Origin of the sequence: Aeromonas sp. QDB18 (genome assembly GCF_027705325.1) — a bacterium.
Taxonomy (GTDB): domain Bacteria; phylum Pseudomonadota; class Gammaproteobacteria; order Enterobacterales; family Aeromonadaceae; genus Aeromonas; species Aeromonas caviae.
The window spans coordinates 1-85,334 of sequence record NZ_JAPDBQ010000003.1 but is presented as its reverse complement, the minus strand read 5'-3'; the positions used below and the strand labels follow the sequence as shown (position 1 = coordinate 85,334).

Here is an 85,334-nt window from a genome sequence, read left to right as displayed (position 1 = left end):
GATGGCCACTGCGGACAGTACTTCAGCGTCCTGAACAATGACTCCGAGTACGGATTATCGTTGCTGACCCGAGGCCGTCCCCGCGAGGGCGTGACACCCAGGTCATGCATCTTGGTCAGCAGCGTGACTGACTTCATTGGCGCGCCGTTGTCCGAGTGCAAGACCAGCGGCTGCTTCCAGCACTGCTCGCGGATGATGCTCCGTTGCAGCAACGCCGCCGCCCGTTCACCGCACTCTTGCTCATGCACTTCCCAGCCCACCCCTTTGCGGCTGTAGATGTCCTCTATCAGATAGAGGTAGTAATACTGGCCGCGCACGAGTGACGGCAAGTAGGTGATATCCCAGGACCACACTTGATTGGGCCCAGTCGCGGTATGGCTGGTTGGTACCGGCACATGACGCGGTGGCTGGCTCCGGCCACGCCTGTGCTGCTGGTCAGCCGCCCGCAAGATGCGATAGAAGCTCGACTCACTGGCCAAGTAGCGCCCCTGGTCGGCCAGCCGTGGCACAATTTGACTCGGCGGCAACGAGGCGAACTCCTGGCTATTGCAGACGTCCAGCACGGCCTGCCGCTCCTCTGGGCTCAATGCATGAGCAGGTATGGAACGAACCGCATCCGGTCGCCTATCGGCACTCAGCTCAGGCCCGGCCAACCAGCGCTGGAGCGTGCGCAGACTCAGCCCCAACACCTCGGCCGCAGGATGCTTGCGGGCGCCAGCTTCAAGCGCTTCGCGCCACCATGCAACGTATTGCTGCCGCTCTGGCAACGAGGTCAGTTGTCCTCGTCGACGTTGCTCCAGTAGGCATCGAGCTTTTTTTGCAATATCAGCAGAGCTGCCGCCTCGGCCAGGGCCTTGTCTTTGCGCCGCAGCTCTTGCTCCAGTTGCCGGATACGCTTCTTGTCCGCTTTGGCCTGTGCCTTCTCCGCCTGTTGTAAGGTACGAGCGGATTGCTGGCCCAGAATACAGGCTTGGCGCCATTGCTGGACTTGCTCGGGATAGAGACCCTTACGGCGGCAGTACTCACTGAGTTCAATCTCGGAAAGCGCAGCGGTTTCCAGCACGACGGCGAACTTGGCCTCGGCGGGCCATTCATCGGTCAGTTTGTTGTCCCCGGGCACAGGAGACCCTCCGTCTTTGGCGTGTTTGCGCCAATTATACAGAGTGACCTCGCTGATGTTTTCCTGCCGAGCCAACTCGGCCACCGACATATTGATGGGCGGCAGCAGCTTCTTGAGCAAAGCAGCCTTGCGCTCACTTGAATAACGAGCCATTCGACACTCTTTATCCGCCCCCGGTCTTCACATTTAGATTATTCAGATTAGGCGACAACTATTCTGACACCGGGGGGCCGTCCCCGCGAGGGCGTGACACCCAGGTCATGCATCTTGGTCAGCAGCGTGACTGACTTCATTGGCGCGCCGTTGTCCGAGTGCAAGACCAGCGGCTGCTTCCAGCACTGCTCGCGGATGATGCTCCGTTGCAGCAACGCCGCCGCCCGTTCACCGCACTCTTGCTCATGCACTTCCCAGCCCACCCCTTTGCGGCTGTAGATGTCCTCTATCAGATAGAGGTAGTAATACTGGCCGCGCACGAGTGACGGCAAGTAGGTGATATCCCAGGACCACACTTGATTGGGCCCAGTCGCGGTATGGCTGGTTGGTACCGGCACATGACGCGGTGGCTGGCTCCGGCCACGCCTGTGCTGCTGGTCAGCCGCCCGCAAGATGCGATAGAAGCTCGACTCACTGGCCAAGTAGCGCCCCTGGTCGGCCAGCCGTGGCACAATTTGACTCGGCGGCAACGAGGCGAACTCCTGGCTATTGCAGACGTCCAGCACGGCCTGCCGCTCCTCTGGGCTCAATGCATGAGCAGGTATGGAACGAACCGCATCCGGTCGCCTATCGGCACTCAGCTCAGGCCCGGCCAACCAGCGCTGGAGCGTGCGCAGACTCAGCCCCAACACCTCGGCCGCAGGATGCTTGCGGGCGCCAGCTTCAAGCGCTTCGCGCCACCATGCAACGTATTGCTGCCGCTCTGGCAACGAGGTCAGTTGTCCTCGTCGACGTTGCTCCAGTAGGCATCGAGCTTTTTTTGCAATATCAGCAGAGCTGCCGCCTCGGCCAGGGCCTTGTCTTTGCGCCGCAGCTCTTGCTCCAGTTGCCGGATACGCTTCTTGTCCGCTTTGGCCTGTGCCTTCTCCGCCTGTTGTAAGGTACGAGCGGATTGCTGGCCCAGAATACAGGCTTGGCGCCATTGCTGGACTTGCTCGGGATAGAGACCCTTACGGCGGCAGTACTCACTGAGTTCAATCTCGGAAAGCGCAGCGGTTTCCAGCACGACGGCGAACTTGGCCTCGGCGGGCCATTCATCGGTCAGTTTGTTGTCCCCGGGCACAGGAGACCCTCCGTCTTTGGCGTGTTTGCGCCAATTATACAGAGTGACCTCGCTGATGTTTTCCTGCCGAGCCAACTCGGCCACCGACATATTGATGGGCGGCAGCAGCTTCTTGAGCAAAGCAGCCTTGCGCTCACTTGAATAACGAGCCATTCGACACTCTTTATCCGCCCCCGGTCTTCACATTTAGATTATTCAGATTAGGCGACAACTATTCTGACACCGGGGGGATGTCCGCCTTTCTCGGGGTTCGCTTCTTGGCCAGCGAATACACTACCGGCAAGACCCACAAGGGGCGGATCGATTCCCTCGGGATCGATGAGAATGGCTGCCCGGTGATCATCGAGTACAAACGTTACAGTAACGAAAATGTCATCAATCAGGGCCTTTTCTATCTGGATTGGTTGCTCGACCATCAGGCCGAGTACCGCTGGCTGGTGATGGAGATGCTGGGGAAAGAGGTGGCCGATAGCATCGAGTGGTCCGGCACCCGCCTGCTCTGCATAGCCGGTGACTTCACCCGCTATGACCTGCACGCCGTACAGCAGATCAACCGCAATGTCGAGCTGATCCGCTACAAGTTTTTTGGCGATGATCTGCTGATGCTGGAGTTGGTCAATGCGGTGACCAGCCAGATCAATAAACCCTCCACTCCGACTGAGCTTGGCTTGCCGCCATCGATACCTGTGAGTGAACCAGTCCAAGCCTCCAATGGCCATGTCCGTACCAATGCTGAACGTCTGGCAGCTGCCAGTCCTTCGCTGCGTACCCTTTATGAGTCAATGTGCGATTTTATTGAGGGGCTGGGTGATGAGGTGCAACGCAAGGAGCTCAAGGGAAAGTGCGAACAAGTATCCCACGAACAAAAAATGAAAATTTTAGTCATTTAATATCAATGGGTTACCATTAAATGCTCTCGTGCCATATGACTTATTCGCACCTTCCTTAACTGAATTTCTCTCATCGGGTCTGGTTCTCCACAAGATTGCAGAAACAGGCTGGTTCATCTCTCCTCATCACCCGACCACCGTGGCTAAGTTGGATTTCTCTCATCGTTCCTGGATCCCCATATATCGGTAGTAGGCATTGCAGGCTCCTTCGGAGCTGACCATGCAGCTGCCCATGGGCTGGGTCGGGGTGCAGCCCCGGCCAAAGACGTTGCACTGGTTCGGTTTGGCCAGGCCGCGCAGGATATCGGCGCACTGGCACGCCTTGTGGTCATCGATGGGAGTCTGATTGAGTTGAAAGTGACGCTCCGCATCGCGCCTGGCAAAGGCATCGCGCAGGCGCAGGGCCGAGGCGTTGATGTCCCCCAGACCTCGCCAGCGAAAGTGCTCGCGGGTCTCGAAAAAGCGCTCGACCAGCCGCTGGGCGGCTTTATTGCCGCTGGCGGTGACGGCGCGGCTGTACTGCACTTCCAGCGCGTAGCGACCCTCAACCTTCCCCCTGGCGCACCATCATCAAGAGCGCCTCCATCACATCCACCGGCTCGAAGCCGCTCACCACCACGGGTACCTGATAGCGATCGACGATGGGCAGGTAGATATCGGCACCTGTGATGACGCTGACGTGGGAGGGGCCGATAAAGGCGTTCACCTTGGCCACCTCGTCGGCCATCACCGCATGAATGGCGGAGGGCACCAGCACATGGTTGATATGAAACAGCAGGTTATCGATCCCTTGATCTTCAGCGGCAGCTAAAAGCGCGGCAGTCATTGGGGTAGAGGTTTCGAAGCCGATGGCGAAGAAGACCACGGTTTTTTCCGGGTTCTCTTTGGCGATGCGCAGGGCATCGAGGGGGTCATAGACCGGGCGGATATCGCTCCCCTTGGCGCGCTGCTGGGCCAACGTGCCTATGGAGCCCGGCACCCGGATCATGTCCCCCAGGGTGACCAGAATGACGCTCGGTTGACTCGCCAGCTCGATGGCCTGATCGATGCGCTCTTTGGGCATGATGCAGACCGGGCAGCCGGGGCCATGGACAAACTCGATGCTGGCCGGCAGCAGTTGGTGCAGGCCGTATTTCATGATGGTGTGGGTATGGCCACCGCACACCTCCATCACCCGCAGCGGCTCGGGCAGATCTTTGGCGAGCTCATTAATTTGGGCGGCGAGGGCGCGGATCACCCGGGGCTGACGAAAGCCCTGAAAGAGATCATTCAAGGTCAGCATGGCAAGATATCCTGTTTGGGCATCAGGGCCACCATCTGGCGGAAGCTCTCGAGGCTGGCCTGCGCCTCCGCTTCGTCAATCTTGCTCATCACAAAGCCGATATGGAGCAGCACATAGTCGCCCACCTGGAGGGGCTCCTCGAGCAGCATGCAGCTGACGCGCCGCTGCACCCCCAGGGTATCGACGGTGATGCAGTTATCTTCGGGGTGCAGCTGCACCACCTGAGAGGGGATGGATAGACACATGGATTTCAGGACTCCGACAAGGTGGCACAACCGGCTGTGGCAGGCTGGTACGTGGCAATATGGTGGATGGCAAACCAGAGCTGACCGGCGGCGATGCCACCGTCATTGAGCGGCAGGGTTTCGCTGGTCAATACCTGCTGGCCTGCGGCTTCGAGAGCGGGCACCAGCTGATCCATCAGCACCCGGTTTTGAAAGACGCCGCCCCCGAGCGCTACCGGATAGCCGGGGAAGCGCTCGGCCAGGGCGATGACCAGATTGCTGATGGCGCGGATAAAACCGGCGGCCAGGCTGGCGGTGGCGGTGCCTTTGCGCCGCTCGCTGACAAGGGTATGGATGAGCTCGGCCCACTCAATCTGCAGTGGCCCTTCCGCTGATTGGCTGAGATCAAAGGCGAGGGGGAAGTGCTGTTCATCGGGGGCCAGCTGCAAGGCGGCGGCCTCCAGCAGGAGTCCCGCTTCGCCCTCGTAATCGGGGGTGTCGATCACCCCCAAGAGCGCCGCCACCGCATCGAACAGCCGACCGATGGAGCTGGTGTAGGGGGCGTTGCGGCCAAGGCGCCAGAGCTGGTGCAGATTGTTGATCTGCCCAGCGGGCAGTTGCTTGATCGCCGGAATATCGAGGGCGCTGATCTGCTCAGGAGTGTGCGATTCGAACAGCAGCCCCAGCAACTGGCGCACCGGCTCGCGAATGGCCGCCTCGCCGCCGACAAGCTTGAAGGGGGCAAGGTGGGCAACCCGCTCAAATCCCTGAACGTCTGCAATCAGCAGCTCGCCGCCCCAGAGGGTGCCGTCATCGCCAAGGCCGGTGCCATCGAAGGCAACACCCAGCACCGGGCCCGTGATGTTGTGCTCGGCCATCACCCCCAGCAGGTGGGCGTGATGGTGCTGCACCTCGAGATGGGTTGCATTGTGATCGCGGCAATAGCCCTTGGCCCACTGGTGGCTGAGGTAGCCGGGGTGTCGATCCGAGACCAGCAGTTCTGGCTTGAGATCGTAAAGTTCGCGAAAGGTTGCCAGGGTCTGCTCGAAGTGCTCCTGCATCGGCAGGCTGTGCAGATCGTCGATATAGGGGCTGTAGATGCGCTGGCGGCCGAAGGCGAGCGCCAGCTGGTTCTTCTGCTGCGCCCCGACTGCCAAGAGCGGCGCCTTGACCGCCTCTTGCAGGCTGGGAGTGCAGGGGGCATAGCCTCGGGCGAGGCGCAACGTCTGGCGTCGCCCGCCCGCCCACTGCACCAGACTGTCGTCGCACGGGTGCAGGATGGGGCGGTTGTGATCCAGGATGCCGTCAATCTCGCCCCCGAGTTCCCTGACCACCGCCTCGCACTCGATAAGGATGGGGCTGCCGCGACCATTGGCGCTGGTGGCCACCAGCGGGATGGCGCAGGCGTCCAGCAGCAGCTGATGGAGCGGGGTATAGGGGAGCATGACCCCAAGGTAGGGGATGCCGGGGGCGATCCCCTCGGCCAGCGGCGCCGTTGTCAGTTGGGATTCTGACGGCCGATCATCGCTTTTTCGCTTGCGCAGCAAGGTGATGGGTCTGGCCTGAGAGGCGAGCAGCTGCCACTCGTCTTCGCAGCCGGTGACATGGAGCTTGGCCTTGGCAAGGAAGCCCATCATCACCGCCAGCGGCTTGCGCGCGCGCCGCTTGAGCATTCGCAATCTGGCAACACTCTGTTCATTGCGGGCATCGCATATCAGGTGATAACCCCCCATGCCCTTGACCGCAATAAGCTTGCCCGCTTGCAGGGCGCGGGCAGCTGTGTGCAGCGCATCCTCGCGCTCGGCCAGGGCATCGCCGTGGCCGCTGCGCCAGGTCAGATGCGGCCCGCACTCGGGGCAGCTCACCGGCTGGGCGTGGTAGCGTCTGTCCAGCGGATTTTCATAGGCTGCCGCGCAGCGCGGGCACATGGCAAAGCCGGCCATGGCGGTGTGGGGTCTGTCGTAGGGGAGGCGGCGGATAATGGTGTAGCGCGGGCCGCAGTGGGTGCAGTTGGTAAAGGGGTAGTGGTGGTGGCGATCCGCGGGGTTGGCCACGTCCCGGGCGCACGCCTCACACATTCCCTGATCCGGCGAGATGGCGACTGTGGCGGCGCTCTGCTGCTGGCTGGCTTTAATTCGAAACTGGCCATGAAATTGGCCATCGAAGTCGGGATCCTGATCTCGGGGCAGTTCCCGCTCGCTGAAATGATCGATACGGCTCAAGGGCGGCGCCAGTTCCCGCAGTTCTCGGGCAAAGCTGGCGAGCTGCTCAGGCGATCCTTCGGCGCCGATGGTGACGCCATTGGCATCGTTCAATACATAACCGGCAAGGCTGTGGCGCAGCGCCAGCCCATAGACGAAGGGGCGAAAACCGACCCCCTGCACGATACCGTCTATATGAAATTCCCGGCGCAGTCGAAGGCGTGTCGACGTGGTCATGGCGCCATCCAAAGAGGGGCCAGCGCCCCTCCCTGATAACCGGGGGGCAGGGAACCCTCCCTCATGACAGGGAGGCTGGGGAGGGCCGACAGGGGCGGCCATCCGGCGATCATCCTGGGGGATGTCATGCGATATCGAACTCCCATCTGCTGGCCTGCCGCCACGGCATGGGCCATCGGGTGCAACGAACGGGGGGCAACGGGCTGCGTCGCGATAGAAGGGGCGTAGCCTTGGCAGGAAGAGGAGGCCCTCGCCCTGTCACGGGGGCCAAGTTTACCGGGGCACTTGTCCCCAATACTTTGATCTCGCCCCTGTTTGAGTGCCAGATGCGGCGCTGCTTTGCGATCCTGTGAGCCTGCTCCGCCAGCGATCGGCGTGTGAGGGCAGGCGGCGCCACGCCCCCGGGGCGCTGAGCCGGCTCCTGAAGGGGGCAAATCGAGGATGGCGGGGCCAACACGCAGGTTTTATTGTTTGGTTTTATTTAACGATTATGGTCAATCGAGTAGAAAAATTGAACACATTGGAGGCTGTTTTACCCCTTGCGGGGGCTGGCGGGGGTCTGCCGGCCCTGAAAAACGGGGCCAGCCCGGTTTCCCGGTGCGTCTCGGCGGCGAGGCGCCTGCGGACGGGATCTGCCATTGGCGGCCCTGGGCTGGTATAGTCCTGCGCCAACAAAAGAGGTTGGAGAGACGGCTTGCCGATGTCCCTGGGGCGGCGCCTCTCTTCGCGGCATCAAAGGATATCCCCATGAAATTCAGTCCCCTGCTCGATGAGATGATGAAGGCGCTGCAGGTCTTGCCGGGCGTGGGCCCGAAATCGGCCCAGCGCATGGCGTTCACCCTGCTGGAGCGCGAGCGCAGCGGCGGTCTGCGTCTGGCCTCCCTGCTCAACCGGGCGCTCACCGAAATCGGTCATTGCAGCCACTGCCGCACCTTTACCGAGAACGATCGCTGCGAGATCTGCGCCAATCCCAAGCGCGAGGAGAACGGCTTGCTCTGCGTGGTGGAGAGCCCGGCGGACGTGGCCGCCATCGAGCAGACCGGCCAGTTCTCCGGCCGTTACTTCGTGCTGATGGGCCACCTGTCGCCCCTTGACGGTATCGGCCCTGAGGAGCTGGGGCTCGATATCCTGGAGCGCCGCCTGCAAGAGGAGCAGATCAAGGAGCTGATCCTCGCCACCAACCCCACCATCGAGGGGGATGCCACCGCCTGGTACATCGCCGACATGGCACGCACCGCCGGGGTGGAGGTGAGCCGCATCGCCCACGGCGTGCCGGTGGGCGGGGAGCTGGAGCTGGTGGATGGCACCACGCTCTCCCACTCCCTGATGGGGCGCCAGCGTCTGAGCTAAAGAGGCCACGAACCCCACCCCGGCCCTCCTCTTGGCAGGGGAGGGAGCAATGAACCCCACCCCAACCCTCCCCTTGGCAAGGGTGAAAGCAACGACCCCCACCGCACTCTTCCCCTTGGGAGGGGAGAGCAAGGCTGGCCCCGCTATTGGCTCCACGCTCGATCCCAATCTGACCCTCCTCGCCAGACAGGGGATGGCAGTGCACCTCCCCCTTGTGAAGGGGGAGGCCGGGAGGGGGTTGCCTGTGTGGGCCAAGCGAGGGGCCGGTGTGCAAATTTGCTCTCAAGTTTGCACGCAAGCCCCTTGATATTTGAAAGGCCAACCCCATCTAGCTTGGGAATCTGTTCAACCCGACGTTTTGAGGACTGGTCGATGACCCAAAGTGTTCACGCCGAAACCCACGGCTTTCAGACTGAAGTCAAACAACTGCTGAGCCTGATGGCTCACAGCCTCTACTCCAACAAAGAAGTATTCCTGCGCGAGCTGATTTCCAACGCCTCCGATGCGGCGGACAAGCTGCGCTTCAAGGCGCTTTCCGATGCCTCTTTGTTCGAAAACGACGGCCAGTTGCGCGTGCGCCTGGTGGTGGACAAAGAGAACAAGACCCTGACCATTTCGGACAACGGCATCGGCATGACCCGTGACCAGGTGATCGAGCACCTGGGCACCATAGCGAAATCCGGCACCGCCGAGTTCTTCAAGCACCTCTCCGGTGACCAGGGCAAGGATTCCCAGCTGATCGGCCAGTTCGGGGTGGGCTTCTACTCCGCCTTCATCGTGGCCGACAAGGTGACCGTGATCTCCCGCGCCGCCGGCACTGAGCCGAGCCAGGGCGTGCAGTGGGAATCCGAGGGGGAAGGCTCCTTCACCGTGGCTGACGTGACCAAAGCCGGTCGCGGCACCGACGTCATCCTGCACCTGCGCAGCGATGAAGAGGAGTTCCTGGACGACTGGCGCCTGCGCTCCGTGGTCAGCAAATATTCCGACCACATCAGCGTGCCGGTAGAGATGTTCAAGGAGGGCACTCCGGATCGGGAAGAAGACGGTGAAACCATCGTCGGTACCCCGGGGGAGTGGGAGCAGGTCAACCGCGCCACTGCGCTCTGGACCCGCAACCCGAAGGACATCAAGGACGAGGAGTATCAGGAGTTCTACAAGCACGTCGCCCACGACTTCGAAGATCCGCTGCTGTGGGGTCACAACCGGGTGGAAGGGGCGCAGGAGTACACCAGCCTGCTCTACATCCCGGCTCGCGCGCCGTTCGATCTCTACAACCGCGAACAGAAGCACGGTCTGAAGCTCTACGTGCAGCGCGTCTTCATCATGGACGACGCCGAGCAGTTCATGCCGACCTACCTGCGCTTCGTGAAAGGGGTGCTGGACTCCAACGATCTGCCGCTCAACGTCAGCCGTGAAATCCTGCAGGACAACAAGGTGACCGCCTCCCTGCGCAAGGCCTGCTCCAAGCGCGTGCTCACCATGCTCAACAAGCTGGCGAAAGAGGATGGCGAGAAGTACGCCAAGTTCTGGAGCGAGTTCGGCAATGTGCTCAAAGAGGGCCCGGCCGAGGATTACGCCAACCGGGAAGAGATCGCGAAGCTCTTGCGCTTTGCCAGCACCGCCGGCGAGGGCGAAGCCCAGACCGTCTCTCTCGAGGATTACGTTGGCCGCATGAAGGAAGGTCAGCAGAAGATTTACTACATCACCGCCGACTCTTATGCCGCTGCCAAGAACAGCCCGCACCTCGAGATCTTCCGCAAGAAGGGCGTCGAAGTGCTGCTGATGTGGGAGCGGGTGGACGAGTGGCTGATGAGCCACCTGACCGAGTTCGACGGCAAGCAGCTGGTCTCCGTCACCCGTGGCGAACTGGATCTCGGGGATCTGGAAGACGACGCCTCCAAGCAGGCGCAGGAAGAGGCCGAAAAAGCCAACGCCGGTCTGGTTGAGCGGGTCAAGAAGAGCCTCGGTGAAGCGGTGAAAGAGGTGCGCGTCACCCACCGTCTGACCGACTCGCCGTCCTGCATCGTCACCGACGCCCACGGCATGAGCACCCAGATGATCAAGCTGATGCGCGCCGCCGGTCAGCCGGTGCCGGAGCAGAAGTACATCCTGGAGCTCAACCCCGACCATGCCCTGGTGAAGAAGCTCGGCACCATCGAGGATGAGAGCCTGTTTGGCGAGTGGGTCTCCCTCCTGCACGAGCAGGCCCAGCTGGCGGAGCAGGGCGGCCTCAATGATCCGGCGAGCTTCGTCTCCCGTATCAATCGTCTGCTACTCCAGGCGTGATGTGATTGTGATTGGCCCACTGCATGACAGTGGGCTTTTTTTTTGGCCGTTCCCCTCTGGTGCGCTGCTGCATTTTCAATCATTTTTCGTGGTCGTCGTCTGCGTCTTTGGTCGCAGAGACTTGGCGGGAGTGTGGTGATAATCTGGCCACTCACACGGGGCGAGCTTGTTAATACGGGCGAAAACGTGTAGTTTTTTGCCTTCTCAAGAATTGAATAACCAATCAACTAGGAGCGTGTATGCGCATTGTTCTGTTGGGAGCTCCGGGCGCCGGCAAGGGTACCCAGGCTCAGTTCATCATGGAAAAACACGGTATTCCGCAGATCTCCACCGGCGACATGCTGCGTGCGGCGATCAAGGCGGGTACCGAGCTGGGCCTCAAGGCCAAAGCCGTGATGGACGCAGGTCAGCTCGTCTCCGACGACATCATCATCGGCCTGGTCAAAGAACGCATCGCGCAACCGGATTGCGCCAACGGCTTCCTGCTGGACGGCTTCCCCCGCACCATTCCCCAGGCGCAAGCCATGAAGGATGCCGGTGTGACCGTGGACTTCGTGCTGGAGTTCGACGTGCCGGACGAAGAGATCGTCAAGCGCATGAGCGGCCGCCGCGTGCACTCCGGCTCCGGCCGTACCTACCACGTGGTGTTCAACCCGCCGAAAGTGGAAGGCAAGGATGACGTGACCGGCGAGGATCTGGTGATCCGTGCCGACGACGAAGAGACCACAGTGCGCAAGCGTCTGGATGTCTACCATCAGCAGACCGCGCCGCTCATCGGTTTCTACGGCAAAGAAGCGGAAGCGGGTAACACCCGTTACGTCAAGATCGACGGCACCCAGCCGGTGGATCTGGTCAGCCAGCAACTGGCCGCCATTCTCGGTTAAGCCATTCAGGGCCGGCAGGACGCAGCCGTTCGCCGGCTGGCTACGAGAGTGAGAAAAGGGTCCATACCGGGCCCTTTCTTGCATTCCATTCCCACGACACAGAACGACAGGATGCTAACGTGACCACGAAAACCGGGATCTTGCTGGTCAATCTGGGTACCCCGGCCGCGCCGACCACGGCGGCGGTCAAGGCGTTTCTCAGCCAGTTTCTGCACGATCAGCGGGTCGTCGACCTGCCGCGCTACCTCTGGTGCCCCCTGCTTCATTTCATCATCCTGCCGACCCGCTCCCCCAAGGTGGCCAAGCTCTATCAGCAGGTGTGGACCGAGCAGGGCTCCCCCCTGATGGTCATCAGCCAGCAGCAGCGCGCGGCCCTGGAGCACGAGCTCAAGCGGGAAGGGGTCGAGGTGCCGGTGGCGCTCGCCATGACCTATGGCGCCCCGTCGCTGGCCGATGGCTGGCAGGCCCTCAAGGCCCAGGGGGTCAACCGGGTGATCCTGCTGCCGCTCTATCCCCAGTATTCGGTCAGCACCACCGCCTCGGTGTTCGACGCCTGGGCCAGGGCGATGAAAACCGAGCGCAATCTGCCGGTGGTGCGGCTCATCCGCGATTACCATGCCCACCCGGAGTACATCCAGGCGCTGGCCATGAGCGTGCGTCGCCACTGGGAGCAGCACGGCCAGGGGGAGCATCTGCTGATGTCCTTCCACGGCATTCCCGAGCGCTACGAGCGGGAAGGGGATCCCTATGGTCATCAGTGCAGGCGCACCGCCGCCCTGCTGGCGGAGGCGCTGGGGCTGGCCCCGGAGCAGTGGACCGCGAGCTTCCAGTCCCGCTTTGGCAAGGAGGAGTGGCTCAAGCCCTACACGGACCTGACCGTGGGCGAATTGCCCTCTCGCGGCGTCAAGCGGCTGGATGTCATCTGCCCGGCCTTTTCGGCGGATTGCCTCGAGACCCTGGAGGAGATCCAGGTGCAGAACCGGGAGATCTTCATGGCCGCCGGTGGCGAGCAGTTTGAATACATCCCGGCCCTCAACAGCGATCAGGCCCATATCCGCATGATGGTTTCCCTCATCTGTCGCGAGCTGGCATGATGGCCGTTCTCATCCGGTGCCCGACGTGGCGGACGTTCGGATTCAACGATAAAGGAGTGTCCTGATGATGCATATCACGCTGATTTACGCCGGCCTGCTCGGGCTCTTGTTCCTGCTGCTCTCCTTCTGGGTGGTCAAGCGCCGCGCCCAGTTCAGGGTGATGATAGGGGAGGGGGAAGCCCCCGAGATGCTGGCCGCGATCCGCGCCCACGGCAACTTTGCCGAGTACGTGCCCCTCACCCTGCTGCTGATGGCACTGTGCGAACTGGCGGGGGTCGGGGCGCTCTGGCTGCACCTGGGCGGTGTGCTGCTGCTGGTGGGGCGCATCCTGCATGCCATCGGCATCCAGATCCCCAGGGCTCCCAACATGCCGCGCCTCTTCGGCACCCTCTTCTTCTGGCTGTCGCTGGGAATTTTCTCGGTGCTGGCCCTGGTGCAGGGGCTCTCGGCAAGCTGAATGTCATCCCGCAACACCACCCCGCCACGGGGTGGTTTTTTGTGGTAGCCAAGTCAAACGTTTTCCTCGCAAACCCTTGTCTATACTGACCTCAAAATTCAATCGTGCGACTTTTCGGCGTGGTGGATTGTGTTAAAATCCCGCCCCTCTTTTCCCCAGAGCACAGAAGATTGCCATGAAATTTCCCGGTCAGCGCAAGTCCAAACACTACTTCCCGGTCGACAGACGTGATCCCCTGATCCCGCAGAATTCCCAGCTCACCGAACTGGGCAAGGCCTATGTAGTGGGCATCGATCAGACTCTGGTGGATATCGAAGCCCATGTGGACGAAGACTTCCTGAACCGGTACGGCCTGAGCAAGGGCCACTCCATGCTCATCTCCGACGAGGTGGCGGAGCTGGTCTACGACGAGCTCAAGGCCAACAACATGGTGGTGAGCGAATTTGCCGGCGGCACCATCGGCAACACCATGCACAACTATTCCGTGCTGGCGGACTCCCACTCCATCCTGCTTGGCGTCATGAGCCAGGACATCCGCATCGGCAGCTATGCCTACCGCTATCTGTGCAACACCTCCTCCCGGGTCAACCTCGACTACCTGCAGCCGGTGGACGGCCCGGTCGGGCGCTGCTTCACCTTCATCACCGAAGGGGGAGAGCGCAGCTTTGGCATCAACGCCGGCAAGATGGATCACCTGGATGTGGACCACATCCCCGAGACCATCATCAAGGAGGCCTCGGCCCTGGTGATCACCGCCTACCTGGTGCGCGGCGCCGACGGCACCCCCATGAAGGAGGCCGCCATGGCCGCGGTGCGCTATGCCCGTGAGGCCGGGGTGCCCGTGGTGCTGACCCTGGGCACCCGCTTCGTCATCGACGAGAATCCCCAGTGGTGGCGCGATTTCATCAGCGAGAACGTGACCGTGCTCGCCATGAACGAGGACGAGGCGGAGGCCCTGACCGGGATAAAGGATCCCCTCGGCGCGGCCGACAAGGCGCTGGACTGGGCGGACATGGTGCTCTGCACCGCCGGCCCCATCGGCCTCTACATGGCGAGCTACACCGACGAGGACTACAAGCGCGAGACCACCCACACCCTGCTGCCCGGCGTCATCCCCGAATTCAACATGTACGAGTTCAGCCGCCCCATGGCCCGGGACAAGTGCCGCAAGCCTGCGCGTATCTACTCCCACATCTCCCCCTACATGGGCGGGCCGGAGAAGATCAAGAACACCAACGGGGCAGGGGACGGGGCGCTGTCCGCCGTGCTGCACGACATGGTGGCGAACGCCTACCACCGCATGAACGTGCCGAACTCCGCCAAGCATCTCTCGGAATTCCTGACCTACTCCTCTCTGGCCCAGGTGTGCAAGTACGCCAACCGGGTGAGCTACGAGGTGCTGGCCCAGAGCAGCCCGCGCCTCTCCCGCGGGTTGCCGGAGAAGGAAGACAGCCTGGAAGAGGTGTACTGGGAGCGGTGATACCTCTTCCTGTCGACCACGAGAAAGGGTGCCACTGGGCACCCTTTCTTGTTTTTGGGGCTGGATCATGTTTTGGCATCGCTTTTGCTGACATCGTGGACAGCCCGCGTCGCGGCGGCATACCTTGTGTTAACGACATGTAGCGGATGCGGGGCGAGGGTATGTTGAGACAATGGAGTATCGGGCGGCGCCTGTCGCTGGTGACCCTGATGGTGCTGGCGTTGCTGGGACTGCTGCTGTTCTTCTCCCTGCAGGTCTATCACCAGGGGTTGATGGGGGAGAAGAGCCGCCAGACCCGGGCCCAGGTCGAGACCGCCTACAGCCTGGTGGCGGGACTGGAGGCCAGAGTGCGCAAGGGGGAGCTGGACGAGGCGAGCGCCAAGGCCGAGGCGCTGGCGCTGCTCAGGGGGCTGCGCTATGGCGAGGAGGACTACTTCTGGATCAACGACAGCCACCCCACCATGGTGATGCACCCCATGAAGCCCGAGCTGGACGGCAAGGATCTCTCCGGGGTGGAGGACAAGCAGGGGCTCAGGCTGTTCGTCGCCTTCGCCGATCTGGCGAGGGCGCAGGGGGCGGGGGAGGTCGCCTACTACTGGCCCAAGCCCGGGGTGGACGAGCCGGTGCGCAAGATCTCCTACATCAAGCGCTTCGCCCCCTGGGACTGGATCATCGGCACCGGCGTCTATGTGGACGACGTCGAGGCCCAGTACCGGGAGGTGCTGCACACCCTGCTGGGGATCGGGCTGGTGCTGGCCCTCCTGCTGTTTGCCGTGGTCGGCCTCATTGTGCGCAGCATCGTCGTGCCCCTCTCCCGCTCGGTCTCGGCCCTTGGCAACATCGCCAGGGGGGAGGGGGATCTGCGGGTACGTCTGCCGGAGTCGGGGCGTGACGAGCTGAGCCAGCTCAGCATCAACTTCAACCTCTTCGCCAGCCAGATGGCGCAGCTGGTGGCCCGCAGCCAGCAGATAGCGGATCAGAACCGGGTGCATGCCCACCAGCTGGCCGAGGTGGTGGAGCGTACCGGCGCCATCGTCACCGGCCAGGAGCAGGATACCCTGCGGGTGGCCAGCGCCATGGAGCAGATGACGGTGAGCAGCCGCGAAGTGGGCCAGCACGCGGCCCAGGCCGCCGACGCGGCGGACTCGGCCCTCAATCTGGCCCAGCATGGCCGCGAGGTGGTGGTCCAGACCCGGGAGTCCATCAGCCAGTTGGCGGACGAGATGGTGGAGACGGTGCAGGCGGTGAGCCGCCTCGAGCAGGAGACTCAGCAGATTGGCTCCGTGCTCGACGTCATTCGCGGGGTGGCGGAGCAGACCAACCTACTGGCCCTCAACGCCGCCATTGAAGCGGCACGGGCCGGGGAGCAGGGGCGCGGCTTTGCGGTGGTCGCCGACGAGGTGCGTACCCTGGCGACCCGCACCCACAGCTCCACCGACGAGATCCGGCAGATGATCCAGCGGCTGCAGGAGGGGGCCGGCAAGGTGGTCAGCGGCATCAGCCAGTTGCAGCAGCTCTCCCGCGCGACGGCGGACAGGGCCGGCGATGCGGATGTCGCCATCAATGCCATCGATGGATCCGTCCACACCATTACTGCCATGAATGGGCAGATTGCCACGGCGGCGGCGGAGCAGAGCCGGGCGGCGGAGGAGATCAACCAGCGGCTGGTGGCCATCACCCAGCTGGCGGCGGATGCCCTGGCCCAGAACCGGCTGACCGAGCAGGCATCCGGGCAACTGGCGCTGGCCTGCGACGAGCTGGGGGCCCTGGTGGCGAAATATCGCATCTGACGGCCTTTCTCCCCGCTTTTTCGGGATAAGGCTTGAGTCTGGGGGGCTTTTGGGACACCATCTGCCCCATTCTCGGCCAGCCCTGGCCGACAGCCTGCCATTGCTTTGCAAGAGAGAGACCCCATGAGCAAACTAACTGACAATCTTGACGCCAATTTCCAGCTGTTCATCGAAGAAGTCCGCGAGTCGGGTCAGGTGTGGGGTCTGCGCTACGGTGAAGACTGGGTGGTGTGCCGCTCCGCCGAGTTCGAAGATGCGGACGTGATGCCGCTCTGGTCCGCCGAAGGGGATGCCCGCCTGCACTGCGTGGACGAGTGGGCGGATTACGAGCCGGAAGTGATCGAGCTCGAAGAGTTCCTGGACATCTGGATCAACGATCTGGACGAGGACGACGTGTTGGTCGGCCCGAACTGGAACGCCGATCTGGAAGGTCAGGAGCTCGAGCCCATCGAGCTGGCCAAGGCGCTGGTGGAACTGGACGCCTGAGTCTGCCGTCCTGCCGGATTGTGATGAACCGGCCCCCTTCGGGGGGCCGGTTTTTTTATGGCCGCCATGGGCCATGAAAAGGCGATTTGCCTTTGCACCCGTCCCGGGGATGGGTCATCATCAACCCTTTGCCGATCGGGAGGTGCCATGTTTGTCTTTGACGTGACCACGAAGGCGGGGGCGCAGGGGAGGATCCAGGTGCAGGCGCTGGACTGGAGCCAGAGCGGCCCGGTGAGCTTTCAGTGTGACAGCGACGAGCTGGCCCTGGTGCTGCTGAGCGGGTGCCGCTGCGATGCCGTGGGGTACTTCAATCTGCTGGGGGGCTGCAAGCCGCTCTACGTGGAGCAGTGGCTCACCTATTTGCAGGAGCGTGGCCAGCTGGAGAAGGTCACGGCCCGCCATGAGAGCCCGTCCCAACCCGATTACCTGACCCGGGCCGGGCTGGCGGACGACGAGCTCAATGCCCTGCTCGGCCAGATCTACAAGGTGGCCGGGTTCAACCGCCTGCAGATCAACCGCTACCTCAAGCATCGCCACAACCCGACCATGCTGGCGACCCGTTACGATCAGAAGGAGCTGGAGCGCTATCGCCAGCTCAACGACATCATTCTGACCCTGTTGAAGCTGAAACCGTCTCCGTGAAGATCCCCATCTGACCGATCTCCGGTCCCAGCTCCTGGGGCCGGGCGATGAGGTAGCCCTGCAAGCCGTCCACATACATGCTCTGCAGCATCTGCTTCTGGCCTATCTGTTCCACCCCTTCCGCGATCACCAGGCAGCCCATGCGATGGGAGACGTCGACGATCATCCGCACGAACTGCTGATTGGTCAGATCCTGCTCCAGCTCGGTGATGAGTCCGGGGTCCAGCTTGATGTAGTCGGGTTTGAGCTCGCGAAACAGGCTGAAGGAGCCGATCCCCTTGCCGAAGTTGCAGATGGCCGAGCGGCTGCCGTGGCGCCTGAGCAGCTCGAACAGCCGCCTGGACCCGGTCAGGTTGCGCTCCAGGTGCTCCTCGTCGAGCTCGAACACCAGGTTGGCCCCGATGTCGGGGTCTTTTTGCAACTGGTGATCCAGCCAGATGAGAAAGGCGCTGTTTTGCAGCAGGGAGCCCGGCAGGTTGAGACCCCATCGGCTGTTGTGGCCTCCGAAGGCGCGGTATTGGCGGATGACGTGGCGGATCACCATCTGGGTCAGGCGCAGTACCATGTCCAGCCGCTGCGCCATGGCGAGCAGGGTATCACTTGGCAGCACGGTGCCGTCGCTGCTGCAAAAGCGGGGATAGATCTCGTGATAGGCGAGCATGCCGCGATGCAGGGGCTGGATAGGCTGGCAGGTGAAGTTGACGCTCTCCTGCTCCAGCAGCTCGGTCAGCACCTGGGTCCAGTGACGCTGACCCTGCACTTCGACCACCTCGTCGTTCTGCTGGATGGCCCAGCCATTGACTACCTCTGTCTGGGCGCGGGCCAGCGCGAGATCCGCCCGGGCCAGAATGGCCTCTATCTTCTGCTCGCTGCTCAAGCGGGTCATGCCCGAGTAGGCGGCGCTCTCGAGCTCGTGATCGTGCTGATAGCGATCGAAGGCGAGCTTCAGATCCCGTCCCAGCAGATGGGGCGGGATCTGGGCCAGGGGGGGCAGCAGGACGGCAAAATCGGCCCCCGAGATGCGATAGACCCGGTGGCCCGGGAAGCGGCTGACGGTGTGGCTGATGAGGGCGGCGATGTCCCGGATGTAGGCATCCCCGGACTGGAAGCCGCGCTGGGCGTTGAGGGTCCCGAGCTCGGTGGCGCGGATGAGCACCAGGATGGCGGTCTGGGTGTTTTCCTGTTGCAGCAGCTCGGTCAGATCGCGCCGGAAGGCGTGGCGGTTGCCAAGGCCCGTCATCTCGTCCCGGGTCGCCTGATTGTGCAATTCGGTGATCTGGCGGTGGGCATCGATCTCGGCCTCATTGAAGGACGCAAGGAGCTGGCGCAGAGCCGTTTGTGCCTGTACGCTGTAGAGCATGGCGGGATCCCGCTGCTGCAGCGCCAGCAGCCAGCGTTGCTCCTGCCTCGCCTTTTCCCCACGGCGCACGCTGTGGGTGAGAAAGAGCAGCAGGGCGAATCCCGTCAGGGTGGTCATCAGGACCAGCAGCAGGGTGAGCGGTGAGGCGGGGGGGGCGAGCAGCACTCCCTGCAACAGCAGCATGGGAATGCAGACCAGTGCGCTGACCAGCAGCAGGTTTCCCTCATGTTTATTCAACATCGTTTCATCCTTGATGATGTTCATGATGTAGAAATTCTAACCAAGTCGCTGGCGCAAAACATGAGTACTCACGCAACTCCACGATAAAGCGCCGGCGGAATGCAACTAAATGTGAGTGAAAACACTTTCATGGTCTGTAAAAAAAACGAAGATGGGTTGAAAACAGCCCCAACAGAGCAGAGGTAGATATGTTGCTAGAACCCGTAGACACCGCCAAAGCACGGCAACTATTGAATCAGAGTATGGCCTTGGTGCTCGCAGGGGGACGGGGCAGCCGCCTGAAGCAGTTGACCGATAACCGCGCCAAGCCCGCCGTCCACTTTGGCGGCAAATTCCGTATCATCGACTTCGTGCTCTCCAACTGCATCAACTCCGGCATCCGCCGGGTGGGTGTGGTGACCCAGTACAAGTCCCACAGTCTGTTGCGCCACCTGCAATCGGGCTGGTCTTTCCTGCGCTACCAGATGAACGAGTTCATCGACTTGCTGCCCGCCCAGCAGCGGGTGGACGAGGTGCACTGGTATCGCGGCACCGCAGACGCCATCTACCAGAACGTCGACATCATCCGTGACTACGGTCCCAAGTACATCGTGGTGCTGGCGGGGGATCACATCTACAAGATGGACTACGCCGCCATGCTGCTCGATCACGTGCGCCTCGGCGCCAAGGTGACGGTGGCCTGTATCGAGGTACCGCGCTGTGAGGCATCGGCCTTCGGCGTCATGGACATCGACGAGCAACGCAAGATCCGCGCCTTCGTGGAGAAACCGGCCAATCCGCCCGCCATGCCGGGCTGCGAGGATCGCTCGCTGGCCTCCATGGGCATCTACATCTTCGAGGCGGAGTACCTCTACCAGTTGCTGGAAGAGGACATCCACAATCTGGAGTCCAAGCACGATTTCGGCATGGACGTGATCCCGCGCATCGTGGGCGAGGGCAAGGCCTTTGCCCACCCGTTCAACATGTCCTGTGTCGGGGCCAAGGAGAGGCAAAAACCCTACTGGCGCGACGTGGGGACCCTGGATTCGTTCTGGGAGGCGAACATGGACCTTGCCTCCGTGGTGCCCGAGCTCGACATCTATGACGAGAACTGGCCCATCTGGACCAGCCAGAACATGTCGCCACCGGCCAAGTTCGTGCAGGACAGAAACGGCCAGCACGGCATGACCATCAACTCCATGTTTGCGGGGGGCTCCATCGTGAGCGGCTCCTTCGTGCTCAACTCGGTGTTGTTCACCAACGTGCGGGTGCACTCCTTCTGTACCCTGGATCAGGCGGTGATCTTCCCCGGGGTCGAGATCGGGGCTGGTTGCCGCTTGCGCCGGGTGGTGGTGGACAAGGGGTGCAAGCTGCCAGACGGCCTGGTGGTGGGGGAGAACGCGGACGAGGATGCACGCCGCTTCTACCGCTCCGAGCAGGGCATCGTGCTGGTGACCAAGCCGATGCTGGCCAAGCTCGGCTAACCTCGTCGACACAGACAAAAAAAGGGAGCCCTGGGCTCCCTTTCTATTGGTGGTCGATTTATTTCTCGCTGACCAGGGCCTTGCCGGCCATCACCATGGCGGTGCCATGCTTGCCACCGGCGGCGGTCACTTGCGGGACGCCATCTTCGTCGGTGTCGCTGCCGGCACCCTCGATGACGTTCTCGCCGGAGTCGCCGATCCACTCAGCCATCTGCATGCCGCCGTTGACGGTGCCACGGAACCAGCTCACGTAGCGCTGGGTCAACTGGGCCAGCTCCAGTTCGGGTGCCTTCTCGGCCCCTTCGTTGCGTAGGTTCAGCATGGCAGAGCGCAGGGCGCCGGAGATGGCGGCCTGGGTCCAGGGGGTGTATTCACCTTGCTTGCCGGCGAGCCAGGTACCGGCCTTGGCCTTGAAGTAGGCCTTGTCGGCGGCGATGAAGAGCTCGCGCGCCGCGGTGCGGTACTTGGCATCCGAGGTGGCCAGGAAGGCGGCGGTCAGGCCGCGGATGGCGGCGAACTGCGCGTCGATGGACTGACCGGCGTCAAGCTTGCCGCCCAGGGTAAGACCGTCATGGACCAGGCCGTTCTTGCCCTTGAGGTTGGCGAGGATGAAATCGGCCTGCTTGCGGACCAGTGCGATCGCCTGCTCACCCTGCGGGGTCTTGAGGTTCAGCTCGCCATTGTCACCGGCGGCGTAACCCACCGGCAGCGCATCCTGGGCGCGCTGGAAGATCTGCAGGGCGACCAGGGCGTAGGCGGCGTCGAAGGTGGTGACGTGCCCGGCCTGTTTGCCAGCCTGCCAGCTGTCGACCAGGGTGCCAGCCTTGGGCTCGAAGTGCAGGGCCAGCAGGTTCTTGAAGGTGAGGTTGGAGAGGTTCTGGGCCAGGGAGAAGGCATCGCTGCCCGCCACCGCCTTGCCCAGATCGTTGGTCTGGTTGGCAGCCGGAGCGGCGGCGAACGGGGCACCGTCAAACACGGCGTGGAAGGCCGGGTTCTGGTTGGTGTTGGCCGTGCGCTGATCGCTGAAGGCGTAGAACTCGGAGAGGGGCCACAGCAGCATCCAGGCGTCGCGCAACTGGGCGGAGCCGTCCACGACCTCCAGCTTGCCGATGGCCCCGGCGTCGTTCTTGCTGGTCTCGGTTACCTTCACCTGATGAGGGAAGTAGACAACCCCCTTGGCCGGATCGTACTGCGGGGTGATCTTGGCGCCCAGGGTCTTGCCGTCAAAGCCGAGCTGACCTTGCAGGATGGCGAGTTTGTCGATGGACTGCTCGGTCAGCATCATGCCGTTGAAGCCGTCGGCGGCAGAAACCCCCAGCTTGTGCTTGCCGTCCTGATCCATGGTGGCGGACGCGGCTTCCACCTCTTCATCGGTCTCGGCCACGTGCATGCCCCCCAGGAAATCCTGGGACCACATCACTTCCTTGAGCAGGATGCCGCCCACGGCGGCCGGGACCAGCAGGTTGTCACTGCCGCTCCAGCGCAGGGTGGCGTAGTCGCGGAAGTAGGCGGGGACCTGGGTCTTGACGCTCTTCTCGTTGCCCTTGGCGGTCTTGATGGTGATCTGGTCACCGTTGACCGGGGTGGCGTTCACGGCCTGGGCGAACTCCGGGTTGGCGGAGGCGTAGGGCAGGGAGAGGGGATACATGCCCTGGGGAATTTCATCGGCGGGGAAGCCGACGGCCTCTGCCATGGCCAGCACCCGTTTGCCCAGGTCGGCCAGGGTGCCGCCACGGGCCTGGTTTTGCGGCCCGTTTACCAGATGGGGGCCCATGCCGGACTGGTAGTTGAGGGCGTACATTGCCTCTTCGGAGTATTCATAGGATTCGATGCCGGCGGCGAAGTCGAACGGGGTCGGCTCGTCGGCGCGGTTGGCGTCCAGCACATCCAGATCCAGACCGAGGGCCTCGGCCAGCGGCTCGCCGGAGAGCTCGAATTCGGTGTAGGCCAGCATGTTGGCGGCGGTGTTGAACGTCTTGTCCTCCACCTTGACGGCAGCCTGTGCGGCGCTGCTGAGGAGTGCGCAGGCGATCGCCTGCACCAGTACGGTTTTTCTCATGTCCTTCTCACCATATTGTTGATTTTATTATGACGCTTCTCATGAATCTAAATGAGAATGGTGTGCATTATGGGGCAAGGGGCGGGGCTTGAGAAGAAAAAAACCGCGCCCCGGTGGGGTGAAGAGGAGAGGCGCGGCGGCAGGTGTCACATCAGTTTGAAGGGGATGACCAGTCGGCCCGGCTCCACCTTGAGGGCTTCGACCTTCTCCTTGATCCGCGCCTCGTTCTGGCGGCTGCCATCGAGCCGGTAGACGGGGGTCTGGGAGAGGAACAGGGAGAGCGACTGGTTGAAGGTGGGCAGCAGCGGGGAGAGGGCGGTGCCCACGTCCGCCGGCTCGGTCTTGACGGAGAGCAGCTCGAGATCGCGCAGATAGATGGCGCCCTGCTCGGCCACATAGTCCGGGCGTGCCCGCAGGGAGAGGCGGATCTTCATCTGTTGGCTGCCCAGCGGGCTCGCCACCTGCAGCTCGCCGGCGGCATCCAGCTCGACCTTGTCGGCCTGGCTGCGGCCGATGCGGCTTTGCATGTCATCGAGTCGGATCTTGCTCGACATGATGCCGGGGATCCCCAGCTGTTTCTCGAAGGCGACTCGCTCCTTGAGGTACTGGTTGATCTCTCCTTCACTGACGCTGTATTGGGTCAGCGAGCAGGCCGCCAGCAGCAGGGCGAAGGGGAGCAGAAGCAGGTGTTTCAACATGGGAGGGTTCCATTTTCGGGGCTGTCACAAGAGGTGGCGCCATCTTAGAGGCAAAGCAGGTTGGCCGCCAGTGGGGCCGCCCTGACCGGTTTCTGTCGCATCCCCCATATGGGGATGGCAATCCGTTTTCATTCGAGTAGCTGTTTCCCTTAACCGCCAGCAGGCCCGCCCTGGCGTCATCCCCGACATATCCACAGACAAGTTCCCGTTTTGGCGATTCAAAATCCCATTGACCCCGCGATTTCAAAGCGAGTATTTTACCGCCGCACAAGGTCAAACTGATAATCATTATCATTTTGAATCTTCTTTGAGGGTATGACGTGAAGACTCGAGTAATGGAAAATGGCGCACCTGCCGAGGCGAAGATGTCGCCTGATTTCTTGTTTACCTCGGGTCAGGGCACGATCAGTGCCACTGACCTGGGGCAACCCATCACCACCCCCGCCTGTGAATGGCCCCTGCTGGAACAACAGATTGCCAGCGCCTTAGCCGCGGCCAGCGCCGCCGGCCAGAGCAATCCTCTGCTGATCGGTGCTTTTGCGTTCGACCCGGCGGAGGCCTCCTGCCTCTATGTGCCCGGCAACTATAAGTGGGGCGAGAAACTTGCCCCGACAGAGCCGTCATCGGTGACAGCGGCCGAGCAGGCCCCCGAGGCCAACCGGGTCATCTCGGTGCAGAGCACCCCGCCGGCCAGCGAATTCCAGGCCTCGGTCAGCGCAGCGCTGGATGCGTTTGCACAAGGTCGGCTCGCCAAGGTGGTGTTGTCGCGCAAACTCACCCTTACCCTGCACCAGCCTGCCGATCCTAAGCAGGTGATGGCCCGTTTGATGGCCCAGAATCCCCACGCCTTCCACTTCTCCCTGCCGCTCGGCCAGGGTCGCCGTCTGCTTGGCGCCAGCCCGGAGCTGCTGCTGCGGGTCAGCGGGGGAGAGGTGTTCACCCATCCGTTGGCGGGCTCCGCCAGACGGGCGAGCGAACCGGCGCAAGACGAAATGGTGGCCAGGGATCTGCTGGCTTCTCGCAAGGATCAGCATGAACACAAGTTGGTGATCGACGAGATCCGCCGGGTGCTGACCCCCCACTGCCGCGAGCTGGCGATCCCCGCTCATCCCTCGCTGATGAGCACGGATACCCTCTGGCATCTGGGCACTCCCATCGCTGGCCGGCTCAATGGCGGCGAGGCGTCGGTGCTCTCCTTGGCCTGCCAGCTGCATCCCACCCCGGCCCTGTGCGGCTATCCCACCGATCTGGCCCGCCAGTTCATCCGCGAGCAGGAGCCCTTCCGGCGAGCCCTGTTAAGCGGCATCGTTGGCTGGTGCGACAGCCAGGGCAACGGCGAGTGGGCCGTGGTGATCCGCTGCGGGGTGCTCGATGGCCATCAGGTCGAGCTGTTTGCCGGCGCCGGTATCGTCGCGGGCTCGGATCCCGCCATGGAGTGGGCCGAGACCGGCACCAAGCTTGGCACCATGCTCAAGGCACTGGGCCTGGATTTGGAGGTGGCGCAATGAGCCAATTCAACCGCTTCCTGCCCTATACCCGCTGGCCCGACGAATTGGCCCAGCGCTACCGCACCAAGGGCTATTGGCGCGGCGAGCCGCTGACCGCCATGCTGGCGCGTCAGTGCGAGCTGGCCCCCGACGCCGAGGCCATTCTCTGCGGCGAGCGCCGCTTCAGTTATCGTGAGCTGGACGCCGCCTCGAGCCGGCTGGCCGCAAATCTGGCCCGCCACGGCCTGGGGGTGGGGGACACCGCACTGGTGCAGCTCCCCAACGTGGCTGAGTTTTATCTGGTGTTCTTCGCCCTGCTCAAGGCTGGCATCGCGCCGGTCAATGCGCTCTTTAGCCACAACCGGCTGGAGCTTCTCTCTTATGCCGAGCAGATCACTCCGCGCCTCTTTATCGGCTCGCTGGCTCACCCGCTGTTTGCGAGCAAGGGTCGCGAGAGCGAGCTGCTGACAACCATCGACACTGAGCTGGTGCTGCTGGATGGCGACGCAGGGGCGCTGGGGCTGACCCACTGGTTGACGAAGGGGGATGAGAGTGAGCCAGTGAAATATGGCCCGACCCCAGCGGACGAGGTGGCCTTCTTCCAGCTCTCCGGCGGCAGCACAGGCACTCCCAAGCTCATTCCCCGTACCCATGACGACTATTACTACAGCGTGCGCCGCAGCAATGAGATCTGCGGCCTAGGCTCCCACACCCGTTATCTGTGCGCCCTGCCGGCGCCCCACAACTTCCCCCTGAGCTCCCCCGGGGCGCTCGGGGTGTTCGAGGCGGGCGGTACCGTGGTGCTGGCGCCGGATCCCAGCCCCATCAGCTGTTTCCCGCTGATCGCCCGCCACCGGGTCAACCTCACCTCGCTGGTGCCGCCGGCGGTCTCGCTCTGGTTGCAGGCCGCGGAAGCGGACCCCGCTGCGCGCACCCAGCTCGAGAGCCTCGACTTGCTGCAAGTGGGCGGCGCCAAGCTGGGGGAGGCGGTGGCCAGCAAGATTGGGCCGCTGCTCTGCTGCCGGCTGCAGCAGGTGTTCGGCATGGCGGAGGGGCTGGTCAACTACACCCGGCTGGACGACCCCGACGAGAAGGTCATTCACACCCAGGGCCGCCCCATGAGCCCGGACGACGAGGTGCGCATCCTCGATGAGGCGGGCAACCCGGTCGCCTCCGGCGAGCCTGGCGCCCTGCACACCCGCGGCCCCTATACCTTCCGCGGTTACTACCAGAGCCCGGCCCACAACGCCCGGGTGTTCGATAGCGATGGCTTCTACTGCTCCGGCGACCTGGTGGTACAGGATTCCGATGGCTACCTCACCGTGGTCGGGCGGCAGAAGGATCAGATCAACCGGGGCGGCGAGAAGATCGCGGCGGAAGAGGTGGAAAACCAGCTGCTGCACCACCCGGCCATCACCCATGCGGCCCTGGTCTCCATGCCCGACAGCGCCATGGGGGAGAAGAGCTGCGCCTTTATCGTCACCACAGAGCCGGGGCTCAAACCGCTGGCCTTGCGCAAGTTTCTGCGCGAGCGCGGAGTGGCGGATTTCAAGCTGCCCGACCGCTTCGAAACCCTGGACGCCCTGCCCATGACGGCGGTGGGCAAGATTGACAAGCAGGGGCTGCGGGCGCGCATTGCGCACCTCATCGCCGCCAACCAGTCCCTGACAACCGCATAAAACTAAAAAGGAATCATGACGTTATGGCTATCCCAACCCTGAACAATTACGCCATGCCCAGCCAGTGGAAGGCCAACAAGGTCGACTGGACCCTGGAACCCAAACGCGCCGCCCTGCTGATCCACGACATGCAGGAGTACTTCACCGCCTTCTATGGCGAAAACAGCCCGCTGATCGCGGCGCTCACCGAGCGCCTGGCCGCCGTGCGCAAGCAGTGCAAGGCCCTCGGCATTCCGGTCTTCTACACCGCCCAGCCTAAGGATCAATCCCCTGAAGATCGCGCTCTGCTCAACGACATGTGGGGCCCGGGTCTCAACAAGCGGCCCGAGCAGCAGCTGGTGGTGGCAGCGCTGCGCCCGGAGCGTGACGACACCGTGCTGGTCAAGTGGCGTTACAGCGCCTTCCAGCGCTCCGAGCTCGAGCAGATGCTCAAAGCGCTGGGACGGGATCAGCTGATCATCGGCGGCATCTACGGCCATATCGGCTGCATGATGACCGCCTGCGACGCCTTCATGCGCGACATCCAGCCCTTCTTCCTGGCGGACGGGGTGGCGGACTTCTCCCTGGCCGACCACCAGATGGCGCTCGACTATGTGGCAACCCGCTGCGGCAAGGTGATCCGCTGCGAGGAGGTGCTGGCCCTTGCTCCGGCTTCCGCTTCTGCCGCCCAGAGCAATTCGTTGTCCGCCAATCCATTACTGACCAATCCGTTGCTGACCTACGAGGGGCTCAAGGCGCGGCTGCTGAGTCACATCGACGAGGACGAAGGGGAGTTTGACCCCGACGAGAACCTCATCGACTACGGTCTGGATTCGGTGCGGATCATGGCCCTGCTCACCGAGTGGCGCGCCGCCGGGGTGGAGCTCGGCTTCGTGGATCTCGCCAAGCTGCCGACCCTCAACGGTTGGTGGCGCCTCATCGAGGCCAGGCTGGCAGCCCAGGCGCTGGAGGTGACCCCATGAACCGCTTCCCCTTGACCATCCCCCAGCAGGGGCTCTGGTCCGGACATCTGCTCAATGACGACAAGGCGATGTTCAACACCGCCGAGTGCATCGCCTTCGACGGCAAGGTCGAGGCGGCCGTGCTGGTCGCGGCCCTTGCCAAAGCGGTGGGGGAGTGCGAGGCGCTCAAGGGCCATTTCGAGCAGGATGGCGAGGCGGTCTGCTTCGTCTCGCATGAGCTGCCCCTGGCCTATGAAGAGGTCTCCCTCGAGCGCGATGACGAGACGTTGGCCCGCACCTGGGCCTGGGCCGATCTGCGCCGCCCGTTCGAGCTGACCCAAGAGCCGCCCTGCCGCTTCGCCCTGCTGCGCGGCCCCGGCCGCGATTACCTCTACAGCTGCGTGCACCACATCGCCCTCGACGGCTTTGGCACCACCCTGCTGTTCCAGCGCATCGCCGAACTGTATGCACAGGGGCTGGCCGGTGCGATGAACTCCCCATCCCCCTTCGGCTCGTTGGCGGAGGTGCTGGCGGAAGAGGCGAGCCGCGAGCTAAGCGGCAAGAACGCCGCCGCCCGCGCCTTCTGGCAGGAGCAGCTGCAAGGCTGGCCCGAGGTAAAATCTTTTGGCGAGACCCGCGCGCCGATTGCCGCCGACTTTATCCGCGAGAGCCGCCCGCTGCCGGCGGCGCTCTGGCAATCCCTGACCGGCTTTGCCGACGAGCACAAGCTGGGCTGGCCCGATCTGCTGCTGGCCGGCCTCTCTGCCCAACTGTCGCTTGCGAGCAGCCAGGATAAGACCCTGCTCGGCCTGATGATGATGAACCGCATCGGCTCGGCATCGTTGACCGTGCCCTGCATGCAGATGAACATTACCCCGCTGGCGCTGACACTGGGTGAAGAACTGGATCTGGCGGGCGCCGCCGGCGCCGTGGCCAAGGCCAAGCGCGGGGTGCGCAAACACCAGCACTATCGCTACGAGCTGCTGCGCCGCGATCTTGGCCTGGTGGGGGGCGACAAACGCCTGTTCGGCCCGCTGGTCAACATCATGCCGTTCGATCACGCTCGCCGCTTCGGGCCGCTATCTGCCCATATTCTCAACATCAGCGCCGGCCCGGTGGAGGATCTCACCATCGAGGTGCAGGTCGGCGTCGATGGCCAGCCCAGACTGGATCTGGACGCCAACCCCGGCTGCTACTGTCAGGCGGATCTGGCTGCCATCGCCGATACTCTGTTTGCCCTGCTGGGACGCTGGCTGGCCGAGCCAGCCCAGACTCTGGGAACGCTCAAGGCCGACTGGCTGGCCGAGCAGCGAGCCAGGGCGCTGATCGCCGGCCCCGCCCATGAAGCTCTCCAGGTGCGGCCGGTGCTGGAGGCGCTCTGCCACTTCGCCGCCCAGACCCCGGACAAGATTGCCTTGATTCAGAGCAATGCGCAGGGAGAGGCCCGCTTCAGCTACGAGGCGCTGCTGGCCCGCTGCGAACAGATGGCGGCCGCCCTGCAGGCCGAAGGCGTCGTCCCCGGCGACAAGGTGGGGGTCATGCTGGCCCGCACCCCCCAGGCCATCTTCGCCCAGCTGGCGGTGCTGCTGGCGGGCGCCGTCTACGTGCCCCTCGACCCCGAGCAGCCGCTGGAGCGCCAGGGCCATATTCTGCGGCTGGGGGAGGTCAAGACCCTGATCACCCAGGCCGAGTACCGCCACAAGCTGGCCAGCCTGTTTGCAGGGCGCACCCTGCTGGCGGGGGATCTGGTGAGCGATGATCGGCTCAACCAGCCGGCCGCTGGCCGCGCCGTCGCCTACCTGATGTTTACCTCGGGCTCGACCGGCCTGCCCAAAGGGGTGGCGGTGAGCCACGGCGCGCTGGATCACTTCGCCGCCGCCGCCCGCTGCCGCTACCACCTGGATGAAGAGGCGCGGATGCTGCAATTTGCCCCCTTCAACTTCGACGCCAGCATCGAGGAGGTGTTCGCCACCTTGAGCGCCGGCGCCACCCTGGTGCTGCGCACCGACGCCTTGCTCGAATCCATGCCCGCCTTTGCGGCTGGGGTGGAGCAGATGGGGATCACCCACCTCGACCTGCCCACCGCGTTCTGGAACGAGTGGGTGGTGGCGCTGACGGCGGGCCAGGCCCATATCCCTGCCGGGCTTACCACCGTCATCATCGGCGGCGAGGCGGTCTATCCCGAGCAGCTGGCCCAGTGGCAGCGCCAGGGCCGCTCCGATGTGCGCCTCTTCAACACCTACGGCCCCACCGAAACGACCGTGGTGGTGACCACCCAGGAGCTGCAACAGGAAGACCCGAACCAGGCCCAGTTGCCCATCGGCCTGCCGCTGCCCGGCATGCAGGCGCTCATCCTGGGGGCAGGGGAGCAACCCGCCAGCGAGGGGGAGCTGGTGTTGCTCGGCCCGCAGCTGGCCAACGGCTATGTGGGTGGCGTGCAAGGCAGCTTCGATACCTTGCGGGTTGGTGCGGAGCTGATGCCCGTCTATCGCACCGGCGATCGGGTGCGCTTGGTGGATGGCCGGCTGGTCTATCTGGGTCGGCGCGACAACGAGTTCAAGATAAGCGGCTATCGCATCCAGCCCGGCGAGGTGGAGGCCCAGCTGCTGGCCCTGCCGGGGGTGGACGAGGCCTGCGTGCAGGGGGTGAGCATCGGCAGCGTGCGCCGGCTGGTGGCCTTCGTGGCGGGGCCGGAGCGCGACAGCCGGGTCATCAAGGCGCAGCTGGCCAAGGTGCTGCCTGCCGCCATGATCCCCACCGATTATCGCCACTATGACCAGCTGCCCCGCACCGGCTCCAACAAGCTGGATCGCAAGGCCCTGCTGGCCGCCTACCAGGCGGGCGGCGAGGCCCTGACCCTGGGCAGCGAGACCGAGAACCGGGTTGGCGCCATCTGGCAGCAGATCCTGGGGCTCGCCACCATGGCGCCTACGGACAACTTCTTCGAGCTGGGGGGCCAGTCCCTGCAGACCATCCAGATCGTCAACCGGCTCGGCGCCGAGTTCGGGGTGCAGGTCAAGGTCTCCGACGTGTTCGATCACCCGCGACTCGATGACTTCTGCCGCTTCCTCGACGGCCTGCTTGCCGAGGACGAAGAGAGCGTGGAGATGGTGTGGTGATGAGCAAGGAGCAACAAGCAATGGCCTTTGATTTCAGTGGCAAGCGGGTCTGGGTGACCGGAGCCGGGCGTGGCATCGGCCGCGAGGTGGCAGCGCAGTTCGTGGCGGCCGGCGCATCCGTGGTGGGGCTGGATCTGGCGTTTCCCGAAGCGGGCTACCCCTATGCCACCCGGCTGCTCGATATTGGCGACTCGAAGGCGGTCAACGCCTGCTGCGCAGCGCTGCTGGCGGACGGCGGGCTGGATGTGCTGGTGAACGGGGCCGGGGTCTTGCGCCTCGGCCCCACCGAAACCTTAAGCGATGATGACTGGCACGACTGCATGACGGTCAACGCCAGCGGCGTCTTCTATCTGCTGCGGGCCCTGGTGCCCCACTTCAAGGGGCAGCGGCGCGGTGCCATCGTCACCATCGGCTCCAACGCTGCCCATGTGCCGCGCATGCAGATGGCGGCCTATTGCGCCTCCAAGGCGGCAGTCACCAGCCTGACCCAGACGGTGGGGCTGGAGCTGGCCCCCTTCGGCGTGCGCGCCAACCTGGTGTCGCCGGGCTCGACGGATACCCCCATGCTGCGCGGCATGCTGCCCAGCGAGTAGGCCATGGCCCGCACCATTGCCGGGCTGCCGGAGCAGTTCAAGCTCGGCATCCCCCTGCGCAAGGTCGCCACCCCGGCGGAGATCGCCCATACCGTCCTCTTCCTGGCCTCGGATCTGGCCAGCCACATCACGCTGCAGGATCTGGTCGTCGACGGCGGCGCCACCCTGAGTGCCTGAGGCTTGAGAAACAGATGAACAATATGATTTTGCTGTTGAAACAGCTGGAGCGGCAGGGGGTCAAGCTTGGGCTGAACGACAAGGGCCAGCTTATCTCCCAGTCGAGCAAGGAGGCGGTGACGCCGGCCATCGGCGCCACCATCAAGGCCCACAAGGATGAGCTGGTGCGCTGCCTGGCGGCCCGTGCCGCCTTCGAGGCGCCCATTCTTGCGCAACGTGAGGCCGAGGGCGCCCGGCAGGGGCCGCTCTCGTCGTCCCAGAGCGGGCTCTGGTTTATCGAGCAGTACGAGGAGGCCTCCCACCTCTACAACATGCCGGTCTATTTTCGCGTCAAGGGAGAGCTGGACACGGCGGCGCTGGAGTTTGCCTTCGACCACCTGTTTGCCCGCCACCCCAGCATGCGTACCCGCTTCATCAAGGATGAGGCGGGCAGGGGGGCCCAGGAGATCCTGCCCCATGTTCCCTTCAAGCTGCAGATAGAGGATGTCAGCGCAGAGCCCGAAGCCGAGCGCGAAGCCTATGTGGCCAGACGGGTGCGGGAAGAGATCGGGCGCCCCTTCTCCCTGACCCGGGGGGATCTCAGCCGGGTGCACCTTATTCGGCTGGGCAGCCGCGAGCACGTGCTGCTGATCACCCAGCACCACATCATCTCCGACGGCTGGTCGGTCAAGAACATGTTCGCGGATCTCAAGCGCGCCTTTCTTGCCCATCAGAACCGTGAGCCCCTGCAGGTGAGCGAGCTGCCGCTCACCTACATCGACTATGCCCGCTGGTTCAACTCACCGCGTTTTCTCGATTATCACGCCGAGTTCAAGCCGTTCTGGGTCGACTGGCTCGGTGGCAGCCCCGAGGTGCACGGTCTGCCGCTCGACAAGCCGCGCCCGGCCCATCAGGACAGCGGCGGCGAGCTGGTCTTCTCCACCATCGAGAGCGACCTGTGGGAGAGCTTCAAGCGCCTGTGCCAACGGCACAGCACCTCCAACTTCATCGGTCTGCACGCCCTGTTTGCCCTGCTGATGGTGCGCCAGAGCGGCGAGAAGGAAGTGGTGATCGGCACCCCGCTCGCCTATCGCGAGCGCCACGAGATCGAGTCCCTGGTGGGCTTTTTCGTCAATACGCTTGTGCTGCGCACTCAACTCAGCGGCAAGCCCAGCTTTGTCGACTATCTGCAGCAGTGCCGGGAGGAGGATCTGGCGGCCTTCGATCACCAGCTCTACCGCTTCGAGGCGCTGGCCGAGGCCATCGGCGCCGATCGCACCACCGCCATCAACCCCATCTTCCAGATCATGCTGGTCTATCAGGCCAAGGTGGACTTCAACGATCTCATCCCCGGCTGCCAGCTGGTGGAGGAGACCTCGCCGGTGCTGCCGGCCAAGACCGACATCTCGGTCAAGGTGACCGAGCTGATGGATTCCGTCAGGGTGGACTGGCTGTTTGCCACCGCCCTGTTCGAGCGAGAGACCATCCAGGCTCTTGCCGATCGCCTGTTGCACCTGATGCGCGCCGTGGTGGCGGCCCCCGAGACCGACATCTGGCAGTTGCCGCTGGAGGCGGGCACCGACCAGGCTGCGCTGGCCGCCGAGCTTGCCGATCTGCCGCCGGACTACCCGAGCCGCGACACCCTGCTCTGTCATATCGAGCGGCGCGCTATTCAGTTGCCGGACGCGCTGGCGGTCAGCGACGGCGTGCAATCGTTGACCTATGGCGAGCTGGAGGTGCGTGCCAACCGGTTGGCCCACTGGCTGCAATCCTGCGGCATTACCCCGGGCGCCGCCATCGGCATCCAGGCCAGACGCGATGTCGCCTTCGTCATCGCCCTGCTCGCCTGCTGGAAGGCGGGGGCGGCCTATGTGCCCCTCGACCCTGCCTATCCCGCCGAGCGGCTGGCCCATATCCTGGGCGATGCCTCCATCAGCCAGGTGCTGGGCGGCGTGCCGGATCCGCGGCTTGGCGAGGCGCTGGCGGGCACGACGGCCAAATATCACGATCTGCACCAGCTTGCGCTGGACAAGATGCCAACCAGCACGCCCGCACTGCCTCGGGACGCTGCCATGCTGGCCCAGATCATCTACACCTCCGGCAGCACCGGCCTGCCCAAGGGGGTCATGGTGGAGCAGGGCAGCCAGGTCAACCTGATGGCGGATCACGGCGAGCGCATCGCCCTTGGGAAGGGGGGCGCCATGTTCAACTGCATGTCTCTGTCGTTTGATGCCGGCAACATGACCACCCTGCTGCCGCTCTACTGCGGCGCGGCCCTGCACTTCGGCGAGCCGGGGGAGGGGGTGATCAGTGCCGCGATCGCTCGGGGTGCCAGCCATATGATCCTGCCCACGGCGCTGTTGGCAAATCTATTGCCCCCGGCGGAACTCGGTTCCCTCAAGGCCATCGGTTTTGGCGGCGAGGCGTGCCCGAGCAGCCTGGTGGAGCGTTGGGGGGAGCGGGTGGCGCTGTTCAACATGTACGGCCCGACCGAGTGCACCGTCACCGCGCTCTGCGCGCGGCTCACCCCGGGGGCGCCCATCACAATCGGTCGACCCGTCAACCACCTGAAGGCGCTGATCCTGGATGAGGCGGGCAACCTCTGCCCGGTGGGGGTGCCCGGCGAGCTCTGCCTGGCGGGGCTGGGGCTGGCCCGTGGCTACCTCAATCTGCCACAGCGTACCCAGGAGGTCTTTATCGAACTGGCCTTTGATGCAATGAATGAGGAACGTACCCATCGCCTTTATCGCACCGGCGATCGTGCCCTGCTGCGCCGCGACGGCAACATCCAGTATCTGGGCCGGATAGACGAGCAGATCAAGCTGCGCGGCTATCGCATCGAGCCGGGTGAGATAGAGACCCGGCTTGCCGAATTGTGCCCGGTCATCCGCCAGATCAAGGTGGTGGTGCAGGAGGGGCGCCTGCTGGCGTATGCCTGTTTGCAGGCCGGGGCCTGGGAGCCCGACGGCGATGCCCTGCTGCAGCGAGCCGGCGAGTGCCTGCCCGAATACATGGTGCCGGCGCGCCTGTGCTGGCTGCCCGAGATGCCGCTCACCCCCAACGGCAAGCTGGACTTGCGCCGACTGCCCGCCATCGTCTGGCAGCAGAGCAAGGGCGAGCCGCAAAACGAACTGGAGCAGACCGTGCTCGCCATCTGGCAAGGGGTGCTCAAGCAACCGCTCGGGGTGGAGGATGACTTCTTCCGGTTGGGCGGTGACTCCATCCTCAGCATCCAGCTCACCACCCGGTTGCGGGATGCGGGATTGCACTGCAGCGTGAAGGACGTGTTCGAAGCCAAGACGGTGCGCCGCCTCTGCCGCCAGCTCGGCCAGCAGCAGGCGGTCAGCCACAGGAGCGAGCAGGGCAGCCTGACCGGCGAGTTTCCGCTCCACTCCATTCAGCACTGGTTCTTCGAGCAGGGCTTTGCCAGGCCCGGTCACTGGAACCAGGGGGTGATCCTGCGCCAGCACCACGATGCCCTGCGTCTGGCGGTGACCCCGACCGGCCAGCGCTACCTGGCCGAACTGCCATTACCGCCGCTGCCGACCCTGGATGCCGGCAGCCTCGATGAGGCCGGGCTGCAGGCCCGCCTGACCGAGCTGCAGGGAGATTTCGACCCTGCCAGCGGCCACACTTTGGCCTGGGCCCGCCTGCGCAATCTCTCTCTGGAAGGTGAGCGGGCGGGCGATCGCGAGACGGTGGAGGGGCTCTTCCTCGCCTTCCATCACCTGGTGATCGATGCCGTCTCCTGGCGCATTCTGGCCGAGGATCTGGCTCGGGTGAGCAGGGGCGAGCCGTTGCCCGCCAAGGGCAGCAGCTATCGCCAGTGGGGCGAGGGGCTCGCGGCCTATGCCAAACGGGAAGAGGATCAGCTTGGCTTCTGGCTGGCGCAGGGGGAAGGCAGCCAGGGTCACCTGCTGGCAGCAGCGCGCGCCGCCGATGGCCGCGCCGCCGCCAGCCTGCTGCAGTTGAGTCAGGAGACCACGGCCCGTCTCATCGACACCGCCAACCAGGCCTACTTCACCCGGGTGCCCGACCTGCTGCTGGCGGCACTGACTCGTACCCTGAGCGAGCAGGGTTACGGCAGCCGTCACTGCGTGATGCTGGAAGGACACGGCCGTGAAGCCATCGATGCTGAACTCGACGTGAGCCGTACCCTGGGCTGGTTCACCAGCACCTACCCGCTGGCGCTGGCGGATGCCGGTGCGTGGGATGCGCTGGTGTGCGCCACCAAGGAGCAGCTGCGCGCCGTGCCGGACAAGGGGGTGGGTTTCAACGCCTTGCGGCTGCACCACCCACGTGGCTGGGCACTGCCCGAAGCCTTGGTGGTCTTCAATTACCTGGGGGTCAGCCATCTGAGCGTTGCAAGCCAAGCCTGGCAGCCCCTACCGCTGGCGCCGGGGGCACCCAGCTCCCCTGACAACTTGCCGCGTGAGCTGGTCAGCCTGCACGGGGGCGTCTATAACGGGCGCCTAACCCTGCGCCAGGTCGGCTCCCTCAACCAGCAAGGGAGCGACGCCCTGATGGCGCGGCTGGCGGACAACCTGACGGCGCTGGTGGAGCACTGCTGCAACCTGAAGGCCCCACGTCACACCCCGAGCGACTTCCCGGGGCTTGGCCTCTCGCAAGCCGCGCTCGATAGGGTGCTGAGCGGGCGCGAGGTGGAGACCCTGCTGCCCATGACCTCGCTTCAGCAGAGCATGTTCCATCACAGGGCGCTGCTGCCCCGGGATCACGCCTATCACCTGCAGACCGAGATTGACTATCACCAGCCGCTGGACGTGGCGGTCTACCGTCAGGCCTGGCAGGGGCAGATCGCCCGCTGGCCAGCCCTTCGCAGCGAACTGGTGCTGGCGGATGGGGTGGCGCTGCAGCGCATCCTCAAGCGCGCCGAGTTCCCGTTCCACTATGAGGATTTGTCTGAAGTGGAAAATGCAGAGGCTCGAGTTCAAGCCTATCGTGAGCAGGATCTGGCCCGCCCGGTCCCGCTGGAGCAGGCCCCCCTGCTGCGCCTTGCCTGTTTCAAATTGGCCCCCGATCACCACAAGGTGATCTTCAGCGCCCATCACGGCGTGCTGGATGGCTGGAGCGGCCCCGTGTTGCTGGGTTCCTTGCATCGTGGCTATCAGGCGCTGATGAACGGCCTGTTGCCGCAGGGCGAGCCGGATTCCGCCTGGCTCGAATTTGGCCGCCATATCGCCAGCCAAGCCCGCAGCGCCGAGACCTACTGGCAGGGGCGGGAGGAGCTGCTAACAAAGCCTAACGATCTCGCCTGCCTGTTCGGGGTGACGCTGGACGCTCGCGCAAGCGGGCGCCACACCCAGCAGCGACCGGCGGTGTGCGCCACGGCGCTGCCGGCCGAGGTAGCGACCTTGCTCGCGCGCCGAGCCTGCGAGCTTGGCGTGACCGCAGGCCTGTTGGCCCAATATGCCTGGCACCGTCTGCTGGCATGCCGCTCTGGCGATGCCGTTACCCTGGTGGGCAACGTGACCCCAGGCCGGGATTACCCCATCGAGGGGATCACCGCAAGCGTCGGGCTCTACATCAACAGCCTGCCGTTGGCCCTGGAGTGGCACACCGAGTTGAGCTTGGCCGAGCATATCGCCCGATTGCAGGCCGATCTGATGGCGCTCAATGAGCACGGTACCCAGTCGCTGGCGGCACTGACCAAAGGCCGGTCGCGTCTGTTCCAGAGCCTGTTCGTGTTCGAGAACTATCCCATGCCGGCAACCCCTGCCGCCCCCGAACCCCACCAGTTGGTGCCGCGCTTTGGCGCCGTGGTGGAGAAGGTGGAGCTTCCTCTCTCCTTGGTGGTCAGCAGCCGGGGCGAGACGCTCCAGCTGCGCCTCGAGTTCGACGGCGAGCAGATCCCCGAGGCCCGGGCAGAGGCGGTGCTGGCTGACTGGCTGGCCGAGCTCGACTGGCTGGCGCAGACGGATCTGAGCCAACCGGCCAGCGTGGCGGCGGTACAGTCCCCGGTGATGCCGCTGGTGGTCGCCACCAGGGCGGAGCCCAGCCTGGCTCAGCCGCCGGCCGAGGCCCGCGTGCTGGTGGCCCTGTGGGAGCGCCAGTGCGGCGTGCCCGGCATCTGGCAGCAGACCCTGTGTGAACTCGGGGTGGATTCGGTGCAGCAGCTCGCCCTGCTGGCGGCCCTCAACGAGGCGTTTGGCCAGGATCGGGCGCCGCTCACCCTGCAGACCCTCAAGGCCCATCCATCCCCCAGCCGGCTCTATCGACACTGGCTGGTGCGTCAAACGGAGGCCGCGCTATGACGGTGACCATCAAGCATAAGGCCCCGGCCGTGTCACCTCCGAGAGGCGCCCTCAAGGGGGCGGCCAACCTGGGCGCGCGGCTGGCGGCCTGTCTGGCCGCCACTCCGCTGGCCCCCGCCATCCGTATGGGCGGGGAGGGCATCAGTGAGGGCGGATCAGATGAGCAGTGGCTCAGCTACGGCGCGCTCAATGCCAGGGTCGGCCAGATTGCCACCCGTCTGCAGGGGCTGGCGGTGGGGGAGCGGGTCGGCCTCTATCTGGCGCGCAGCCCCGATCTGGTGGCCAGCCTGCTGGCCTGCCTGCGCCTCGGCCTCTGCTTCGTGCCGCTCGAGCCGGACTTTCCCCTGGAGCGGCTGCAGGGGATCGCCCGCCAGGCGCGCCTGTTGGCGGTGATCTGCGATGACGAGGCGGGCACCCCGGACTTCGGCTGCCCCCTGCGCACCCTGGATGGGCCAGCAGCAGGGCCCGTCTCTTGGCCTCAGGTGGATGACGCCCTGGCCGCCTACATGATGTTAACCTCGGGCTCCACCGGCGAGCCCAAGGGGGTGGTCATCAGTCGGCGGGCCCTGCTCTGCTTCCTCGACGGGATCCGCGAGCGGCTCGGCCTCTCACCTGGCTGCCACTGGCTATTCATCACCACTCCGGCCTTCGACATCTCCTTGCTGGAGATGTTGGGGCCGCTCTGGGGCGGTGGCCGGCTGACGGTGGCTGGCGGTGAGCACAACAAGGATCCGCTGGGGATGCTGGCCCTGCTCGAGGCCGACCCCTCCATCAACTGGCTGCAGGCCACCCCGGCCTGCTGGCGCATGCTGCTCAAGGCGGGCTGGCAGGGGCGCAATACCCTCACCGCCCTGTGCGGTGGCGAGGCGCTGGACCCAGGTCTGGCCGAGCAGCTCTGTGCCCGCACCCGGCGGCTGTGGAACTGCTACGGGCCGACCGAGGCCACCGTCTGGTCCCTGGTGAGCGAGGTGCGCTGGCCGCCGGTTGGCGGGCAGATCACCATCAGCCACAGCCTGCCCGGCTATCGTCACTGGGTGCTGGACGAGGCGGGGCAGCCGGTGGTAGAGGGGGAGTGCGGCGAGCTCTGCATCGAGAGCCCGGCCCTGTGCGAGGGGTACTGGCGCAAGCCGGCCTTGACCAGCGCCGCCTTCCTGCGCCTTGCCACCCATCGCCTCTATCGCACTGGCGATCGGGTGCGCCTCCTTGGGGCGGACCGCTTCCTCTATCTGGGACGGCGCGACGATCAGGTCAAGCTGCGGGGCTTTCGCATCGAGCTCGGCGAGGTGGAGGCGGGACTGCGCCGCCAGGCCGGGGTGCAGGAGGCGGCTGTGCGCCTGGTGGGCGAGGGGAACGAGGCCATGCTGGTGGGCTACGTGGAGGCGAAAAGCGGGGTGACCCTTAATCGCCTCGCCCTGCGCAAGGGGCTGCAGGCGACGCTGCCGCACTACATGGTGCCGACACGGCTTATCCTGCTGGATGCCCTGCCCAAGACCGGCAGCGGCAAGCTCGACAGAAAGGCGCTGCCATTACCGGGGTGACAAAGGGCTTGCAGGCTCGATGCCTCAATAACAGGGTGCTGGCACGGATCCTCTTGCTGGATGCCCTGCCAAAGACTGGCAGTGGCAAACTGGACAGAAAGGCGCTGCCATTGCCCGAGTAGTCGCCTTGCCGGATGGTAAGAGCGATGGATAAAAAAGAAGCCCGCATCATGCGCAATGCTGTTCAGATAAGCACATTTTTGACTAATTATTCATAAATGCGACTTGAGTTGGGGGAGCAAGGCTGTTTCCAGTCGATGTTCCTTCAGCCTTTATCCAGCGTGGCTTGCAATAGAAAGAGGGAGGCATCATGCCTCCCTCATTTTTTAGCCCTGATACTACGTGGACTGGAACTCAAATTCTCTTAAGTGAACAGCATTGCGCATCATGCGGGCTTCTTTGTTGGCCGTAAACCGAGGGATTAGTGAGCGATGGGGGCGGCATCCGCCTTGGTGAGCAGGCGCTCGACGTCGTCGATCACCTTGAGGGCCGCCTGGGGGCCGCCGGTGGAGGTCCAGAGTGACCCGTCCACGGCGCCGAAGCGCTTGCCCTTGATGGCGCCGAGCTGCTGGAAGGCCGGGGTCTGCTCGGCCTGCTTCATGGCATCCACCGCATCCCCGCTGGTGCTGAGGGTGCCGATCACCAGCCAGTCACCGTCCAGCAGGTTGAGGGATTCGAGGCTCAGGGCCGGGGAGTGGGGGCTCTTGTCGCCAATCTGGTGGGAGGGGCGGGTGAGCCCCATCTCGGTGACCACGCTGCTGGCGAAGGTGCCGCCGTGCATGTAGCTCGGCCCCTTGGGGTTCCAGCGCACTATGCTCATCTGTTCCCCCTGATGCTGGGCGAGCTTGCTGCGGGCCTCTGCCAGGCGGGCCTCATACCGGGTGAGGAACGCCTTGGCCTCGGCCCCCCGGTTCATCGCGTCGGCACTGCGACCGAACACGGTTTTCCAGGGCTCGCCCCAGTTGCCGGTGACGACGGTGGGGGCGATCTCCTTGAGCAGGGCCAGGAGCTCGGGCTTGGTCTGGCCGGTGAGGATGAGGTCCGGCTCCAGATCGATGAGGGTCTCCAGATTGGGGTTGTCCAGATCCCCGACCACGGCGATCTCCTTGCCCGCCTTGTCCAGCAGATAGCGGGGCAGGGTGGACTGGCCGCGCCCATTGACGGTGCCCACCGGCTGCACCCCCAGAGTCAGGGCGCTGTCGAGATCGAGTTCGCTCAACACGACGACCCGCCGGGGCGCATCGGGGACGCTCTGGGGCTGGCCGTTGGCATCGATGACCTGGCGGCTGCCCGCCTGGGCCTGGAAGCCCGTCAGGCTGGCCAGCATGAGCAAGGTGGCCAGCGGGGAGAAGATCTTCATGGTGACATCCTTATGGGTGAAATCGGTGGGCCGGAGTCTGTGGAAAGTGCCTGAGAGCCGCCCGGCCAGCCCCGAATGGGCGGGGACATGCTACCACAAAGCAAGTGAGAGGCGTTGTCATTTGTATTTGTGGCATGACCTCGGCTTGCTTTGGTACCATCGCAGGCCCCTGTCAGGAGCCTTGCATGTTGCCTCGTTGTCCCTCACTCGATGGATCCTTTGTCCGTCAATTCGATGCCTTGTACCTGCCGGGCCTGGAGACGCTGTCTCTTCATCGGGTCAGTTTTGATCCCGCCGCCTTCTCGCCGGAGTGCTTTGGGGCCCAGGGCATCATCCTGCCTGCTTCATTGCAGGGGGCTGCCCCCAAGCGCCTCGGGGAGTTTCTGGCGGGGCGTCTCGCAGCCCGTGAGGCCCTGCGTCCCTTCGGTCTTGCAGGATGCAGCGTGGCCATCGGAGCGGCCCGGGAGCCACTCTGGCCTGAAGGGGTGGAGGGGAGCATCAGCCACAGCCGGCTGGCGGGAGAGGGGGTGGCCCTGTGTGCGGTGCGTCCGGGCCAGGAGGGAATCGGGCTGGATCTGGAGGCCTGGCTCGATGGCGACCAAGGGGCGAAGCTCTGGCCCGGCATCATGGATGGGGAGGAGTGGGGGCGGCTGGAGGCGGGGGTTCACGACGCCCAGCTGAGCCTGGCAGAGGGCGTGACCCTGGTGTTTTCCGCCAAGGAGAGCCTCTTCAAGGGGCTCTATCCCCGGGTGGGGCGCTACTTTGACTTTCTCGATGCCCGCTGGCTCGCCATGACGGCGCAGACTCTCACCCTGGAGCTCAAATGCCCGCTGACACCGACCCTGCCAGCCGGCTGGCGCTGCACCCTGCACTGGCAAGCCCTGCCGGGGGGCGTGCTCACCGTCTTGCTGCTGTGAGCACGATGCCAGCGCCCGGATAACGCCAACGCAAAGCCCAGAGAAAGAAACCGCCATCAGGCGGTTTCTTTCTCTGGCACAGGGTATGGCTCAGGCCGACACGCCATGGTCGGCGCGCAGGCGAGGCGCTTCGTCAGCGCGTCGGCGGGGCACGATGACAGGGGCCCCGTCGCCGGGGGCGTGCAGTATGTCCACATCGGTCTGGTAGAGGCGATCGATGAGGGGCTTGGTCACCACCTCCCGGGCCGGGCCCATGGCCTGGATGGCGCCATCCCCCAGGGCAATCAGCTCGTCGCAGTAGCGGGCGGCGGTGGCGAGATCGTGGATGACGATAAGCACCGTCTTGCCCTCGGCGGCGACCCGATGGATGGCTTCCATCACCTCGGTCTGGTGGCCGATGTCCAGCGCGCTGGTGGGCTCGTCCAGCAAGATGATGTCCGCATCCTGTGCCAGCACCATGGCGAGCCACACCCGCTGGGCCTGGCCGCCGGACAGCGAACTGGCGCTCTGGTGCCAGATGGCATCAAGCTGCATCCGCTCCCGGGCCCAGTCCACCATGCGGGCATCTTCCTCGCTCCACTGATTGAACCAGCCCTGATGGGGATGGCGGCCATATTGCACCAGCTGCTCCACCAGGATACCGGGGGGGACCAGGGGGCGTTGGGGCAGATAGGCGAGTTCCCGAGCCAGGGCTTTGGCGCCATAGGCACCGAGTGGCTTCTCCTTGAGCAGGATCTCCCCGGACCGGGGCTGCTCCTGTCCCGCAAGGAGCTTGAGCAGCGTGGATTTGCCGCCGCCGTTGGGGCCGACGATCCCCACCAGCTTGCCCCGGGGGAGGGAGAAGGAGATCTCCTTGAAGATGGTCTTTTGCGGGTAGCCGAACTGGAGTCGGTTCACGGTGAGCGTCATCGGGCGGCCCTCGGTCTGTATTGAAAATGGATGAATGCCATGGTCAGTCGGCCTTCTGGCGATCTTTGAGCAGGATGAAGAGCAGCAGCAGGCCGCCGAGAATGCGGGTCATGATGCCGGTGGCCACCTCGTGGGGGCTGGCCAGCACCCGCACCAGGGTGTCGCTTGCGAGCAGCATCAGGGCGCCGCACAGGGCGGCAATCCAGAGCGGCACGATGCGATCCCGGCTGAGCCAGGAGGCAAGGATGGGGGCCGCCATGGCAATGAAGACCACGGGGCCGCCGATGGCGGTGCCAAGGGCTGCGACGATGATGGCCTGGGCCAGCACCCCGAGCTGGACCCGGTTCACGTTGACCCCGAGGGTGCTGGCCGTCACCGGTCCCAGGCGCAGCACGCCGAGGGAGCGGGAGAGACAGACGGTCCAGGGACAGATGAGCAGGAGCAGCAGGCTCACCGGTAGCAGGGTGCCATAGCCCTGACCGACGAAGTTGCCCATGTTCCACAGATAGAGGCTGGTGAGGTGCACCAGGGACTGGGTGGACATGACGAACTGGCCGAGGGCGTTCATCAGCTCGGAGACCCCGATGCCGATCACCACGAACAGGTAGCCCTGCTCCCCGGGCTTGTTGCACAGGGCATAGAGCACGGCGGCGGCAAACAGGGCGCCGAACGGCGCGGCCCACCAGGGCCAGGTGCCCAGCGTCAGATAGAGGGAGAAGATGATGATGGCAAGGGATGCCCCCTCGTTGACCCCTATCATGTCCGGGGTGGCGAGGCGGTTTCGCACCAGGGTCTGCACCAGGCAGCCCGAGAGTCCCATGGCGGCGCCGGCCACCAGCACCGCCAACAGGCGCGGCAGTCGGATCTTGAAGACGGTTACCTGATCGAGTCGGCTTCCCTCCCCGAGCAGGGTCTGGATCACCCCCATCATGGTGATCTTGCCGGAACCCAGGGTGAGGGCCAGCAGGGAGAGCAGGGTGAGGGCGAGCAGGAGCCCCAGGGTGATGAGCCAGGCGCGGCGGTGCAGCAACAGGGTGTGGCTGCCAAGGCGAAGGCAGAGGGTGCCGCTCGGGAGTGAGAGAGAGTTCTTCATGGGCGTGGCACCTTATTTGACGGCCAGCAGGGAGCGGAAGCCGCCGCTGCGCACCACCAGGATGAGCACGGGCGCCCCGATGAGCGCCAGAATGACGCCGTTGGGCAGCTCGTAGGGCTGGATTAGCCAGCGGGCCAGCACATCGGCTCCGAGCAGAAAGAGCACCCCGAACAGGGCGGAGAAGCGCACCTGGATGGCGAGGCGAACCGGCTCCACCAGGCGGGCGCAGTAGGCGGCGAGGAAGCCGACAAAGCCGATGGGACCAGCGATGGCGATGGCGCAGGCGGTGAAGAGCGTTGCGGCCAGGAGCACGCCGATCCGCACCCGGGTGGGGCGGATGCCGAGGGCCCTGGACTGGTGATCCCCCATCTGCATCAGGGTGAGAGGGCGACAGAGCGCCAGTGTCAGCAGCAGGGCGGCCAGGGCGAAGGGGACCACGGTGAGTACCGCTTCCAGACTGGAGGCGGCAAGGGACCCTAAGTTCCAGAAGCGGAACTGCTCCAGCACCACCCGGTTGGAGAGCAGCAGGAAGTTGGAAAGACCGCCGAAGGTGGCGGAGAGGGCGACCCCTACCAGGATGAGCTTGAGGGGGTTGGAGCGCCCCACCATGAGGCCGAGGCCCAGCACGATGAGGTTGCCGAGCAGGGCCCCCATGCCGGACCAGAGCAGATACCCGTAGGCGGATTCGACGCCAAACCAGGTGAGGCCGATCACCAGAGCAAAGACGGCGCCGGCATTGACCCCGAGCAGGCCGGGTTCGGCCAGAGGGTTGCGGGTGGCACTTTGCAGCATGGAGGCCGCCAGGGAGAGTGATGCCCCCACCACCAGGGCTGCCAGGGTACGGGGCAGGCGCAGGGTATGGACTATCATGGCGAGCTTTTCATCGGCCACGAAGGCGGGATCGCCCATCAGGAAACCAGCGACCTCGCGGCCACCATAGACACCGGCCCCGGTGGCCAGTGACAGACAAATCAGCAGGAAGAGGAGCAGCACGCCGAGCCAGAACAGCCGAGCTTGGTATCTGAGCACTCAATGACTCCTTGAATTCGGGGAGGCAGAAACGCAAAAAGGGAGCCCCGCGACCGGGGCTCCCGCAGACAGGATGGATTACAGCTTGTAATCGACCCCTGCGTAGACGGTGCGACCTTCCAGGATGAAGTCGGCGTCGGTCGCCACCTCGTCACGCTGGGTGTTGGTGAGGTTGGTGATGCCGAGCTTGAAGTCCAGGGCCGGCGTGACGGTCCACTTGGTGTTCACGTCCAGGGTCTGGTAGTGCTTGGAGGTGAATGCCTGGGCGTTGCGGGCCGGCACCTTGATCAGCTGGCTGCCGACATACTGCCAGGCCAGGTTGGCGCTGACCACGTCGCTCGCCTTCCAGTCCAGGCCGATGTTGCCGGTGTGATCCGGGGTCTTGGCCAGATCGTCACCCGTGCTCTTGTCTTCGGAGTCCAGAAGGGTCAGGTTGCCGGTCAGCTGCACGTTGTCCAGCACGTCGAACCAGCCGGTCAGCTCCAGCCCCTTGATGCGGGCCTTCTTGACGTTGAGGTAGGTCATGACGGTCGGACGGTAGCCCGGGCCCCACTGATCGCTCTGGATCAGATCCTCGATCTCGTTGTGGAAGCCGGTCACCCCTGCGCCGAAGCGATCGGCGTTGTAGGCGGTGCCAAGCTCGTAGCTGACGGAGGTTTCCGGCTTCAGATCCGGGTTGCCTATCACCTTGCAGGCGCCGCGGCAGGCGGTGGTGGCGAACCCTTCGCTGGACTGGGCCAGGGTCGGGGCCTTGAACGCCTTGCCGGCGCCCCCCTTGATCACCCACTCGTCACTCAGGGAGTAGAGGGCGTAGGCACGGGGGCTGAACTCGTTGCCATAGGTCTCGTGGTGATCCAGACGGCCGGAGAGCGTCAGGGCCAGATCCCCAAAGCCGAACTCGTCTTGCAGGTAGAGGGCGCTCTGGCTCGCATCCACGCTGCCGTTCTGGATGCTGCGGCTGTGCTCCAGCTCGGTCTTGCGGAACTCTGCACCCGAGGTCAGCAGGTGATCCCCGAGGTAGCCGCTCAACTGGCCATCCACCGTGTTGTTGGTCTGGGTGATGTCGGCGGCGCCACCGTTGAGCTGGGAGTCATCCATCAGATCGGTCTGCTCGAAGTAGTAACGAGCGCGGCTGTCGAAGTGTTCCCAATGGCCGTTGTGGGTCAGCCCCAGGCTCAGGCGATCGAGTTTCTGCACGTTGTGGGGGGTAGCCGGTGCGGTCGGGGCACGGGGCACGTTGTTGAAGTAGCTGTCCATGTCGTTCTGGTTGTAACCCAGATCGAAGTCGATGTCCTGGTTGTCGGCCACCAGCCACTTCAGGCTGGAGAGCACGTTGACCACTTCCCGTTTCTCCAGGGCGTCGGCATCCGGGTTGTTGGACTGCTCGCTCTTCCAGCGATCCCGCTGATAGCCTTCCACCACCACGCTGCCCAGCAGCTTGTTGTCGATCAGGGCGCCGGAGACGAAGGCGCTACCCTGGTTGGCATCCCCGCCATCCCCCTTGGTGGGCATGGTGTGGGTGTAGCCGACGGCCGCTTCGGTGTTCTCCTTGGCCTGGCGCAGGATCACGTTGACCACGCCGCCGAGGGCATCGGCCCCGTACAGGGAGGAGACGGGACCGCGGATCACCTCGATGCGCTCGATGGCGGCCATGGGGATGGAGCTTAAGTCGAAGTCGTTGCCAAAGGAGCTGCCCAGGGTCTCGCGGGCGTTGACCCGCTTGCCGTTGACCAGCAGCAGGGTGTAGTCACCGCCCATGCCGCGGATCTTGATCTCGTTGCGACCCGTGGGGTTGGTGCCGATGATGTTGACACCGGGCACGTGCTTGAGGGCATCGCCGATGTTGTTGACGTTCATCTTGTCCAGATCGGCGCGGGTGACCACGGAGACGCTGGCCGGGGCGGTCAGCTCGGTGTGCTTGGTCTGGGTGGCGGTGACCACCACCGTCTCGTTGGCCTTGACGGACTCGGCCTGGGCCAGGCCCGGTACGGCCAGCAGACCAAGGGAGAGCAGAATGGGGTTCAGTTTAAAGAGGCCGTGCTGCAACTGCATTGTCAAAAACTCCATGGATATAACTGAGGTTATGGGGTCCGGATTCTTCTGATCCGGTGCTCACTGACTTCCTTGTCTGGCGGTGCCAGAGGCAGGATTATTGTTATCTCTTGTGCTCTTCAGGCCCCGGATGAGGAACCAGACACCGGCGCAGGCCACCAGGGTGCACGCAATGTTGATCCAGGCCAGGGTGGGGAAACCGTGCAGGGCGCCCCCCTCGTCGGAGACCAGATATCTGGCGGAGAACAGGCTGCCTAGGCCCGCCGCCACATTGGTGACCGAGCCCTGGAAAGACATGAAGGCGGCGCGCTGATGGGGGGCCGGAATGGCCGCCGTGACCGCGAGGGTGGTGCTGGCACGGGCGGAGCTCAGGGCCATGAAGAGGGTGAACAGCAGATAGAGAGGCAGGCCTGCCGGCAAGGCAAAGCCCACCAGGGTGATCAGGGCCAGGGCCAGGCTGGTGAGCAGGATGGCGCCCTGGGCGCGGCCCTGATCGATCCAGCCGCCGCACAGGCGCATGGTGGCCATGCTGGCAAGGCCGCCGCACAGATAGAGGCTGGCGATCTGCTCGCGCGGGAAACCCAGGTTGAACTGGAAGTAGTTGGCAAAGTGCGGAATGAGCAGGAAGTGGCCGAACATCTGCAGGCAGAGGATGAAGAGGGCTCCCTGGCAGAGCGGTGACCCCAGCAACTGGCGCATCCCCTGGCCTGCCGGGGCCCGGTTGACCGGCAGGGACGGCAGCCAGATGGCACACAGCAGGGCCAGCAGCAGGCCGCCAGCACCAAACAAGAGGAAGGGGCTCTGCCAGCCAGACCACTGGGCCAGCACGAGGGCCGCGGGCACGATCAGAATGGCGGCCAGGGAAAACGCCATGCCCACGTAGGCGAGACGGCGGCCCCGCTCGGCGGGCGGTACCAGATCCAGCACCGCCGCCATCAGGATGGCCCCAAGGGGGCCGGCGACGCAGCCGGACAGGATAAAGAGCAGCAGCAGGGTCTGGCTATCCTCGGCCAGGGCGCAAGCCATCAAGAGCAGGAAGCGCAGGACCAGCAGTACCAGCAGGGCGGGTTTGCGGTTGACCCGATCGAGCCAGGGGGCGGCCAGGAGGCCCAGCAGGGCGGCTCCCAGGGTGGCGCCGCCGCTGAAGTAACCTGTCTGCTCCGGCAGCATCCCCAGGCGGGTTACCAGTTCCGGGCCAAGGGGCATCACCATCATCATGCAGCCCATGGAGAGCATGTTGATGAGCAGCGCAAGGTGGATGGCGGCAGGGGTGGATGCGACGGATTCTGGCTTCATCAGAGGCTGACTCGAAAAAATGAGTCCGAATTGTATCCGAGGGTTTTTGTTGTGACAACAAATGATAACCATTTTTATTTGTATTTATTGGTATCTTAACGAGTCTTTATCAGGTGCCTCTGTGTGGGGTTGCATACTAGGCCCGTTGCAATCGGGGCGCCATGGACCATGATGGCAGGAAGCGAGAGGGTGGCGGTGAACGCCGGGAGGAGAAGATGCGCGCTGGATCAGGGTATTGGGGGCTGGGGTGCTGCCTGTTGCTGGCATTGCCCCTGAGGGCCGAAGTGAAGGTCATACCGGTATTCGAGGCGGATGCCGCGGTGCAGACGCTCAAGGAGATCTACCCGGATCTCGGGGTGAGCGCCATGGGCAACCAGCTGGTACTGAGCGGAACCCCCGCCCAGTTGCAGGAGGCCGAGCGTACCCTGGCGCAAGTGAACCAGCCGCCCCAAAGCCTGCTCATCGAGTGGCGGGTGGATGGCGCCTCCAGCCGTCAGCAGGCCGGAGTGGGGCTGGGCCTGGATGCCAAACGGCAGTGGCTGCTGGAGGGGGATGCCCGGCACTATGAACGCAGCCAGAGTGACAACTGGCAGGTGCGTGGCCTCTCCGGACGGCCCGTGTTGTTGCAGATGGGGTCCTATCAGCCGGTCACCTTTTACCAGTGGCAGGGGGGAAGGGTGGTGGGCATGATGCCGCTGATGAACGGTCTCTACGCCACCGCGACCCTGATAGGGGACAGGGTGCAGGTGGCCCTCAGCAGTGAACAGGCAAGAGTGGAGCGAGGCAACATACACACCGGCCAGAGTGCCACCGAGGTGAGCGGCGCCCCGGGCCAGTGGCTGACGGTGGGGGAGCTTTCCACAACCCAAGGCAGCCGGGAGGCCGCGATCGCCAATCCATCAGGCATGGGCGGGGCCAGCGGCAGCGAACGCCAGACTCTGCAGATCCGGGTCACGCGCCAGTGAACCAGCCTGTCAGTGGGGCTGATCCAGAGCATAATCCCGCAACTGGCGGCTTCTCAGCAGATACCAGAGCGCCCAGAGGCTGGCGATGAGCACCAGGGCGGTGGGCCAGTTGAACGACCACTGCTGCAGATTGAGGCTGTGCAGTTGCATCAGCAGGCCACTGACGGCAGAGCAGAGCAGCAGCAAGGGACTGTGGCGTCTGAGCCAGGCTCTGGCACTGTGGGTCTGGCGATGGGTGCCGCCGCAGGCGAGCAGCGCCAGCATGGCGGGCACGTCCGTCAGCAGGCTGATATAGAGGGTGAGCTTGTCCGGGTAGAAGAGGGTCAGGATGGCGCTGCCACTCTCCCGGGTGACCCCCGCCATCAGAAACAGCCAGACCGAGCGGGTCAGCAAGAGGGCGATGGGCCAGAACCAGAGCGGGGGGCGCAACTGGCCGTGATCGTCGTAACGGTGTTCGGGGTAGAGGGTCATGGTGGCCCGGTATCCATTCATGCAGTGCGAGTGATGAAGGGGATATGGGGCACAGGGCAGGCCATTACAAGGCCGGCAACGGCCGGGAATTAATCGGGGGGCCATGCCCCCCAATCCGCAGTCTTTAGTTGCCGGGTTCCGGCGTCACAGCCAGCCTTTTCGCTTGAAGAAGAGACCGGTGCCCAGCGATGACATCACCATCAGCACCAGGGAGAGGGGATAGCCGTATTCCCAGGCGAGCTCCGGCATGCGGCCAAAGTTCATGCCGTAGATGCTGGCGATAAGGGTCGGCGGCAGGAAGATGACCGCGGCTACCGAGAAGATCTTGATCACCTTGTTCTGCTCCAGATTGGTCACCCCCATGGAGGCCTCCAGCTGGAAGTTGATCTTGTCGAACAGGAACTGGGTATGGGGCAGCAGGGATTCCACGTCGTGCAGCATCTCGTCGATCCACTTGTTCTGCTCCCCCGTCATGCGCTGGCGCAGGCTGCGTTTGAGAAAGCGCAGGGCGCGGCGGGTATCGTGCAGGGAGAGACGGATCTGGCCGTTGGCCTCTTCCTGGGCCATCAGCTCCTTGAGCATGGGGTTGATCTGGTCCGGCTCGAAGATCTGATCGGCGGTGTTCTCCAGGGTCTTGTACCCATCCTCGATCAGGTCTGAGAGGTACTCCACCTTGAGGTTCTGCACCTCCAGCAGGATGTCGAGGGCATCTTCGACCTCCAGTCTGTCCTGACGCATGTAGTGGCGCAGCAAACGCACCAGGCCGATGTCATCCTCGCGAATGCTGATCAGCAGGTTGTTGCGCAGGGTAAAAGAGACGTGCACACCCTTGGTGTCGCGACCGATGCGCTGGGGAAACAGGGAGTGGATGTGCAGACCGTCGGTGTCCCAGTAGAAGCGGGCGGATGCCTCGATGTCATCGAGCTCCTCCTTGTCCGGCACCTCCTCCAGGAACAGGCCCGTCAACCATTCTCGCTCCGCAGTGTCCGGCCTGTAGGCATCCAGCCAGACGGTGTTGTCGGGAACGATGTCATCCGGCCCGAGCGTGACTATGTCCAGCACCTTGTTGTTGAGAATGTAGGCGGTGATCATCTGTCCCCCCTTAAGAAGTCATGGGTAATCAGGGATGGTTGCACAGGTTCATGCGGCCTTAGATCGCACGGAAAGCGATCCCATGAAATAGCATAACGAGGCCGATGGACAACCTGAATGCGGCGAACTATACAGGGGCGGGACCCGCTTGTCAGGGCCTATTCATCAGGGGTTCAGCCTGTTCGCTCAAAAAATCGGCGAGGTCGGATCAGCCGTGGCGACCCCGATGCGGGCGATCCCGGCGTCGCCTTCTTTGTTCGCCCTGGTGTGGGGGAGGGCCCGGGCTCACCGGCGGGAATGGCGGGTTGCTGGTCGCCCTGCGACAGCCCCCGGCCAAGCGCAGGAAACGGTCTCCGGGCGGTGTTCCGGGGCTGCGTCTCCTTGTTATCTGCTCTGGTGTGCGTGGGCAAGCCTGTTACAGATTGGGATAGTTGGGGCCCGAGCCGCCCTGGGGCGGCGTCCAGACGATATTCTGGCTGGGATCCTTGATGTCGCAGGTTTTGCAGTGAATGCAGTTGGCGGCGTTGATCTGCAGCCTTGGCCGGGTATCCCCATCAAGGATCTCGAACACCCCCGCCGGGCAGTAGCGCTGGGCGGGTTCGGCCCAGGTGGGCAGGTTGACCTCGACCGGAATGCGCGCGTCCTGAAGGGTCAGGTGACAGGGTTGATCCTCGTCGTGGCTGGTGCTGGCCAGATAGACGGAAGAGAGCTTGTCGAAGCTGAGCTTGCCGTCGGGTTTGGGGTAGTCGATGGGCTGGCAACGGCTGGCCAGGCGCAGCTGGCGGTAATCCGGCTCCTTGTCCAGCAGAGTAAAAGGAGAGGTCAAGGCAAAGAGTCGCTGCTCCAGCCAGTTGAAGGCGCCGCCGAGCCAGGGGCCGAAGCGGTGCAGGGCGGCCCCGACGTTGCGGGCCCTCTTCAGTTCCCGGGTCAGCCAGCTTTGCAGCAGCGCGTCCTGAAACTCGGCCAGATCCCGTCCCCCTTCATCCCCTCCTCGCAGTGCCATGGCGACCGTCGCGGCCGCCACCATGCCGGACTTCATGGCAGTGTGGATCCCCTTGATGCGGGAGAAGTCCAGGGTGCCCGCGTCACAACCGATGAGCAGACCGCCGGGAAAGTGCATGCGCGGCAATGAGTGCCAGCCCCCCTTGGTGATGGCCCGCGCGCCGTAGCTGATGCGCTCGCCCCCCTGCAACGTTGCCGCGATGAGGGGGTGGTGCTTGAGACGCTGGAATTCGTCAAAGGGGCTGAGCCAGGGATTCTGGTAGTTGAGATCGACGATAAGGCCGACCGCCACCTGATCCTGGGCCAGATGATAGAGATAGAAGCCCCCCTGACTCTTGTTGCCCTTTCCCTCCCCAAGGGGCCAGCCGCTGCCATGGAGCACCCGCCCAGGATGGGATTGTCCCGCTGGCACCTGCCACACCTCCTTGAAGCCGATGGCGTAATGCTGCGGCTGGGCGGTATTTTCCAGATGGAATCGGGCGATCAGCTGTTTGCCGAGGTGGCCGCGCGCCCCTTCGGCAAACAGGGTATAGCGCCCATACAGGGCCATGCCGGGCACGTGATCCGGCTTGGGGTTGCCCTCCTTGTCGAGACCAAGATCACCGGTCACCACCCCGCGCACCCGGCCCTCCTCCACGATGAGGGTGCTGGCAGCAAAGCCCGGGTAGATCTCGACACCGAGGGCCTCGGCCTGCTTGCCGAGCCAGCGGCAGAGGGTGCCGAGGCTGATGATGTGGCTGCCGTCGTTGTGCATGCGGGGTGGCACCGCCCAGTGGGGCAGCTGCAGGGAGCGGCTGTCGCTTTGCAGCAGATGGACCTGATCATCCGTCACCGGCACGCCGAGGGGGGCCTCCTGCCAGCTCTCTGGCAGCAGCTCCCTGAGGGCGACGGGATCGAGCAGGGCGCCGGAGATCAGGTGGGCGCCGATCTCGGCCCCCTTCTCCAGCAGGCAGACCGAGAGGGCCGGGGCCTGCTGCTTCAATGCGATGGCGGCGCTCAGGCCTGCCGGGCCGCCACCCACGATGACGACATCAAATTCCATTGCTTCGCGTTCCATCTTGCCTCTGTGCTCGACTTGGCCTAGGGTAGTGCTGGTAGTTTACGTAAACGTAAACCACTTTGTCAGCAGAAAAGTGAGTGACGACAAGGTGGACCCACACAACAGGTATGAGGGATGACCGCCATGAAGCTGCTGGTCGCAGTCAAACGGGTCGTTGATTACAACGTCAGGATCCGGGTCAAGGGGGATGGCTCCGATGTGGAGCTCGCCAATGTGAAGATGGGCATCAACCCGTTTTGTGAAATCGCGGTGGAGGAGGGGGTCAGGCTGCGGGAAGCCGGCGTGGCATCCGAGCTGGTGGTGGTGACCTTCGGCCCCGAGGCGGCGGCCGAGCAGTTGCGCCATGCCCTGGCGCTGGGGGCGGATCGGGCGCTGCACTATGTTACCGACGAGACCCTGACTCCGCTCACCGTGGCCCGGGCCCTGCAAACGGTGTGCGGGCAGGAGCAGCCCGATCTGGTGCTGCTCGGCAAACAGTCCATCGATTCCGACAACAACCAGGTGGGGCAGATGCTCGCCGCCCTCAATGACTGGCCGCTTGCCACCTTCGCCTCCGCCATCAGGCTGGTGGAGGGGGAATTGCAGGTGACCCGCGAGATAGACGGTGGCCTCGAGACCCTCGGCATGGCGCTGCCCGCCGTGGTGACCGTGGACTTGCGCCTCAACGAGCCGCGCTTCGCCTCCCTCCCCAACATCATGAAGGCCAAGCGCAAGCCGCTGGAGAGCCAGCCGTTCGCCGCCCTCGGGGTGGTGCCGGCCGACCAGACACGGCAGCTCGGGGTGATGGCGCCGCCGGTGCGCAGCGCCGGCATCAGGGTGGGCTCGGTGGACGAGCTGCTGGACAAGCTCAAGCACGAAGCCCAGGTGCTCTGATGGGCAGGGGCATGAGAGGGATGCCTCCCGCAGGCGTGAGCGCCATACATGGGGCAGCGGCCCCGGGGAGCAAGGGATCAATGGATGACATGAAGGTGTTGCCATGAGCGTACTTGTGATTGCGGAACATCATCAGGGGCGGATCGCCGACAACCTGGCCCAGCTGGTCACGGCGGCGGGGCGCCTGGGGGGCGAGGTGCACCTCTTGCTGCTGGGGCAGGGGCTGACGGAGGCGGGGAAGCAGGCCGCCGCCCTCACGGGGGTAAACCGGGTGCTGCTGGCAGAACATCCCATGCTGGCGGAGGGGCTCAACGACGGGGTCGACAGACTGCTCGCCGAGGTGGCCAGGGACTACCAGCACTGCCTGATGGCGGCCAGCAGCCAGGGCAAGGATCTGCTGCCGCGAGTGGCGGCCAGGCTCGGGGTGGAGATGATCGCCGAGGTGACCGGCATCGAGGGGCCCGACACTTTCCTGCGTCCCATCTATGCGGGCAACGCCATCGCCCGGGTGGCGAGCAGCGCCCCCGTCAAGGTGCTCACCGTGCGGCCTACCGCGTTCGCCAAGGCCGGGTCCGGGGAGGAGCGTGCCGTGATGGAATCGCTGCCGGTGGCCGAGGTGCGCTGCCGTACCCGGCTCATCGAGCGGCGTGCGGTGCGCTCCGCCAGACCCGAGCTCGGGGCGGCCCGGGTGGTGGTCTCCGGCGGGCGGGCACTCGGCTCGAAAGAGCACTTTGCCCTCATCGACGCCCTGGCGGACAAGCTGGGGGCTGCCGTCGGGGCATCGCGGGCCGCCGTGGATGCGGGTTATGTCTCCAACGACCTGCAGGTGGGGCAGACCGGCAAGGTGGTGGCCCCCGAGCTCTACATCGCGGTGGGCATCTCGGGGGCCATCCAGCATCTGGCGGGGATGAAGGAGTCCAAGGTGATCGTCGCCATCAACAAGGACGCGGAGGCCCCCATCTTCCAGGTGGCGGACTACGGTCTGGTGGGGGATCTCTTCACCCTGCTGCCGGAGCTCACCGCCAAGCTGTAAATTTGCCACAAAGGGGCGAACAAAGCCGTCCGTGCTGTCTCGCCCCCGTTTCCATGCATATTCTCTGCAAGCCCTGGCCCGTTCAGGGCTTTTGTCTGATGGGTGCCCGGTGGCGCCGGGGCAAAAGGTTGCGCTGGATCCCAAAAAGCCTTTGCCCCCACGGGGGCTGTCGTGTAAAAACGTTCGAGTCACCGATCACACACATCCATTCACGGAAAGCGTCATGAGCAAACAGATTTACAACTTCTGCGCCGGCCCTGCCATGTTGCCGGTTGAAGTCATGGAGCGCGCCCAGCGCGAATTTTGTAATTTCCAGGGGCTGGGAGCCTCGGTCATGGAGCTTTCCCATCGCGGCAAGCCCTATATGGCGGTCGCCGAGAAGGCCGAAGCGGACCTGCGCGACCTGCTGGCGGTGCCGGACAACTACAAGGTGCTCTTCATGCACGGCGGTGGCCGCGGCCAGTTCTCCGCCGTGCCCATGAACCTGCTGGGTGGCGCCAACAAGAAGGCGGATTACCTGGTGACCGGCGTCTGGGCCCAGAGCGCCGTGGATGAAGCCCAGAAATACGGTGACATCCAGACCTTCCAGGGGGTGGCCAAGAACGAGCAGGGGGTCTCCCACCTGCTGCCGACGCCGGCGTTTCGCGCCGATGCCGCCTATGTGCACTACTGCCCGAACGAAACCATCGATGGCATCGAGATGTTCGACATCCCGGCCACCGGCGATGTGCCCCTGGTGGCGGATCTCTCCTCCACCATCCTCTCCCGTCCCCTCGACGTGAGCCGCTTCGGCATCCTCTACGCCGGTGCCCAGAAGAACATCGGCCCCTCTGGTCTGGCCATCGCCATCGTGCGCGACGACCTGCTGAACCAGGCCCGCGCCGATGTGCCGTCTATCTTCGACTACCAGCTCACCGCCAAGAACGACTCCATGTTCAACACGCCCCCCACCTACGCCTGGTATCTGGCCGGTCTGGTGTTCGAGTGGCTCAAGGAGCAGGGTGGCCTGGCGGCGATGGAAGCACGCAACAAGGAGAAGGCCGACTTCCTCTACGGCTACCTCGATCAGTCGAACTTCTATGGCAACAAGGTGGATGTGGCCTGCCGCTCCCGCATGAACGTGCCCTTCCAGCTGAAGAACGAGGCCCTGGACAAGCTGTTCCTGGCGGAGTCGGAAGCGGCCGGTCTGCTGGCCCTCAAGGGACACCGCATCGTCGGTGGCATGCGCGCCAGCCTCTACAACGCCATGCCCCTGGAAGGGGTCAAGGCCCTGGTCAGCTTTATGGATGACTTTGCCAAACGCCACGGTTGAGGCGTGTCTCCCCATTGCCAGACGCCGGGGACTCCCCGGCGTCTGTTTTTCAGACCCATCCTGACCCAGGCCGCCCTCTCCCGCGGTCGTGCCACTGTCGAACTTGCCGCGGGGGACGCGGGCTGTTAACGTCCGGTCAGGTGATTTAATTGAGATCGAACAGGAAGTCTATGAATTCGTTGCGTTTGGAACCCATTTCTAGCGTGGCCGGGGTGGTCAATCTGCCCGGCTCCAAGAGTGTCTCTAACCGGGCCCTGCTGCTGGCGGCCCTGGCCCGGGGCACCACCCGGCTGACCAACCTGCTCGACAGCGATGACATCCGCCACATGCTGGCGGCGCTGACCCAGCTCGGCGTCAAGTACAAGCTCTCCGCCGACAAGACCGAGTGCACCGTGCACGGTCTGGGTCGCAGCTTCGCGGTCTCGGCACCGGTCAACCTGTTCCTCGGCAATGCCGGTACTGCCATGCGCCCCCTGTGCGCCGCCCTGTGCCTGGGCTCCGGCGAGTACACCCTGGGCGGCGAGCCGCGCATGGAAGAGCGCCCCATCGGCCACCTGGTGGATGCCCTGCGCGAAGCGGGTGCCCACATCCAGTACCTGAAGAAAGATGGCTATCCGCCTCTGGTGGTGGATGCCAAGGGGCTCTGGGGTGGCGATGTCCACATCGACGGCTCCGTCTCCAGCCAGTTCCTGACGGCGTTTTTGATGGCGGCCCCCATGGCGGCCGGCGACACCCGCATCCACATCAAGGGGGAGCTGGTCTCCAAGCCCTACATCGACATCACCCTGCACATCATGAAGCAGTTCGGGGTGGTCATCGAGCACGACGACTACAAGGTGTTCTACATCAAGGGCAACCAGACCTATGTCAGCCCGGGGGACTTCCTGGTGGAAGGGGATGCCTCCAGCGCCTCCTACTTCCTCGCGGCGGGCGCCATCAAGGGCAAGGTGCGGGTTACCGGCATCGGCAAGCACAGCATCCAGGGGGACATCCACTTCGCCGACGTACTGGAGAAGATGGGGGCCCGCATCACCTGGGGCGATGACTTCATCGAGGCCGAGCAGGGGCCGTTGCACGGCATCGACATGGACATGAACCACATCCCGGATGCGGCCATGACCATCGCCACCACGGCGCTGTTTGCTGAGGGCACCACCACTATCCGCAACATCTACAACTGGCGGGTGAAGGAGACCGACCGCCTGCACGCCATGGCGACCGAGCTGCGCAAGCTGGGCGTGGAAGTGGAGGAGGGGCACGACTTCATCACCGTGATCCCGCCCGCACAGCTCAAACACGCGGCCATCGACACCTACAACGATCACCGCATCGCCATGTGCTTCTCCCTGGTGGCACTCTCCGATACGCCGGTCACCATCAATGATCCGGGTTGCACCTCCAAGACCTTCCCGGACTACTTCGACAAGCTGGCCAGCGTCAGTCAGGCCTGAGCCCTTTCGGCCCGCTTCGTGCGGGCCTTTTCATCTCTGCCCCCGCTTTTTTCATGCCTCCTAGCAGCATTATGCAAACTTGCAAGGTGCGATAATAAAATTCCTTGTCGAAGAATGTAATTTTCTATTTACACCGACCCAGCACAGGGCTAGATTGAGATCTCTTTATCGCAGTCATCTAGCAGGAAACTTGGTCATGCAGCATCAAACCGACGACGTTCGTATCAGTGAAATCAAAGAGTTATTGCCCCCGGTTGCGGTGCTTGAGAAGTTTCCGGCGACCGACACCGCCTCGGCCACCGTGTTTGAATCCCGTCAGGCCATCCACAACATCCTGGCCGGCGACGATGATCGCCTGCTGGTGGTGATCGGCCCCTGCTCCATCCACGATCCGGTCGCCGCCCTGGAATACGGCAAACGCCTCAAGGTGCTGCGCGACGAGCTGAAAGATCAGCTGGAGATCGTGATGCGGGTCTACTTCGAAAAACCCCGTACCACAGTGGGCTGGAAGGGGCTGATCAACGATCCCTACCTCGACAACAGCTGCCAGATCAATGACGGCCTGCGCCTGGGTCGCAAGCTCTTGCTGGATCTCAACGACATGGGGCTGCCGACCGCCTCCGAGTTCCTCGACATGATCACCCCGCAATACGTGGCGGATCTGATGAGCTGGGGTGCCATCGGTGCCCGTACCACCGAATCCCAGGTACACCGCGAGCTGGCCTCCGGTCTCTCCTGCCCGGTGGGCTTCAAGAACGGCACCGACGGCACCATCAAGGTGGCCATCGACGCCATCGGCGCCGCCAGCGCCCCGCATCACTTCCTGTCGGTGACCAAGTACGGCCACTCCGCCATCGTCTCGACCGCTGGCAACCCGGACTGTCACATCATCCTGCGCGGTGGCCGCGAGCCCAACTACAGCGCCCGTCACGTGGATGAGGTGGTGAGTGGTCTGGACAAGGCGGGTCTGCCCCAGAAAGTGATGATCGACTTCAGCCACGCCAACAGCAGCAAGCAGTTCAAGAACCAGATGCTGGTGGCCGAGGACGTGGCCGGTCAGCTGCGTGCCGGCAGCAAGGCGGTGTTCGGCGTCATGGTGGAGAGTCACCTGGTGGAAGGGCGTCAGGATCTGGTGGACGGGTGCGAGCTCACCTTCGGCCAGAGCATCACCGACGCCTGCATCGGCTGGGCCGATACCGAGGTGCTGCTGCGCAACCTGGCGGACGCCGTGGCCGCTCGCAACGCCCTCTGAGCCCAAGGCGCCCCGTTGGCGGGGCAATAAAAAAGCGCGACCCTGGGTCGCGCTTTTTGTTTGGCCATCTCTCGGCAGGTCGCGGTTTACTTGGCCCGCTCCTGGTGGCCGCGCAGGCGGATGTTGATCATCTCCACCACCAGCGAGAAGGCCATGGCGAAGTAGATGTAACCCTTGGGAATGTGCAGATCCAGCCCTTCGGCCATCAGCGCCACCCCGACCAGGATAAGGAAGGAGAGGGCCAGCATCTTGATGGTGGGGTGGGTATCGACGAAGTCGCCGATGGCCTTGGCGGCAAACATCATGACGCCGACGGCGATGATGATGGCCAGCACCATGACAGGGACATGATCCGCCATGCCCACGGCGGTGATGACGGAGTCCAGGCTGAAGATGATGTCGAGGATGGCGATCTGCACCAGGGTGGACAGGAAGCCCGTGGTCTTGCTCACCACACCCGCCTCTTCGGCGGCCCCTTCCAGGCTCTGGTGGATCTCGTGGGTGCTCTTGGCGATGAGGAACAGACCCCCCACCAGCAGGATGAGATCCCGTCCCGAGATGGCTTCCCCCAGCACGGTGAAGAGGGGCTCGGTGAGGCGCATCACCCAGGCCAGGGAGAGCAGCAGCAGGATGCGGGTGCCCATGGCGAGCCCCAGCCCCAGGATGCGCGCTTTCTGGCGCTGGGCTTCCGGCAGGCGACCCACCAGGATGGAGATGAAAATGATGTTGTCGATGCCGAGCACGATCTCGAGCAGGGTCAGGGTGGCGAGCGCGACCCAGGCGGAGGGGTCAGCAATCCATTCCAGCATGATTGAACCTTGGTTGAACAGTGATTGAGGTAGAAGCCGCGCATTTTAGCAGGGGGTCATGGCTTGTCCCAGTGGCGGGAAAAGATAAAAATGGCGGCGATCCAACAGGAGGGAAACATGTTTCGATTAGGGCTCATCATCAACCCCGTCGCCGGCATCGGCGGGGCCGTCGGTCTCAAGGGCAGTGACGGTATGGTCGCCGAGGCGCTGGCGCGCGGGGCCGTCCCCAAGGCCCGGGAGCGGGCCCGCCAGGCCCTGTTGCCCCTGTGCGAGCTGACCACGTCATTCGAGCTGCTGACGGTGGCCGGTGAGATGGGGGAGACGCTTGCCGCAGAGCTCGGGCTGCCCCATCGCATCGTCCATCGGCCTGCCGGGGCGCAGACGAGCGCCGAGGATACCCGGGCCGCCGCCCTGGCCCTGCGCGATGCCGGGGTGGATCTGCTGCTCTTCGCCGGTGGCGATGGCACCGCCCGTGACATCTGCGCGGCGGTGGGGGAGTCCTGCCATGTGCTCGGCATCCCGGCGGGGTGCAAAATCCACTCCGGGGTCTACGGGGTGACGCCGGCGGCAAGCGGCCGGGTGGCGGCCAGAATGATCGCAGGGGAGCTCCTGAGCCTGGTGGATGCGGAGGTGATGGACATCAACGAGGAGGCGTTTCGCGCCGGCAAGGTGCGCGCCCGCCACTACGGGCAGCTGCTGGTGCCCGGGGATCTGCGCTACGTGCAGGCGGTCAAGCAGGGGGGGCGGGAGTCCGAGGAGCTGGTGCTCGCCGATCTTGCCGCCGGTGTGGTGGAGCAGATGGAGCCCGATACCCTCTACCTGATGGGGTCGGGGAGCACGGTGGCCGCCTGCATGGGTGAGCTGGGGCTGGAAAATACCTTGCTCGGTGTGGATCTGGTGGAAAATGGCCAACTTATCGGGCAGGATCTCAGCGCCGCCGAGATCCTGACCCGGATCCGCGGCCGTCGCTGCCGTCTGATCATCACCCTGATCGGCGGTCAGGGACATCTGTTCGGGCGCGGAAATCAGCAATTGAGTCCAGACGTGATCCGGGCCGTCGGGCGCGAGCATATCCAGGTGCTCGCCACCAAAGCCAAGCTGGCGGCGCTAGAAGGCCGTCCGCTGCTGGTGGACACCGACGATCCGGCACTGAACCGGTCGTTGAGTGGTTATCTGCGCATAACCACGGGATACAAGGATCAGGTCATCTACCCGGTGGCCAACCCGGAATAGGACATCAAGGATGCGGCTGGCCTGGCGCCAGAGAGCCGCGATCAACCGGATCGCGGTTCCACTCCCCGAATTTTTTGCCGGCAACCCCGGAAATGAGGCTGCGTTAAATGACGATTCACGATTTTGAACACAAGTTGTTGGGACTGATCGACGCCATGGTCGCCACGGCCAGCGAAGACGAGCTGTTTGCGGGTGGCTATCTGCGAGGGCACATCTCCCTTGCGGTGGCGCGCGCCGAGCTGGAGGGCAAGACCCTGGTGCGGGACGTCAAGAGCTATGTGCTGCGCAGCCTGAACGAGGCCATCTTGCAGGGTGAGCTCTCCGAGCAGGACGAGGTGCTGGTGCAGGAGATGTGGAAGCGTCTGCAGGCCCAGGCGGAAGCTTGATCCCATTCGCAGTTCAAACACAAGTTTAAGTAATCTGCTTCCCTGAGTGTTATCAAAAGGTTAATAATGAGGCTCGCCTTTTGTTTCAGGGATTAAACCATGGCCTCCACCTCACGCATTGCCACCAGACTGCCGCTCGAGATGCTCTATCACTGGGAGCGGCAGTGTCCCGACCGAATCTACCTGCGTCAGACCATCCACCGCGAATACGTCGACTTCACCTGGGGTGAGGTTGCCGACGAGGCGCGGCGCATGGTGACGGCACTGCGCGCCCTGGGCCTGGTGCCCGGTGACAAGGTGGCCCTGCTCTCCAAGAACTGCGCCCAGTGGTTCATCGCCGATCTGGCGATGCAGATGGGGGGATACGTGAGCGTGCCCATCTACCCCACCGCCAACGTCGACACCATCGAATACGTGCTGCGCCACAGCGAAACCAGGGCGATCTTCGTCGGCAAGCTGGACGACTGGAAGAGCCAGGAGGCGGGGGTGCCCGGGGATCTGCTGCGTATCGCCCTGCCTTACGACACCATGCCGGCCGCCCACCAGTGGGACGATCTGCTGGCGCAATACGACCCCATCCCGGACAGCCCGGTGCAGGCGCCGGATGCCCTGCTGAGCCTGGTCTACACCTCCGGCAGCACCGGCAAGCCCAAGGGGGCCATGCTGAGCGTGGAGCGCTACGCCTGGTCCTGCGAGAAGCTGGTGGAGGCGGTCTCCCTCACCGCCGAGGATCGCGGCTTCTCCTACCTGCCCCTTGCCCACATCACCGAGCGGGTCTACATCTACGGCGGCAGCCTGTTCAGCGGTGCCACCATCGCCTTCCCCGAGTCCCTCGACACCTTCATCGAGGACGTCAAGCGCTGCCGTCCCACCGTCTTCATCTCGGTGCCGCGGCTCTGGGCCATGTTCCGCATCAAGATCCACGAGAAGCTGCCCCAGAAAAAGCTGGCGCTGCTGCTCAAGATCCCCCTCGTCTCCAGCCTCATCAAGAGCAAGCTGCAAAAGGGGCTGGGGCTGGATCAGGCGCGGGTGCTGGGCTGCGGCTCGGCGCCGGTGGCCCCGGCGCTGCTGGAGTGGTACCACAGCATCGGCCTCGAGATCACCGAGGCATGGGGCATGACCGAGAACCACGCCTACTCCACCCTCAACTACCCGTTCCGGGCGGACAAGATAGGCACCGTCGGCAAGGCCGGGCCCGGGGTGACCATCAAGATCTCCGACGAGGGGGAGATCCTCTGTCGCTGCGACGGCATGATGGTGGGCTACTACAAGGATCCCGAGCACAGTGCAGAGGCCATCGACGCCGACGGCTGGCTGCACACCGGTGACATGGGCAAGCTGGACAGGGAGGGTTACCTCACCATCACCGGTCGCATGAAGGACGTCTTCAAGACCGCCAAGGGCAAGTACGTGGCCCCGGTGCCCATCGAGGGGATGCTCGGGCAGGAGCCCATCATCGAGCAGCTCTGCGTCATCGGCTACGGCATGCCGCAGCCGGTCGCCCTGGTGCAGCTCGCCGAGAGCGCCATGAAGGGGGACAAGGCCGGGGTGGAGGCCCAGCTGGAGGCTGCCCTCAATCGGGTCAACGACAAGCTGGAATCCCACGCTCGCCTGCGGGGCATCCTGGTGGTCAAGAGCCCCTGGAACATCGAGAACGGGGTGCTGACCCCCACCATGAAGATCCGCCGCCACCTGCTGGAACAAAAATACGCGGACATCGGCGAGCGCTGGTCCGGCAGCCAGCGCATCCTGTGGGAGTCCTGACAGGGGCTGGTGCCGCCATATGGGCCACATCAATGACAGTCGGGGGAGCCAGTGGCTCCCCCGCTGTATTTCAGGGGGAAGCAGCCGACAGGGGGCGGGGCTGGGGCATTGACCCCTTCTCCGATGCTTCCCGCCGCCATACCGCCCCGCGTCGAGGGAACGGCAGGGAAAGGTATTTGCAAAATCCATGGAGAGGGGTGATCCCAGTGGCTGGGCGAATGCATCTTGGGGTCACACACGGGGGCCGCCAGGGGCGGGGGCGGGGCATTGACCCCTTCCCCGACGTTTCCCGCTGCCGCCATACCGCCCCGCGTCGGGGGAACAGGCAGGGAAAGGTATTTGCAAAATCCATGGAGAGGCGGGATCCCAGTGGCTTGGCAAATGCATCTTGGGGTCACACACGGGGGCCGCCAGGGGCGGGGACGGGGTATTGGCCCCTTAACCTGGGCTTCCCGCCACCGCCATACCGCCCCGCGTCGGGGGAACGGCAGGGAAAGGTATTTGCAAAATCCATGGAAAGGCGGGATCCCAGTGGCTTGGCAAATGCATCTTGGGGTCACACACGGGGGTCGCAAGGGGCGGGGTGGGGTCTTGGCCCCTTAACCTGGGCTTCTCGCCACCGCAGAGGAGGTCTGCCAATAAGGTCATCGGAGGGAGACCGCCCTCACATGGGGCAGGGGGGCATCTGATGCACGGCGCCAGAGGCGCAGAGAAAGGGGCAAGGATGAGAGCCGCAGAGAGCAAGAAGGGGAGCCGCAGCTCCCCTTCCCGTTGGCGGATGCCGGGGTCAGACGGCTTTGTACTCAAGCTCGACTGAACCCAGCGCCTTCAGGGTGGACTGGGCCGAATCCCGCTGGCTGATCTGGCCATCCTTGCTCTCCAGCAGAACGGCGCGGCGCACGGTGGCGAGATCCTCGCCACCCAGCACCGCGTGGGCGCAGGCCATCTGCATCGGCGGCAGGCTCGGGTTGAAGGCGGCGTTCTCGGCATAGCGGCCGCAGAAGATGCGCCCGTCCTCGAACTGCAGCGCCACCGCGGCATAGCCCTGGCTGTAGGGGGCATAGCTCTGGCGGGCGGCGGCGAGCGCAGCCTGCCACAGGGGGTCGTCGCTCTCGAGCACCAGCTCGTCGTGAGCCTGGGGGCTCATCAGGGCATCGGTGATCTCGAGATCGGCGGGGCCGAAGGAGTGGGGCAGGAAGGATTGCAGCTCGCTGAGATCGTCCGGTAGGGAGACCTTCAGGGTCTTGGCGGTGCTCAGCTCGTTCATGAACTGGCGGCAGTGGCCGCAGGGGGTGTAGTTCACGGTGATCTCGGAGATCCCGGTCTCGCCACCCAGCCAGGCGTTGGAGATGGCGGACTGCTCGGCGTGGACCGAGTGGAACAGCCCCTGGCCCGCGAACTCCATGTTGGCGCCAAAGTACCAGGTGCCGCTCAGGCCGCAGGCGATGGCGCCGACGAAGAACCTGGAGATGGGGGCCACCGAGCAGGCGGCCGCCAGCGGCAGCAAGGCCAGACGCAGGGCCCTGTCATCCAGCCCGGTGGCGGCTTTCAGGGTCGCGACCTGGTCCGGGGTGAAACGGGCCTGGAAATCGTCCCCCAGCATGGGCAGCAGGGCGACCTGGAGCGGGGCGGAAAGGGTCTCGAATGGCTTGGCAAAGCGGGGATGCATACTGTGTCCTCAAAGGCCAATTGGGGGGCCATTGTAGGGAGCAAGCGCGGCGAATTGTGTGAGCGCGCTCACGCCTTGATGGGCAAAGGGGCGGGGATGGTAAAGGAAACGTTTGTCTTTCGCAATCTGTGCGCCAGCTCCCGGCATCAGGGAGGCGAGGGTATCGGATGGAAACGGTGAAAGGGCACAGAGGCCATGGCCGCAGGGGCGGCCACGGCAGCGGGGATCAGGCCAGCCAGTGGTAGAGGGCGAACAGCAGGGGGGCGATGGCCGCGGTCAGCACACCGCACACCACCATGGCCAGCGACGAGAAGGCGCCCTGGGTCACCCCCTGCTCGGCGGAGGCGGCGGTGCCGATGGCGTGGGCGCAGGCTCCCATGGCGAGCCCCTGGGCCTCGGGGTCGGTGACCCGCATCAGCTTGAGCAGGGGATAGCCCACCAGGGCCCCCAGGATCCCCACCACCACCACCACGGCGGCGGCGATGGCGGGAATGCCGCCGAGGGACTGGCTGACGCTCATGGCGAGCGGCGTGGTGATGGACTTGGTGGCGATGGAGGCGAGCAGCGCCGGATCCGCCCCCATCAGGTGGCCGACCCCCAGGGTGGTGCAGACCGAGATGAGCACCGCGGTGAGGGTGCAGGCCAGGATGGGTGTGAGCTTGTCGCGGATCTGGCGCGCCTGCTGGTAAAGCGGCAGGGCCAGGGCCACCACGGCGGGTTCCAGCAGGGCGGTTAGGGGCGAAGCCCCCTGCTGGTACTGATCCAGAGGCAGATCGAGCCAGAGCAGCAGGCCGATGATGACGGCGGTGGGGATCAGCACCGGATTGATGACGGGCCAGGGCAGGCGGCGGTAGAGGGCCCGGGTCATGAAATAGAGGGCCAGGGTGAGGGGCAGGGCGAACCAGAGGATCATGGCTTGTTCATCCTTTGATAGAGGTGGCCGACCGCGCCCAGGATGAGCACGATGCCGAGCACGACGCAGAGCATGATGAGACCGAAGGATTGGCGCAGGGGCTCGAGCCAGGCCACCAGACCCACCGCCACCGGCACGAACAGCACCCCCATGTGGCGCAGCAGCAGGCCGCCCCCCAGCTCGACCCAGGAGAAGCGGACGATCTGCAAGGAGAGCAGCACGAACAGCAGCAGCATGCCGATGATGCTGCCGGGGAAGGCGAAGGGCAGGATGGCCGCCACGGCCTTGCCTGCCAGCAGACAGGCGATGATGACCAGAAAATCACGAAGGTAGCGCAGGGTGCGTTGCAGCAGCACGGGGGCCTCATCTTGGCAAGTGTGAGCAAGGTCGCAGTTTAACAGGCACGGGGGGGAGGGAACAGGGTCAACTGACCCGCAGGGGATACAATGGCCCGGCTTCAACCCCATTCACAAGAAGGAGTTCCCATGTCGACCCCCTCTCTCCTGGCCCGGTTGCGCCAACTGCCCGCCGATCCCGCCCTCCCTGACACCCTGCTGCAAACCCGCCAGTGGGAGGGGCCGCTTTGCCGGGTGAGGCTCGACAACACCGGGAAGCAGTCCGAGGCCGTCCACCACTGGCGGCTGTTTGAGGGGGATCTCGGACTTGCGCCCGACGCGGCCATCTACGGGGAGGGATTCCAGATGCTGGCCCAGACCGGGGGACGCTGGAACGCCCCCGAGCACCTGGGCCGCTGCCCCGATGCGTCTGTCTATCGCATCACCGCCGACCATGGCTACCACACGGTGCACAACCTGCTGCTGGTGGCGCAGGAGGGGGGTTGGCTGCTGCTGGCCTTTGCGAGCTGCCAGCGCTTTGGCGGGGAGTTTCGCCTCCATCCCGACGGGCGCCTCGAGATCGTGATGAACACCGAAGGGCGCACCCTGGCGCCGGGTGCGTACTGGCAGAGCGAGGCGCTGATCTGCCAGGAGGGGCCGGACAGGGAGGCCCTGCTCGCGACGCTGGCGCAGCATATCGCCGCCGAGCACGGCTCCCTGGTGGGGGAGGTGCCCACGCGCCCGAGCGGCTGGTGCTCCTGGTATCACTACTACGCGAACGTGAGCGCGGCGGACATTCGCGAGAACCTGGCGGTGCGGGCCGAGCGTTTCCCGGCCCTGCGCTACGTGCAGATAGACGATGGCTATCAGGCCAGGATGGGGGACTGGCTCACCCCTTCCGCCAAGTTCGAGGAGGGAGTGGCGGCCCTGGCAGGGGAGATCCGCGCCGCCGGTTGCGAGCCTGCGCTCTGGGTCGCCCCCTTTATCGCCGAGCCCGGCTCCCGAGTGTTCCAGCAGCACCCTGACTGGTTCGTGAAAGGGGAGGATGGCCTGCCGCTCCCCTCGGAGCGGGTCACCTACGGGGGCTGGCGCTGCACCCCCTGGTACGTGCTGGATGGCACCCACCCCGAGGTGCAGACGCACCTGGAGCAGGTATTTCGCACCCTGCGTACCCAGTGGGGCATTCACTACTTCAAGCTCGATGCCAACTTCTGGGGGGCCATCCACGGTGGTCGCTTCCACGACCCCGCCGCCACTAGGGTGGAGGCCTATCGGCGCGGCATGGCCGCCATCCTGCGCGGCGCCGGGGAGGGGGCCTTCCTGCTCGGCTGCAATGCGCCGCTGTGGCCGAGCCTCGGCCTGGTGCACGGCATGCGGGTGAGCGATGACGTGGAGCGCCAGGGCCCCCGTTTTCGCCAGATAGCGCGAGAAGCCTTCTGCCGCGCCTGGCAGCACGAGCGGCTCTGGGTGCTGGACCCCGACTGCGTCTGCCTGCGGGATATTCCGGGCCAGTACGGGAGCCGCACCGAGTACGACTTCCACCTGGCCGCTCTGGTGGCGAGCGGTGGCATGGTGCTGGCGGGGGACAGATTGCAGGATCTGGACGAGGCGCAAGGGGCGCGCCTTGGCAAGCTGCTCGCCCTGTGCGCCGCGCGCACCCCGGCGGCCCGCTTCGAGGGGATGGCATTCGAGCGCGGGCGGGTGGCGTTGCCCGGGGGCGGCGAGCTGCTCTGCCTGTTCAACTGGGGGGAGCACGCCTGCGAGATCCCGTTGACGCCGGGGGGCACGGACTTCTGGGACGAGACGCCCCTGGGGAGCACCCTGGTGCTGCAAGGGGGGCAGGGGGCGGTGATCCGCTACCCCTGATGGCGTTGCACTGCAAAAAGGCTCCCTCGGGAGCCTTTTTTATGTGGCGAAATGGTCTCTAGAAGTGCCACTCCATCCCGATGGCGTAATTGGCGGAGCCATAGCCCGGGATCTCGTTGCTGGAGGCGAGCGCCTTGACGGTAAGGCGGGTTGTCAGGGGGATGCCGAGCCCCATGCCGATGGCGATCTCGTCGCTCTGATCCCCCATCATGTCCACCCGCAGGGTGCGATAGAGGGAGAGATCCTGGCTCATCTGGGCATAGATCTGGGACGACTTGTTGTAGAGCTGGCCGAACACCTCCATCTGGAAGCCGTTTTGCGGCGTGATGGCCAGGGGAATGCCGGCGAAGCGGTAGAGATCCGAGTGGTTGAAATAGCTGTTGGTGATTTGCGGGGTGAAGTCGGTCTGCTGGTAGAGGGTGCTGAAGTTGTGCTCGATGAGCCGGTAGGTCTGCTCCGGCAGGCGCAAGAGGTAGTCTGGCACCTCGAACCGGGCGCCAGCGAGGGCGGCCTGGGGCAGCAGGGCACAGGCGACGAGTGTCAAAGCAGGCAGAGCTGAACGCATAAAACGAGAGTTCCCCAACAGTCGAAAGCACGGCATCCATGCCGTCAGCGCATCTAAATATTCACACTATCAGGAGCTTGGGCTCCCTGCCCATTATGTCGCGAGCTGGGGAAACGCATCGGTTTTTAACTGTGAAACGGCTCACATCTCACAGATTTTCAAGGTAGTGATAGAGACTCTTTAGAATCGCAAAGTTCCGTTCGTTCCCCTGGTTCTGTTCCGCCAGGGCTTCCAGGCGCGGCACATAATCCGGCAGGCGGCGGCTGAAGTAGTCGCTGCAGTGCAGGCGCCAGCGCTTCTGCTCCGCTTCGCTCAAGGTGTGGGGCCAGTTGCGGGCGCGGTAACGGAACAGCATCTCGGGCAGACGGGGATCCGTGAAGGCAAACTCCCGCTCCCCCAGCAGATCCGCCGGGGTGGCGCGCACCAGATCCATGGTGGACTTGTCGCCGTGGCCGAAGAAGCCGGCGTAGAGCTGGGTGTCGGGGTCGCCGTCGGTGCTGCCGGCAAACTCCTGGTTGAACACCTCCACCAGTTTTTCCCGCACCTCGGGGTGGGCCCGCAGTAGATCCAGGCTCTTGCGGCACTGAGCCCGATTGATGCCCAGCTCGTCCGCCCGCTCCGGCGTCAGGGTGGCGGCCGGGGCCAGCACCGGGCACTTGTTGATGTGCACCAGTTTGACCGGAATGCCGGCCAGATCTCCCAGCTCCTCTTTTTTGGTGTAGAGGCGCTCGCGGATCTCCTCGCAGGAGAGCTCGATGAGCGGAGTCGGGTCACGGGTCAGATCCACCATGATCACCGCGTTCTGGTTGGTGGGGTGCCAGGCGAGCGGCGACACCCAGCTCGCACACCCCTGCCAGGGGGAGAACATGCCGGAGACGTGCACCAGGGGTTTCATGGTCACCACGTCGATGAGGGCCTTCACCTTGTTCTTGTTGCGAAGATCAAAGAGGTACTCGAAGAGCTTGGGCTGGGCATTTTTCACCAGCCTGGCCATCTCGATGGTGGCCAGCACATCCGAGAGCGCATCGTGGGCGTTGGCGTGGGCCACGCCGTTGGCCACCGTCAGCTTCTCCAGCCTGAAGCTCGGCTTGCCCTCGTCGTCCAGGGCCCACTCTATCCCCTGCGGGCGCAGGGCGTAGCAGGCCCGCAGCATGTCGAGGATGTCCCAGCGGGAGTTGCCGTTCTGCCAGGCGTAGGCATAAGGGTCATAGAAGTTGCGATAGAGGGTGTAGCGGGTCACCTCGTCATCGAAGCGGATGCTGTTGTAGCCGAGCACGCAGGTGCCCGGGGTGGCGAACTCTGCGTGGATCTGGCGGATGAAGTCCGCCTCGCACAGGCCGTCCTTCATCGCCTTTTGCGGCGTGATGCCGGTGATGAGGCAGGCTTCCGGCTCCGGCAGGTAATCCGCCGGCGGCTTGCAGTAAATCACCAGCGGCTCGCCGATGACGTTGAAATCCGCGTCGGTGCGAATGCCCGCAAACTGCGACGGCCTGTCTTTGGCCGGACTGATGCCGAAGGTCTCGTAGTCGTGGAAATAGAACGTGGGCCCGCTGGCCGGGTGCGCTGATGTGCTCATGTTGCTCGAAAGGAGTATCCGATGACGGCGGCGCCTGGCGCCTGGGTGGGGGTGCCATGCACCGCAATTGCCTGCATGGTAAACCATCGCGCAGGCAGAGCGAAGTCCGGGGCGTTCGCCTGGCGCTTTAATGGGCAGTGGGCGTTGTCCTTGAGCCTGGTCATCCCATCGGTCCGGCTCAGGGCTGGGGAAAGTGAGGAGCCAGGGTATTGAGGTCCAGCAGGGTGAAGTAGCCGCCCTCCTCGGGATACCAGCCGCCGGTGTCGATGTAGTGGACGTTGCCAAGGCGCACCGGCACCCTCACCGGGGTGTGGCCCACCACCAGGGCGGCGAGATCCGCGACCCCGCTCTCGTCCAGCCGTTCGATACGGCGCCTTGACCAGAGGCAGACGTTCTTGATGGCCCGAAGCCGTCCGCCGCTCACCCCGGCATCGAGTTGGTCCAGCAGCCCCTGCCAGGAGGAGAAGGGGCAATCGGCGTGAAGCAGCCCGACCGGACCGGCCGGGGTGGCCACCTCGATGGCCAGGGGCAGGCTGCGGTAGTAGACGGCGAACGCCGCCTGCTCGGCAGGGGTCAGCTGCTGAAACCAGCCGCCGCCGTTTCGGACCCAGTTCTCCCGATCGCAACTCTTGTAACGGCAGACGTAGTCGTCGTGATTGCCGCAGACCGGGTGAAACCATGGCCTGGCCAACCAGTGGATCACCTCGCTGCACTCGGGCCCGCGATCCGTCAGATCCCCCACGGAGAAGAGACGGTCCCGGGCGGGATCAAAATCCAGGGTGTCGAGGGCCTGCTGCAACAGAGCGAAGTGGCCGTGGATATCGCCGACGGCCAGATCGCGCCCCAGGGTGTTTTGGGGGAAGCGTCTTATCAGGGGGGAGGGTGTCATGGCGTCTCCTGCCTCTATCCCGGACGGGGATGTTTTGTCTGCCTGTACATAAGGTTACAGAAGAAAAGTGGCGAGCGGGCAGGGCCTGGTAAATCATAGGATTGCCCCCGTGAACGTGCGGCGTCACGCGCCGCCTGTGGGGGAGTCACTCCGGGAGGGCGCCTTGTCCGCCCGTTTTCGGAGCCTCTCTTTCTCCACGCTTTTTGACAGGAATCTTGAATGCGGCGTCAGCTGTTGATCTGGATAGGCCCCCTGTGCAGCCTGCTGCTGCTGGGGACGGCCTTGACCGTCCTCTATCATTTGACCCACCTGTGGCACTGGCACGACATCCGCCAGGCCATCTGGTCACAACCCTTGCCGCAGTTGGGGGGCGCCCTGCTGCTCACCCTGCTCAGCTATGGCTGCCTCTGCTGCTACGATCTGCTGGCCCTGAAGGTGCTGGACAAGCGATTGCCCTGGCAGCAGGTGGGGATGACCTCCTTCATCGCCTACACCTTCTCCAACACCCTGGGCTTTGCGCTGCTCACCGGCTCCTCGGTACGCTACCGGCTCTACTCCTCCCTGGGGCTTGGCACCGGGGAGGTGGCCAGGGTGATCCTCTTTTGCTCCATCACCTTCTTCCTCGGTCTGCTGGGCTGGGGAGGTAGTGCCCTGCTGCTGGGGCAGGGGGCGGCCCTGCTGGTGGACTGGCCCCGCTGGGCGACCGGGTTGTTGCAACTGGCGGGGGGCCTGGCCCTGCTGACGGTGCTGGCGTATCTGGTGTGGCCGGGGACAGCCCTGGTCTGGCGCGGGCACCCGCTGTTCCTGCCGCGCATCAGATACCGCCTGCTGCAGCTGCTCATCGCCCTGCTCGACTGGATGGCCGCCGCCGCCGTGCTCTATGTGCTGCTGTCATCGGGCAGCGTGCCCTATCCGGTGCTGCTCAGTGCCTTCGTGCTCTCCAGCCTGCTCGGGGTGCTGGCCCATGTGCCGGGGGGCATCGGGGTCTTCGAGGCGAGCATGAGCCTGCTGCTCACCCACTATCTGCCGGTGGACAAGCTGCTCGCCTCCCTGCTTATCTACCGCTGCGCCTACTACTTCCTGCCCTTCCTCTGTGCCCTGCTGCTGTTCGCAGGTCAGGAGCTGCTGCAACAGCGGGCCCGCCTGCACCCGTTGCAGGGGGTGATGATGGCGACCCGGGAGTTTGTGCCCGCCCTGGTGAGCATGGGGACCTTCGCGGCGGGCACCCTGCTGCTCTGCTCCGGGATGATCCCGACCATGAAGGGGCGCATCGAAGCCTTCCTGCAGGTGTTGCCCCTGCACCTGCTGGAGCTCTCCCATGTGCTCGGCAGCGTCAGCGGCGTGTTGCTGCTGTTGCTGGCCCACAGCCTCTACCGCCGTCATGACGGGGCATTCAGGATCACCCAGTGGCTGCTGGGGCTTGGCATGCTGTTCTCCCTGTTCAAAGGGTTTGACTGGGAGTCGGCCCTGCTGCTCGGGGGCTTCTTGCTCATCATCACCCCCTGCCGCCCCCTCTTTTATCGCAAGGGTTCCCTGCTTCACGCCCGGTTTACCCCTTCCTGGCTGATGTCGGTGGGGGCCGTGCTGCTGGGGGCCTTGTGGTTGCTGCTCTTCTCCTACCGCCATGTGGAGTACGACCCCTCCCTCTGGCTGCACGTCTCGGCCCACGGGCCCGGGGCCGCCTCCCGTGCCCTGCGCGCCATGGGGAGCGTCATCGGCGTGCTGGCGGTGGTCGGGGTGGCCCATCTGCTGGCGCCCTTGCGCCTCGCCGCCTGCAAGCCGGATGCCGAGGCGCTCTCCCGTGCCCATGGGCTGGTGATGCGGGCAGGGGGAGGCCACGGCTACCTGGCCCAGCTCGGGGACAAGTCCCTGCTGTTCCACCCAAGCGGCGAGGCCTTCCTCATGTACGGGGTCGAGGGCAGCAGCTGGATAGTGATGGGGGATCCCGTCGGCCAGCCCTCCCTGGTGGAGGAGCTGCTCTGGCAGTTTCGCGAGCGCTGTGACGAGCACGACGTCAGCCCGGTCTTCTACCAGGTGTCGGCCCGATATCTGCCTGTCTATCTGGATCTCGGGCTCATCCCCTTCAAACTGGGGGAGGAGGCCATCGTGGATCTGCCGAGCTTCGATCTCGCCGGCAGTCGCCTGCGCAACCTGCGCCAGAGCTACGCCAAGGGCAAGCGGGAAGGGCTGCGCTTCGAGGTGGTGGTCCCCGGTGAGATTGCCCCCCTGCTGCCCGAGTTGAAGGGGATCTCCGACAGCTGGCTGCACAGCAAGCAGGGCAGGGAGAAGGGCTTCTCCGTGGGCAGTTTCGATCCTGCCTACCTCATCCTCAACCCGATGGCGCTGGTGCGGCGGGAGGGGCAGATCGTCGGGTTTGCCAACCTCTGGACCAGCGACAACAAGGAGAGCCTCTCCATCGATCTGATGCGCTACAGCCTGGACACGGGGGCGGCGCCTGTCATGGATTTCCTGTTTGTCGAGCTCCTGCTGTGGGGCAAGCAGGAGGGGTATGCCAGCTTCAACCTGGGGATGGCCCCCATGTCGGGCTTCAACGACAACCCCCTCGGCGGTTACTGGGCCCGCCTTGGCAACACCCTGTTCACCCGGGGCAGCCGTTTCTACAACTTCCAGGGATTGCGGCGTTACAAGGAGAAGTTCGGCCCAAGGTGGGAGCCCCGCTACCTGCTCTGTACCGGTCATCTGGTGCTGCCCCGCACCCTGACCCATCTCGTCTCCCTCATCAGTCGCGGCCCCTTCGGGCTCATGAAGAAATAGGAGTTGGCCCATGAGAGCCATGTTGTTGCTGTTGATTTGCTGTTTCGTCTCCTCGCTCACCCTCCCGGCGGTGGCCGCCCAGCCGGGCCGGGTCGGTGCGGATCTGGGGCTGGTGGAGTTGCCCGTGGCGCAAGCCTCGTCCGCCCCCATGGTGGTCTTCATGAGCGGGGATGGCGGCTGGGCGGCGCTGGACAAGGGGCTCAGCGCCCAGTTGCAGGCCCACGGCATGCCGGTGGTGGGCTGGAGCTCGCTCTCCTATTACTGGAAGAAGAAGATGCCGAAGCAGGCGACGGCGGATCTGGTGCGCATCCTCACCGAGTACCAGTCCCGTTGGGGGCGCCAGCGCTGGTTGCTGGTGGGTTTCTCCTTTGGTGCCGAGATAGTGCCCTTCGTCATCAATCGTCTGCCGCCAGCCTATCGCGACAGCCTGGCGGGCGCCGTGATGCTCTCCCCCTCGACGGCGTCGGATTTCGAGATCCACGTCAGCGACATGGTGGTGCACGACAAGGGGGGCCGCTATCCCACCCTGCCGGAGGTGACACGCATCCAGAGTCTGCCGCTGCTCTGCGTGCAGGGAGCGGAGGATGACTCCCCGGTCAAACTCTGTCCGCGCTTGCAGCAGCCGAACGTGACGACGGTGACCCTGCCGGGCTCCCACCACTTCGACGACAACTACCAGACCCTGTACCAGCAGATTGCCGGGCACCTGGGCCTGGCCCAATAACGGCGAGAGGCCGGGAAAACGACACAGGGCGGCCAATGGCCGCCCTGTTGCCATGGCCCCTTGCAACTGTCCAGGGGGCCGGCATGCCGGGATCAGAGCAGATCTTCGAGCTGGTACTTCTTGAGCAGGGTGTTGAAGGTGCCGTCGGCCTTGACGCTCTCGATGGCGGCATCGAAGCGGGCCTTGAGCTTGTCATCGTGCTTGCGAAGGGCCACCGCCACCCCTTCTCCCAGGATCTTGTCCTGGGTGCCGTTGAACTGGGGACCGACGAAGGCGAACTGCTTGCCCATCTCCTTGTCGAGGAAGCCCACCTTCAACTGCACCATGTTGCCGAAGGTGTAGTCGGCGCGGCCGGACTGCAGATCCAGCATGGGGGACTGGGCGTTGACGTAGCGCTTGATCTTGGCCACCTCACCGTAGCGGGCGGTGATGAAGTTGTCCTGGGGGGTGCCCTCCTGCACCGCGATCACCTTGCCCTTGAAGTGGGCCGGATCGTCTGCAAAGTCGGCCGCCTTGTCGCTGCGCCCCACGAAGCGGTTCTGCATCATGTAGTAGACCTGGCTGAAGTCCACTTTCTGGCGCCGCTCGTCGGTGATGTTCATGGAGGACATGATGGCGTCGTACTTGCGCACCTGCAGGCCGGGAAGCAGGGCATCCCAGGGCTGGTTTATCACCTCGCACTCGGTCTTCATGGCCGCGCACAAGGCATAGGCGAGATCGACCTCGAAGCCGCCGAGCTGGCCGTTGCTGTCGACCATCTCGAAGGGGGGATAGGTGGCATCGGTGGCGATCACCAGGGGTTTGGCGGCGGCCTGGCCGGCGGTGGCCAGGGCCATCAGCATCATCAGTGTGTTGAGTTTCATGGTCAGTCCCTTGAAGTGTGGTGTCATTCCTAGCGTGCTAAAGGGTGCCAGCCTCAAGGGCCGACGGCTATCTTGCGATGGGTGAGGGCCGGCAACTGGCTGCGCACCGTGCGCTGTGCTGCCAGATCCAGGGTGGCGATGGCCATGCCCTGACCCTCCTCTACCTGGGCCAGTATCCGGCCCCAGGGATCGATGATCATGCTGTGGCCGAAGGTGCGCCGCCCACCGGGGTGGTGCCCCCCCTGGGCACTGGCAAACACGAAGGCCAGGTTTTCCACCGCCCGGGCCCGCAGCAGCAGCGCCCAGTGCGCGAGCCCGGTGGTGTGGGTGAAGGCCGCGGGCAGGGCGATGAAATCGGGGGTGGGCCCCAGGCGAAACAGCTCCGGGAAGCGCAGGTCGTAGCAGATCCCGAGGCGCAGTACGCCCCAGGGCAGGGGATGGCTCACCACCTCCCGGCCCGGGGTCATGGTCGCGGCCTCGTCATACTGCTCCTGCCCGGTGCAAAAGCCAAACAGGTGCAGCTTGTCGTAGCGGCTTGCGAGCTGCCCTTGCGGGTCGATGAGCAGGCTGCTGTTGTGCATCTTGCCGGGCTCGTGGCTGGCAAGCGGCAATGTGCCGGCCAGGATCCAGACGCCGAGCTCCCGGGCCAGCCCCTGTACCCAGGCCAGCAGGGGGTGATCGCCAGCGGGGGCGGCCAGGGCCACCCGCGCCCGCTCATCGACCGGCATCAGGTAGAAGTATTCGGGCAGCAGGGCCAGTTCTGCCCCCTCGGCCGCGGCCTGACGCAGCAACGCTTCGGCCTGGGCCAGGTTGTGGTCAAGGTCATCCCCGGAGACCATCTGGAGGACGGCAACACGCAGTGAATCCATGGTGCCCCCTAGACGCCGCACAGGCGCTCGGCGCCCGCCAGCAGGGTGTCGTCATCCTTGGAGAAGGAGAGGCGGATGACCCGCTGATCCGTGCCGTCGTGATAGAAGGCGGAGACCGGAATGGTGGCGACCCCGTGATCGCGGATGAGCCGCTGCACGAACAGGCTGTCCGGCTCGTCGCTTACCCGCTCGTAGCTCGCCAGCATGAAGAAGCTGCCTGCCGAGGGGAGCAGGGTCAGGCGCGAACCGGCCAGGGCCGTGGCGAGCAGGTCGCGCTTGCGCTGGTAGAAGGCTGCCAGCCCCTGATAGTGGGCCGGTTGCTGCAACAGGTGGGCGAAGCCGTACTGCATGGGGGTGTCGGCGGCGAACATGGCGAACTGGTGCACCTTGCGGATCTCCTCCATCAGGGGACGGGGAGCCACGCAGTAGCCCACCCGCCAGCCGGTGACGTGGAAGGTCTTGCCGAAGGAGAAGACGGCGACGGAGCGCTCCACCAGCTCCGGATAGCGGATGACGCTCTGGTGCAGGGCGCCGTCGAACACCACGTGCTCGTACACCTCGTCCGAGAGGATCAGGATGTCGGTGCCGCGCACCAGGCGGGCGAGGCGCTCCTGATCCCCTGCCTGCCAGACGGTGCCGGTGGGGTTGTGGGGGGTGTTGAGCACTATCATGCGGGTGCGGGGGGTGATGCGGGCGGCCACCTCGTCCCAGGGAATGGCGAAATCCGGCGCCTTGAGGGCGATCACCACAGGGGTGGCTCCCTGCAACTGGATCATGGGGCGGTAGCTGTCAAACGCCGGCTCGAACATGATCACCTCGTCGCCGGGGTGAACCAGGGCGGTGATGGCGCAGAACAGGGCTTCGCTGGCGCTGGCGGTGATGGTGATCTCCTCGCCCGCATCATAGTGATGGCCGTAGCTGGCTGCAATCTTGGCTACCAGTTGTTCGCGCAGGGCAGGCAGCCCCGTCATGGGGGCGTACTGGTTTTCACCGGCCAGCATGGCCTCGTGGGTCACCCGGATGAGTTCGGGATCGCAGGGGAAGCTCGGCGCCCCCTGGGAGAGGTTGATGCTGGGGTGGCGGGCGGCCAGATCCCCGATCACGGTGAAGATGGTGGTGCCCACCTGGGGCAGTTTGCTGGAAACCTGGGGGATGGACATGGCGCCGTCACCTGCGTGTGTGAAAGAGGTCCCTTTTTAGCCCCCCCAAGGCTTGCCGGACAACGGATTATTCGGCATGGTATGCATGAGTTTTTCTCAAGCATGGAGGCTTGTCATGTTGTCCACCCAGCCGCGTACTCAGTTGCCTCTCTATGGCCTGCAGGTCTTCGAGTGTTCTGCCCGCCACCTGAGTTTTACCCTGGCCGCCGACGAGCTGTGCGTGAGCCAGGGGGCGGTGAGCAAGCAGATCGCCCAGCTGGAGGCGCGCCTGGGCCACCTGCTGTTCGTGCGTGGCACCCGTTGTCTCACCTTGACCCCCGCCGCCGAGCGGCTGCTGCCTTTCGTTCGTGAAGGGCTGGCCCGCATGGGGGAGGGGCTCAGCGCCTTGCAGGCCCTGCCCCACGAGCAGGCGATCAGCATCAAGGTGCCCTCCTGCGCCAGCCGCTGGCTGCTGCGGCGGTTGCAGGTGTTCGAGGGGGAGGCGGTGGAGGTGCGTGGCAGCCACAGCCATGGCATCGACTTCTCCCGGGAGCCCTTCGATCTCGCCATCGTCTACCAGCCCTGCCTGGGGCGCTATCCCCACAGCCAGCCCCTGTTTCGGGAACGGCTGACCCCGGTCTGCGCCCCGGCGTTTGCTGCCAAGCATCGTCTGTTCGAGCGCGACCTGAACGAGCTGCCCCTGCTGCCCCTCATCCATGCCAGCGCCGATAGGCGGGACTGGCGCAACTGGTTTGCCGCCTTCCTCGACATCCCCTGGCAGCCCCAGGGGGGGCAGCTGTTCGATACCCTGGACTTGGCGATGAATGCCGCCTTGCAGGGGTTTGGCCTCTCTCTCGGGGATCCCACCATAGTGGCCGAGGAGCTGGAGAGCGGCGCCCTGGTCGCCCCCTTTGCTCCCGTGCTGGAGACGGATCACGAATACGCCCTGCTCGCCCGACCCGACAGCCGGCGCCACGGGGTACAGCGAGTCTGTCACTGGCTGCTGGAGGGGGAGGAGGGTCATCCCTGAGGGGACGCGAAATGAAACAGCCCCGCGGGCGGGGCTGTTGTCATTGTGATGGCCGCTGGCCGATTAAAGGGTCACTGGCAGATCTTGTAGTAGACCTCGTTCCAGCGCAGTTGCTCCTTGAGCGCGGGGATGCGGGTGTGCTCGTCGATGACCACAAACTCGATACCCATGATGTCGGCGAAGGTGCGCAGCTGCTCGATGTCCACCGCCTGGGTGAACACCGAGTGGTGGGCGGCGCCCGCCAGGATCCAGGCCTCGGCGCTGGTCTGCAGGTCCGGCAGGGGTTTCCACAGGGCGCTGGCCACCGGGAGTTTCGGCATGGCCTCTGGCAGGTCCACCACCTCCAGCTGATTGACCACCAGGCGGAAACGGTTGCCGAGATCGATGAGGCTGGCGTTGACCGCCTTGCCCGCCGGGGCCGCGAACAGCAGGCGGGCCGGATCGGCCTTCTTGCCTATGCCTAAGTGCTGGGCGTCCAGCACGGGTTTGCCTGCGGCGATGGAGGGGCAGACTTCCAACATGTGGGCTCCCAGCACCAGGTTGTTGCCCGCTTCCAGATGGTAGGTGTAGTCCTCCATGAAGGAGGCGCCCCCCGCAAGGCCATATCCCATCACTTTCAGGGTGCGCAAAAGGGCCGCGGTCTTCCAGTCCCCTTCAGCCCCAAAACCGAAGCCTTGTTCCATCAGGCGCTGGCAGGCGAGGCCCGGCAGCTGGTGCAGACCATAGAGATCTTCGAAGGTGGTGGTGAAAGCGCCAAAACCGCCGTCGGTGAGGAACTTCTTCATCCCCAGCTCCTGGCGCGCCGCCTCATACAGGGAGGCACGAAGCCCCCCGCCCGCCTGCACCGCCTCGGTCAGGGTGTAGGTCGCCTCATATTCGGCCAGCAGCGCCTCGATGTCGCTCTCGGGCACGGCATCGATCACCTTGACCAGATCGCCGACCGGGTGGTAGTTCACCTGATAGCCGAACTGGATCTGGGCCTCAATCTTGTCGCCCTCGGTGACCGCCACGTTGCGCATGTTGTCGCCAAAACGGGCGATCTTGAGGTGGCGGCTGTCGTGGATGGCGGCGGCGATGCGCATCCAGTTGCCAATCTTCTGTCTGGCCTCTTCATCCTGCCAGTGACCCACCACCACGGTGCGGGGCAGCCGCAGCCGGGCCCCCATGAAGCCGAACTCGCGTCCGCCGTGGGCGGTCTGGTTCAGGTTCATGAAGTCCATGTCGATCTCGCTCCAGGGGAGATCCCGGTTGAACTGGGTGTGAAATTGCAACAGGGGCTTTTGCAACTGGCTCAGCGCCGGGATCCACATCTTGGCGGGGGAGAAGGTGTGCATCCACACCATGAGCCCGGCGCAGCGCTGGTCGTGGTTGGCATCCCGGGCCACCGCGCTGATTTCATCCAGGGTGGTACCGGTGGGTTTGAGCACTATCTTGAGGGGCAGGTTCGTCCCCTCGTTGAGCTGGCTGGCGATGGTGTGGGCGTGATCGGCCACCTGCTTCAATGTGGTGGCGCCATACAGGTGCTGGCTGCCGACCAGGAACCACACTTCCAGCTGTTTCATCAATTCCATGAGTTTGTCCTCTTTTAGGCTTTTGTCTGGCCGTAATAGGCGTGTTTGCCATGCTTGCGCTGGTAGTGCTTCTCCAGCAGGTAATCGGGCAGGGGGCGGGCCCCCGGGTTGATCTGGCCGGTGAGCCAGGCCATGCGGGCCACCTCTTCCAGCACCACGGCGTTGTGCACTGCGTCCTCGGCGCTCTTGCCCCAGCTGAAGGGGCCGTGGTTGGCCACAAGCACCCCCGGCATGGTGAGGATGGGGGTCTGCTTGAGGGTCTCGACGATGAGATGACCGGTCAGCCCCTCGTAGTCCTCCTCCACTTCGCCCGGGGTGAGCAGGCGGGAGCAGGGGATCTCGCCGTGAAAGTAGTCGGCCTGGGTGGTGCCGAAAATGGGGATGGCGCGCCCCGCCTGGGCCCAGGCGGTGGCGTGGGTGGAGTGGGTGTGCACCACGCCGCCAAGCTCCGGATAGGCGCGATAGAGCACCAGGTGGGTGGCGGTGTCGGAGGAGGGGCGCAAGGCGCCCTCCACCTGTTTGCCCGCCAGATCCAGCACCACCATGTCCTCGACCCGCATCCGCTCATAGCTGACGCCGCTTGGCTTTATCACCACCAGATTGCGCTCTCGGTCGATGCCGCTCACGTTGCCCCAGGTGAAGGTCACCAGGCCATGGCGTGGCAGATCCAGATTGGCGGCGAGCACCTGATCCTTGAGGGTCTTGAGGTTCATGCCGGCACCCCCCGGTTGTAGAGCGGTTCGGCGGCGGCGCCCCAGGCGAGGTAGCGCTGGTAGAGGCGTTCATACTCGGTGACCCGCTCGGGGTGTGGCTGGTGGGTGCGCTCCACGGCGCTCGCCATGTGGTGCTGGGCCTTGGCCACATCGGCGTGGATCCCGGCCGCCACGGCGGCAAAGATGGCCGCCCCCAGGGCGCAGCACTGATCCGAGGCCACCACCTGGATGGGCCTGTTCATCACGTCGGCGCAGGTCTGCATCACGGTGGTGGACTTGCGGGCGATGCCGCCAAGGGCGATCACCTGCTCTACCGGCACCTGCTGACTGGTCATGCACTCCATGATGCTGCGGGCACCGAAGGCGGTGGAGGCCACCAGGGCGCCGAAGAGATCGGGGGCATCGGTGCCGAGGTTGATCCCCGTGAGGGTGCCCTGCAGGCGCTGGTTGGCATAGGGGGTGCGCCGGCCGTTGAACCAGTCGAGCACCACCGGCAGGTGCGCCAGGTCGCGCTGCTGATCCCAGGCGGCGGCGAGGCTGGGTAACAGGGCCTGCTTGTGGCGCTCGATGGCGGTGCGAAGCTCCGGATACTGGGCGGCGAGGCTGTCAAGGGGCCAGCCTAGCTGGCGCTGATACCAGGCATAGATGTCACCGAACGCGGACTGTCCCGCCTCCAGCCCCACCATGCCCGGCACCACGCTGCCATCCACCTGGCCGCAGATCCCGGCAATGGCCCGATCACCTATGGTGGCCTCATCTGCGATCAGGATGTCGCAGGTGGAGGTGCCTATCACCTTCACCAGCGCATTGTTGCCGGCCCCGGCTCCCACCGCCCCCATGTGGCAGTCAAAGGCGCCGCCGGCGATCACCACCTCGCAGGAGAGGTGCAGCCGCTCCACCCACTCCGGGGTCAGAGTGCCGACCGGGAGATCGGCGGTCCAGCTGTCGGTAAAGAGGGGGAAATCGAGATCCTCCGTCAGCAGGGGATCCAGGGCATTGAGGAAGTCGGCGGGCGGCAGGCCGCCCCAGCTCGGGTGCCAGAGGGACTTGTGGCCGGCGGCACAGCGCCCGCGCTTGAGGGTGGCCGGGGCCTGGGTGCCGCTCAGGACGGCGGGGACCCAGTCACACAGCTCGACCCAGTTGCAGGCGGCGGCGCGCACGGCGGCATCGGCGCGGGAGACGTGCAGGATCTTGGCCCAGAACCACTCGGAGGAGTAAATGCCGCCGATGTAGCGGCTGTAGTCGGGGAACTGGCCGCCGTGGCACAGGGCGGTGATGGCCTCCGCCTCCTCAATGGCGGTGTGATCATTCCACAGCACGAACATGGCGTTGGGGTTGTCGGCAAACTCCGGACGCAGGGCCAGCACGCGCCCCTCTCTGTCGATGGGGGCGGGGGTGGAGCCGGTGCTGTCCACCCCGATGCCGCGCACGGCGGTGCGCTGACTCGGCGTGAGCTGGCTCACCACCGCCACCACCGCCTGCTCCATGGACTCCAGATAGTCGAGGGGGTGGTGGCGGAACTGGTTGTTGACCGGTTGGCAGTAGTGGCCTGCCTGCCAGCGCGGGTAATAGACGACATGGGTCGCCAGCTCGGCGCCGTCCTGGCAGTGCACGGCGAGTGCCCTGACCGAGTCGCTGCCGAAATCGAGTCCGATGACGATGTGTTCAGACATAAGTGCTCCTGACCATCAATGAGGGGTGACTGGGGGGAACCATAGGAGATGGGCAGGAGGGGCGGTTAGCCATTGGCTGCTGGAAATATGGATTTTAACGCTGTCAGTGCGACAGGGTGACGGCTCTCTAAAATTCAATATGTGACGAAATTGCTAATTATATAGACGAAATGGCTGCAATCTCATGGCGTGATCCTGCTCTCCATTTTTAATTGTGAAAACGATTACAACTTGGTTCGCTCAATCAGCAACAACAATAACGTCCTGTTTAAGCATGTTTTTATATGGCTGCGACTTGATTGACTTAACGAGCAGCACTGCGTGGATACATGGATTGATAGAACCGTTGGAGACATTCGCATGAACAAAATCGTTAAAGGCATGATCGCGATGGGGTTCGCCCTTGGTATGGCAAATTCTGCTTTCTCGGCCGAAGCGCTGAAGCTGGGCTACCTGGTCAAGCAGCCCGAGGAGCCCTGGTTCCAGACCGAGTGGAACTTCGCCGACAAGGCGGGCAAGGAACTGGGCTTCGAGGTGATCAAGATAGCCGTCCCCGACGGGGAGAAGACCCTCAATGCCATCGACAGTCTGGCGGCGAATGGCGCCAAGGGCTTCGTCATCTGTACCCCTGATCCCAAACTCGGTGCCGCCATCATGGCCAAGGCCAACAGCATGGATCTGAAGGTCATCACGGTGGATGACCAGTTCGTCAACGCCAAGGGCCAGCCCATGGAGCAAGTGCCCCTGGTGATGATGGCCGCCACCAAGATTGGCGAGCGTCAGGGTCAGGAGCTCTACAAGGAGATGCAAAAGCGCCAGTGGGACGTAAAGGCGACCGGGGTGCTCGCCATCACCGCCGACGAGCTCGACACCGCCCGTCGCCGGGTCGAGGGCTCCCTAGGCGCGCTCAAGGCCGCCGGTTTCCCCGAGGGCCAGATCTTCCGCGCGCCCACCAAGAGCAACGACATTCCGGGGGCGCTGGATGCCGCCAACTCCATGCTGGTGCAACACCCCGAGGTCAAGAACTGGCTCATCGTCGGCATGAATGACAACACCGTGCTCGGCGGCGTGCGCGCCACCGAAGGGCAGGGCTTCAAGGCGGAGAACGTCATCGGCATCGGTATCAACGGGGTGGATGCGGTGAACGAGCTCTCCAAGTCCAGCGCCACCGGCTTCCTCGGCTCCCTGCTGCCCAGCCCGGACGTACACGGCTACAAGAGCATCCAGATGCTCCATGACTGGGTCGTCAACGGCGCCGAGCCTGCCAAGTTCACCGAGGTGACCGACGTGGTACTCATCACCCGCGACAACTTCAAGGCCGAGCTGCAAAAGAAAGGGCTGTGATCCCCATCCCTTGATACCCATGCCGGCATGGCGGAGTGCGCCGTGCCGGCTGGCTGGAGTCATCTCATGAATCAAGTTCCATATCTGGAGTTTTGCGGCATCAGCAAGGAGTTTCCCGGCGTCAAGGCGCTGCAGAACGTCTCCTTCGCCTGCCAGCAGGGCACGGTACACGCGCTGATGGGAGAGAACGGGGCCGGCAAGTCCACCCTGCTCAAGATCCTGAGCGGTTTTCAGGCGCCCACCCGCGGGGTGGTGAAGCTGGCGGGTCAGGAGAAAGTGTTCCAAAACACGGTCGATGCCCTTGAGAGCGGGATCGCCATCATCTATCAGGAGCTGCACCTGGTCCCTGAAATGAGCGTGGCGGAGAACATCTACCTGGGGCAGTTGCCGACCCGGCGCGGCGTCATTGATCGGGAGAAGCTCTATCAGGATGCAGCCAGGCAGTTGGCGCGCCTCGGGATGGACGTCTCCCCCGAGACGCCGCTCAAGTACCTGTCCCTGGGTCAGTGGCAGATGGTGGAGATCGCCAAGGCCCTGACCCGGGACGCCAGCGTCATCGCCTTCGACGAGCCGACCAGCAGCCTGTCGTCCCGCGAGATTGAGCAGCTGTTTCGGGTCATCCGCCAGTTGCGGGACGAGGGCAAGGTCATTCTCTACGTCTCCCACCGCATGGACGAGATCTTCGCCCTGTGCGATGCCATCACGGTGTTCAAGGATGGCCAGTTCGTGCGCACCTTCGCTTCCATGGCCGAGGTGGACCGGGATCTGCTGGTCAAGACCATGGTGGGGCGCGAGCTGACCGACATCTATGGCTACAGCCCAAGGCCGCTTGGCGAGGCGGGCTTCAAGGTGGAACACCTGATGGGGCCCGGCCTGAAGGCGCCGGTGTCGCTCGAGGTGAAACGCGGGGAGATCCTCGGCATCTTCGGGCTGGTGGGGGCCGGGCGCAGCGAGCTGATGAAGCTTATCTTCGGCGCCGAGACACCTCGAGGGGGCGAGATATCGGTGTTTGGCAAACAGGTGGTCATTCAGAGCCCCATCGACGCCATTCGCAGCGGCATCATGCTCTGCACCGAAGACAGGAAGGCGCTCGGCATCATCCCCATCCATCTTAAATGCGAAAGGGGACTCCCTCCGACGTAGGTGGGAGGGGAATTTCGCCGGGGCGTCAGCCCCGCTGGTTTTGAATGTATTGCTTGATCACCTCCAACGGTGCTCCGCCGCAAGAGCCCGCAAAGTAAGAGCGTGACCAGAGTACGGGTTTGCTGTAAGCACCTCTCAAGTCCAGAAATTCATTACGCAGTCGCCTTGATGTGACCGCCTTTAACGAGTTCACCAGTACCGATAGCTGCACCGTTGGCGCGTACTCTATCAGCATGTGAACATGATCAGCCTCTCCGTCACACTCTTTCAGTTCCGCACCAAAATCTCTGCAAACCTCTGCCGCACACTGACCGAAGGAAGCGTGATGCAGATCCCCCAATATCGGCTTTCGATACTTGGTGATAAACACCAAATGTACGTGCAAAGCGTAGGCCGCATGGCGTGATTTATTAATTTTAGTGAATTGCATTCTGTCACTCAATCGGGCTTAATAGATATGGCAATAATGCTACACACTGAGCGCTAAATGCAAATTCTGAAAGCCTACAAATTCCGACTCGAACCGACCGAACAACAAGCGCAACGCCTGCGCCAGTTGGGCGGTTGTGCTCGTTATGTCTGGAATCACGGGCTGGCAGAAACCAAACGCATTCTGGATGCTGGCGAAAAACTGCCTTCTGCCTTTGAGCTGAACAGGATGCTCACCAGTTGGAAGAAAGACCCAGAAATGGCCTTTCTGACCGAGGCATATACCGACAACCTCCAGCAGAAACTCAAAGACTTGCACGGCGCGTGGATGCGCTGCTTTGATAAAAAACTCGCCGCCAAGGCTCCCGTTTTCAAGAAGAAAAGCGACAACCGCGACTCAATCCGCTTCGTCAACTTTGACAAGTATTGCCGCCTTGAAAAAGGTCGCGTGAAGCTTCCTGCCGGGCTGGCGTGGGTCAAGTTTCGCCAGTCCCAGCCAGTTGAAGGAAAAATTAAAAACGCGACCGTCAGCCAAGCAGCCGGGCACTGGTATATCTCCTTTCAGGTCGAGCAGGAGACGCTTGA

62 protein-coding genes and 4 pseudogenes are annotated in these 85,334 nt (G+C 64.3%); 35 read left to right on the top strand and 31 right to left on the bottom strand.

Going from position 1 to position 85,334, the window contains the following annotated elements:
* Both OKC30_RS01310 and OKC30_RS01305 read right to left on the bottom strand, forming a co-directional pair.
* Nucleotides 1-1,273 (bottom strand): annotated as a pseudogene (locus OKC30_RS01310) (IS3-like element ISAs20 family transposase); the annotation flags it as partial.
* 74 nt (nucleotides 1,274-1,347) lie between these two features.
* Nucleotides 1,348-2,549, bottom strand: a pseudogene (locus OKC30_RS01305) (IS3-like element ISAs20 family transposase); the annotation flags it as partial.
* Nucleotides 2,550-2,653: 104 nt separating this feature from the next.
* On the opposite strand from OKC30_RS01305, the gene OKC30_RS01300 reads away from it, so the two are divergent.
* On the top strand, nucleotides 2,654-3,286 hold the full coding sequence (locus tag OKC30_RS01300; RefSeq protein WP_270670422.1) for a hypothetical protein: 633 nt from the start codon (nucleotides 2,654-2,656) through the stop codon (nucleotides 3,284-3,286).
* Nucleotides 3,287-3,445: 159 nt separating this feature from the next.
* On the opposite strand, the pseudogene hypD reads toward OKC30_RS01300, so the two are convergent.
* The 3 genes and pseudogenes from hypD to hypF form a co-directional block, all read right to left on the bottom strand.
* A pseudogene (gene hypD, locus OKC30_RS01295) lies at nucleotides 3,446-4,568 on the bottom strand (hydrogenase formation protein HypD).
* Nucleotides 4,562-4,813: a HypC/HybG/HupF family hydrogenase formation chaperone gene (locus OKC30_RS01290; protein WP_160838896.1), complete on the bottom strand. Its 252-nt coding sequence runs from the start codon at nucleotides 4,811-4,813 to the stop codon at nucleotides 4,562-4,564. Before OKC30_RS01290 ends, hypD begins: the two are co-directional and overlap by 7 nt.
* Before the next feature lie 5 nt (nucleotides 4,814-4,818).
* Nucleotides 4,819-7,230, bottom strand: coding sequence for a carbamoyltransferase HypF (hypF, locus tag OKC30_RS01285; RefSeq protein WP_160838894.1), 2,412 nt, complete (start codon nucleotides 7,228-7,230; stop codon nucleotides 4,819-4,821).
* 747 nt (nucleotides 7,231-7,977) lie between these two features.
* Between hypF and recR the strand changes: the two genes are divergently transcribed.
* From recR to OKC30_RS01240, 9 genes are all read left to right on the top strand, one after another.
* On the top strand, nucleotides 7,978-8,580 hold the full coding sequence (recR, locus tag OKC30_RS01280) for a recombination mediator RecR (RefSeq protein WP_010674419.1): 603 nt from the start codon (nucleotides 7,978-7,980) through the stop codon (nucleotides 8,578-8,580).
* Between the two features lie 372 nt (nucleotides 8,581-8,952).
* A complete protein-coding gene (gene htpG, locus OKC30_RS01275; RefSeq protein WP_111896505.1) occupies nucleotides 8,953-10,866 on the top strand; it encodes a molecular chaperone HtpG in 1,914 nt (637 codons plus the stop codon).
* A gap of 239 nt (nucleotides 10,867-11,105) precedes the next feature.
* Nucleotides 11,106-11,750, top strand: coding sequence for an adenylate kinase (gene adk, locus OKC30_RS01270; protein WP_010674422.1), 645 nt, complete (start codon nucleotides 11,106-11,108; stop codon nucleotides 11,748-11,750).
* Nucleotides 11,751-11,869: 119 nt separating this feature from the next.
* Nucleotides 11,870-12,844 (top strand): ferrochelatase, encoded by a 975-nt coding sequence (hemH, locus tag OKC30_RS01265; RefSeq protein WP_042017278.1) that lies wholly within the window; start codon nucleotides 11,870-11,872, stop codon nucleotides 12,842-12,844.
* 64 nt (nucleotides 12,845-12,908) lie between these two features.
* Entirely contained in the window at nucleotides 12,909-13,301 is a 393-nt protein-coding gene (locus tag OKC30_RS01260) for an MAPEG family protein (RefSeq protein WP_010674424.1), read from the top strand.
* 175 nt (nucleotides 13,302-13,476) lie between these two features.
* The gene (locus OKC30_RS01255) at nucleotides 13,477-14,781 is read left to right on the top strand and encodes an inosine/guanosine kinase (protein WP_010674425.1); all 1,305 of its coding nucleotides are present in this window, start codon (nucleotides 13,477-13,479) and stop codon (nucleotides 14,779-14,781) included.
* Between the two features lie 161 nt (nucleotides 14,782-14,942).
* A complete protein-coding gene (locus OKC30_RS01250) occupies nucleotides 14,943-16,571 on the top strand; it encodes a methyl-accepting chemotaxis protein (RefSeq protein WP_234888696.1) in 1,629 nt (542 codons plus the stop codon).
* Nucleotides 16,572-16,694: 123 nt separating this feature from the next.
* Complete coding sequence (locus OKC30_RS01245) at nucleotides 16,695-17,057, top strand: DUF2750 domain-containing protein (RefSeq protein WP_010674427.1); 363 nt, start codon at nucleotides 16,695-16,697, stop codon at nucleotides 17,055-17,057.
* Nucleotides 17,058-17,204: 147 nt separating this feature from the next.
* Nucleotides 17,205-17,699: a hypothetical protein gene (locus tag OKC30_RS01240; RefSeq protein ID WP_160839318.1), complete on the top strand. Its 495-nt coding sequence runs from the start codon at nucleotides 17,205-17,207 to the stop codon at nucleotides 17,697-17,699.
* Here the strand turns inward: OKC30_RS01240 and OKC30_RS01235 are convergent.
* The gene (locus OKC30_RS01235) at nucleotides 17,662-19,299 is read right to left on the bottom strand and encodes an EAL domain-containing protein (protein ID WP_270661882.1); all 1,638 of its coding nucleotides are present in this window, start codon (nucleotides 19,297-19,299) and stop codon (nucleotides 17,662-17,664) included. The genes OKC30_RS01240 and OKC30_RS01235 overlap by 38 nt on opposite strands.
* A gap of 188 nt (nucleotides 19,300-19,487) precedes the next feature.
* On the opposite strand from OKC30_RS01235, the gene glgC reads away from it, so the two are divergent.
* Complete coding sequence (glgC, locus tag OKC30_RS01230; RefSeq protein WP_270667895.1) at nucleotides 19,488-20,762, top strand: glucose-1-phosphate adenylyltransferase; 1,275 nt, start codon at nucleotides 19,488-19,490, stop codon at nucleotides 20,760-20,762.
* Nucleotides 20,763-20,820: 58 nt separating this feature from the next.
* Here the strand turns inward: glgC and OKC30_RS01225 are convergent, their stop codons facing one another.
* Nucleotides 20,821-22,821: a hypothetical protein gene (locus OKC30_RS01225; RefSeq protein ID WP_160836948.1), complete on the bottom strand. Its 2,001-nt coding sequence runs from the start codon at nucleotides 22,819-22,821 to the stop codon at nucleotides 20,821-20,823.
* A gap of 146 nt (nucleotides 22,822-22,967) precedes the next feature.
* Nucleotides 22,968-23,519, bottom strand: coding sequence for a lipoprotein (locus tag OKC30_RS01220; RefSeq protein WP_039038906.1), 552 nt, complete (start codon nucleotides 23,517-23,519; stop codon nucleotides 22,968-22,970).
* Nucleotides 23,520-23,839: 320 nt separating this feature from the next.
* On the opposite strand from OKC30_RS01220, the gene OKC30_RS01215 reads away from it, so the two are divergent.
* The 7 genes and pseudogenes from OKC30_RS01215 (at nucleotide 23,840) to amoH (ending at nucleotide 39,304) form a co-directional block, all read left to right on the top strand.
* Nucleotides 23,840-25,027: an isochorismate synthase gene (locus OKC30_RS01215; RefSeq protein WP_160836946.1), complete on the top strand. Its 1,188-nt coding sequence runs from the start codon at nucleotides 23,840-23,842 to the stop codon at nucleotides 25,025-25,027.
* Nucleotides 25,024-26,685, top strand: coding sequence for a (2,3-dihydroxybenzoyl)adenylate synthase (locus OKC30_RS01210; protein ID WP_160836944.1), 1,662 nt, complete (start codon nucleotides 25,024-25,026; stop codon nucleotides 26,683-26,685). Before OKC30_RS01215 ends, OKC30_RS01210 begins: the two co-directional genes overlap by 4 nt.
* Before the next feature lie 23 nt (nucleotides 26,686-26,708).
* Nucleotides 26,709-27,647 (top strand): amonabactin biosynthesis bifunctional protein AmoB, encoded by a 939-nt coding sequence (amoB, locus tag OKC30_RS01205; RefSeq protein WP_160836942.1) that lies wholly within the window; start codon nucleotides 26,709-26,711, stop codon nucleotides 27,645-27,647.
* The gene (amoF, locus tag OKC30_RS01200; protein WP_270674404.1) at nucleotides 27,644-30,745 is read left to right on the top strand and encodes an amonabactin biosynthesis non-ribosomal peptide synthetase AmoF; all 3,102 of its coding nucleotides are present in this window, start codon (nucleotides 27,644-27,646) and stop codon (nucleotides 30,743-30,745) included. The genes amoB and amoF overlap by 4 nt, the downstream gene beginning before the upstream one ends.
* Before the next feature lie 20 nt (nucleotides 30,746-30,765).
* Nucleotides 30,766-31,515: pseudogene (amoA, locus tag OKC30_RS01195) on the top strand (amonabactin biosynthesis protein AmoA).
* A 14-nt stretch (nucleotides 31,516-31,529) separates the two neighbouring features.
* Entirely contained in the window at nucleotides 31,530-37,766 is a 6,237-nt protein-coding gene (gene amoG / locus OKC30_RS01190) for an amonabactin biosynthesis non-ribosomal peptide synthetase AmoG (protein ID WP_270666118.1), read from the top strand.
* Nucleotides 37,763-39,304 carry an amonabactin biosynthesis glycine adenylation protein AmoH gene (amoH, locus tag OKC30_RS01185; protein ID WP_270666116.1) on the top strand — a complete coding sequence of 514 codons (1,542 nt, stop codon included), beginning with the start codon at nucleotides 37,763-37,765 and terminating at the stop codon, nucleotides 39,302-39,304. Before amoG ends, amoH begins: the two co-directional genes overlap by 4 nt.
* Before the next feature lie 421 nt (nucleotides 39,305-39,725).
* Here the strand turns inward: amoH and OKC30_RS01180 are convergent, their stop codons facing one another.
* On the bottom strand, nucleotides 39,726-40,664 hold the full coding sequence (locus OKC30_RS01180; protein ID WP_042879381.1) for an ABC transporter substrate-binding protein: 939 nt from the start codon (nucleotides 40,662-40,664) through the stop codon (nucleotides 39,726-39,728).
* Nucleotides 40,665-40,849: 185 nt separating this feature from the next.
* On the opposite strand from OKC30_RS01180, the gene OKC30_RS01175 reads away from it, so the two are divergent.
* Nucleotides 40,850-41,581, top strand: a complete 732-nt coding sequence (locus OKC30_RS01175; RefSeq protein WP_160836934.1) for a 4'-phosphopantetheinyl transferase family protein — start codon at nucleotides 40,850-40,852, stop codon at nucleotides 41,579-41,581.
* A 90-nt stretch (nucleotides 41,582-41,671) separates the two neighbouring features.
* On the opposite strand, the gene OKC30_RS01170 is transcribed toward OKC30_RS01175, so the two are convergent.
* From OKC30_RS01170 to OKC30_RS01150, 5 genes are all read right to left on the bottom strand, one after another.
* Entirely contained in the window at nucleotides 41,672-42,490 is an 819-nt protein-coding gene (locus tag OKC30_RS01170) for an amonabactin ABC transporter ATP-binding protein (RefSeq protein WP_039038896.1), read from the bottom strand.
* Between the two features lie 43 nt (nucleotides 42,491-42,533).
* Nucleotides 42,534-43,583 (bottom strand): amonabactin ABC transporter permease subunit 1, encoded by a 1,050-nt coding sequence (locus OKC30_RS01165; RefSeq protein WP_160836930.1) that lies wholly within the window; start codon nucleotides 43,581-43,583, stop codon nucleotides 42,534-42,536.
* Between the two features lie 12 nt (nucleotides 43,584-43,595).
* Nucleotides 43,596-44,612, bottom strand: a complete 1,017-nt coding sequence (locus OKC30_RS01160; protein WP_010674444.1) for an amonabactin ABC transporter permease subunit 2 — start codon at nucleotides 44,610-44,612, stop codon at nucleotides 43,596-43,598.
* 78 nt (nucleotides 44,613-44,690) lie between these two features.
* The gene (locus tag OKC30_RS01155; RefSeq protein ID WP_198497353.1) at nucleotides 44,691-46,664 is read right to left on the bottom strand and encodes a siderophore amonabactin TonB-dependent receptor; all 1,974 of its coding nucleotides are present in this window, start codon (nucleotides 46,662-46,664) and stop codon (nucleotides 44,691-44,693) included.
* A gap of 60 nt (nucleotides 46,665-46,724) precedes the next feature.
* The gene (locus OKC30_RS01150) at nucleotides 46,725-47,960 is read right to left on the bottom strand and encodes an MFS transporter (protein WP_103259985.1); all 1,236 of its coding nucleotides are present in this window, start codon (nucleotides 47,958-47,960) and stop codon (nucleotides 46,725-46,727) included.
* Nucleotides 47,961-48,175: 215 nt separating this feature from the next.
* Here OKC30_RS01150 and OKC30_RS01145 point away from each other — a divergent pair, with 215 nt between their 5' ends.
* On the top strand, nucleotides 48,176-48,925 hold the full coding sequence (locus OKC30_RS01145) for a hypothetical protein (protein ID WP_103259986.1): 750 nt from the start codon (nucleotides 48,176-48,178) through the stop codon (nucleotides 48,923-48,925).
* Between the two features lie 9 nt (nucleotides 48,926-48,934).
* On the opposite strand, the gene OKC30_RS01140 is transcribed toward OKC30_RS01145, so the two are convergent.
* The 3 genes from OKC30_RS01140 to OKC30_RS01130 form a co-directional block, all read right to left on the bottom strand.
* Entirely contained in the window at nucleotides 48,935-49,396 is a 462-nt protein-coding gene (locus OKC30_RS01140) for a DUF2919 domain-containing protein (RefSeq protein WP_039038891.1), read from the bottom strand.
* 144 nt (nucleotides 49,397-49,540) lie between these two features.
* On the bottom strand, nucleotides 49,541-50,488 hold the full coding sequence (gene corA, locus OKC30_RS01135) for a magnesium/cobalt transporter CorA (RefSeq protein ID WP_270666112.1): 948 nt from the start codon (nucleotides 50,486-50,488) through the stop codon (nucleotides 49,541-49,543).
* A 415-nt stretch (nucleotides 50,489-50,903) separates the two neighbouring features.
* Nucleotides 50,904-52,547 carry an electron transfer flavoprotein-ubiquinone oxidoreductase gene (locus OKC30_RS01130; protein WP_042863730.1) on the bottom strand — a complete coding sequence of 548 codons (1,644 nt, stop codon included), beginning with the start codon at nucleotides 52,545-52,547 and terminating at the stop codon, nucleotides 50,904-50,906.
* 126 nt (nucleotides 52,548-52,673) lie between these two features.
* On the opposite strand from OKC30_RS01130, the gene OKC30_RS01125 reads away from it, so the two are divergent.
* From OKC30_RS01125 to aroG, 5 genes are all read left to right on the top strand, one after another.
* Complete coding sequence (locus OKC30_RS01125; protein WP_160836922.1) at nucleotides 52,674-53,423, top strand: electron transfer flavoprotein subunit beta/FixA family protein; 750 nt, start codon at nucleotides 52,674-52,676, stop codon at nucleotides 53,421-53,423.
* A 103-nt stretch (nucleotides 53,424-53,526) separates the two neighbouring features.
* Nucleotides 53,527-54,456, top strand: a complete 930-nt coding sequence (locus OKC30_RS01120) for an electron transfer flavoprotein subunit alpha/FixB family protein (protein ID WP_119197721.1) — start codon at nucleotides 53,527-53,529, stop codon at nucleotides 54,454-54,456.
* A gap of 223 nt (nucleotides 54,457-54,679) precedes the next feature.
* Nucleotides 54,680-55,768, top strand: coding sequence for a 3-phosphoserine/phosphohydroxythreonine transaminase (serC, locus tag OKC30_RS01115; protein WP_113724858.1), 1,089 nt, complete (start codon nucleotides 54,680-54,682; stop codon nucleotides 55,766-55,768).
* A gap of 170 nt (nucleotides 55,769-55,938) precedes the next feature.
* Nucleotides 55,939-57,219, top strand: a complete 1,281-nt coding sequence (aroA, locus tag OKC30_RS01110) for a 3-phosphoshikimate 1-carboxyvinyltransferase (RefSeq protein WP_049636217.1) — start codon at nucleotides 55,939-55,941, stop codon at nucleotides 57,217-57,219.
* 196 nt (nucleotides 57,220-57,415) lie between these two features.
* A complete protein-coding gene (gene aroG / locus OKC30_RS01105) occupies nucleotides 57,416-58,471 on the top strand; it encodes a 3-deoxy-7-phosphoheptulonate synthase AroG (protein WP_041212942.1) in 1,056 nt (351 codons plus the stop codon).
* Nucleotides 58,472-58,557: 86 nt separating this feature from the next.
* On the opposite strand, the gene OKC30_RS01100 is transcribed toward aroG, so the two are convergent.
* Nucleotides 58,558-59,280, bottom strand: coding sequence for a TerC family protein (locus OKC30_RS01100; RefSeq protein WP_270666109.1), 723 nt, complete (start codon nucleotides 59,278-59,280; stop codon nucleotides 58,558-58,560).
* A 117-nt stretch (nucleotides 59,281-59,397) separates the two neighbouring features.
* On the opposite strand from OKC30_RS01100, the gene OKC30_RS01095 reads away from it, so the two are divergent.
* From OKC30_RS01095 to OKC30_RS01085, 3 genes are all read left to right on the top strand, one after another.
* Nucleotides 59,398-60,513, top strand: coding sequence for an ATP-NAD kinase family protein (locus OKC30_RS01095; protein WP_270666107.1), 1,116 nt, complete (start codon nucleotides 59,398-59,400; stop codon nucleotides 60,511-60,513).
* 107 nt (nucleotides 60,514-60,620) lie between these two features.
* Entirely contained in the window at nucleotides 60,621-60,899 is a 279-nt protein-coding gene (locus tag OKC30_RS01090) for a YfcL family protein (protein WP_010674457.1), read from the top strand.
* Between the two features lie 99 nt (nucleotides 60,900-60,998).
* Nucleotides 60,999-62,663: an AMP-binding protein gene (locus OKC30_RS01085; protein WP_270666106.1), complete on the top strand. Its 1,665-nt coding sequence runs from the start codon at nucleotides 60,999-61,001 to the stop codon at nucleotides 62,661-62,663.
* A gap of 787 nt (nucleotides 62,664-63,450) precedes the next feature.
* Here OKC30_RS01085 and cdd read toward each other — a convergent pair.
* The 3 genes from cdd to OKC30_RS01070 form a co-directional block, all read right to left on the bottom strand.
* Entirely contained in the window at nucleotides 63,451-64,332 is an 882-nt protein-coding gene (gene cdd / locus OKC30_RS01080; RefSeq protein WP_270666105.1) for a cytidine deaminase, read from the bottom strand.
* Between the two features lie 226 nt (nucleotides 64,333-64,558).
* The gene (locus OKC30_RS01075) at nucleotides 64,559-65,245 is read right to left on the bottom strand and encodes an LrgB family protein (RefSeq protein ID WP_270666104.1); all 687 of its coding nucleotides are present in this window, start codon (nucleotides 65,243-65,245) and stop codon (nucleotides 64,559-64,561) included.
* Entirely contained in the window at nucleotides 65,242-65,601 is a 360-nt protein-coding gene (locus OKC30_RS01070) for a CidA/LrgA family protein (protein WP_010674461.1), read from the bottom strand. The genes OKC30_RS01075 and OKC30_RS01070 overlap by 4 nt, the downstream gene beginning before the upstream one ends.
* A gap of 129 nt (nucleotides 65,602-65,730) precedes the next feature.
* Here OKC30_RS01070 and OKC30_RS01065 point away from each other — a divergent pair, with 129 nt between their 5' ends.
* The gene (locus tag OKC30_RS01065; protein ID WP_270666103.1) at nucleotides 65,731-67,446 is read left to right on the top strand and encodes a glycoside hydrolase family 36 protein; all 1,716 of its coding nucleotides are present in this window, start codon (nucleotides 65,731-65,733) and stop codon (nucleotides 67,444-67,446) included.
* 58 nt (nucleotides 67,447-67,504) lie between these two features.
* On the opposite strand, the gene OKC30_RS01060 is transcribed toward OKC30_RS01065, so the two are convergent.
* The 3 genes from OKC30_RS01060 to OKC30_RS01050 form a co-directional block, all read right to left on the bottom strand.
* Nucleotides 67,505-68,011 (bottom strand): hypothetical protein, encoded by a 507-nt coding sequence (locus OKC30_RS01060; protein WP_010674463.1) that lies wholly within the window; start codon nucleotides 68,009-68,011, stop codon nucleotides 67,505-67,507.
* A gap of 148 nt (nucleotides 68,012-68,159) precedes the next feature.
* Entirely contained in the window at nucleotides 68,160-69,587 is a 1,428-nt protein-coding gene (gene sbcB, locus OKC30_RS01055) for an exodeoxyribonuclease I (RefSeq protein WP_268451730.1), read from the bottom strand.
* Nucleotides 69,588-69,765: 178 nt separating this feature from the next.
* Complete coding sequence (locus OKC30_RS01050) at nucleotides 69,766-70,476, bottom strand: metallophosphoesterase (protein WP_270666100.1); 711 nt, start codon at nucleotides 70,474-70,476, stop codon at nucleotides 69,766-69,768.
* A gap of 219 nt (nucleotides 70,477-70,695) precedes the next feature.
* Here OKC30_RS01050 and mprF point away from each other — a divergent pair, with 219 nt between their 5' ends.
* Entirely contained in the window at nucleotides 70,696-73,251 is a 2,556-nt protein-coding gene (gene mprF, locus OKC30_RS01045; RefSeq protein ID WP_270666098.1) for a bifunctional lysylphosphatidylglycerol flippase/synthetase MprF, read from the top strand.
* Nucleotides 73,252-73,261: 10 nt separating this feature from the next.
* Entirely contained in the window at nucleotides 73,262-73,975 is a 714-nt protein-coding gene (locus OKC30_RS01040) for an AcvB/VirJ family lysyl-phosphatidylglycerol hydrolase (RefSeq protein WP_270666096.1), read from the top strand.
* Nucleotides 73,976-74,067: 92 nt separating this feature from the next.
* Here the strand turns inward: OKC30_RS01040 and OKC30_RS01035 are convergent, their stop codons facing one another.
* From OKC30_RS01035 to OKC30_RS01025, 3 genes are read right to left on the bottom strand one after another with little or no spacing between them, the layout of a single operon-like run.
* Nucleotides 74,068-74,838: an ABC transporter substrate-binding protein gene (locus tag OKC30_RS01035; protein WP_128314185.1), complete on the bottom strand. Its 771-nt coding sequence runs from the start codon at nucleotides 74,836-74,838 to the stop codon at nucleotides 74,068-74,070.
* Between the two features lie 53 nt (nucleotides 74,839-74,891).
* Nucleotides 74,892-75,707 carry a carbon-nitrogen hydrolase family protein gene (locus tag OKC30_RS01030; RefSeq protein ID WP_160836897.1) on the bottom strand — a complete coding sequence of 272 codons (816 nt, stop codon included), beginning with the start codon at nucleotides 75,705-75,707 and terminating at the stop codon, nucleotides 74,892-74,894.
* Nucleotides 75,708-75,715: 8 nt separating this feature from the next.
* On the bottom strand, nucleotides 75,716-76,867 hold the full coding sequence (locus OKC30_RS01025; protein WP_128296602.1) for a methionine aminotransferase: 1,152 nt from the start codon (nucleotides 76,865-76,867) through the stop codon (nucleotides 75,716-75,718).
* A 115-nt stretch (nucleotides 76,868-76,982) separates the two neighbouring features.
* Between OKC30_RS01025 and OKC30_RS01020 the strand changes: the two genes are divergently transcribed.
* Nucleotides 76,983-77,876, top strand: coding sequence for a LysR family transcriptional regulator (locus OKC30_RS01020; RefSeq protein ID WP_270666094.1), 894 nt, complete (start codon nucleotides 76,983-76,985; stop codon nucleotides 77,874-77,876).
* A 71-nt stretch (nucleotides 77,877-77,947) separates the two neighbouring features.
* On the opposite strand, the gene araA is transcribed toward OKC30_RS01020, so the two are convergent.
* The 3 genes from araA to OKC30_RS01005 are packed head-to-tail and all read right to left on the bottom strand — an operon-like array spanning nucleotide 77,948 to nucleotide 81,833.
* Nucleotides 77,948-79,447 (bottom strand): L-arabinose isomerase, encoded by a 1,500-nt coding sequence (araA, locus tag OKC30_RS01015; protein WP_160836893.1) that lies wholly within the window; start codon nucleotides 79,445-79,447, stop codon nucleotides 77,948-77,950.
* Nucleotides 79,448-79,461: 14 nt separating this feature from the next.
* On the bottom strand, nucleotides 79,462-80,160 hold the full coding sequence (locus OKC30_RS01010; RefSeq protein WP_042881612.1) for an L-ribulose-5-phosphate 4-epimerase: 699 nt from the start codon (nucleotides 80,158-80,160) through the stop codon (nucleotides 79,462-79,464).
* Nucleotides 80,157-81,833, bottom strand: coding sequence for a ribulokinase (locus OKC30_RS01005; RefSeq protein WP_270666090.1), 1,677 nt, complete (start codon nucleotides 81,831-81,833; stop codon nucleotides 80,157-80,159). The genes OKC30_RS01010 and OKC30_RS01005 overlap by 4 nt, the downstream gene beginning before the upstream one ends.
* A gap of 360 nt (nucleotides 81,834-82,193) precedes the next feature.
* Here OKC30_RS01005 and OKC30_RS01000 point away from each other — a divergent pair, with 360 nt between their 5' ends.
* Together OKC30_RS01000 and OKC30_RS00995 are read left to right on the top strand one after the other, a co-directional pair.
* Nucleotides 82,194-83,177, top strand: coding sequence for an arabinose ABC transporter substrate-binding protein (locus tag OKC30_RS01000; RefSeq protein WP_010674475.1), 984 nt, complete (start codon nucleotides 82,194-82,196; stop codon nucleotides 83,175-83,177).
* Between the two features lie 66 nt (nucleotides 83,178-83,243).
* Nucleotides 83,244-84,320 (top strand): ATP-binding cassette domain-containing protein, encoded by a 1,077-nt coding sequence (locus tag OKC30_RS00995; protein WP_270665370.1) that lies wholly within the window; start codon nucleotides 83,244-83,246, stop codon nucleotides 84,318-84,320.
* Nucleotides 84,321-84,345: 25 nt separating this feature from the next.
* Here the strand turns inward: OKC30_RS00995 and tnpA are convergent, their stop codons facing one another.
* Nucleotides 84,346-84,750, bottom strand: coding sequence for an IS200/IS605-like element ISAs26 family transposase (tnpA, locus tag OKC30_RS00990; protein WP_021141233.1), 405 nt, complete (start codon nucleotides 84,748-84,750; stop codon nucleotides 84,346-84,348).
* 57 nt (nucleotides 84,751-84,807) lie between these two features.
* Here tnpA and OKC30_RS00985 point away from each other — a divergent pair.
* Nucleotides 84,808-85,334, top strand: a 527-nt coding sequence (locus tag OKC30_RS00985; protein ID WP_270698479.1) for an RNA-guided endonuclease InsQ/TnpB family protein, incomplete at its 3' end; no start/stop codon positions are given.

What these genes read in the sequence shown, in the direction of transcription:
- OKC30_RS01290 (WP_160838896.1), bottom strand. Translation starts at nt 4,813, where the DNA reads ATGTGTCTATCCATCCCCTCTCAGGTGGTGCAGCTGCACCCCGAAGAT.
- hypF (WP_160838894.1), bottom strand. Translation starts at nt 7,230, where the DNA reads ATGACCACGTCGACACGCCTTCGACTGCGCCGGGAATTTCATATAGAC.
- recR (WP_010674419.1), top strand. Translation starts at nt 7,978, where the DNA reads ATGAAATTCAGTCCCCTGCTCGATGAGATGATGAAGGCGCTGCAGGTC.
- htpG (WP_111896505.1), top strand. Translation starts at nt 8,953, where the DNA reads ATGACCCAAAGTGTTCACGCCGAAACCCACGGCTTTCAGACTGAAGTC.
- adk (WP_010674422.1), top strand. Translation starts at nt 11,106, where the DNA reads ATGCGCATTGTTCTGTTGGGAGCTCCGGGCGCCGGCAAGGGTACCCAG.
- OKC30_RS01260 (WP_010674424.1), top strand. Translation starts at nt 12,909, where the DNA reads ATGATGCATATCACGCTGATTTACGCCGGCCTGCTCGGGCTCTTGTTC.
- OKC30_RS01255 (WP_010674425.1), top strand. Translation starts at nt 13,477, where the DNA reads ATGAAATTTCCCGGTCAGCGCAAGTCCAAACACTACTTCCCGGTCGAC.
- OKC30_RS01250 (WP_234888696.1), top strand. Translation starts at nt 14,943, where the DNA reads ATGTTGAGACAATGGAGTATCGGGCGGCGCCTGTCGCTGGTGACCCTG.
- OKC30_RS01245 (WP_010674427.1), top strand. Translation starts at nt 16,695, where the DNA reads ATGAGCAAACTAACTGACAATCTTGACGCCAATTTCCAGCTGTTCATC.
- OKC30_RS01240 (WP_160839318.1), top strand. Translation starts at nt 17,205, where the DNA reads ATGTTTGTCTTTGACGTGACCACGAAGGCGGGGGCGCAGGGGAGGATC.
- OKC30_RS01235 (WP_270661882.1), bottom strand. Translation starts at nt 19,299, where the DNA reads ATGTTGAATAAACATGAGGGAAACCTGCTGCTGGTCAGCGCACTGGTC.
- glgC (WP_270667895.1), top strand. Translation starts at nt 19,488, where the DNA reads ATGTTGCTAGAACCCGTAGACACCGCCAAAGCACGGCAACTATTGAAT.
- OKC30_RS01225 (WP_160836948.1), bottom strand. Translation starts at nt 22,821, where the DNA reads ATGAGAAAAACCGTACTGGTGCAGGCGATCGCCTGCGCACTCCTCAGC.
- OKC30_RS01220 (WP_039038906.1), bottom strand. Translation starts at nt 23,519, where the DNA reads ATGTTGAAACACCTGCTTCTGCTCCCCTTCGCCCTGCTGCTGGCGGCC.
- OKC30_RS01210 (WP_160836944.1), top strand. Translation starts at nt 25,024, where the DNA reads ATGAGCCAATTCAACCGCTTCCTGCCCTATACCCGCTGGCCCGACGAA.
- amoB (WP_160836942.1), top strand. Translation starts at nt 26,709, where the DNA reads ATGGCTATCCCAACCCTGAACAATTACGCCATGCCCAGCCAGTGGAAG.
- amoF (WP_270674404.1), top strand. Translation starts at nt 27,644, where the DNA reads ATGAACCGCTTCCCCTTGACCATCCCCCAGCAGGGGCTCTGGTCCGGA.
- amoG (WP_270666118.1), top strand. Translation starts at nt 31,530, where the DNA reads ATGAACAATATGATTTTGCTGTTGAAACAGCTGGAGCGGCAGGGGGTC.
- amoH (WP_270666116.1), top strand. Translation starts at nt 37,763, where the DNA reads ATGACGGTGACCATCAAGCATAAGGCCCCGGCCGTGTCACCTCCGAGA.
- OKC30_RS01180 (WP_042879381.1), bottom strand. Translation starts at nt 40,664, where the DNA reads ATGAAGATCTTCTCCCCGCTGGCCACCTTGCTCATGCTGGCCAGCCTG.
- OKC30_RS01175 (WP_160836934.1), top strand. Translation starts at nt 40,850, where the DNA reads ATGTTGCCTCGTTGTCCCTCACTCGATGGATCCTTTGTCCGTCAATTC.
- OKC30_RS01170 (WP_039038896.1), bottom strand. Translation starts at nt 42,490, where the DNA reads ATGACGCTCACCGTGAACCGACTCCAGTTCGGCTACCCGCAAAAGACC.
- OKC30_RS01165 (WP_160836930.1), bottom strand. Translation starts at nt 43,583, where the DNA reads ATGAAGAACTCTCTCTCACTCCCGAGCGGCACCCTCTGCCTTCGCCTT.
- OKC30_RS01155 (WP_198497353.1), bottom strand. Translation starts at nt 46,664, where the DNA reads ATGCAGTTGCAGCACGGCCTCTTTAAACTGAACCCCATTCTGCTCTCC.
- OKC30_RS01150 (WP_103259985.1), bottom strand. Translation starts at nt 47,960, where the DNA reads ATGAAGCCAGAATCCGTCGCATCCACCCCTGCCGCCATCCACCTTGCG.
- OKC30_RS01145 (WP_103259986.1), top strand. Translation starts at nt 48,176, where the DNA reads ATGCGCGCTGGATCAGGGTATTGGGGGCTGGGGTGCTGCCTGTTGCTG.
- OKC30_RS01140 (WP_039038891.1), bottom strand. Translation starts at nt 49,396, where the DNA reads ATGACCCTCTACCCCGAACACCGTTACGACGATCACGGCCAGTTGCGC.
- corA (WP_270666112.1), bottom strand. Translation starts at nt 50,488, where the DNA reads ATGATCACCGCCTACATTCTCAACAACAAGGTGCTGGACATAGTCACG.
- OKC30_RS01130 (WP_042863730.1), bottom strand. Translation starts at nt 52,547, where the DNA reads ATGGAACGCGAAGCAATGGAATTTGATGTCGTCATCGTGGGTGGCGGC.
- OKC30_RS01125 (WP_160836922.1), top strand. Translation starts at nt 52,674, where the DNA reads ATGAAGCTGCTGGTCGCAGTCAAACGGGTCGTTGATTACAACGTCAGG.
- OKC30_RS01120 (WP_119197721.1), top strand. Translation starts at nt 53,527, where the DNA reads ATGAGCGTACTTGTGATTGCGGAACATCATCAGGGGCGGATCGCCGAC.
- serC (WP_113724858.1), top strand. Translation starts at nt 54,680, where the DNA reads ATGAGCAAACAGATTTACAACTTCTGCGCCGGCCCTGCCATGTTGCCG.
- aroA (WP_049636217.1), top strand. Translation starts at nt 55,939, where the DNA reads ATGAATTCGTTGCGTTTGGAACCCATTTCTAGCGTGGCCGGGGTGGTC.
- aroG (WP_041212942.1), top strand. Translation starts at nt 57,416, where the DNA reads ATGCAGCATCAAACCGACGACGTTCGTATCAGTGAAATCAAAGAGTTA.
- OKC30_RS01100 (WP_270666109.1), bottom strand. Translation starts at nt 59,280, where the DNA reads ATGCTGGAATGGATTGCTGACCCCTCCGCCTGGGTCGCGCTCGCCACC.
- OKC30_RS01095 (WP_270666107.1), top strand. Translation starts at nt 59,398, where the DNA reads ATGTTTCGATTAGGGCTCATCATCAACCCCGTCGCCGGCATCGGCGGG.
- OKC30_RS01090 (WP_010674457.1), top strand. Translation starts at nt 60,621, where the DNA reads ATGACGATTCACGATTTTGAACACAAGTTGTTGGGACTGATCGACGCC.
- OKC30_RS01085 (WP_270666106.1), top strand. Translation starts at nt 60,999, where the DNA reads ATGGCCTCCACCTCACGCATTGCCACCAGACTGCCGCTCGAGATGCTC.
- cdd (WP_270666105.1), bottom strand. Translation starts at nt 64,332, where the DNA reads ATGCATCCCCGCTTTGCCAAGCCATTCGAGACCCTTTCCGCCCCGCTC.
- OKC30_RS01075 (WP_270666104.1), bottom strand. Translation starts at nt 65,245, where the DNA reads ATGATCCTCTGGTTCGCCCTGCCCCTCACCCTGGCCCTCTATTTCATG.
- OKC30_RS01065 (WP_270666103.1), top strand. Translation starts at nt 65,731, where the DNA reads ATGTCGACCCCCTCTCTCCTGGCCCGGTTGCGCCAACTGCCCGCCGAT.
- OKC30_RS01060 (WP_010674463.1), bottom strand. Translation starts at nt 68,011, where the DNA reads ATGCGTTCAGCTCTGCCTGCTTTGACACTCGTCGCCTGTGCCCTGCTG.
- sbcB (WP_268451730.1), bottom strand. Translation starts at nt 69,587, where the DNA reads ATGAGCACATCAGCGCACCCGGCCAGCGGGCCCACGTTCTATTTCCAC.
- OKC30_RS01050 (WP_270666100.1), bottom strand. Translation starts at nt 70,476, where the DNA reads ATGACACCCTCCCCCCTGATAAGACGCTTCCCCCAAAACACCCTGGGG.
- mprF (WP_270666098.1), top strand. Translation starts at nt 70,696, where the DNA reads ATGCGGCGTCAGCTGTTGATCTGGATAGGCCCCCTGTGCAGCCTGCTG.
- OKC30_RS01040 (WP_270666096.1), top strand. Translation starts at nt 73,262, where the DNA reads ATGAGAGCCATGTTGTTGCTGTTGATTTGCTGTTTCGTCTCCTCGCTC.
- OKC30_RS01035 (WP_128314185.1), bottom strand. Translation starts at nt 74,838, where the DNA reads ATGAAACTCAACACACTGATGATGCTGATGGCCCTGGCCACCGCCGGC.
- OKC30_RS01030 (WP_160836897.1), bottom strand. Translation starts at nt 75,707, where the DNA reads ATGGATTCACTGCGTGTTGCCGTCCTCCAGATGGTCTCCGGGGATGAC.
- OKC30_RS01025 (WP_128296602.1), bottom strand. Translation starts at nt 76,867, where the DNA reads ATGTCCATCCCCCAGGTTTCCAGCAAACTGCCCCAGGTGGGCACCACC.
- OKC30_RS01020 (WP_270666094.1), top strand. Translation starts at nt 76,983, where the DNA reads ATGTTGTCCACCCAGCCGCGTACTCAGTTGCCTCTCTATGGCCTGCAG.
- araA (WP_160836893.1), bottom strand. Translation starts at nt 79,447, where the DNA reads ATGGAATTGATGAAACAGCTGGAAGTGTGGTTCCTGGTCGGCAGCCAG.
- OKC30_RS01010 (WP_042881612.1), bottom strand. Translation starts at nt 80,160, where the DNA reads ATGAACCTCAAGACCCTCAAGGATCAGGTGCTCGCCGCCAATCTGGAT.
- OKC30_RS01005 (WP_270666090.1), bottom strand. Translation starts at nt 81,833, where the DNA reads ATGTCTGAACACATCGTCATCGGACTCGATTTCGGCAGCGACTCGGTC.
- OKC30_RS01000 (WP_010674475.1), top strand. Translation starts at nt 82,194, where the DNA reads ATGAACAAAATCGTTAAAGGCATGATCGCGATGGGGTTCGCCCTTGGT.
- OKC30_RS00995 (WP_270665370.1), top strand. Translation starts at nt 83,244, where the DNA reads ATGAATCAAGTTCCATATCTGGAGTTTTGCGGCATCAGCAAGGAGTTT.
- tnpA (WP_021141233.1), bottom strand. Translation starts at nt 84,750, where the DNA reads ATGCAATTCACTAAAATTAATAAATCACGCCATGCGGCCTACGCTTTG.